Source organism: Pseudomonas sp. B3G-3, assembly GCF_028640915.1.
Classification (GTDB): Bacteria; Pseudomonadota; Gammaproteobacteria; order Pseudomonadales; family Pseudomonadaceae; genus Aquipseudomonas; species Aquipseudomonas chlororaphis_I.
Genome location: NZ_JAQZAB010000116.1, coordinates 1 through 114670 on the forward strand (window position 1 = coordinate 1; position 114670 = coordinate 114670).

A 114670-nucleotide genomic window follows, 5' to 3' on the forward strand; every position below is an offset into this window, starting at 1 on the left:
TACAGCTCATTGGCCCTGGCCGCTCCGGCCGAAGAGGAGGGCTACTACGGGGTCGCCCGGGTGATCAGCGCCGAGCGCAAGGCCCGCAATATGGATTCCAGCGCACGTCCCGGTATCGGTTCGTTTGTGTCCGGCGACGACAGCCAGAAGGACATGACGGGCTCGATCGGGGTCGGTTACCGATTCGGCAATGGCTGGCGCGTGGAGGGCGAGTTGTCCCTGCCGCAAAAGGACAAGTTCACCAGCGGCTCGACCACTTTCCCCACCAGCCTCAACGAGCACCACATCGAGTCCAGGCGCGTGATGCTCAACGCCTACCGGGATTTTCGCGTGACCGAAAAGCTGTCGGTCTACGGTTCCGCCGGGCTGGGCCTGGCCCAGCTCGAGTCGAAGGGCTGGCAGGGTAACGAGTCGCGCCAGTACGGCTCCGCGACCCAGACCAACCTGGCCTGGTCCCTCGGCGCCGGCGTTGCCTACGACGTGACCGATCGCCTGGCCCTGGACCTCGGCTATCGCTACATCGACATGGGCGATACCGAAAGTGGCTGGAACAACTTCGCCAATGCCCGCGGCCTGCAGGACGAGAAGATGAAGGCCAACCTGGTCTCCAGCGAGGTCGTGCTGGGTATGCGCTGGGCGTTCTAGGTCGACAGGGGGGACGTTTTATCCATCCCGGGCGGGGCCGCATCGGCCCTGCTCACAGGGGATTAGCAGTTGTGGATGACTTTCATTTAATATTTGATGGAAACGTTTCACTCCCCTAAATTTAAGGAAGTTTTAATATGTCCCGTTTGGTTGAATTTCGCAGGCTTGAACAACAACTGGCCGAGCAACTCGCAGTGCTTGAGTCAATGAAAAGCGACACTGGCCTGAAACGGGAGCTGGAGTTCGAGAGAAAACTGCGTGCGTTGCTTGGCGAATATGGCTTCAGTCTGAAGAACGTCATTCGCATTCTAGACCCAGAGGCAGGTCGTCGGATCTCTATGTCGATAGTCGCACCTGTAAGGGCAGTCCGTAAAGCTCGAGTAGTGAAGATTTATAAAAATCCAAATTCTGGTGAGCTAATCGAAACCAAGGGGGGGAACCATCGTCAGCTGAAAGAATGGAAAACTAAGTTTGGAGCCGATATCGTCGAGTCGTGGCGCACTCAGTAAAGGCGGGTAGATTTCAAGGTGGAGTTTCAGCAAAGTTTGCCTGTCTAATTTATCTTAAATATGGATATACGAAGTATCGCACCTACAGGTGTTTTTTAAAGCTTGAGACTGTTATGCAAATCGAGATGCCCAGAAGAAAGGCGCAGGGCAGTAGGATCTAGGTACCGACAAACAAAGAGCTGAAAGGTTGCAAATACGCACAGTGGGCTTGTGGACAAAGCATGACATCCATCCAAGTAATCCTCGGAAGACGCAAAGCATTCATTGGTTTGAAAGCCTGTCTCAGTATCATTCATAAATGGCAGCCACTCCGAGCCAGGTTCATTCAAGTAACAACGCAGCAGGGCGGTTGGTAATCCCGGCCGCGGGTGAGTTTGTTGAACCATCGCGCGGCAAGATCACGGCTGCCGAGAACCTCTGCCGCCTGGGTAAGGATCATGTCTCGCTGCTTCAGGTAAGCCTGGGTAGTGCCTGCTCAGGCATTCGGCGGAGGGGGACGCTCGTGCTGAATGGCCAGTGGCCAGGCTTGGGTTGTACGTTTGAGTGCATCGTTGCCACCTGCGAGTTGCGAAGCTCAACCCCCTCGCCACTATTGTGATCAGTGACTGCCACACCATCGATTCCTGCAGCCATGTACTTGAGTAGGTATTTCTGCAGCGTCAATTCATCGGGAGTCCCAATCGAGGATTGCCAAGCATTCGTATCCTTTGATGCCGGGGTGTTGGTGTGGAAATCGAACTTCCACCAGCGGGCGCCGACGAAGGGCCAAGCCTGATTCATATTCTTTCCTTGTTGGCCATCCTTTACCGGCTTGGAACCCAATGGCGCTGGCGTGCGTTTTTAGGTGGCACTATCCCAATAATCGTATCGTTCAATCGCCTATTACGACTAATGATGTGGCGCGATTCAGTAAGCTTTGGATATGGCCGATCTTTGTAACAAAGCATGTAGGTCCAATCCGATGCAATGGGTTTTGCAAAAGACTAGTAAGCCCACCCCATCCGCTAGATGTATCAACATAAATTCAACTGTCTGAATGCTTGGTGTGGTGCATTTTTGTAAACATCTCGGCGCGTTTCGAGTGTTTATTTCCGCTTTTCGAAACCTTGACTCTCTGAGGGTGCTATTTCCTCTCTTCTAATTGGGTTTGTTTACATATTTTGTCAGCATAAATGCAGTAAGAGAGGGACGCTTTTCGCTCCCCAGGATCGCGCAGGAAAAACGACGTGTCCGTCTATCAGCGTATCTACATCAAGACTGACTCACCCCGTGAGGTCGAACAACTAATTATTAACACGCTCGGCGGGGCCGGGAGGCTTACAAAAAGCGAAAACGGCGAATACCTCCGGCCGATAGCTGTCGCCCCGCGTGACCAACATTCTGTATTGCCCTCTCGCTGCTTTTATGGAACGCCAATTGACGCTGAGGCTGATACGGGGTGGTACTGGCTAGAGTCAATTTTTGATTGCTGGAGTATTGATGCATGCTGGGTGATCTGGGCATTGTTCAAGTCACCACTTGTGGCGATTGTCGCGGAAGACAACGAAGTGAGTGCTGATGATTCAAATTCTCCGGCGTGGATCATAACTGCTGGGCATGAGTTGGTTCTGGAAGGCCCGCCGATGGGGCCGCTCGAGTAGGAAGTTCCTGCGCAGTTGCACCGCAAGCCCTGGCCTAAAAAAACCGGGGCTGAGGACGTAGGAAGAGGCGCATTTTCGCGTCCATCAAACGAGGGAATTCTTGATTATGAAAAAAATCGCAACACTGCCGCTGGACTGTGATGCTGCCAAGCGGAAACTGGACGCACTCAATCTCGAGCCAATTGATTTACCGATAGTGGTCAACATGTTGGAGGCAATCGATTCAGCGAGTGACCGTCGTCACCTGGATTTGATAATGGCTGAGGCCAGCGGTCTGCTGAGAGGGCTAACGCATGGGCTCGTATTGACCCCGCAGCAATTAGTCGAAGTTGGGATGCTCTTCGACGCTGTAGCCATTCATGAACGTGCCCAGATGAACTGACCGGTTCCATAGGAAAACACCTATGAGCCTATGCACCATCAACCCGCCATTGTTCTCGCGCCCCCACCCAACCGTATAGGAATTCCTTTAATGCTGATGCAAACCCGTGAGTATCGTCCCATTGGCGCGCTGCCAAACTCTCACCCGGTTAAGTTCGAGGTGTCGCCGTTTTCCCTGCATGTAAACATTGGCCAGCCTTACACCAAAATGGCGGTCAAGCTGGATCAGCTACACTTCGAAGAAGCCACGATGACGTTCGACAAAATTCCGGTGGTCAATGTAGCTGGCGGTAGCGACAGCAACCTGTTCTGGAAGATCGCACTCAAGCCCGAAGACGCCGCAGACCTGAAAGCGTTGATTGCCGAAATCCTTGAAGCGGCCAAGAGCTTGTAACAGACCCCGCCCGGTACGCCGGGCATTCAAGGAAAATCCGCAGCAAAAAAGGCCACCCGAAGGTGGCCTTGAAGTCATGCAGCAATCAGTTGCCTGGCAAGTGCCATCTCCACTGAATCACCATCCTGGTTCAACGAGTCGAGACCTGAGTCTGGCACGTCTCCCGACGTGCTTTGAGCCACGGCGATCTTCTTGGCCATCAGTTGCAGACAGGTAATCTGCGAGCTGCCGGCATAGCCAAAGAAAACGACCCGCACAGGTTGCTTCTGCCCGATCCGCCAAGACCGTCGCGCCGCCTGCTGCAGGGTGTACACGTTGTAACCCGTCTGCAGGAACGCAATGGTCGGAAAGTCGAGCAGATCCAGCCCGGTCTTTACCAGCTCCGGGTTGGTGATCAGCACGTCGATACCGCGATCGACCTGGTCGAGGATCCAGTCCTCTCGCCTGGCCGTATCCACGGAGGCTCGAAGAACCGCAACCTTCAAACCTGCCTGCTCTAACACACGTTTGAGCCTGCTGGTTGTGTCCCGTGTACCGGTGTAGACGGAGTAAGCCAGAACCTTACGGTTGTTGGCTTTCTCCGTCAGGCATAGGTCCAGAAGTGCCTGCTCCTTGGGCATCAGTTCCTCATCTCCGAAAATCGCCGGCACGAATGCCAGCGTGTCTCTGGAGCGAGGGTGCTTCACTACCTCTGGTCGAAAGCAGCAGTCCGGCCAGGCCAGCAGTACGTTGAGCACCACCCCCAAAAGTGTGGTATCGCGGCGAGCTAGAGCCTGGCGCAACTCCGCAGTCAATGTTCCCGCAAGCTTCTGGTAGGCCGAGGCCTGGTCAGGTGCCATTGGTATGTCGATGAACTCTTCCTGGTAGTCGGGCAGAACGTTGCCACCGATGTCCTTGAGCTTGAGGAATACGGTGAACGGCAGCACGAAGCGGTGAATGCCTTTCGGGCCGAAGCCCGGGGCTTTCACTGTCCGTACCGAGAGCTTCTTGCCCTTAGCCGTTTTGTGCGAATCACCATCGCGTTCGGTGTAGATGTCTTTCAGGACCCCATGATCGCGCATGAAAGACATGGCCGCAGGGGCCATGCTGCCGCGCGCGTTGGGCCGGTAGCCGTCCTCGATCATGCGCTGGGTGAGGATGCGGAACAGGAGATAGAACAGGTCGTCGGCGTAGCCGCCCATCAGCGTTCCGGTCAGCAGCACGGTTTTCCGTGCCTTGGCCGCGAGAACGCCCATGGCCTGGCCCTGGGCCGAACCGCTGTTCTTGTATTCATGCCCCTCATCCACCACCAGCAGATCGAAGCATCCGTCTGGTAGGTAGCGTTTGATGAACTCGGTGGGTTGATAACCGCCTTCGCCAAGGCCGAATTCGAGGTTGGCCATCCCGCGTTCCATGCGTTTAGCCTGGCGGTCGTTGAAGATAAAGTTGCCCTTGGCGTCCATCAGATTGATGAACTCGGACACATTGTCCACCAGCATCGAGGCGAGAAAATCCTCTCCGAAGTCGTTCAACAGTCTTTCAGCGCGCACGGGGCCAATGGTCGGGATCCGACACATCGACTTGAGGATGGTCGTGCGGCGGCTGCCGCCTTCCGTCCTTCCAGGCCGCATTAGGGTCCATAAAGCTGCATCACAGTGAGAGCAGCGCCGGCGGCGTTCCTCCCGCTGAAACTCCTCGACGGTGATCAGGTTGCCTTCAAGGTCCTGCAGCACACGACCGCAGTCCGGGCAGCCAGCAAGTAAACGACCACCACCAGCACGTCGTTGCCAGCATGAGAGGCGCCAGTGGAAACCCATCCGCATCCGCACGCGGCCGAGGATGAAAAACTCCTGGCGTCCATCATAGGGTAACCCGATCTCGTCACGTAGCTTGAGCAGTTTGGCCAGCGAGTCTGGTCCGTTAAGTACCCAAACGCGAGCATCCGGGATCGTTTCGAGGATCTCGCGCCGCCACTTGTAAACCAAGTGCGGTGGCGAGATGACCATGGTTCGGCGGTAACCAGCAGAGTGCATCACTGCGGCGACGGCGATGGCCATCATGGTTTTGCCGGTGCCCATTTCTGCGTTGATGATGCCGGCCTGTTCATTGCGATCGAGCAGAAGCGCGGTGATCGCTTGAACCACGTCAGCCTGAGCCTGGAATGGCCTGCGATTGAGGTTGTCCATCACCAGTTGGCGAGCAGCATTGCTGTTGCCGGCGTAGACCGGGGGATTGGATTGGTTGAGAGAGTCCAGCAGCTCGTCACCAAACTCCTCAATGAAGTCGGTTAAGCCAATGGTCAGTGGGAAAGCAGATGCTGGGATAACAGCTTGCGAGAGGTCGTTCACGGTGTTTCTCCTGGACGGATGAAACAGGGCATGCACGACACCCGGTCGGGTATGGTGCATACCCTGCGGGTTGGTAGATGGTGCCGTTGTGGCAGTGGGTCAGTAGTCCTCAGGCAGCAGGACGGTGGTTACGCTGCGATCGGCTTCGGTGATGATCCAGAGCCTAGTTTCGTCGCCGGCTGAAATGTCGTAAGCGGAGAACAAACGATCGCCGCACTTTAGAGCCTGTTGGTTGGTCTGCTTGTCCTCGTCGCACAATTCCCCCCAGTCACCGGCCAAGTGGCGCCGAACGTATGGGGTAAGTTCTAGTGAACCGTTCTCCACCAGGTGATGGACGGCGTTGGTGCAAACAAGACGCCCCGGGGGAAACACGGGCACAGTTAGATGGGGGCCTGTTTCCACCGTTGGTGGTTCAGGTGGTGCCTCCTCCTCTGAGGTGGATGAACTTATGGTCAGAACGCGACCAAAGTTTGGTGAGCTGCTGGTCATCTCCCAGGCCCGAATAATGGGCACGAAGCGATCAGTCAGGATCCTCACTTCAGAAACGTTGCCGTCCTCGTCTTCAGTGAACTCGGTCTTGCGGACCTTATCTTTGTAAGTGTCGCCCTTTAGTACCAGCACACGTCCCGATCGTGAGGTCACGACTCCTGCTATCGCTCCAGCTGCCAGCGCGAGCGCTAGGTGCCAGCGAGATAGCTCCTTCACTGGAGGTCGAGGCTGAATGCCAGCCTGGCCAAAGTGCAGGGTGAAATCTGGCCATAGGCCTTTTAGACGTTGGATCTCCGCGCCGAACTGCTCCGGTTCAAGGGTGATTCTGTAGAAGTGCTCAAGCTCGTTCGTCGTCGGTACCACCGCGTAAGGCTCCCATGGCCATGTGGCTGGAAGTTCCTCTGCGACTTCTTGTCCGGCCCCGATCGCCTGCAGGCGATCACGCACTTGGGTGACCTCATGAGGTTTGGCCAGGTCCTGCCGGCGAACGCGAATCCCGAAAATGACGACCTGCTTGAAGGTCGGGTCAGCCGCCGCGTAGATGCGCAGATCGGTGAAGTGGTTGCATAACCACCCGCTCAGCTCATCGTCCAGGACGTAGTGTGGAACGATCAGAACCAGAACCCCGCCGTACTGCAGTAGGGGTAAGGATCGTTGGTAAAAAAGCTTTTCCAGGCGCCGCCGACCGTTGCCTTGATACTGCGAGGCGCCGGAATGATCTGCGACAAGATCGCCATACGGTGGGTTGAGCCAGAGAAGGCCGAAGGATTGGCGGCTGATCATGGTATCCATGAGGTCGCTGTGTAGTACCCGATCGAGCAGGGTACGTGCGTGCTCTGCGCGCTGTTGGTCATATTCGACTGCGAGTGCGTCGACCTGGTCTCGACCAAGTGCATGTGCTGCTTCCGCGATTGCAACGCCTTCGCCGGCACAGGGATCGAAGATCCGCATTCTGCCTGTCGTAGAGGGGATGAGAGCCTGTAGCGAACGCTCCAGGGTGATTTCATCTGTGGGGTAGTAACCGTTGCGGGCAAAGTTGCGCGCCAGGCGCGGGAACATAAGAGCCATGAAGCCTCCTGGGTATGTGTGCTGTGTTGACGCGAGGTTTGTTGAAGAGGCTCAGGGAGTGGCCTGAGTTGTGGTGTTGAGGCGTCCTTGGCGAATGAGGTCGCCTAGGGTGGGTTCCAGAACATCGAGCTGCAGATTGAGTCGCCAGGCGTTGATCGCGCCCAGCGCCCCGGGGAGGGGTTGCAGCATTTGGTGTTGTACGAGTACCTCCAGCACAGGCTCTCGCCAGTGCTGCAGGAGTGGTAAAGGACAGGTCTCTGTGATGAGTGGCCAAAGCGCGTGATGAGGGTCTGCATCCTGCTCGAGGAGGGCATAAGCGAAGTGATTGGCGCGATCCGGATGAGTGCAGCGTTTGTCGAAAAGCCACAGATGAAGCAGGCTGCCGAATAACGTTCCGCGGAACTGGCGGGTGGTGCGCTTCTCCAGCTGGTCAGCATTGGGGAATACCGGAATGCTGCGGCCGTCCTGGATAATGTGGAACTGATCAAGACCGTTCTCGGCAGAACCAAGGGTTAGCCTGGCCAGGAACTCCTGCAGGGCTGTGTCGCGCGCCCAAGCCGATAAGAAGACTAGATTGCGCGTCTCATCGCATACACAGGCGTCGACGTATAGGTCTGGGCACTCTTCGATCTGAAAGAGCTGGGTGGGGCTGAGCATATGTACCTCCTGAAAGGAGGGGAACCCGCCCCGAGAGGCGGTGAAGCCCCTCGGGGTGTGGTCTGCTACTGGTTGTTGAATCTAGGGACGACGTGAGCCTGATTTGGAGCTTTTAGCCCGTGGATCAAAGGCAACAGCGTTTTCCAGGAATAGAGGGCTCTTTCCGATCAAGAAGATCTGGCCCATGTACCGAGGGCGCAAAGCCACGGCCGCGTCAGCTTGTTCTGCTGTCAGGCCGAGTTCGTCTATGAAGAAATCCCTCATTTCCTCGTTGCCAGACACCTCATTGTTGCTGAGCTGATCGTCAACGTTGGCCAGGGTTTCTGGAGTCAGGTTTTGGAAGATGGGACGCATGTGAAGCTCCTACTGAGACGAGGAGCGCCCATGAGGGAGCCCCTCAAGGGTGGGTGAAATTGGAGCGGCTGGTTAGGCCTGGTGCGCTTCGCGCAGTTTGTTACGCCAGTCGTTGTTTACTCCATCTGGCGCCATTTCCAAGAACGAAAGAGGGCAGCCGTAATACAGAGGCCCAGTTTCTTCGCTCAATGGTTTGTGTCCCCAGTCACCCTCGTACTGATCGATGAGGTCAAGCTGGATAAAGGTGTAGGTGTCGCCAACTGCGTTGTCCTTGACGATGCCTTTGATCTTTAAAGTTAGTCGCACCACTGTCCAAAGCTCATTGCCGACGAGCGTATGTGCGATGACCTCGCGATCACGACTGAACGTGCTATCTGGGGCCAACAACTGATGCAGGAGATCTGCTTGAGTTGGGTGAGAGTAAGACCATCCCATATGTGGACTCCACTAGTTATCTAGGGCCTAACAAGAAGACCCTGTGAGGTTGTGTGCTTGGTCGGGTCAAGCTGGTTGCTTGAGCGAGGAGAGCCTCCAGACCTGAAGTTTGAAGTCGAGCTCGTAGCCGAGTTCGCCGAGTCGGACGCATTGCTGACGCAACCTTTGGCGTTCCACTGTCGTGTCCAGTCGTACCGAGGGGCCGATAGGCCAAATGGTCCCGAAGAGTTGTTTATCTGCGTCCTGAGAGGTAATCGGCGCCAGCGTCGGTAATGTCTCCATACCGAAAGGCGCGTCATCATCAGCTTGGGTGGAAGGTCTCGATTTATGCCGATTAGGTTTGTGAGCTGTGTCAGGTGTCGACGTGCTTGAAGGTTCTTCGTCGATAGGGTCAAGCTCGGTGTTCGACAACCTATCGGCCTCTTCGGCGCTGAGATTGGCCACGTCGTCCAGCGTCATGCTGTCCAATTTGGCCCGGATCTCAACAACGAGTCGTCCACCGGTGGTGTAGTACGACGGGCGTATCTCGGTGATGACAAAATCACCGCGGTACTTCCCCTCGTTGTACTGATCGAGAAGCGCGTCCTTGATGACGAATTCGCCGATCGAGGTCGATAGCCGCCCTACATTGAAGTCGCCATTGCGACCATTGATTGTGCGTATGGTCAGCTGGCCGGGGAGATTGATCATGGTGTGCTCCAGACAGCATCGAGCATTGACCAGGAGGGGCTTGCTCGCTGGATGAAAAAAAGCCCGACAATGTCGGGCTTGGAGGGCTGAGTTGCCAGTCTGAACTACCGGCAGTGGGTGGGGGATTCATCTCTGAGTGAGATGCACAGGTACGATGTACCAGGTGCTGACTCAATGCGATGAAGTCTTAGGTCCAGCCAAATTCGTTCTGTCCGTTCACCTGCAGGAGGCAAAAGGAACAGGCTGAAGTTGATCTGCAGTTCATTCGGGTGAAAGTGCAGTTCTCTATACGCCTCGAGGACGACATCGCCCAAACGGTTCCCGATCTCTGCTGCGTCTTGTGGGGCTTCGACATGTACGGCTGCTTGCCAAGCCCGAGGCGTTAAGACCACAGGCAATTTCCGCAGGGCGGCCGGAACATGGTCAATGGTGATAGTCATCTTTGTTCTCCAGGTGAGGAAAACCACCTGGCCCGTCTGGGAGGTAGTTTCCCAGGGACGGTGTGAAGTTCGGTTGTTAATTCAAACACTCAGCGGGGCGTTGCCTGAGTGGCTTTAGTCATGCTCAGGGCATGGTTCGTCTGAATAAGTACAGTGCGGACACCGCTCTATTTCTTCGTCGATTTGTTCGCCTTTCCAACCCTGCTGCCAACCATTTTTTAGCAATGGTTGAGATGCAAGGAGAGCTGGGGGGGGTGCGTATGGAACACGGTCTCGGTATGCAGTTCTGCCGCAGACGCCTGCGTCAAAAAACGACCATAACAGTCTGTCTTCATCCTCAAGCAATTTGGCTTTCTCGAACTCAGCCCGAACTCGTAGCTCTTCTAGCAAAACCTCATGCAGCCTTTGTGCGAGTGCTGATGCGTTTAAAGTTTTAGACCGCGAAGGTTGTAGCAACATGGTGAGTCTCCAGGTTAGGAAATCACCGGGCCCTTGAGGGTGGTGTTCCCTAGGGTAGTTTGTAGTTTTTGAGGATTAATGCAGACCCATAATGGGCTTCGCCCATTTAGGCCTCGATCATCGTAGGTTCAAGTTTCTTGACCAGGAGATCTACTGCAAGGACAGACAAAGACACAGCGCTCAGAGTGATCAGTACGACATCACTGAGTAACACCCCAGCAACAAGTCCTAGCATGACCAGCAAAAACAGAATCTTCATATCGAGTCCTGCCTTAGGTAATGGAAGGCACCCCGAAGGGCGCCTTGATTTCAGTTATGCAGACTGGCGCAGATCATCGTCAGTCTGTTGTGGGGCATCAGCATCGCGTTCCTGGTTTCCCTGGGGCTCTGCAGTGTCTTTAGGCTTGGCCTCGTAGACCATTTCACCGTCCACCTTGATCCAGCCGATGAAAAGAAGACGACCCTTGAGACTTGCTCCAGGCTGTCCTTTTTTATCGCCTTTCTCGTAGATGAAGGCATCGGACCAGATGTCGCCGATACGAAAGCTCACGAGGACCTTTTTCGCAGCTGAGACAGCATCCTGGCACCGGCGAATCAGCTTTTCAGCCTCGGCGCCGACGACATTGCAGTCGATGTAGGAGTATTCAACATCGGTAGAGGAGCCGTGCAGTGCAGCAATGGTTACAGCCCAGAAGGGTTTGCCTTTGCGAACTGAGACTTCCCGGATACGGTTGAGATAACCAATGCCGGTGGTGTGCAGGTCGAAGAATTTAGCTTCGTTGGCTTGAGTAGTGCTCATGGTGATTCTCCAATTTCGAAAAAGCAGAAAGCGGAGAAACACTTCGCCCTGGAGGGGAAAGTATTCCCCGCGAGGGTTGGTAGAGCAAAGGGCAGTGTTTAGTGCAGGAACTTCATGGCAGCGATCAGCACGCCAACGGCAGCTGACAACATGACGCCCATGCGAATGGTGAGTTTGACCTCAAGCTGAGAGATTTCAGTTTTCAATTCAGCAGTGAGGTCGGTACGAAGAGCAGTTACGTCAGCCTTGGTTGCGAGTAGCGAGTGCATGTCGGTCTCCAGGGCATCAATTACTGCATTAGCTTTCTGTTCCGGTACGTTAATCGAGATCAACGCCTGGTACAGAGCCAGTTCGGTTTTCATCAGACCTCCAAAATTAAGAGAGGCCTGCCCAGACGGGAAAGGCCCGTCGTGGGTGGGGAGTATGTGCTTCCATCGACAATGTCGACCGATCGCGCTACCGGAAGCTTGGCGATCTAGGGGGGACCAATGCGGAGTTCGCATCGCAGTCTTGAAGATCATGACTGCCTGGGCATGTTGCTGACGACGTCAGCGATACACGAGGTCTAGCATGAAAATGACAAAGAAAAATGTCAAGCCTCTCGTGGGAGAAAGCTTCCCCAGAGGGAAGCTTCCCAACTGGGGTGAGTGAGGTTGGCTCAGCAGATCGCGTTGGCATCGACCGGACAGATGAGGTCGTTGAGTGACCCAAGCCGTGGCGATGCAGCTACGAGTTCTACTGGTTTTTTGGCACGGCTGCGGCGCTTGCGTGCCGGTTGGACTATCGCTCGGGTGTTCTCGCCATACCAGTGATTGAGATCTACGCCTTTGGCACGGACCATTGCTGGTATATGGCTCATGTCATCCACCACTTTGGGCGAGAGACATGGACCAGGGAATGAAGCGTGAGCATTTGCCGAGGGTGCTTTTACTTCCTGGGTTGAAGGCTTTCTGATTGCACGCATAAATTCTCGTGCAGCAGTGCCGAGGGTATAACCGATTTGGAAGCTGAGATTGGACATGGTGTTTCTCCTGCAGGTTGAGGTGCGGAAAAAACACTGTCCCTGACGGGGAAGTGATTCCCCGCGAGGTGAGTAACTTGAAGTGCTTCCATCGACTATGTCGACTGATCGCTCCACCGGAAGCTTGGCGATCTTGGGAGTTGATCAATGCAGAGTTCGCATCGCAGCCTTTAAGATCATGGCTGCCTGGGCATGATGCTGACGACGTCAGCAAAACACGTCCATATCATCGAAGGGAGATCTAAAAGAGTCAAGTCATCTAGAGGGTCAGACGTCCTACCGCCGAAACAGCGGGCAGCTCTCGGTGAAACGCCGATTACACCGACAGCTGACCGAGGGCTGTCCCCTGAGGCTTCCATACATTGCCGCTGTACAGCGACAGGACGAACGCCTGAAGGCTCAGGGCCGCTGAATTGTCTGCACTATCGGATAGTTGCCCCTCATGAGGGGCTTTCAAGCAATAAGTTGCCAAGCCAACCTTTCCGAAATTATATGCTTTTTGAAGGCTTTTTATATGAGGAAAAGATCTTTGTTGTATTTGCTGGTTCAGCTATTTTTTAATCGTAAGTCTATCGCTATGGTGAGTATTATGAAGAACTTAATTTTTGCGATGGTTGCCGTGATAATTGTATTTCCCGCTTTTGCTTCAGAGAATAATGTGACGGATTATTCGATATTTAAACGACCAGATACTACTCTGCCATTCAATGCCATTAAATTAGGATCAAGTGATGCGTGTGGTGTTGGCACAGATAAAAAGACACAAATGAAGTGTCAGCCTTGCAGTAGCGGTTTTCACAACGTAAAGGCGATAGTAGAGTGCACCCAGGCACTTGACCCCAGTGGGAAACCCTGTGGGACGATACTTTGCGAACAATGTCTGTGCGCTCCAAACTAAGAGACCAGGCAGACACAAAGATTTCATTCACGGTTACATATGCCGGGCGCCGGCTTTTAGACGGCGCTGGCTTAATCGAAATCTTATCTATTGATTGAGATTTTTGATTATATTACTGTCAATCCGTGCTTCCCTTGCCTGTTGTATTCTTCCCTGCAAATACTAGAATCGTGAACAGTAACATCGAACACAATATGAAAGTGTCAGCTTCTTCATCAGCCATTCCTTAGAATAAATAATCGTTTGCCTGCCACCAGCATTGCCGGCGTATTTTCGGAAAAAATAATAGGGACAGCTTCATGGATTTGCGGCGCTGCCGGCATTTCAAAAAATGGTGCTGACAAGAGGAGTCGAAGAGGGGCAGGAGGAGCCACCGAGGGGAAGTAGGTGAGTAATTCCCCTCGGCTAAAGTTGAAATTGCATGTGAGAGTTATGCCACCTGTGCAAGATTTTGAAGCGTCATTGATCCCTGGGCAGTGATCTGGACGTCTCATTCCTTCCACCTGGCCGATTATCGTGGCTGAGGCCAGCAAACATAAGGCACGCATCCGCGCACAAAAGGAGCCCTGCGTTTCGCCGGCGGGCCACCGGCAGAGAAAAGCAGCTACCAATGGGTAGCCTGATAGTCCTTCACAAGACCATCAGGCTACCCATTGTGTGAGCTTTAAAAAGGATGGGCCACAACACCAGTGTGGCCCTTTGATTACTGTGCTTCGAACCTCAAGAGAACCCTTTGTGCCTATGAACTCGCGATTCACGAGTTGACGGCTGCGTGTCTTGCTTTGAACAGGGAGACACAGGGAGCATCCTCAACCAGGTCCGCACGCCCTTCCCGGAGCTATGCGTGCTTTGGGGGTGGTGATGGAGAAAACTGCATCACCGGGCGCTACTGATGACCGCCAGTAGCCAGCGAGGTGGAACCGTTTAATAGGTACATTGTGGCACAACGCGTATACCGCTGCTACACGGCGTCCTGCGGACCTGGAGGGTTAGCGGTAAGCGACGGCCGAGCCTTCCGGCACAGGAGAGGGGATAGATATGTTCGTGACACCTTGGTTTGGAGTCACCAACCTACCATTTTTGGCGAACCCAACGGCGACTGAAGCCCCTGAGAGTACTGATAGCTCGTTCACCAGCCCGGCAGCCGGTGAGGGGTAGTACGTGTAACTGATGCCGGCACTCACGTATCCACTAACTCCTTGCATTCGCACGTACCAGTTGGGAAGGGACAAAGCGCTGTCCGGTACGGGGCCGGTGATGTTGGAGTGAGTTTGGGCGTACTCCGAGAGGGCGTTGCGGTAAACCATCAAGTTGCTGGCAATGGCCGACAAGTCTGCCGCTCTTGAGGTGGTTTCCTCGTCGTGAGCCAGTTCGCTGAGAGTACCAACGGCGATACCCACAAGTACTAAAACCAACCAGTAGAGGGTCATTTTTAGTAAAGCCTTCTGCAGTTCACAATTTTCCAATCCTCCATCGGTGCGGTGATCCCGGTCATGACATACCCGTCCGGGCAGTTAATCGGCACCCAACCTTGGCCAGGTCTATTCGTTTGCGTCCACAACTCGCCCAATTGAACCGAGCTGCTCTTCCAGACACCGTCCTGGCAGGATAGCGTGAGGCCAGAAGGGTCCTTTGCGATAAGTCGGTTGTCGCTGCACCCGGTATCTTTAGTGGCGACTCCTCCGATGGAAATGAACTCATTGGTTGAGATCCGGCCGGTGGCAGTCATATTTCCGAACGCTACAACTTGGCCGCCGACCAGGGTGCCACCTGTGGCTAGGCCTTTGTCGTTGTAGATCCTCACCCAGTCCGGGTCAGCCTGGTAGATCCCTCCACCCCATTTTTCACTATACCAACCAGTATCTCCGCGGGTCCTGAACCATCCTCCGGTATAGGTTTCCCCCTTGATATCAGCGATCGCACCGTTAAGCGTCCCGGAAGCGGTGACATCGCGGGCTGTCACATCAGCACTGGTGGCAACGTTACCTGAGGCTGTGATTGCGCCGGCGTTATTGATGTTGTTCCCACCCATGTTAAGGGCGGTGTTCATTGTGTTTAGCTCAGGTTGGCCGGGGACTGCGTTTCGGTACAGGTAGTCATTCGCCAAGGCGCCGTCCATCAAGAACAGTGCGCTTGCGGTATGACCTGCACCAGGACTAATCGCAAAATTGCTCAAAGCTACCTGCCAACCTCCTCGCACACCTTGGATGACGCTGGGATTGGTCGAGGAGATAAAGCCACCAGGTCCCCCCAGGTTCTCTGCAATTGTTCGAATACCGAGCTCCGGAATTGCTTGACCGCCAGTGGTGACCACAATGGCCTCGAGTTGATTAGGATTAGGCTTGCGCGCCAGGCCAATGATCGCTTGTCCAAATCCATTGGTATCGGCGAAGCCGGACGGCAAGTAGTTGGTGTTTCTGAGCATCGCCACCGTGATCTGAACTGGTGCGGTGGCAGTCGCGCTTGCCAGAACAGTGCTGTAGTTATCCTTCAGGTACTTCCCCAGGGCCTCGGCGACTGTTCTCTGTTTGTCGGCGGCGATCCTGTAATCCTGGTTGTCCATCTGGCGGATCATCCAGACTGATGCCAGGGATATGAGTATTGTCAGAACCAGGAGCGTCATCGCTGCATCAATACTCAGCAGCCCGGCCTGTTTGTGTTTACTGGTCATTCCAGAGGCTCCTGGAGGATTGATTGGCGATGTCTTGCTCGAGCAGCTGGAGCTGTCCTATGCGGATCTTTTCCCTGATGCCAGGAGCATCGGATCCTGTAAGCGACAGGCATTGAAGTTTCAGGCGTTTAACACCCTTGGCGTCAGGCTGCAGTGTTTGGTGAATCACTGCGATCAGCCCCTGTGCAAGTAGGCGTATGGCGTTCGATACCTTGGGCTCCGCAAGTGATGCCAGCCGTTCGATTCCTTGCGTCACGCTTCCCGCATGGCCCGTACAAATGATGAAGTGTCCATTGATCGAAGCCTGGACTACCTGAACGGCTGTAGGGGTATCACGCACTTCCCCTACCATCAGAATCTCCGCACGAGTTCGAAGTGCCCGAATCAACGCCTCTTCGTATCCTCCCTGACGCCTAGACACAGGCACTTGAATGCAGCGGCCTGGTCCATGTTCTCCGTGCAGTAGAGGTTCTGGAGGGTCCTCTACGGTGAAAGCCATACCTCCCAGTTCCTTAAGCCGCGCAACCAACATAGAGGCGGCACTTGAGGTCTTCCCTGATCCCATTTCTCCACAAATGAAGATCAATCCACGGAGCGTTGGGCTGAACAGGCTCTGATGGAGATCATCGGGTAGGCCGAGGTCTTCCAGCGGGAGGATCTGAACGGCTGATTTGCTAAGCACGAACAATGATTGCGCGTGAAGGTCTTGCAACTGGGTGACTCGGTAGACCGCCCCATCAAGGATTAGCGAAAACTCGGGCTCTTGGGTCTTATTGAAGTGCTCTTGGCATCGCTCCCGTAGTTGCTGAATTTCAGCACTCCAGTTCTGGGGCGCAGGAACACGAGTGGGCTGCCCAGGCAGCCCCTTCACGTCTGCGAAACCGTCTCCGAGGTAGAGGTCGACGAAGTTGGCTTCGGAGATTGCGCTCACACTGAGCTCCTTCAGTATGTGGTCCAGGCGATTGTGTTCGAGTCACTCGAGCAACTGGTGGAGGCTGCTGTGGCCAAGATTTCACCGGTTGTCGCAGAGCCGCCGTTGATAGTGGTAGTGGTTTGCTTGTCCTTGGCTACTTTGGTTGCCAGGGTGATGCAGCCACTCTTAGGGACGTTAGCTTCGGTGATGGTGAAGGTCATACCGTTGCTGGCCACAGTCACCGCGCCGTTCCACTGGTTGACCAGGTTGGTACCGGAAATGCCCATGGAGCCAGTACCTTCGATATTGATGAGCGAGGGCACGAGGTTCTGACCGGAGGTTCCATAACCGGTGGATCCCTTGAGCTTTTTGGTGTTAGCGATCAGCGAGCTGATGTTGCTTTGCTCGATAGTGACGTCGGAGTTGCCGATCATCCTCCAGCTCATCCAGAGGATGAACCCGAGAGCTACAGCGATCAGCATCATCCAGAAGACACCGTCGATCGATAGGAAGCCGCGTTGCTTATGTGCTGCATGAATTGCCATGCCAATACCCCTTTGATTACTGATTTAAAGCTAGTGGAGCCCATCACGCTGCTGGATCTGGGCGCTTCCGATGACGGTCAAAACTTTCAGCGCGTCGATATGTACCAACTGCCGAGAATCCAAAGTGCCAATGTGATCAGCAGCAGCCAGACGACGACGTCAATCGCGGTGGAGCCTCGTTGCTTTTGTTTTGTATGAACGGCCATGCCTAGTGCCCTTTGGAAACTGTTTAAAAACTGGTGGAGTCCATAACGCTGCCGGCCATCTGGAAGATCCCGATGACCACGAGGATCATGAGAACGCCCATGCAGACAGAGGACATTGCAATCAGGAATTTGGAGGTCGCGTCGACGCGCAGGAGCGTCTGCTCTAGCCAGCGATTGGCAAAGCGTTCCATTGATTCAGCGAACCCCTTGCGGGTCGCCAGAACCTCCAAGTAGTGGATGGCCATCGCATCAGGGAACTGATGGCCGGCAAGTTTGAGCGCCTCGCCAAAGTTCTTGCCAGAACTCACCCCGTAATGGATTGCATCGAGCCGTTCACGCAGCCACGGGGGGGCACTTCTGTTGAGGATGGACAGAGCATCCAGCTGATTGATCCCTGTGCGTAGCATGACCGACATGTTCAATAGAAAGATCGAGCCGTGAAGCACCTTGTAAAGCGACCAAGGAGGGAACGATTCCAGTCGCAGACGCGCGAGTTGCAGGATCCTGCTGACTTGGACCTGCCATGCTGGGCTATCAGGTTTGATTTTGAGACCGCAGAAGATCGGTAGTGTGAAGACTGCTGTGAGGATCAGCGTCAGCAAGGCAATCACAATCGCGACCCCATAGCTGCTGACAATGCTTGAGATGTGGTAAAGCAGTGCCGGAATCCCTGTCCAGCTCTCTGGATCAGAGCGCCGTGACATTGATGGGACCATCCAAAACGCGATGACGTACAGAAGCGCCCACATGAGGCTCCAGGTGAGCGATGGCAGTGCGACTACCGAGCGGACCAGTCGCGCAATGCGCTGACGGATCTCAATGATGCGTACACAATCGCGGAAAGCCTGGACCAGGTTGCCTGTTTCTTCACCGGTCTCGATCAGAGATGCTTCGTCATAGGGAACGCGAGATCTGCAGGAGTGCGCCAGGGACTTGCCCCCACGTACTGTCATGGCGATTTCAGCGCAGATGATGGAGACTGGGTGTAATTCCTTGCCGTCATTGCTGAAGGCTTTCTCGACCGTTTCGAGGGCCACCTCGATTGGAATCCCGTCCTCTAGCACCCCCATGAGGCTTTCGTAAAACTGGATGCGTTCCTTCTTTCCGAATTGCTTCGCATAGAAGCTCTCTACCCAGCCGCGGGCTGCTTCTTTCAGCCCCGCACGGAAGTCATGGAAGGCGTCAAGCATGGGAAAGCTCAACCAGCTGGCGGTCGAAGTCGAGGGGGCCTACGATCGTTTCGGCATGTCGCGGATCAATGAGTCCGGATTCGATCTTGATGATTGCGTGGGCGATCTTTGTGATACCCCCCATCTCTTTGACCCAATACCTTCTCGCAGCGCTTGCTCCACCCTTCGTGAACTCATTCATGAACTGCAGATTGGTGAGCAGCACTTCGGCTACTGCACTCCGATCGATGACGCCCAGGTTCTTGCAGCAAGAGCACCCCTCGCCGCGAAGGTTGACCTGGTCAATAATTTTCAGGTGTTCGAGCCGTGAGCGAAGGCCTTGGCTCACTGAGTCGAGATTTTGATGCAGAGGGATGCAACAAGATGGGCACAGTACCGGTAGGAGTGACTGATTGATGATTCCAGTGGTGAGTGCCGGGTCCATGACCAGATATTCTGGAACGCCCATGTCGATCAATCGCTGGATAGATGCGACAGCATTATTGGTATGCAGGGTGGACCAGACTTGGTGGCCAGTCATACCGCCGCTGTACGCTGCCTGGGCAGACTCAAAGTCGCGCAGCTCGCCATACATGAGAATGTCCGGGTCCAAACGAACCGAGCTTTTGATGCCTGCGTTCCAAGTCTCTCCAGCACCTAGGGGGGACTGATTGGCTTTTAGTGGGTACTCGGGTGGATCCTCGAGGGTCAGAATATGCCGCGTGCCCTGAGTCTCGTCGTACAGCAGATTCAAGTTGACCTGCAGTGACTTGGATTTACCGGAGCCCGTCGGGCCAGTGATCAAGTTCACTCCATAGGGCAAGCTTCTTAGGCGCGCGAACTGCTCAATCTGCTCTGGCAATAAGCCCAGGTCACTGAACGTCATCTTCGACTCATCATCGTAGAGAAGACGCATGACCATAAGGGGGCCATCTACGAGAGGTCGAGTGGCCACCCGAGCCCCAAACAGGCCCAGCTGCTGTACGAATTCCCGCCCTACGCGGGCGTCCTGAGAAATGAGCGGTTGGTAGTGGTCCTTGGTTACGTCGCACATGCTGTTGTACAGCGCTGAGCAGAGTTCCAAACCAACCTGACTCTTTTCCTGACGCGCCTCCCAAAGCAGCCCGTGTATGCGATAGAAGATCTTGGTGATGTCGTGACCGACAACGACGTGGACGTCGCTCGCGCTTCGGCGATGAGCGTCTCCCAGGATGTGAAGTGCATGTGCCTGGCGATCAGTTTCGACTTGAGCTGAGCCAACCCCTGCCTGTTTCGAGGCCTGGTAGAGGGCTTTGATATCCGTCATCGAGCACGTTGAGACCTTGTAGTCGACCCCTGCGTGATCGAGTTGATCCATGAACGCCATGACGTAGGGATCGGTCTGATGTTGTGCAGAAACATGCAAAGTTCTGTCTTCGGTCAGAGCACAAAAGAGCCGTAGTTCGGGCTTGATCTCGAACTCTCCTCCTGGAGCGGTCAAGACACTGAGCGTCGGGGAAAATAGCGCCGAAGTTGCGGAGTCGGCTGGGAGGATGTCGGCTCCGTTTGGTGCGGCAGTCAGTATGGTCATAATTGGCTTTCTCAGGGGCGAGTGGGGATCAGGCCGGGCAAACCTGCAGAAGGCTGAGGCATGGCCGGTGACTGGTGGTTCGCCATTGGTGGCGCCTGATTGGAGAAGCCCAGCGGGAAACGCTTGTTTTTGCGTTCCAGGGTGACCCCGTCCAAAGTGATCTGCACTACTCGAAAACCATCTGGTAAATCACTGCCAGTGGCAGCGTCGATTTCAATACCGCTGCTGTAGAGCAGGGTGGCCTGCAGTTTTCGAGCAGAGCCGGTAACCTCCTTGATCACAGGTAGTACCAACTGGTTCGAAGTACTGGTTTGGGGGGGCATGTATTGCATGAGTTGGGCTTGAGGTAAGGTTCCGCCCAACCCACTACTGGTGGGCTGTACGGCTATCGTCTGGTTCCCCTGAGTAATTTGTTGTTCAGCCTTAGCGCGCTCGGCTTTGGCCTTTAAGAGGATCGTTTCGCTCTGCACTTTCCCCAGCTCACCAACGCTGATGCCGGCGAGCTCTGATGAGGACGCAAATGCATTCGAGGCGATCGCCGCGATACAAAAGAACCACACGAATCTATTTCGCATACAAATCACCTGTCACTTTCCACTTGAGCTGATTGGCCATAAATTCGGTTTTGATTTCACGTAGCCTCAGCCCCTGGACTGGAGCGTCCTTGAATGAGTCATACGGAAGCAGGTCAGTGGTGTACGTCAGTTCAAACAGCTTCCACTGCGGCGGTGGAGGGGGAGGTGGGGCCGGTTGACCTGGTAGCGCCGGTTCTTGTGGCACAACAAGAGGCACTTCAACGAGTGTCGGTGTCTGGGAAAAGTTGTGCAGCCACGAGAAGATGCTCGTCTGAGCCTCGGTTGCGGCTGGTAATGCTTCATCGCCGGCGACCGGGAGTGAAATTTCACAGCGCAACGTGGCCGAGTTACCTTGTTCATAAAAGGCTGGGCGATCAGTGCAGATACCGTCCGTAGCAGCCATGAGTTCAGCTGCGGTGCTGTTACCTATGCGTTTGTAGGACGCGAGAACCTGGGAACCGTCGCACTGGGAGTCAATGAAGGCCCAGCCGCGGATGTCCAGCGGCCACTGATACATGACCTTGCTGCAGCCAACAATGAAGGTTTCAACGGATGGCCTCTTGGCCCAGGGATGCTCCAGGGCTTGAAGCGGCTGAGCTCTACCACTTTCTGACTGCATCTTTGCAAGGTCTTCAAGCCGCTTCTGCTCTGCTGCCAAGCGCCTCTCGAGCTCCACCTGTTTCTGATGGGCGTTCCACTGTGACCAGCCTATGAAGGAGCCAGTAACGATGATCCCGGCAACCGCTAACTGTGCCAGCTCAGCTCGAGATAAGCCGAAAACGAGGTGGCGAAGTCGATACTCACGTTTGAGTCTCGAAGGCTGGAGCAGCTCGTAAACGTCGAGAGGTTTGCCACCCATTTCGAACTCGGGAGGCAGATACCACTCCTCGAACTCGATACCACGGCTGCGCTGTTGTGCAACACGACGCCGGATGTCTGCTTCTGTTCCGATCACGTCACAGCCGGGAATGATGCCACCCTCATGGACTGCAACTACTGCGTATCGATCCTCGTCTTGGGAGACACGCCATGCTGCAATCCAGGATTCACCTAGCTGACCTGCTAACGTTGAGGCCAGAGAGTACATCCCCTTAGTCACACCATCAGTCCGAGCAACAAAGCCCGCCTGGATTCTGCGTGGGGTGCGCCGAATCGTGACGATATCGAGTTTATTGGCCTTCCCGAATTGGCGAGCTTCCTTCATGTGGCCTGTTACGCTGCCCAGTGGGTGCCAGCGTAAGCCGGTAACGAATGCTCGGCCTCGGTGATGCAGTATTTGCACACGAGACGCGCGTGGGGACTGAGCTTCGATGCTCATTGCCTATCCCTCAGAAAGACCCGCAGGCGCGCAGTGGCGGCCTGCAGGTGTTGTAAATCTGGTTGGCGGCGATGCTCGTCGCGCCAAAGAGGTTTTGCGGGATTGGCTGCATGCTGCTTAAAGTGTCTGGGAGCACTATTGGCGTCACCAGCACCACTAGTGCGCTGTGAACGGTCGATCGAGTGCGTCCACCTCCAAGGCCGAAGAAGTTGGCACTTCCTACACCGCTCTTGTTGGCGTTGTCGCTGTTCTCATCGAAACCGGTAATGATCAGGGTTTCTCCGCTGCGCAGGCGCACTTTGGGAGCGGCGTTCTTTGTGTCGTAGTCGGTGACCTGCACCTTTGCATCGTTACTTTCGAAGTCCTTGAAGTTAGGGTTGCTGCTGATGCTGAGGGTGATCATTAACAGCATGTTTTCTTTATCCAGGAGCTTCGGCAGCAGCATCATGTTGAAGCCACTGGTAATGGTTGCGGGCGTCAGCGACGTGCTCGAACCTACAGATGCTGTAGTGGTTGTAGAGCTGGAGGCGATATAACTCTGTACTCTCCCGATCTGGATAGGTGCCGGCTGAAGGTTCAGAGTGGTGACCGAAGGTGAGCGTACTTCCGAGACACGCCCCTGTTCGGAGAGAGCTTGAAGTACAGCTTTCGAGCCCGCCCAGGGAGAGCTGGAGGTATCGAGAATGCTGCCAGTTGCTGAGATCGCGTCGGTGCTGATGCCAGCGACGGTGTTACTCAGGCCGAAACCCCAGTTACCTGAGATCGACTTGTAGACAGCGGTCCAGTTGACCGTCGTCTGATCTGTGTCGGTGAAGTTGACCTCGTAGACCTTGACGTTGAACAGCACCTGGCGCGTGATACTGCGATTGGTATCTTTCAGAAAGGTGCCGATCCGGTTAAGCACTTCAGGGCGGTCGCTGACAGTGAGAGTGCCAGTGGTGCGCGAGAGGAACAGACGACCTGGGGGCTGCATGCTGAGCATGGCCTTGACGTTGTTCTCGATGTCGCTCATGAGTGAGCTTTTGTATATGGACTTCGTGCTTTGATTGCTGCCCGACTCGCCGGTAGCACCTGAAGTGGTCGATGTCCCTGAGTTACCGCTACCTGTCGAAGTGAGAAGACCCGACTTGACGGTACTTTCGATATCCAGCTCATCGCCGAATGACCACACGTCAAACGTCCGAGTGTCGAAATAGGTAATGCGAACGCCCTGCAGTTCCTGGTCGAAGTGCCAGGAAAGTCCGAGTCGCGAGGTTACCTGGTTGAGCAAGCCCGAAACCTTGCCCGAGAACTTGATGCCACTGATCAGGCCACTGGTGCCCAAGCCGAAATCGTAAGCTCCTGCTTCGCTCGGGATTGCGCCGAGTACCCCGCTCGGCATGAGGCCAGCCAGGCTGTCTGGGTTGGGAGCAGCGGGCATTGGTTGAGCGGTATTGCTGGAGATCTTGCTCGAAGAGAGGATACCGGGGTTGATTGCATCAGGAGACACAATCACCGGCAGGCCCGTTTTCTTGGTAATGACCTGGGCCACTTCCGTAATGGATACAGAACCAGCAGGCCTATATGCAATGTCTTGATCCAGGGAAAAAGGCAGTTCTCGCTTGGTCACGAGCGGCTCAGTGGATACCCATGGCTTGCTGCTGAATAGCACGGTATCGCGAGCTTGCTGATGCTGCTGATTTTGCAGGTACTTTGTGTACTGCCCAGCAGTTTGCCCTTGGAACTCAGACCGATCGAAGGCCTCGTTTACACGCTGCACGGAGCAACTGGTCAGCACCACTAATGCAAGAGGCGATAGGGCGTAGCGGATCCAGGGAGATACGATCATTTCTTCTTCCTCTCAGCAACGTGCAATACACGCTGTGCCCCGCTTTCACTTCCATCGACGACGAAGGAGCGAGGAGCATTGTCGTATAGGGGGAACAACTCCCGAATGGCATCCTGGAAGGAACCCTCAAAGCGAAGTGGAGCCTGAATTGGGTAGTCCAGATCACGCTGGCTCCAGATCAGTTGCCAGTTGGCCTTCTTGGCCCAGGCTTCGACGGTCTCCTGCAACGTTGATCCAGTTTCGGCAGTCCATACCTGGGGCAGCGGCCGCGGCGGTGGTGCTGCCACCGGTTTCGCCGCTACAAGCGGAGCCGGTGCGGCCGGAACAGAAGCAACTGGCTTGGAAACACTCGATGAGGGGCCGATAACTGGTTTGGCTGTACCTGGGGGGGGAGAAGCCAAGCTTGAGGCTTCCGGAACTGGAATAGAGCCATCCTTGGCAGGTGGTGCCACTGGGGGAAGCACTGTTTTAGCTGCATCAGGTGAAGGTGCTGCAGCGGAGATTGAAATGGGGGTGGGTGTCGGCACAGAGGCGACTAAGACGTTGCTCGAGGTGCTATCGACAGAGGATGGTTTCCTTTTGATGGAGGATGCTAGCAGTGGGCCAGAATTCGTTAGCGCTGGTCGTGGCGAATCAGGCAACTGATATCCAGGTCGAAGGACGTAGCAGATCTGACGGTTTACCTCATCGACTTTCACTTGCCAGGCGGGGCCTGCCAGAACCTGAAGGGTGTTACGCAATGTCATCGGGCCGAGCTTGTACTGCGCCGCCGGCAAGGGCCTGGTGTACAAGATGTTCACATGACCGGTATCTGCAGAGCACAGCGAGTAGCCAGAGCGGTCCATGACGTACTGCATCGCGTCACGAACATTCGGCTTCATGGTGGCAGGAATGTTGACGTCGATTATCTGAGCCATCAGGTCGCGCTGACCGGAGTCTGGCAGAGTGCTCACCAGGGTGTAGCGCCCATAGCGAACGACTGGCTCCTTCTCCGGAACTGCACCACCTGGGTACAAATCTGGTGAAAGCATGTCGGGGTTGCGACTGCTATCGAACGCCGGTTTAGGAGCACTCGTCGTTTGGGTTGTGCAGCTTGCGAGGAACGCGAGCAGGGAGAATGTGGTGAAGTGCCTGATCATGTGCCAAGAGGCCCCCTTTAATGATGGGGCCACGTTGGCAGGCCAGTTGCCATGGTGCAGCAGGAAATACATTTCCCAGAGGGGGATTTATTTCATCGGATCAGCGCAAGTGGGGCTTTCAGGACAGTAGAGGGTTGAGTTCTTGCTTTTCGCACCCTTGATCATGCTAGTTCTTCGACTGCTCCGTGGTGCTTCTGTCGATGGCAGTTGGGGCACAGTGCAACGGAATTTTCCACTACGTCATCCCCATCGTGTGCGAGCTGGACTAAGTGGTGAACTTCCAGATAGGGCGATCCATCAGTGCGACGCATAAATGGCGCAGGCTCCTTACAGCTCTCGCATATACCCTGGGCTCGCTCGAGAACCTCAGCCACAACCCAGGGATTTCGGTTGAACTGTTTAACCATGCGCACAGTGACAGTGGGCTTCTTGGGCATCATCGCAAGTTGTTTTTTTCGCTCTCGGGGCCCGGCGTCGATGGCCTGTTGCACCTGTTTTTCGAAATCATCACTCGGGTGATCTACCTCTAGCGTGCTAGCGAGTCGCATCGAAAACTCTGCATACACCAGGCGAAGGCTTCTCTCCACTCGATTGCTGAGCGCCTCAAGATAACGGATATGTAAGTCCAGGGCGCGTAGGGCGGTGAAGAGGTCCGCTGGTTGAAACTGTTCCGAGATCCGCGTGAGCATCAAACGCATGCCATCAGCATTTACAGTGGCCTTGATGGCTGTGCCTGATCTCAGATGTGCATAGCAATTGAGATAGGCATTAGCTGTGTAGTGGGCGAATCCATGAGAGCTGGTCAGTTGTTCAAAGCCCACAGAACGAGTTATTTCCCCTCTCTCGATCCGCTGGGCAATCTCTAAAGCTGTTGTTACCAGTTCTCGAGTTATGACTCTGCGAGGCATGCTGTCCTTCCGTTTAAGTATCTGTCCTGAGTTGGTTCAGTATGGACTTTAATCGGCGTAGCAGATCGTCATAGGTCACAATGTCGGCGATGTGTTTGTAGTGCCGCCGAGTCACCTCGAAATCGCGTATCTGAGCTGGCGACAACCCTTTGTCGCGCCCCATGATGACGATGCCACAGGGATTTGTGATCTTAATCTGAAATCCAGACGGTAATTTATCGCCGAAATGCTTGCGCAACGCGAGCTCGCCCGATGGCCCCCACCGATTGAGGTGTCGGAGGTACTTCTCAATCTGCATTACGGTTCCAGAAAGATCGCGCAAAGGGACGTGGTTATCGCGGTAGACGCTAGAGGTGACGATGCACTTATCAAACGGCTGCTTGATCTCGATGACGTCGACGTTGCCTGAGGCGTCTACCAAGAGAATGTCCAGGCGGCGCCGAGTGTTATTGTCCGCATCCAATACTGGGACGTCCGTGAAGGCTGCGATGTACTTCGGATTTAGCAAGCGGACAATCTGCAGAATCTCCCGCTGCCAAACTGCCTCTGAGTATCCGTCCTCAGCATCAAGCATGTGCTCTAACCGTTGAAGCAAAAACTGGTATTTGGCAATGTCCGCTTGGCGGAAGGGCTCAATGAGATCCTTTCCTTTCATCTTGACGCGTTTGTTGACGTAGGCGTGAAGCATGGCTTCAGCATCAACGGTGGCATCCGTGTGCTGGCGCACGATCCCAGCCACCCGTGCTTGAACGTAGCGTTTAAGCTCGTGAGGGGTCGGGAATTGCTCGACTAGCCGCTCGTAGTCGGCTAATGGGATTGCGTCTGATTCTGCACCACCAATTACGATACGGTTGGGTTTCAAGTCGGCGACGATGGCCAGGATGGATACCTTGCGTTCGGCGCAGAACCACCTCCACGTCGGCTTGGCCAGCTTCGTGATTAAGACCGGTACGCCGATAGGCAACACGTTGGGGTCGAAACGGAAGTATTCGCCATCGGTGGTGGCAACCATGAAGACCATCGGCAGCTCGTTAAGATCTTCTAATCCCTCTGGATCTATTTCACTAGTCTTCTCGTCGCCGACCGGGCCTACATCATCTGCCACGAGGTTGTCACCCGTTAGATGGAAAGTGCCTTTTATGATCAGCTCCTCGCCTCGCTGAAACTTGTGATGGACCCAAGCAGTGTCATCGCGCGGACGATAGATCAGGTGCAACTGATCACCAACGGATTTGAACTCGACAGCAGATGTTGTCATGTGTGGTGAAGCCTCCTTGAATACCAACCAACCAAACCGACCCACTGGCTTTGGTGTATGAGGTTAGTCCAAAGGGGGAGCGAGATATAACTAGCCAGCAAAAAAGGAAGTCTTGTGTTTTACAGATTCATGGCCAGCTCAGCACGGTTTCCAGCAGCCACCTCTGGCTCAATCAAGTCCTGTGCGATTTGCCGCTTATCGAGCAGCATCTGCCAGAGCATCTGGTCGATGGTGTTCTCAACCAGTGGGGCGATTACAAACACTGCGCGTAACTGGCCGTTTCGGTAAGCGCGATCTTCTGCCTGGTCCTGTAGGCCAGGTGTCCATGGAAGCCCCAGAAACATGACGTAGTTTGCGGCAGTGAGGTTGTAGCCTGTTCCTGCAGCTGACGTCGTGCCGGCGAAGATCCTGGTTTCCGGATCAGTTTGGAATTGGTCGATCGCCTTCTGTCGCTTCCCAATTGAGTCACTACCGACCATCGTCACGCAGCCATAGCCGGCGGCATCACAGAGTGTGCGAAGCGTTGTGACAGTCTCCTTGAACTCCGTGAACAGTAATACCTTATCCTCGACGTCCAGCTCGGATAGAAGCTCCATCACAATACGGACTTTGACCTGCTCCAGGAACAAGCGCAGGGACCCCAGCCTGGCAAGGCTTGGCCTGTCCTCCAAACGAATGCGGTCATACTCCTGCTGTTCATCCTCAGTGAGTACGACTGGTAGCGTCTGGCGTTGTTTACCCCTCAGGTTGGGCAAGACGTCCTTACTTCGGCGAAGCATCCAGTCGCCGATCGCATCCCGAAGGTTCTTGCGAAACTCCGGATTTCCGGCGAACTGTTCGCAGAACTCCTTGAGAGAAAGCTGCCCCACAGGATGGCCGGATAGCCGTAGCAGAGTATGGAGCTCTGACTCGCGGTTGAGAATTGGTGTGCCTGTTAAGAGATAGCGGTTGGGGACTTTCGCGGCGATATCGAAACCATGTCGAGTCCACGCTGCAGTAGGCTCCTTCAGTCTGTGAGCTTCATCGATGACCATGACGACGAAGTGGCCGGCCTGCAGCACATAATCCCCGAGACGTTCGTAGTTAATGACCGTCCACTCGGCTGCTGAATTGAACACCTGCAATGCGATAGAGGCCTCGGGGTAGACCATTTGGATTTCACGCTGCCAATTGATCAGCAGCGATGAGAGCGTGATAACAAGAACGGGGCGTCCTGCTGCCCGAATTGCCGCGGCGATGATGGCTTGTCGAGTCTTTCCCAGCCCCATATCGTCGGCCAGCAAAGCGCTGGTTCGTTGTAGCAAATGCAAGATACCAGCGGGCTGGTGATCCATTAACGAATAGCCTTGCAGCGCTTGAGTCACCTGCTCGACGGTGAATTCGGTGCGCTCGATCGATGGGACCGCCGCCAGGTAAACATCAGACGATATTTCGTCCGATACGCTGGCGACTCTTTCCTGGGCAGGGCCACCGAGGCTGATGCGTGTGATCGTTTCTGCCGGTACCACCGATCCGTCGCTTAGTAGCTCCTGAACAGTATCGAGGATCTCGAATTGATCCTCAGACAAACCCATTTCAAGAATGAGGTTGCTGCGCACCAGCTCGGGAGTGGCGTCAATTCTCCAGGAGCGCGAATGTCCGAGGAAGATGCCATGCATACGTCTAGAGACTGCCACCACCCCAGGGTGGTAATCCCCTGACAGCAGAACACCGCCCTGGGCCAGTGGTGCGAGCCTGAAGATCATTCCCCAGGTGAAGGCTTGTCGATCTGGAGCGCTTTGAGCGGACTCTAGCTTCTGGCAGAAGCTTTGCCAGGTCTCGGTAAATCGTCCCTCGCCTAACTCCATCAAACGATGGAAGGTCAGGTCCAGTCCCTCGAGGAGTTGTTTCTTGGGCACGCGCCAATAGCGATGTAGTGGGTGCTCTGTTCGACGGATAAAGAAGCCATCATGCTCGAGCAGAAGGCGGTTAGCTCCCTCGACGAACTGCAGCTGCAGGCCAAAGTCGTAACCATCGAATACTGCCTTCCCAAGTAGGGCCGGCGCACGGTTTGTAAGTCGAGGTCTGCTCATGCGCAGGAGAGCCGAAAAGTCGAATGCTGGATTCTGAAGGTTACGGGCGGGATGTTCTCCACTGCTGTCACGCGGTATCTCCTCTATCTGCGCGTGACACTGTTGATCCACCCAGATGCTGTTTGCCACGGCAAATAAGCACTGGGGGGATCAGTCTTTTTCCAGGATTTATGGGGCTGACTTCTCATACATGCTGATGCAGGTGTTGTGGCCCACAACACTTATGGGTGGATCACAGACCCCGAGGTTTGGTGAAGTCTGGTGTGCCGTTTTTTAATGCTGGGTAGCTGACTGAGCAACCGTCCTTATAGCCTGAGCATCCCCAGAAGTCCCAGCCGCCTTTACCTGTTTTCGTGCGCCTGACGAGGCCCTGTCCGCATTTGCCGCACTTGAACTCGCTACTTTGAATGGTGGCCGCAGTTGGCTTGGTCATCTGCATTGGTGCGCTGGGCTGACCCCTTTGACTGGAAAGCTCATCCTCTAGGCGTTGGTGAAGCTTGGCGATCACTGAGCGATAGGTGTCCTGCCCTTGGGCGATTCTGTCCAGATCTCGTTCAAGCTCACGAGTGAAGGTGAGTTCCAGGAATGAGAAGACACCTTCCAGGCGTGCAATTGTCTCTTCTCCTAGAGGCGCAGGCATCAGCTTTCGACTTTTCTCGACGATCAGACCCTTGCTGGTGATATTCGTTAGGATCGATGCAAATGTGCCGGGTCGGCCAATACCGCGGCGTTCCATCTCCTTAATGAGTGAGGCTTTGGTGTAACGTCCAGGTGGTTGGGTTTTCTTCTTCAAAAACTCCCCGTTCTGGACAGGAAGAACTTGTCTTGGTGTGAGTACTGGAACAGGGTTGTCTGCCTCTGCTGACTCTGCTTCATCACCGTCAGTGTCATCCTTCTGGAGTAGCTTCAGCCAGCCTTGATAGTTGATGGTTCTGCCAGTTGCAGAGAACCGCAGAGGCTTTCCATTCGGTCCGACTGCCAACAGTTTTGCAGTACGCACGTCATAGATTGCAGCTTCCATCTGGCTGACAAGAGCTCGAATCCGAATGAGTTTGTACAGCGCTTGCTCCTCTGGATCCTCCCCAACAATCGGTGCAGCCCAGTCCGTGGGGGTAATAGCCGGGTGGCCTTCCTGGGCTCCTTCTGCTGAGTTGAAAGTTCTTCTCTCGGCGACAGGCTTTACTCCCAACGAGCGTGCTACCGCGCGAATATCCTCCATGGCTTCGTCTGGTACGTTAGGGTTGTCTGTACGGTGGTATGTGATAAGGCCTTGTTCGAAGAGGCGTTGAGCGACCTTCATCGTTTTATCAGGATCCCACTTCAGTGCGTTGCTTGCGGCCTGTTGCAATGTCGAAGAGATGAAAGGGGCGGGTGGGTTTTTTTCAACCTTACGATCCTCGCAGGACTCGACTACGACATTGCGTGTCGAGGCGACCAGCTCTGCGAGTTTGATGTCCTCGATGTAGGGGTGGTCCTTGGTGGCAAAGTCAGGAACTGGCTGCCAATCAGCACACCAGCTCGATTGGCCATCTTGTGTGAGGAAATGCAGTCTTGCACCGAAGTGAACAACGACCACGAAGTTACGAATCTGGCGTTCGAGCAATACCACCAGGTAGACCGCTGGTGATTGTACTCGGCCTGCGGTAGTGGGTTTACCCATCAGCCTGCGAAGTTCCTTCGTCACCATGTAACCGACCAGACGATCCATCGCTCGACGGCATTCCTGTGCAGCAACCCTGTTCATGTCGATTTGTCGAGGGTTCTCCAGTGCTTCCTTTACACGTGTTTGGGTGATTTCATTGAACGCGATGCGTTGGTACACCTTGATGCCGGCTGCCTCCCTGATATGCCAGCTGATGCTCTCGCCTTCTCGATCAGGGTCAGTAGCCAGGTAGACTTCATCTGCCTTCTCCACTGCGTCCTTTATTGCACGCAAGTTCCCCAGTCTTCTACCGAGGACCTTGTAGATGAGTTTGTAGTCCTTGCGAACGCCAGTGGTAATCTCGCTGTCGTTCATACCACTCTCGGGAAGGTCGCGGATGTGCCCGCCGCTTGCAAGCACCTGCCAGTCCTCATGCGGACGCAGTTTCTTCATCATCGGCCGCAGCTTCTTCAATTTGCCCGGTGACTCGATGATCATCAGTTTCATGCGGAACCCCTATCGATTAGCCAGGACTGGACTGTCGCGGTCGCGGGGGCGAGGCTTCAATAGGAAATGGTCTGTCGGAAGGAGGGGGTATTCGAGGTGCTAGAGATCGAGCGACAGCTGCTGTTCCTGGGCAAACCCTTTCAGCCATGACGCTTTCATCGCAGGATGACGGTACGGGCAGCTACACACCCGTAGCCCTTTCTGGGCGGCTGCCGCACCAGCAGCTTCTACAGCCGGATGAGGGTTGTTCTGATGACGCCTATCCAACGGCTTTTTGGCTTCAGTAGCATTTTCCACTGGCTGAGTCTCCCGAAGAGCAAGTCAGTCCAACTGTAGATCCACGTTTGGGCGATTTTTCTGCAAAAAAGCATAAGTTTGATATTTAAGTCGATGGTTTCTCGATCAAGTTGATTGAATTAACCAATAGTGCGACGAATGGCGCGATTTTTCAGTCGCATAATAGTAGATTCTGCTGATACCGGAGTTTCGAACCATGTGGCTGACTTAATCCACGCAACAAAATCCTCCCCAGATTGACCACTTCTCCCTTGAAGCACAGCAAGCTCGCCGGACAGCTCAATGTGAAGCCGTTCAGTGTCCCAGTCGAAGGATTCAAGATAGTCGCTGCCGAAGCGCTCGGAGTTAAAAAGCTCACGCACAAAGTGGCGAGCGGTCGAAGAACTCAGATCGCTGTAGTCTTCAGCGTAAACGTCGGACGTCTTCCATCCAGGCAAGATCCAAGATGCAAGTCTGGCATTATCGGTGATCCCATAGTAGTCCGGTGCATTGACGCTACTCTCATCAACGTATCGCCAGTACAAGCGTCCCAGGTCAGGATGATCCGCCGCTACCAGAAACCAGCCTTTAGAGTTCCTCACTTCATCATCGTCCAGCAACATTTTTAACACCCTCCGCAAGTGGAAAAAAGGGGAGGGGATGACGCTGGATCATCTCCCTTCCCCAGAAACCTCACGATTGGGGGCGGAAAATTAAAGCCCCCCAATCCAGTTAGAAGTGAGGGTCAGTATCCGGGTAGAAATCGGAATCATGACTGCCTTGTGAATCTGGTTGGTTCCGTTGCGGGTTGCCTTGCGAGGGCGATGGCGATGGCGACTGCGGCCGGCTGTTCTGCTGAGACGACTGGCCCTGTGAGGGAGCCAAGTTCACCATGCTGATGCGGTGCGGCAGGATGGCTACCCGGGTCGCCTGTACTTTGAGAGCTTCGAACTCGCCTTCGTCGGTTTTCCAACTGTCCATTACGGCGCGGCCGGTGACCTGAACGCGCATGCCTTTCTGGAACAGATTCGCATAGTGCGAGGCGTCTTTGTGCCACCACTCCACGTTCGCCCAGAACCCCCCACGATCTTCATAACCCCCACCTTCTTTCGGAATCGAGTTGTCGAAGTAAACGTTGATCCGCAACAGTCGCCGCGGCTCCTTGTTACCGTTCGGGAATTCCTTGAACTCCGGGGCGGAGCCGATGTTGCCTTCCCAGCCAGAAATGGGTGTGCCCATGATTTACTCTCCGAGGTTATTGGTGCTGCGATTGGTTGGTGTGCTGCTGCAGGCGCGCTAAGTAAGTGGCCTCTGCCTGGCCCATCTTTTCTGCACACTCGGAGGCCTGCTTGGCGATCGAGTGAATCAGGCTCATCTGCATGTTGAGGGTGATGCGTTGCTGTTCCAGAGCGAGCAGGTCCTGCAGCAGGGTTTCAGGTGTTTTGGGGGAGCGGACCATACCGGCCCAGACACCGACGCCCATTCGCCGATCCATTACCTTCTGCCAGCGCAAGAACATCGTGCCGGCCTGGGTGTTTTGTTCAGTCATACGAACGGGCAGTAGTGGGAAGGGATGCCGCTTGGTCTGATCCAGTACTTCCTGGGCAAGCGCTTTCAGACCCGCCTCAATGGCTCTGCATTGATCCGCTAACTGGTCCAGCTCCCCCTTACCTTTAAAAGGCTTTAAAAGGCCTTTTAGTGATGCACCGTGTTGCAACCCCTGGAAGGCATCCTGTTGCAGTGATCGGAAGGCAGTCTGTTGCAGCGCTCCCTGATTGCCAGTGGTCTGCCCCATGGCCATCAGTCCTCGACACCTTCATCGAAGTGATCTGGCTGTTCAGCCTGTGGCTGGCCACGAGTGATCGGTGGCGCGAAGTTGGAGCGACGGGTGCCTTCCAGGATGTCCTGGGGAATTTCCCCATAGCGCTCGTACATTTTGCGGGCTGCTTCAGCCTTGGCGTTGTTGGCTGCGAAGTCATCGCGCGCAGCTCCTGAATACTTGTAGAGCTGGGCCAGGCCAAACAGCTTACGCAGTACCGCGGCGCCTTCATCAATCCACATTTCCATGTCACGGCGCCCGATCAGACCAACATGCTGGGCCAGTAGGATGCGTCGGACGATCTCGTCATAGTTGGTCAGCAGGTAGACGGCCTGGAACCCTAGTGGGTTGGAGATGAAAAGGGGAAGGCTGACCGGCTGGATAGAGAGGTTATTGCTAATAGTGATTGCTGGAGGCAGCTCGGCCATCGCTGTATCCAGGCGGTCCTCAATAGTCTTGAGTGCATCCTTGGACTCATTGATCTTGTCTTCCAGATTGATCATCCACCAGTCGGAGTAGGGGTCATCCTGCTGGGCGCCACGGGACATACGATTGACGATGGAGCAGAACCCCGACAGGCCGATGATGCCAGCCTTGGCGTCAGTCTTAGGACGGCCCATCCAGATCCGGGCCGCGTGGTGAGTATGGAGGGTCAGGTTCACATCACTACGCAGGGAACCGATGTTGAGCCGGTAGTTGTCAGCCATGGTGCAGTTTTTCCTTGGGAAGAGGAGAGACGTGCTCATGCTGCAATCCGGGTGCTGCTACTACATCAATAAATGCATAGTCCGATGGAAGGGATTTTGTTGCAGATGAAATGGGAGTACAGCGCGAGAGCGGATGATCGATACCTATATAGGCATTGAGCTCGTTGCTCAGGTTAGGTGTTGCGGGCCGCAACACTTTGCCGGGATTCGATACCGGCGCTCAGCTCCTAACCGAGTGATGCGACCTGCATCACTTGCCGGTTGCCGATGATGAGTCTGTGTTCTGTCCAGGTGTTGCGGGCCGCAACACCTTGGCGATTCCGCCTCTTTCAGGCGAGCCGCCTAGAGGGGCCAGTTTGTTCGTAGCCTGGTTAGCTCTTGCTCTAATGCGCACAACTCTTTGTTGAACGCGGCCAACTCTGCAAGGCTGTATTCAAAGCATTGCTGCGCACCAGTGGGAAGTCCAATGACATTGACGATCTTGTGACGGTGCGCCTCGACGCCCCATCGACCGTGGACCATCTGATTACGCTGCGCCCGAGCAGCGTGCACACGCTCAATCCAGCGTTCATAGGCCGCACGGCGTTTGGAGCCGGCCGATAACTTCTCTGCGACTCGCGTCGATAGTGTTTTGAGCTTCTTATGGATGTTCTGCCCTTCGATTGATTTCGATGGGGTTTCTAATTTTGCACCGTTGCCCAAGGACGCCAAATAGAGCCCTAAATTCCCATCGATGGACGAGAACGCGAAGAGCATCTGTCCGAGTAACGATGCAGCCTCAGCTTGCATCGTTACTCGACGTGCCCACAGTTGTCCGGCTGTTTCGCCCGGGTCAGGCGTTGAATTAGGTTCCAAGGCTTTCTCGCATTCGTAGTCTGGGTGGTGCAGAGTTCAGCACATTATTCCGTAGGTCTACTCCTGGGCGTTCTCTGCCGGTCGCTACCACGTGTGCTAGTCAAGTCGGATGCAACTGACTGGTCAACGGCAATGTGATTCGGGCCGAGTCACCAGCAGGTTGCCGACGCAGGAATCCAGATCCTGCTGAGGTGTTGCGGGCCGCAACACCTTGTCGAAAGCCGGCGCTGATGTACTGATAGAGAGGTGTAGTCCACACGACGCCGGCTTTGGATGGGGACGAGCTGTACTACTTCACTGGTCCGGTAAGTTAATCGCTTTAAATGTTTCCGTTTCTACCGTTGAGTATTGGGTCTCCCAAACCGGAGCTGACTGATCATTGCGCTGATCTCATGCTTAGCTGCCGCTACCGTTTCAGGGGGCCGGTCTGCACCACGAGACGCATTGGGTGCTGGCGTCTTAGCCGCCGATAAAACGAATTGTGGATTGGCCAGAGTCTGATCCACCGCCGACGCGGGTGGTGCGGACGAGGCTGCTTCTGTCCCAGCTTGGTCCTCCGGACTCCAGTTACTGTTGAACTCCCCACGCACCGCTTTGTTGACAAGGGTCAGCAGGTATCCGACAGGGTTTCTTAGAGATCCGCCTTCGCAGCGATGCACCCATTGCCGGATCAGGGCCGGTTTCATCTCCGTGGGAACTTTCTGCATGGCCTCCACCGCACTCTGCTTCTGATCTGCCGGTAGGCGCTGCAGGGCTTGGAGCAACTCTGTCGCGACGACATTCGGGTCAGGCGGTACATGTACAGAGCTTTTACAAACATCTTTGTGTGTATCTGTATACGTACTATATGAGTTCGGAATCCGAACTGAGCGGGAACTCTGCGGTTTTAGGCTTGGTTCGGACTCCGAACTGAGCGGAAAAATGGGTTGAATGCCTGAGTTGTCACTGAGTTCGGAATCCGAACTTAGTGGAGACTGGGTGGAATCCTGCTGAGTTCGGATTCCGAACTCAGTAGTTTTTGTGGCTTCTTCGCCTTGAGTCTCCTTGACCCACGCCTGTTCGCTCAGTCGTTCAGCTATGACATCGAGTCGTCTGGGCAGGCGATTACCTACATCAGGATCTGCAGCAAACTCTCTCCAAGCGATCTCTGCCACCTCACGAATCGCTTTGTTCTGGTGTTCCATCGATTGGTTGAGTAACTGCACGTAGTCCTTGTCGAACTCGATCGCTTCTGCAGGAGAAACAGGTTCATCGTGGAGTAGGTAGACGTTCCCCTGAACCTGGCCGCTCAGATCATTGCGCACACGTCTTCCCAGGCTTAGCCATCTGGTCAGGCGAAGCGTGACCAATGCTTTGGAGATGGTTTCTCTGGAGGCAGCTTTGCCAGGCTGCATGCCGAGGTAGGGGCGTAGCTGATCGTAGGTAGGGAAGGCTGTAACCCCATCATCGTTGATGAGTAGGCGGAATACTTGCCACGCATTACGTTCAAGAGGAGTCAGTCTGTCATCGAGAAGAAGTCGTCGAGGTACGGTCTCGTGAGGGTTCCCGCTGAATATGATGCCGGAGTAAGGAGAGGAGCCAGTCACCTCCGTAGGTGCTGACTCCTTTTTCTGAAGCAAATGAGCCTCTAGGTGACCCGAGGCCGAGTCTAAAAGTGTCGACAAAGGAAACCGTGACAACTTCATAGTTCGGAGTCACCTTCCACTGATGAAGCCACGACAGACGGTCGTTGATTCGGAGTTGATACCAACTGGAGCTTCCGAGGGCTCCAGTTCTTTTCACGGGAAGGTGGGTAAAGCCCATCCTTAATCCAGGTTTGAATACGGTTCCAGATGATGGCCAAGCTGAGGTTCTCAGCCGTCTCATCGGTGTCCCCGTTTTGTGGTGAGTTCATTTCTTCAGCGACAAGCATGGCGATATCAAGCATCGCAATACTGTCCTCGAGCTCGACCTGGTGCTCCTTCATCAGATGGGACCAGCGGTACCAGAGGGCTGCATCAGTCTCTTCACTGAACTCCCGCCAGCGACCTCGGCGCGCAGTGACGCCCATCATCAACCGTTGAAGGGCGACGTCTTGTGGTGACAAGCCAAAGAACTGTTGCAACATGTTGGTGGTCCCGCCGAGGCGAAGAGCACGTTCGATCATGCGCACTTCTTCATCGGAGCGTTGAGCTCCGGTGAGAATTTTTTTCACCATCTCCCCATCGATCGTTACGCTGCACCAGGACACAGGCGTATTGAGCAGCAAGCTCAATGCCGCTGGCTGCTGGATCTGGGCCAGAATCTCAGGCTCCAAGCCCATCTCAATGCAGCGTCTAAGCTGGCCGTTGCGAACGTTATGCAGCACTTGAGAAAGAATGGCCTCGTTTATTGGGGTCTTGGACATTACGGATCCTCCCTGCGATTACTCCGCATCAGCTTTCAGCCTGCGTCGTTGTTTCATTGAGGGACCTGATTTCTAGATCGATCAAACGTCTTGCTAGCCGGATGATGCGGAATAGCTTTACGAGAGCTCCATCACTCAACCGTCCCTCGTCGTTTGGTGGCAGGTCTTTGGTCGTGGGCTGTCCCAGGAGTAGTTGACCGAGTCCCGCTGCAAACTCGAATTCGGCAAGTGCATCTGCTGGTAGGTCGGATTGCAGTTGAATCATGTTCAATGCAATGGCAATCGACCCACTCAATGACTGAAGCAGGGTCAAGGTGTGTTGAGCTGTTGCAGACACTTCAACGTCACCCTCTGGGTGGCGATAGCTAAATCCGACCCCACCTTCCACCTCGAAGATCTCGCCAGGCGCCTGCACGGATGTAGCCACCTCGCGTGCGAGCTGTGCAATGTGCAGCCGAAGCTGGCTCGGGGAGTCGATCTCTCGTTCTATGTACCAAAGGTCGGAAATAGGATGTAGACCACCTGCCTGTACTGGGATTGCCCTCAATGCGTTTGCTGCAAAGTCTGGCAGCTCTTCACCGTCCATTGCGGCAAGCCGCTGTTTCACCTGTTGGACACGAGCACTGGTTGTTACAGGACTTGCCACGTGCCCATTCAAGCGAGCTTGCTTCTCTTCATCGCTCAGTGCTGGGAGTGACGGAGGGTTGGGATGAGTGCGCTCAGGAGTGTTTCGCGACGTCTGCTGGCCACCAGTCGTCTCACCTGGGGCAGTCTTGCCACTCTCTGTAGCACCTTGGCCTTGTGGTGTTGGTTCGGTACTGGCGATCCCTGTTGTGCTTTGCGGCATCTCAAGAACAGGAGTCGATCGACGTAGCTGATCGTGGCCTTGAGTGATTTCTAAGAGAATGGCCTCATAGCCCAGTCCCAAAGGTTCCTTGAGTTGATGAATCAGCTCGTCCTGGAAGCGCTGGAGCAGGAAGTCTTCAGCATCGCCTTCAAACTGGGCCAGTACGTCCTGATAGATCAGATCGTAGTCATCCTTTCGCTCGACGTCCTTGAGGTTTACCTCCCAGCATTGCAAGGCAGTCTTTCGAAGAGACAGCAGTTTGACGATCCGATCGACACCGAGCCCGGAGTAAAGCACCCCAGGTATTGCCGGCAAAAGGAAGCGAATTGTGTCCTGCATCCGACTCAAGTGAGAGGCGGATACAGGGTACCCATCGGCGCTCAACCGCCGGGAGAGTTCACGTAGAGAGATTTTCTCGCCTGCCTCCTGCTCATAAAGAGTTCGAGCTTGGTCGACCCCAATGGCTCGCTCGATGAACAAAAGTTGACCCTGCAGGTCGTTTTCTGCCAGGTGCCCGGTCAGGGAGATGATCTCTCCCCGCAAGGCGTCCCATGGCCTGAACAACGAGTGAAACCTGAAATATTTGTCGTCCCCTGTTTCCCTGTACAACTCATTGAGAATCGCAAGGCGAGTGTTGCCACCATTCCTGATCCTATATTTTTCCTCACCAGGCCGGCGGGTGACGGGTGGGGGAGTATCCAGACCGCGTTGACGGATCGACTCCTTGATTTCGTCATACTTCGGGTTGCGGGTGGTACGAGGGTTTGAGTCCCAGGGAAGTGTTTGATCCAGGGTCAGTACCAATGGTGTATCCACAATGGGATCACTCATGCGTTGAGCAGCAGGAGCATTCTGCTGAAACGCTGGTTTCAGCAGTTGCTCCTTCATTGAAGCGATTGAAGGTTTCATGCTTCTGCTCCAGCGTGCATTACCGCAGTGCCGGTAGAGGAACCGGAAAGGAGCTTGTCGATGATTTTGTTTGCGCGCTCGAGTGCTGTTTCAAGTTCCGTGGTGTATTCCAGACGATGGACGATCTCGGAGTTCATCGACCGGTCGTTCGATCTCGCCTGACGTGCGATTTTATCTCTCATTCCGTCCGGGAGACGGACGACGAATTTCTCTTGGAACTGACGTTGTGGTTGGTTGCTCATGGCATTCTCCAATTCTTGATCTATGCAGGTTCTTTTCAGCGGCTCAGCGACGCTTCAACTGGTCAGTCAGTTGGGTGGGCAGGCCCTTGATGATCAGGGTGCCGGCCTCTTCGTCGTGCTCGATCCTCGAACCGAGCAGGTGTGCCTCGAAGCTGATGGACAGGCCTTCGGCCCGGCCGGTGAACCGGCGGAATTGGTTGAGGGTGCGCTTGTCCGCCGGGATCTCCGGCGACAGGCCATAGTCCTTGTTGCGGATGTGATCGTAGAAGGCCTTGGGGCGGTCCTCGTCGATCAGCTGCGAGAGTTCTTCCAGGCCCACGGGTTCGCCGAGCTTGGTCTGGCTGCTGGCGTAGTCCACCAGGGTCTTAGTCTTTTCCCGAGCGGACTCTTCTGGCAGGTCTTCGCTTTCGACGAAGTCGTTGAACGCCCTGAGCAGGGTGCGGGTCTCGCCCGGACCGTCGACGCCTTCCTGGCATCCGATGAAGTCGCGGAAGTACTCCGAGACCTTCTTGCCGTTCTTGCCCTTGATGAACGAGATGTACTGTCTCGACTGCTCGTTGTTCTGCCACTCCGAGATATTGATCCGCGCAGCCAGGTGCAGTTGGCCCAGGTCCAGGTGGCGGGACGGGGTCACGTCCAGCTCGTCGGTCACCGCTACGCCTTCGCAGTGGTGCAGCAGGGCGATGGCCAGGTAGTCGGTCATGCCCTGCTGGTAGTGGGCGAACAGCACGTGACCACCGACCGACAGGTTGGATTCTTCCATCAGCTTTTGCAGGTGCTCGACCGCGACGCGGCTGAAGGCGGTGAAGTCCTGGACGCCATTGAGGTATTCCTTCAGCCAGCCGCTGAAGGGGAACGCGCCTGACGTTGAGTGGAACAGCCCCCAGGCCTTGCCCTGTTTGGCGTTATAGCTTTCGTTGAGATCGGCGAGCATGTTCTCGATGGCTGCGGATTCAGCCAGTTCGGAATCGCGAGCGTGCAGAACTGCGGGGGTGCCGTCGGGTTTTTTGTCGATCAAATGAACGATGCAGTGACGAATAGGCATCAGCGTGCCTCCTGAGTAGATTGGTTGTGGAGGCGATCAGCCCGACGCAGTTGTGCTTTGGCATTGAGGCCAGAGCGGTGATCGCTTGCTGTGCTAGAGGTGAAGATCGATGCGAAGCCGGGCTTGGTGAACTTGATGTGCCCACCAGCGCTGCGAGATACGCTCCAGCCACTCGCGACTGCAAACTCCATCAATTTGCGTAGACCGTTCCGAGAAGTGCGGACTGGGCTATTCATCGGTCATCCCCTCCTGCTCCAGACGGTTTCCTACCTGGATAGCGATGATTTCGGGCTCATGACCAGGGAACTTCGTACCTAACTCAGTCAGGAAAGCTCCCGTGGTCTCCCTCGGCCCTGGGATGCGAAATACCACGGTGCAGTGCTGAACCTCTGCACGAGGCTCCAGGTGGGCCATTACCGAGACCTTGAGCGAGCAGTTGTTCAAGTGCCGAGGAACCCAAACTGCCCAGAAGTAGTTCGAGAGCAGGGCTCCGGCACAGATGAGATCTACTGAAAGGGTTCCAGACGAGGTGGGGTTGAGGGTGATGTAACCGAGATCCTCGAACTCCTGCAGATCTGCTTTCATGCTGGCCGCGACTACAGTGCTGTGGTCGCGGCCGAGTCTGCTGATTGCCTGTGCGAAGGCATCCAACTCGACGGAATTGATGCCTTGATTGAAGGCATACGCGACGGTCGAGGCATCAAATGGAGCGTTGGCCTGTATCGATGGAAAGAGGGCGGCGTTACTTTGCATGCGTCACCTCCTGCAGTTCCTCGATGCTGTAGCTTCCGCAAGATGGGCAACGCAGAATCTCCTCCTCCCCATCGGGGGAGGTCGGTACCGGTATGCAGTGACGGACTTGGCTTAGCTGAAAATGAGAGTTACAGCTCGAGCACCAGTGTGTGATTTGATTTGGCAAAATGGTCTTCATTCGGAGACTCCTTGCCAGGTACTGGCACTGAGGTTCGCAAAGCGTGTTTGGCTCGGGATAAAAGCCGTTCTAACCGTGCCAGTCGGTCCTTGGCGTTGCTTCCCGATAATCAGTTCAGCGATACCCTTGAACTCGGTTTGTGGGTGATAGACCTCGTCGCGGTAGACGAACATGATCACGTCCGCATCTTGTTCAATCGCGCCGCTATCACGTAGATCCGCATTTACCGGCCGCTTGTTTTGGCGAGTCTCAAGAGCTCGGTTGAGTTGAGATAGCGCGATAACAGGGCAATCCATCTCTTTAGCGAGTGCTTTCAATGCACGAGAAATAGCGCTGATTTCGTTGGCTCGGTTCTCCTGCCCTGGGCAGTTCATGAGCTGCAGATAATCGATCATGACCAGTGAAGGCTTGCCGTACTTTCGGGCGTAGCGCCGTGCCTTAGCCCGAAGTGCTGCAGGCGTAAGGCCCGCTTCGTCGTCGATGACCAAACGGTCGCCGTAGTTGTTCATACGGCTTACGGCAGCAGACAGTTTTGGCCAGTCCTCATCCCCTAGTGCACCTGTCAGCAGGTTGCGCAGATCGAGGTGACCCAGAATTGCGAGAAGCCGGTAGATCAGTGCATCGCCAGGCATTTCCAGGCTGTAGACCTGAACTGACTTCTTGGGCTCCTTCTGCAGCGCAGAATCAACAAAGTTGAGAGCCAAAGAGGTCTTTCCCATCGAAGGGCGTGCGGCCAGGATGATCAGATCGGCGGGCTGCCAGCCTGTCGTTTTCTCGTCCAGGTCATCCAAGCCGGAGGGAAGGCCGGTCAAGGTCACGTTCCCGTTAAAGCGATCATCGATCTGACCAACAATTTTCAGTAGACGCTGGTTGAGGTTGATGGATTCTGTGGGGGATTTGTCCTGGCCAAGGGCAAACAGCTGCTGCTCAATGGACTCCTGGACCTCGTCTGCACTCGCCTGCTGGTCTGCTGCCTCTCGTGAGCACTGAAAACCCAGCGACATGAGTCTTCTCAGGTGCGAGCGATTTCGAACAATTTCGGCGTAATGTTCGATGTTGGCCACGGAGGGGATGTTTTTGGCCAGCTCGCCCAGGTACGCCAAACCACCAGCGGCAGCAGGCTCTGGCAAGGCATCGTGGACTGTGACCACGTCAAAGGGGGTGGCTTTCCCGGCGAGAATGGCTATGGCACGAAAAAGTACGCGATGCTCATGCTTGAAGAAGTCCTCTTCCACCAGTTGGTCAGCAATCAAGTCCCAGGTGTTGTTATCGAGCAGCAGCCCACCTAGAACGCCTTGCTCGGCTTCGACGGAGTAGGGAGGGGAGAGATCGAGAAGGCTCATTTCTCGCCCTCCTGGCCAATCTGCAGGAACCCACTGCCGTTCGCTGCGCCCAGAGCTTTGACCATGTCCACCTCAACCTTGGCCGAATTGATCATCACTTGAGCAACTTCTGCCACAGCCTTCGCACGATCGAGCTCCATTGGTTTGTCCTCATCCAGCAAGCCCTCGATGGTGACGAACAAGTGGTTGCGCAGATCTTCAATCTTGTTTTTCATGCTCGACCTCCCGAATTACGCGCTTAAGCCTGCCCACGGCACGAATCGCCGATTTCAGTTCTTCCGGGTATCGATGGATGGTATTGCGACGCATACGCTCCGCACGGGTAATCAGTTCCAGGTTTTCCAGCACGATTCGGGATTTGTTACCGTCGATGAAGCACACGCATTGGCCGGCTGGGACTGGGCCGTTGTGCTCCTCCCAGAGGAGTACATGAATGGGAATCCAATCCGCAGGTGGGTAACCGGTGTCTGTTACCTTGCGCTGCAGATAACCGTCGGCAGTACGTGTGCTCCCGATAGGTTGCCAGTTGTTTGGCTTATGCCCTGGTTTGAACTGAGTTTCTTTAGCTCGACCGTTGACGGCGATACCTTTAAGCCCCGTGTTCCAAGGTTTTTGGCCGGGTTTGAAAGGTTTGCCAAGATGAAGAGAACTTACCTGGCGGCCGCAGTCAGCCAGAATCAGCCGGAGTAACTCCTCGCTTTTTTTCAGGCCCAGCCGGCTTGCTTTGCCATAAATCTGTTGAACCGATCGACCGAGGTCGGCAGCGATGGCTTCATTTCTCTCATTCGAGTAGCGAGCCTTGAGCACTTCTTCTTCCTCTGCAGTCCAGTACCGGCGCGAGCGGGGAGGCTGGACCGTTAAGAGCTTGGAGCGTGCGTGTGTCAAAGCAGCCAGTGCCAGCGGGGACAGCTTGAACTCTGCGCTCATTGGCCACCTCCAAAAATCAAAGCGGTGTGGCGCTCTTTGCCAACACCACGATGGAGGGTGGCTTTCTCCCCCTGGCTCCAGCCGGCGATCATCGAACCTGTGTCGTGACCTTTGGCCACCAATGGCTCAATCGTCTGTGTCGTCAGTTGGGGGTGATGAAGTTCCAAGTAGGCCTTGATCTCCCCTTGAGTCGCGTCATCGATGCAACCGGCGAATTGAGCGACTTTGAAGGAGACGGCATTCAGCCAACCTTCGGCAAACAACTGACCACGGTGGCGTTTGGTTTTCAGCTTGCAGCGCTTTTGCTGTGCGACATGTTCACGGCGGGCTGCGACCAACTGGTGATGCAGCATTGAGTAGGTGTAAGCCGCCAGCTCAGGCGATATTCCCTTGCCCAGGAATTTGAATGACCACCCACTCACCGGGTTGAAATAGGCAAGGTGGCTGCAGTCGAAGGCTTTTGCGCAAGTTGCTGCCAACGAGTGCAACCAGTTTTGAGGTGCTCGGCGTGTATTGGTAACAACACTCACCTCGTCGACGCTGTGTGCCTCAACCTCAGTGTGCTCGAGGTTGTATCGCTTCATCAGGTTTCGGGCATGACGCAGGGCAGTTTCAACCTCGTTGGCAGATGCGCCATTCGATTTGGCCAAGGCCATCAGCTTGGTTACTTTGCTGAGGACTTTCTGTTTGTCCATCATTTTGGCTGCTCCTCCTGAGTGAAGGACTTGCAGCTGCAATTGGGACAAACCATGTCGGAGCGGCTGTGATCTTTTGGGTGCGGTTTATTTATCAGGTCCGAGCGAACACCTTTCCACCGGCAGCGACGGCATTTCCAGAGGGGCTCCATGGGCGTAATGCCCCGGGCTTCTGTGATGGAGGGCTTGGCCATATCAACGGCCCTCCTTCACCAGCTGGGCTACCCGCTCCTCGGTCATGGCTTCGAAGCGCTCACGCCATTCGGGGAAGACCTCGATTGCCAAGTTGCGAATGACCGTCAGCGCAGACGGAGCAACCTGATCCGCAGGTTTTTTGTACTGCAGCCGATGCGCAGGTATGCCACGGGTCGAGGAATTACGAAAAATCACAGCCTCGGGGATGGTGGTGTCCAAGACCGTTATTTCAGGACTGTCCTGGAAGATTTCACGGACAGACTGCTCAATCATTCGGGAGTCATTGGTACGGTCGAGAGTGTTCACCACGATCTTGATTTTCGGGATCGTCAGGCCTAGGCGCCCATAACTTCTCAACCCATCCAGCATCTGCAAGGTGCCGCGGTTGAACTCGCGTGCAGCGAGCATCTCTGGCGGAAGCGGAGAGATTGCGAGATCTGAGGCCAAGATGACCATTTCCAGCAATGCCGATCGGGCGCCTTGGGTGTCGATCAACACTAGGTCGAAAAGATCTTCGAAGGCGGGCATCAGGTTTGCGAGCCGCAACCGTCCGTCAGGTGCCTGTAGCAGCAAATTTATGAGTTGGTTGTTTGCGTCGTTCGACAGAATCAGGCTGAGATTCGGGATTGAGGTGCTTGAAACGATCCGAGTCGGATCGGTCACATTGTGAGCAAGAAGGTCGTAAATACCGCCTTGGGCTTCCTCATCCAATTGGTAATACGACGAAAGGGAGGGTTGGACCGGGTCCAGGTCTATGAGGAGGGTACGAAGGCCGGAGTCAGCGCAAAAAGCACCAAGATTAGCCTCGATAGTGGTCTTGCCTACGCCGCCTTTGGTCGAAACGACCGATGTGATTTTCATTTTTGAAGCCTCTAATGTGGGGTCATTAGAGACTGCGAAGTCATGCTTGTACTGTCACAGGCCTTATTTTACAGGAGCTCCAGTGATCCTGGATCCAATTGTCTTTTAACCAATTGGTCGTAGGTTCGAATCCCACACGACCCACCATTTTCTAGCAGTATTTAAAATCCGAAAGGCCCACGAAAGTGAGGATTTTCGGGTTTTTTTTTGCCTGCAGAAAAGAGGGGGCGGGGCTGGAAGGTGTTCAAGGTACAACAGGGGCCTCTAAGGTCTACGTACTTGTGATGGTTCTACCGCGCTTCTGTCGGCCCATACCGCCCATGGCCCTTCAAGATCTTGTGGCTTCAGCATTCTCCCCCTCATGAAGGGAGCACAGGCCACTACCCATCCATGTCGTCTCACATGCACGAACGCGTTGCGACGATGCGTGCCTGCACCAGACCCGATGCCATTCGGCCACTCAAAGGCCGCGATCGGACAGCATCCGGTTCGATACGAAAAAGCAGAATACATGCCACATGCACCTACCAACTCTGGTAGTTGCCGGTGCTCAAGAATGCCCGAATGATGATCCGGCCGCTCACTCGTCCTTATCAATGACTCAAACAACGCTCGCCGGCACGCGGGTGACAAGGTCGAGCGTTCCGGCACGACGCTCACTTCATGTCACAGGACGTTACGGGAGACAGAGTTATGTTGGATATCGGAACCTCGGATACCTTGAAGTACGATTTCGGCGGAAGGTCATACACGATCCAGATTTACAAGGACAATCAGGACGCGAAAAAGTATTACATCGTTCCGCAGCCGCAATTCGCGATCGCCACGAGCGGTCTGCCGGAATTCTCGCTGCAGCAGTTCACGAATGGCGCGGGCGTTTCCGGACAGTGCAATTTCCAGACTGTACTGCAAACTCCGCCGGGGGCCATCGAGGCCGTGCAGCAGAAGTTCGGCAGCGACGTCCGGATCGGCGGCTGGGACTGGACTCTCGGTACCACTTGGTTCAACTACCAGTATCCCGACAAAGACGGGCAGATACACAGCTATTCGGCGGTGGCCTGGCCTTCTCTGGCGCCGACCACCGGTGATATCGGGCAGGCGAGCGCCCGTGCGTCGTTCTTGATCTCCCTGCCGGACCAGGCCGCGGTCGCGGCGTTCATCACCGCGTTCAGCAGCCCGGGTGGTGGTGGCACGTACGATGTCCAGTACCAGATGCACGTGCCGGGATCGTTACCGGGCGTGACGGTCACGATTGGATTCGACTCGAGCGTCGCCTATCAGTACGAGCAGACCATCCAGGTCGACAAAAACGTCTGGGGTTCGGAAACCAGCCGCACCGTCGAAATCAATCAGTACCTGAGCCAGTCGCAGTCCGGCACGATCGATTATATCTGGGGCAAGATCGACCCGATGTCGGCGCAGGGGCAGGCGATCACCAACTGGGCTCAGCAAACCCTGCAGAATGCCGTCACCCAGTCCGTCAACGCGACCATCGCGATGATGCAGACGAACAATCCATCAGGAAACGACTACTCCTTCAGCATGAGCCAGGTGAGTTCGTTCTCGTACACCTACTCGCAGAACACGGTGGTCGATTGGATTGCGCAGTCGTCGAGCCTGCTGCCTGCCTTCCCGGCGGATGTGTGGGATCGGGTCTACAAGGTGGTCGACTACACCCCGCTCTCGGTCGTGTTCCAGCTGACCAACGTCGACCTGATCAGCGCCGGGGTCGCCTCGGTGCAGGTTCTGGTGCAATCGCCGTCGGGCAACGACTCCGCGACCCTGACCAAGGACAACACCAGTTGGCCCTTCAAGCGCCCCGCGGTCAGCAATCCGGATGGCTCGCCCAACCTGCGCTATTCGTACAAATACATCGTTACCTACACGGACAAAACGTCGTATGAGTCGCCGACGATCCAGGGCGACGCCGCCGCCGTGGGAGGCGCGAGCGTGACATTCACTGCCGGTTCGCTCGCAGCGCTGGCCGTTACGTTCCAGACGTCGGGCATCCAGTTTGGGACCTCTGCGCAATCGGTGCGGCAAGTGCAAGTCGACTTCGTATTCGTCAATACCAACGTGGCACCCGGCCAGGCGGCAGAGGCCAAGACGCTGAACTATGTGTTCTATGCGAACGAGGAAAAGTGGCCCGTATCGTTCCTGACCGCGCTCCCTTATACGACGAACTACACCTACTCGGTGATCTACGTCATGGGCGACGGTTCGCGCGTGTCCCTCGCGCCCAGCCAGCCAACCAACCAGAACTCTGTGCAGATCGGATCCCCGCTGGCCCTGCAGCAGGTCACCCTGTATCCGGTATGGACGCCGGGCATGGAAAACGTCTATGTATCCGCGTACTACGTCGATCCGGACAACAGCATTTCGGTGCAGGGCAATGTCTGGCAGGTCGACCAGAAAGGCGATCCGATCGACCCGTGGAAATTCCTCGCGCCGAACAACAAGAACGCCTACTGCGACGTGACGGTGCAATACGTAGACGACGGCGAAATCATCGGTTACCCGACGCCGTGGTACGTGCCGCAGCGGCAACCGATCAACGTTACCGCAAAGCAGACTCCGACCATGGTGACCATCGATCCGTCGCTGATCCAGTGGAACCTGTATGACATGGTCAAGATCGACATCTACCTGCTGAATGCGACCGGGCAACCGATCAAGCAGCACCCGTTCCAGTTCCTCAAGGGAACGGGCAGTCAGTACTACTCGTTCATGCTCGACGGGCAGGAGCCCAGCCTGACCTGGTACTACTCGGGTGCCTACTATCCGAAGGACGCAGCGCCAGTCGTCATCCAGCAGACGAAGATGACATCGGCGTTGCTCGTGCTGCCAAGGACATGGAGCGAGAGGCAGGTGCTGGCCAACGAACGGCCCTACCTCGTTCCGCAAGAGCATGCGCACGCGATCGAGGCAGCTCACCTTCGTCTGATCACGGGCGTCAACGTGGCCAGAGAGGAAGCGCTCACGAGTGTGAAATAACGTGCGCCACCGCCCGGCTTGCGCCGGGCGGACTGCAATGTCGCGGGGGCTGTTGCCCCCGCATTCCTGCACGCACTCATAGGTTCGGAGCCACCATGGCGAACATCCTCTATCGCATCGTCGGTCACGGGCTGGACGGGGATACCCCACCGCTCAGCTTGATCGTGCTGAATCTCGTTTATCTCGACACGGAGCACAATTACTGCGCGAACCACTGGTGCGCGCTCACCGCCGCGCATCCGGAGGACACGTGGCAGTTCGACCCTGGCCCCGCCACCGCCGGCGGCGTCCTGTATGAGGGCCAGCAATTCGGCCCCACCGGCGAAGCCACGCCGATTCCGCTCACGGTGGCCGACGGTACGACGATCCAGGTCGGCGCCGGCATTCCCGCCACCACCGCTGTCACCGTCACACCGCTGCTGATCGACTGGACCCGGGTCGCGCGCATCGACGTGGAGCTCGCCGGTCATTCGCTGACCTTCACCACCGCCAGCGCCACCGCCCGCTGGCTGTCGCTGCCGCCCGCAGGTTACCCATGGACGGCGACCTACACGCTGAACGACGACTCGACCTGGGTGCAGTCGGGCGCCGGTTCGACGCCGCTGCTTGTGCTACCGGCGCTGCCGCCCGTCACACCGGTCACTTTCTCGCCGGTCGCGGACTACTTCGAAACGCTGCCGATCGAATCGATCGCGCTGACCGTCGCCAACCCGGGCGGGGCGCCTGGTCACAACGTCTTCAATCCGGGCCGCACACAGCCATGGTCGACCGGCATCTTCCAGACGGCGATTTCCCCGGTCGCGTGGTGGCTCGACTACCACTATCGCTACGTCGTCACGTTCAAGCCGGAGGCGGGACTCCAGCCGTTCGACTCGGGCGAGATCGACGGGCTGGGCGCGACATCGATCACGCTCGACGAGGTCGGCATTCGCGACTTCGTCCTCGACGGCCAGATGCCCGCCCTCATCCAGAGCGTCAGCGTCCGCTATGAGTTCGGCGGGAATAGCGAGAGGAGCGCGCTGCCGGTGCGCCTCGTCGCGCGCAGCGACTATACGCCGGGTTCGTTCTCCTACTGGCTCGAGTACACGATCGCCGGCAAGACGCCGGACCAGGCCGGTCAGGAGACCGGCACCGTCATCCAGCCCGGCGCGCAGCCCGCCCTCGCGTTCGTCAAGGCCGAGTCTCCGTTGCAGGAGAAGTCGGTCACGTTGACCGCGCACAGGCTCGGCGTGGGGGATCAGGTGCAGCTTGCGCTCAGCACGAGCGAATCGGGCAACCTGGGTATCCCGTCATGGACATGGGCGATCCAGGGCTTCGGTCCGGCGGGTGTCACGCTCGACCGCGTCCATCCGTCCATCACGTACCGGTACATGGTGGTCGATCCGGATTCAGCCGCGACCAGCTTCGCGGGCACGCTGCAGGTCAACGATGAGCTCACGCCGTTCGATATCCCGACAGCCGCCGTCAGCGTGGACATCACGCCTCATACGCTGCCCGCGTCGGTCACGCTCGATCCATCGCGGATCGACTGGAGCGTGAACGAGCAGGTGAAGGTGACGGTAACGTTCACCAACCCGCCAGGCGACGGGCAAGACTTCACGTTCACCCGCGAAAGCGGCTACGAGTATGCAAGTAGCACATCCGTCGACGGTGTGACGCCGATCTACGATTACCTTGCCCTTTATTACCTGGCAGACGGGACGACGCGTATCGAGTCCGCGAACAATCAGACGAGCATGCTGCTGGTTCTGCCCCCGCGCGGCACCGGGCAGGGATAGCGCGATGGCCTGGCACCCGGCACTCGAGCGCACGCTGCAGATCGCCCGGCACTTTCACGGCAACGACGCGGAGCAGGCGCGTGCGCAGCTCCTGCGCCTGCTCGACGATCGGGTCCGGGCGGCCGACGGCTTCACGGGCAGCCTGCTGACCATGAGCGGCTTCCCGGTCGAGATCGCGTTCTCCACCGCTGACGATGCGTTGCGCTATACGTTCGACCCGGCGCTGCCCGGCAGCGATCCGCGCGGCAGGGTCGATACCGCGCTCGGGCAGCTGGCGGCGCTTGGCGCCGCGCCGGTGCCTGCGTCCACCGTCGACGCGGTTCGCCGGCTCCAGGCCGGTCATCCGCTGCGCTTCGGCGCGTATGTCGGTGGGCGGCATCGCGCGGGGCAGTGTCGCACCAAGCTCTACTTCGAGGTGCCGAAGGATGCGGCGGCCGATGCCGACGCCTTCGCCGCCGAGGTGATCGGCAGGCCCAAGTCGCTTCCGGACAAGCAGCAGCACATCGAGCTGATCGGCGTGGACCCCGACTCGCAGCGCACGGAGTTCTACTCGCGAATCGAAGGCATGATCGCGCCGGACCTGGTCGCGCTGCTGGCGCGGGTGAATCTTGCGTCGCGCTACCGCGAACTCGTCGAGCTGTTGGGCGAATGCTGCGTCCTGCCGATCTGGCGCGAACTCCCGGGCGATCTGTACGGTTTCAGCTATTCGGTCTCGGCGCGTGGCGAGCCAACCGCGTTCACGCTCTACACCCACGCACGCGCGTTGTTCGGCGGCGATGGACGGACCCGTGCGCGGATCCTGGAGCTTGGCCGGCGCCACGGATGGGATCTGCGTTTCTACGCGCAATTGACGGAGCCGCTCGCCGCGCTCGACGACCCGACAACCCATCACACCATGTTTGGCATCACCCTGTACGGCGACGCCGGACTCGGCGTCACCTTTGGCGTTGCGCCGCCACTGGAGCCGACATGAGCGGCGTCCACCCGGGCGCCAGCGCAGCCGCGCTGGATGCGCTGCTCGCCGCGCAATCGCCCAGCGGTGCGTTCGGCTCCATCGTCGATCTGCCGACAGGCCCGGTCGCCGACGAGAACGGTTTCGTGACCGCGCTGGTCCTGCATGAGCTCTCGGCATGGCCCGCGACACCAGCGCTGGCCGCGGCACGCATGCGCGCGCTCGACTTCCTGGCGTGCTGCGAGCGGCCGGACCGGCGCGGCGCGTTCTCGTTCTATCCGCCCGATCGACAGCCGGAGTGGATGCCCATTGCGCTGTTGCCGGACGCCGACGACACCGCACTCTTCACCCTTGCGCTGGTCGACGGCGGCCGCTGGCCGGCGCAGCAGTTGACGCTCGCCGCGCGCCGGGTGCTCGAGGCGTTTCGCCTGAGGTGGGTCGCAGCCGATGCAAGGCCCTGGTATCGCGAAGGCGTCTATCTGACCTGGCTGGATGAATTGGTCTACCCGAACATCGTCGATCTATGCGTGAACATCAACGTTGCTGCATTGCTCAAGCGTGCGGGGCCTGAGCATGCCTGCGCACTGGCCGCGATCGTCGACATGGTGGATGCCGGACTCGCGTGGGCGGGCACATCGCCGCAGCGAGCGTTCCTGCTGACGCCTTACTATCCGCATCCGGCCGAACTCGGTCATGCGATCGATCGCGCGATCCGCCTGGGTGTGACCGAGTTGCTGCCGTGCCGGGACAAGCTGCGGGACCTTGGCTGGTCGTACGCGGCCGATCCTGCCGGCTGGCCGCTCAATACCCCGGTCTGCAGTTCGGACGATGGGCGAATCGTCTGGCGTGCGCCTGTGCTCCAGCAAGCGCGGCAACTCTGTCGTCGCCCGTCAGCCATGACGGCTGCGTCATTGCCCGCAGCCACGACGCCAAGCCCTTAGTGAAGAGGGCGAGCCGTATTCCAGATCAAAGCAAGCTCGGGCAGCACGGCACGTCGCATTCTCCTCGAGCTACGCGCTCTAGCGGCGTAGTGAGCATCTGCGACACGCATAAGCGCGACTGGGGGTTGCGCAACATCGATGTGTCCGAGGGCCGCCGAATGAAAACGCATTTTTGAGGCGGTGGGCATCAAGACCGCCATGGACCTGGCCAGGGCCGACCCAGTGGCACTGCGTCACCGGTCTGCTGGCGTGCCTTACAGCGGGGTCAGGACATTCATCACGGTGTCCAGGGCCACGCGGGTGTCGTCCAGTTGCACCAGCGAGGCGTGCCGGGCGCCGAGGGCGTCGCGATTCTTGATGGCGGTCAGGATCGCCTTGTGCCGGGGCAGGCTGAGACGCTGGATGTCGGGGCGGCGGTTGGTGATGCTGATGGACTCGCGCAGCGGCAGCGACAGCATGTTGCACATGTAGGCGAGCAAGTCGTTGCGGGTGGCGTCGGCGATCGCCCGGTGAAAATCCAGGTCGGCCTGCAAGAGCTCCTCGTGGGTCTTGGCCGTCTCCATGGACTGGTAGGCTTTCTCGATCACCGCGATGTCCGGGTCGGTCGCGGTGGTGGCGGCCATGGCGGCGATTTCCGGCTCGAGGATGCGGCGCACGCCGGCCAGGGTGTTGAAGAACTCGCTGTGGGGCGTCGACTGCATCAACCAGGACAGCACGTCCGGGTCCAGCAAGTGCCATTTCGCCCGTGGCCGCACCACCGCGCCGACCCGTGGCTTGGAGTACACCAGGCCCTTGGCACTGAGCACCCGGGTGGCTTCGCGCAGCACCGAGCGGCTGACCTGGTATTCCTCACACAGCGTTGCCTCCAAGGGCAATCTATCTTCCGGCTTGAAGCGTCCGGAGACGATGTGCATGCCCAGATCCTGAACGATCCGGGCATGCATGCTCTTACGGGGTTTGGAAGGCTGGTGATCCATAACAGGGAGGCTGCTCTGAAGAAATTGGCTGCATCATAACATCGCTCCCGTATCTATCAGGCGCTCCTGCATGCCTGAGCCGGTGGGCGACAGGTCCGCATCAGCCCCCTCAGTGGGAATGCCGCGGGACCTCGGCGCCCCGGCAACCCACCAGGAAATCGAAGTCGCAGCCCTGGTCCGCCTGCAGTACGTGGTCGATGTACAGCTGGCGATAGCCGCCGACGATCAGCGACTGCGGTGCCTGCAGGTCGGCCATGCGCGCCGCCAGTTCGTCCTCGGGGATATCCAGGTGCAGGCGCCCGCTGGCACAGTCCAGTTCGATCCAGTCACCTTCCTTCACCGCCGCCAACGGGCCGCCGGCCGCCGCTTCCGGTGCCACGTGCAGGACCACGGTGCCATACGCGGTGCCGCTCATGCGCGCGTCGGAAATCCGCACCATGTCGGTCACGCCCTGGGCCAGCAACTTGGCCGGCAAGCCCATGTTGCCGACCTCCGCCATGCCGGGGTAACCCTTGGGACCGCAGTTCTTCATCACCAGGATCGAGTCGGCGTCGACCTCCAGTTCCGGATCGTTGATTCGCGCCTTGTACATGTCGAAGTTCTCGAACACCACCGCGCGGCCGCGATGCTGCATCAGTTCGGCGCTGGCGGCGGACGGCTTGAGCACGGCGCCGAGGGGCGCCAGGTTACCGCGCAGCACACAGATGCCACCGTCCGCGCGGATCGGATTGTCCAGGGTGCGGATCACCTCGTCCTGGCCGTAGATCGGTGCCTCCCGGGTGTTTTCGCCGATGGATCTGCCGTTGACCGTCAGTGCATCCGGGTGGGGAATCAGCTTGGCTTCGCCGAGGCGGCGCAACACTGCCGGCAGGCCGCCGGCATAGTAGAACTCTTCCATCAAGAAGCGCCCGGACGGTTGCAGGTCGACAATGGTCGGCATGCCGCGACCGATGCGGGTCCAGTCGTCCAGATCGAGTTCGACGCCGATGCGCCCGGCGATGGCTTTCAGGTGAATCACCGCGTTGGTCGAGCCGCCGATGGCGGCGTTGACGCGGATGGCATTTTCGAACGCCTCCTTGGTGAGGATCTTCGACAGCCTCAAGTCTTCGCGAACCATCTCCACCGCGCGCATGCCGGACATGTGCGCCAGCACATAGCGGCGGGCATCGACCGCCGGGATCGCCGCGTTGTGGGGCAGGGAAGTGCCCAGGGCCTCGGCCATGCAGGCCATGGTCGAGGCGGTGCCCATGGTGTTGCAGGTGCCCGCCGAGCGCGACATGCCGCCTTCGGCCGCAAGGAAGTCGTCGAGGGTGATGGTGCCGGCCTTGACCTGTTCGCTGAGCTGCCACACCACGGTGCCAGAACCTATGTCCTGGCCCTTGTGCTTGCCATTGAGCATCGGCCCGCCGGTGACGACGATGGCCGGCACGTCGCAACTGGCCGCGCCCATCAGCAGTGCCGGGGTGGTCTTGTCGCAGCCGGTCAGCAGCACCACGCCATCGATCGGGTTGCCGCGGATGGCTTCCTCGACATCCATGCTGGCCAGGTTGCGGGTGAGCATGGCGGTCGGGCGCAGGTTCGACTCGCCGTTGGAGAACACCGGGAACTCCACGGGAAAGCCGCCGGCCTCGATCACCCCGCGTTTGACATGCTCGGCAATCTGGCGGAAGTGCGCGTTGCACGGGGTCAGCTCCGACCAGGTATTGCAGATCCCGATGATGGGCTTGCCATGGAACTGGTGGTCGGCGATGCCCTGATTCTTCATCCAGCTGCGGTACATGAAGCCGTTCTTGTCGGCGGTACCGAACCAGTGGGCGGAGCGCAGGTTAGGTTTCTTATCAGACATGGTCAGCTCTCTTATTGTAAGACTATATTGTTCTGGTCTGGCCATAACATAAGCGCAAAATCTTGAGTTTGGAAGTATTGTTGGCTAAATAGTAATACTATATAGTCGTTTTCAACTGAGGTATGGCCCTGGCGGTTTTCCGCGAGAGGCGTCCCCCGAGCTTCTATAAAAACAACAATCGGAGACCGATCTCATGAGCCAGGAGCTGCGGCTTGTCCGGCGCATCACGCTGAAACTGATTCCCTTCCTGATCCTGCTGTACCTGATCGCCTACGTGGATCGTTCCGCCGTCGGCTTCGCCAAGTTGCACATGGGCGCCGATATCGGCATTGGCGATGCGGCCTATGGGTTGGGCGCCGGCCTGTTCTTCATCGGCTACTTCCTCCTGGAAATCCCCAGCAACCTGATGCTCGACCGCTTCGGCGCACGGCGCTGGTTCGCCCGGATCATGATCACCTGGGGCGCCATCACCATTGGCATGGCGTTTGTCCAGGGCCCCTACAGCTTCTATCTGATGCGCTTTCTGCTCGGCGCGGCGGAAGCCGGGTTCTTCCCCGGCGTTCTCTACTACATCACCCAATGGTTCCCGGTGCGCCATCGCGGCAAGATCCTCGGGCTGTTCATCCTGTCCCAACCCATCGCGATGATGATCACCGGCCCGGTGTCCGGCGGCCTGCTGGGCATGGACGGCATCCTCGGCCTGCACGGCTGGCAGTGGCTGTTCATCGTCATCGGCACGCCGGCGATCCTGCTGACCTGGCCGGTGCTGCGTTACCTGCCCGACGGCCCGCAACAGGTCAGCTGGATGGACCCGGCCGAAAAGGCCTGGCTCACCGGCGAGCTGAACAAGGACCTGCAGGCATACGGCCAGACCCGCCACGGCAATCCGCTGCATGCCCTCAGGGACAAGCGGGTGTTGCTGCTGGCGCTGTTCTATCTGCCGGTGACCTTGAGCATTTATGGCCTGGGCCTGTGGCTGCCGACGTTGATCAAGCAGTTCGGCGGCAGCGACCTGGCCACCGGCTTCGTGTCTTCGGTGCCGTACCTCTTCGGGATCATCGGCTTGCTGGTGGTGCCGCGCAGTTCCGACCGCCTGAATGATCGCTACGGCCACCTGGCGGTGCTCTATGTGCTGGGGGCGATCGGCCTGTTCCTCAGCGCCTGGCTGTCGGCGCCGCTGCTGCAACTGGCGGCCCTGTGCCTGGTGGCCTTCGCGCTGTTTTCCTGCACCGCGGTGTTCTGGACCTTGCCCGGGCGCTTTTTTGCCGGCGCCAGCGCGGCGGCGGGGATCGCCCTGATCAACTCGGTGGGCAACCTGGGCGGCTACATCGGTCCGTTCGTGATCGGCGCGCTCAAGCAGTACACCGGCAGCCTGGCGTCGGGGCTGTACTTCCTGTCCTGCGTGATGCTGTTCGGCTTGCTGCTGACGGGCGTGGTCTATCGGTTGCTCGAGCGCAGGCACGTGCTGCCGGTCGAGCAGTTCGCCGCCAGTGCCCGCGGCGCCACGCGTACTTAATGGCCTAGAGGAGAAAGTTCATGCGTTTAGTGCAGTTCGAATTGAATAACGGCGAGCGTCGGGTCGGTGTGGTCGAGGACGCCCTGGTTCGTGAAGTGCAGTCGGTGGGCACGGTGCGCGAGCTCGCGCTGGCGGCCATCGAGGCGGGTGTCGGCCTGCGCCAGCAAGTGCAAAGCCTCGGCCTGGGCATCAGCCACGACTACGCCGAGCTGCTGGCAAGCCTGAGGATCCTGCCGCCGCTGGATCACCCGGACCCGGCGCACATGCTGGTCAGCGGCACCGGGCTGACCCACCTGGGCAGTGCTGCGGCGCGTGACAAGATGCACCAGCAGGGCGCTGACGACACGGCGCTGACCGACACCATGCGCATCTTCAAGTGGGGCGTGGAGGGCGGTAAGCCCGCTGCCGGTCAGGCCGGCGTGCAACCGGAATGGTTCTACAAGGGCGACGGCAGCATCGTCGTGCGCCCGGGCCAGGCCTTCCGCCTGCCGGCCTTTGCCGAAGACGCCGGCGAAGAGCCGGAAATCGGTGGCCTGTATGTCATCGGCCATGACGGCAAGCCTTATCGCCTGGGGTTCGCGGTGGGCAACGAGTTCTCCGATCACGTGATGGAGCGTAAGAACTATCTCTACCTGGCCCATTCCAAATTGCGCAGTTGCAGCTATGGTCCTGAACTCAGGGTCGGCGAGCTGCCCCAGCACCTGGCGGGCACCAGCCGCATTCTGCGCAATGGCCAGGTGCTGTGGCAGAACGAGTTCCTCAGCGGCGAAGCCAATATGTGCCACAGCCTGGAGAACCTCGAGTACCACCATTTCAAATACCGCCAGTTCCTGCGGCCGGGGGATGTGCACATTCACTTCTTCGGCACCGCGACCCTGTCGTTCGCGGACGGTATCCGCACGCAGCCGGGGGACGTATTCGAAATCAGCCAGGCGGAGTTCGGTGCGCCATTGATCAACGGTATTGCCGGCGCCGACGCGGTGCTGGCGCCCGGTTGCGTAGGTGCCCTTTAAGCAGGCGCTCTTCCAGAAGACAAGCAGGTTCGAGGAGACAGGCATGACCCAGGTTTTTGGCCACAACTACATCGGCGGCCAGCGCAGCGCCGCCGGCACCGTCATTCTTCACAGCATCGATGCCAGCACCGGCGAAGCCTTGCCCCAGGCGTTCTACCAAGCTACGGCGCAGGAAGTCGAGGCCGCCGCCAAGGCTGCCGCGGCGGCCTACCCGGCCTACCGCGCCCTGAGTGCGCAGCGGCGCGCGCAATTCCTGGAGGCGGTGGCGGACGAGCTGGACGCGCTGGACGATGAGTTCATCGCCCTGGTCTGCCGGGAAACCGCGTTGCCTACCGCGCGGATCCAGGGCGAGCGCAAGCGCACCAGTGGCCAGATGCGGCTGTTCGCCGAGGTGCTGCGGCGCGGCGATTTCTACGGCGCGCGTATCGACCGGGCACTGCCCGAGCGCCAGCCGCTGCCGCGTCCGGACCTGCGCCAGTACCGCATCGGCCTGGGGCCGGTGGCGGTGTTTGGCGCGAGCAACTTTCCCCTGGCGTTTTCCACGGCGGGCGGCGACACCGCGGCAGCGCTGGCAGCCGGTTGCCCCGTGGTGTTCAAGGCCCACAGCGGGCACATGGCGACCGCCGAGCGGGTCGCCGATGCGATCATCCGGGCGGCCGAGGCCAGCGGGATGCCCGCCGGCGTGTTCAATATGATCTTTGGCGCTGGCGTCGGCGAAGCGCTGGTCAAGCATCCGGCGATCCAGGCGGTCGGTTTCACCGGCTCGCTCAAGGGCGGGCGAGCGCTGTGCGACATGGCGGCGGCGCGCCCGCAACCGATCCCGGTGTTTGCCGAGATGTCGAGCATCAACCCGGTGATCGTGTTACCCCAGGCGCTGCAAGCGCGGGCGGAAACGGTCGCCCGTGACCTGACCGCGTCGGTGGTGCAGGGCTGCGGCCAGTTCTGTACCAACCCGGGCCTGGTGATCGGCATCCGCTCGCCGCAGTTCGCGGCTTTCACCGAGCAGGTTGCCCGACTGATCGGCGATCAACCGGCGCAGACCATGCTCAACGCCGGCACCTTGAGCAGCTACGGCAAGGGGCTGCAAAAACTCCTGGCGCATCCGGGCATCGAGCACCTGGCCGGCGATCCGCAAGCCGGCAACCAGGCGCGGCCACAGCTGTTCAAGGCGCAGGCCAGCCTGTTGGTCGATGGTGATGAAGTGCTGCAGGAAGAAGTCTTCGGCCCGACCACCGTGTTCGTCGAAGTGGCCGACCAGGCGCAGCTCGTCGCCGCCTTGAACGGTCTGCGCGGGCAACTGACGGCGACCCTCATTGGCGAGCCCGCGGACTTCGCGCAGTTCGGCGAGTTGACCGCATTGCTGGAGCAGAAGGTCGGCCGCATCCTGATCAACGGTTACCCGACCGGTGTCGAGGTCTGTGATGCGATGGTGCACGGCGGGCCTTTCCCGGCCACCTCCGATGCCCGTGGCACGTCGGTGGGGACCTTGGCCATCGAGCGTTTCCTGCGCCCGGTGTGCTTCCAGAATTACCCCGACAACCTGCTGCCGGATGCCTTGAAGAACGCCAACCCGCTGCGTATCCAGCGCCTGGTGGATGGACGGCCATCGCGCGACGGGCTGTAACGCGCGTCGGCCAATGTCTGCCTGAAAACAACAACAATGCAGGAGGTTTCATGTCGTGGACCGCGCTGACCGCACACCGTGCGCAGCTTGGCGAAGGCCCGTTCTGGGATGCGCCGGATCAGGCCCTGTATTGGGTCGACATTGCCGGCCGGCAGGCATTGCGCCTGTGTGGCGAACGGCTGCTGGCCTGGCAACTGCCGGAACCGGTGTCGGCCTTCATCCCCTGTGAGCGCGGCGATGCGCTGGTGACCTTGAGCAGTGGCGTGTACCGCCTCGACCTGGGCTCCGCGCCCGCGGCGCCGCGCCTGAGCCTGCTGTGCGTGGCCGATCCGCAACCGGGCAACCGCGCCAACGAGGCCCGTTGCGACGCCCAGGGCCGGCTCTGGCTGGGCACCATGCAGAACAACATCGGCGAGCAGGGCGAAGACCTTCCCGTGCGGCGGCGCTCCGGTGGCCTGTTCCGCATCGATACCCAGGCGCGTGTCACGCCGCTGCTCCAGGGCCTGGGGATTCCCAATACCTTGCTGTGGAGCGAGGACGCCAGCCGCCTGTATTTTGCCGACAGCCTGGAGGGCACGCTGTACCAGTACCCGATCGCCAGCGATGGCCGGCTCGAACCCGCGCGCAGCTGGTTCGGGCCACATCCGCGCGGTGTCCCGGACGGTTCGGCGATGGACGCCCAGGGCTATATCTGGAATGCCCGCTGGGACGGCGGCTGCCTGCTCAGGCTGGCGCCCGACGGCGAGGTCGACCGGGTGCTCGAACTGCCGGTCAGCCGCCCCACCAGTTGCGTGTTCGGCGGCGCGGACCTCAAGACCCTGTACATCACCAGCGCGGCCAGCCCGCTCGATCATCCTCTGGATGGCGCCGTGCTGGCTGTCCGGGTCGATACCCCAGGGAGCCTCTGTCATCGATTTGCCGGTTGAGGTTTCAGGCCGAACCTGTGTGCAACGAAGCGATGTGTAACGAAGCTGTGTGCAACGAACTCTGAAAACAACAACAAGGAGTCACCTTATGAATCGTCGTCGTGGGATCCGTTACCTGTGTTGTGCCGCCCTGGCCATGTCGGCCGCCAGCCTGAGCTGCCTGTTGCTCGCCGCCGAGCCGGTGAAGATCGGTTTCCTGGTCAAGCAGGCGGAGGAACCCTGGTTCCAGACCGAATGGGCCTTTGCCGAAAAGGCCGGCAAGGACAAGGGCTTCACCGTGATCAAGATCGCCGTGCCGGACGGCGAGAAAACCCTGTCGGCGATCGACAGCCTCGCCGCCAATGGTGCCAAGGGCTTCGTGATCTGCCCGCCGGACGTGTCCCTGGGGCCGGCGATCATGGCCAAGGCCAAGCTCAACGACTTGAAAGTGATTGCCGTCGACGACCGTTTTGTCGATGCCAAGGGCCAGTTCATGGAAGACGTGCCCTACCTGGGCATGGCCGCGTTCGAGGTGGGGCAGAAGCAGGGCGCCGCCATGGCCGGCGAAGCGAAGAAGCGCGGTTGGGACTGGAAGGACACCTACGCGGTGATCACCACTTACAACGAACTCGACACCGGTAAAAAACGCACCGACGGCTCGGTCAAGTCCTTGGAAGAAGCCGGCTTGCCCAAAGACCACATCCTCTTCGCCCCGCTCAAGACCCTCGACGTGCCGGGCAGCATGGACGCCACCAACTCGGCGCTGGTCAAGCTGCCCAGCGGGGCGAAGAACCTGATCATCGGCGGGATGAACGACAACAGCGTGCTGGGCGGCGTGCGCGCCACCGAAAGCGCCGGGTTCGCCGCGGCCAATGTGATCGGCATCGGCATCAACGGCACGGACGCCATCGGCGAGCTGAAGAAACCCGACAGCGGCTTCTTCGGCTCGATGCTGCCCAGCCCGCACATGGAGGGCTACAACACCGCGAGCATGATGTTCGAGTGGGTTACCACCGGTAAGGAGCCGCCTAAGTACACGGCGATGGACGACGTGACGCTGATCACCCGGGACAACTTCAAGCAAGAACTGGAAAAGATCGGCCTGTGGAACTGAGGCCGGTGGTTTTCCCCGGCGGCCCTTTCGACCGGGCCGCCTGACCTGATGAGGTGGTTATGCACGCGCAACTGAATAAACGACAACACAGCGCCGGCGCCAGTTTGTGTTTCAACGGTATCGGCAAGACCTTCCCCGGGGTCAAGGCGCTGGACGGCATCAGCTTCACCGCCCACCCAGGGCAGGTGCACGCCTTGATGGGCGAGAACGGCGCAGGCAAGTCGACCTTGCTGAAGATTCTCGGCGGCGCCTACACGCCCAGCAGCGGCAGCGTGCAGATCGACGAGCAGAGCATGGCGTTCAAGTGCGCGGCCGACAGCATTGCCTGCGGGGTGGCGGTGATCCACCAGGAGTTGCACCTGGTGCCCGCCATGAGCGTGGCCGAGAACCTGTTCCTCGGCCATCTGCCGGCCCGTTTCGGGGTGATCGACCGTCGTGCGCTGCGCCAGCATGCGCTGGAATGCCTCAAGGGGCTGGCCGATGAAATCGATCCCGACGAGAAGCTCGGCCGCCTGTCCCTGGGCCAGCGCCAGCTGGTGGAAATCGCCAAGGCGTTGTCCCGTGGCGCCCATGTGATTGCCTTCGACGAGCCCACCAGCAGCCTCTCGGCCCGGGAAATCGAGCGCTTGATGGCGATCATCGGGCGCCTGCGGGACGAGGGCAAAGTGGTGCTGTACGTGTCCCATCGCATGGAGGAAGTGTTCCGTATCTGCGATGCAGTGACGGTGTTCAAGGACGGTCGCTACGTGCGCACCTTCGAGGACATGAGCGCACTGACCCACGACCAGTTGGTCACCTGCATGGTCGGTCGCGACATCCAGGACATCTACGATTACCGCCCCCGGCCCCGCGGCGCGGTGGCGCTCAAGGTCGATGGCCTGCTGGGGCCGGGCCTGCGTGCTCCGCTGAGTTTTCAGGTGCACCAGGGCGAGGTGCTCGGCCTGTTCGGCCTGGTCGGCGCGGGGCGTACCGAACTGCTGCGCCTGCTCGGTGGCCTCGAACGGGCAAGCGCCGGAAGCCTGGCGCTGTGTGGCGAGGCGCTGCACCTGCGCTCGCCGCGCGATGCCATCGCCGCCGGGGTGTTGCTGTGTCCCGAGGACCGCAAGAAGGAGGGCATCATTCCGCTTTCCAGCGTCGCCGAGAACATCAACATCAGCGCGCGCGGTGCCCATTCGAGCTTTGGCTGGCTGTTGCGCGGCGGCTGGGAGAAGGGCAACGCCGACAAGCAGATCAAGGCGTTGAAGGTAAAGACGCCCAACGCGGCGCAGAAAATCGTCTACCTGTCCGGCGGCAACCAGCAGAAGGCCATCCTCGGCCGCTGGCTGTCGATGCCGATGAAAGTCCTGCTGCTCGACGAACCCACGCGCGGCATCGATATCGGCGCCAAGGCCGAGATCTACCAGATCATCCATGACCTGGCGGCCAGCGGCATCGCGGTGATCGTGGTGTCCAGCGACCTGATGGAAGTGATGGGCATCTCCGACCGCATCCTGGTGCTGTGCGAAGGCGCGCTGCGTGGCGAAAAGAGCCGCGAACAGGCCAATGAATCCAACCTGCTGCAACTGGCTTTGCCGCGCCAACGCGCCGACGGCCTGGAGAACTGAAGAGGTGAACATGACAATTCAAGACAATGCGTTGCCGACGGCGCGCAAACCCCTGGACCTGCGTGGCCTGCTCGATAACTGGGCGATGCTGTTGGCGGCGGTGGGGATCTTCGTGCTCTGCACCCTGCTCATCGACAACTTCCTGTCGCCGCTGAACATGCGCGGCCTGGGCCTGGCCATTTCCACCACCGGCATCGCCGCCTGCACCATGCTCTATTGCCTGGCGTCCGGGCATTTCGACCTGTCGGTCGGTTCGGTGATCGCCTGTGCCGGGGTCGTCGCGGCCGTGGTGATGCGCGACACCGACAGTGTGTTGCTCGGGGTCGGCGCCGCGCTGCTGATGGGGCTGCTGGTCGGGCTGATCAACGGCATCGTGATTGCCAAGCTGCGGGTCAATGCGCTGATCACCACGTTGGCGACCATGCAGATCGTCCGTGGCCTGGCCTATATCTTCGCCAACGGCAAGGCGGTCGGCGTATCCCAGGAGTCGTTCTTCGTCTTCGGCAACGGCCAGTTGTTCGGTGTGCCGGTGCCGATCCTGATCACCATCGGCTGCTTCCTGTTTTTCGGCTGGCTGCTCAACTACACCACCTACGGGCGCAACACCATGGCCATCGGCGGCAACCAGGAAGCGGCGCTGCTGGCCGGGGTCAACGTCGACCGGACCAAGATCGTCATCTTCGCCGTGCACGGGGTGATCGGCGCGCTGGCCGGGGTGATCCTGGCATCGCGCATGACCTCCGGCCAGCCGATGATCGGCCAGGGGTTCGAGCTGACGGTGATTTCCGCCTGTGTGCTGGGCGGGGTGTCGTTGAGCGGCGGGATCGGCATGATCCGCCATGTGATCGCCGGGGTGCTGATTCTGGCGATCATCGAAAACGCGATGAACCTGAAAAACATCGACACCTTCTACCAGTACGTGATCCGCGGTTCGATCCTGCTGCTGGCGGTGGTCATCGACCGCATGAAACAACGCTGATCCAGGGAGGCTTTATCAGGGGCATGCCGACGTCGCCGGACCACTGCCTTGTCGGGTCGGCTGGGCAGTGGTGGCTACCGCGCTTCAGTCGGCGGAGAACTTCAGGACGGTGTCCTGGCTGTAGACCTGGCCGGGGTTCAGCCGGGTGCTGGGGAAGTCCGGCTGGTTGGGCGAGTCGGGGAAGTGCTGGGTCTCCAGGGTGAACGCGCCCCAGTGGCTGTAGGTCTTGCCCGCCTTGCCCTTGAGCGTGCCGTCGAGGAAGTTGCTGGTGTAGAACTGCACCCCGGGTTCGCTGGTGTAGAGCTGCAAGCGCCGACCGGATTGCGGGTCGCGCACCTCGGCGGCGAGCTGGCCGACGTCGCCCTTGGCGTCGAGCACCCAGTTGAAGTCGAAGCCACCCTGTTTCGGCTCGGCGAACTTGAGCTGCGGATGATCGTCCTTGATGTGCTGGCCGATGGCGGTCGGTTGCCGGAAGTCCAGCGGCGTGCCGGCGACCGGGGCCCGTTCGCCGGTCGGAATCAGCTTGGCGTTGACCGGCGTGTAGTGGCTGGCGTGCAAGGTGGCGAGCTGGGCGAGCACATCGCCGTTACCGGCGCCGGCGAGGTTGAAGTAGCTGTGGTTGGTGAGGTTCAGCACCGTGGGTTTGTCGGTGGAGGCGCTGTACTCGATGCGCAGCTCGTTGTTGTCGTTGAGGCTGTAGGTGACCTCGACCTGCAGGTTGCCGGGAAAGCCCATTTCGCCGTCTTTGGACAGGTAGCTCAAGGTCACCCCGACAGCGTCCTTGCGCTTGATCGGCCGGGCCTTCCAGACGCGCTTGTCGAAGCCCTGGGCGCCGCCATGCAGCGAATTCGGGCCGTCGTTGAGGGGCACCTGGTAACGCTGGCCGTCCAGCTCGAACGCCCCGCCGGCCAGGCGATTGCCGTAGCGGCCGATGGTGGCGCCGAAGAACGCGGTGCCGCGCTGATAGCCCTGGACGTCGTCGAAGCCCAGGACCACGTCGTCGAAGGCGCCGTTCTTATCCGGCACCTTCAACGATTGCAGGACCGCGCCATAGGTGATGACCGTGGCTTGCAGGCCATGGCTGTTGCGCAACACATATTGCTCGACAGCGCTACCGTCGAGGGTCGTGCCAAAGGCTTTGTGTTCGCTGGACAGGCCCGCGGCCTGGGCGCCGAGGCTGGCAAGCAGCAGCGACAGGCCGAGGCCGGAAAGCCGGTAGGGGGAGTGCGGCATGGTTGAACTTCCTTTTGTTGTTCTGAATGGAATAGTTCTACTAATTTGCATTTTTTCATTGTTGCTCCCGCAAATTTATCGCTTTGATTGGCTTTTTTACAATATAAAATAAGACTAATTGGTCGGCGCAGCAGAGATGCCTGAATGCTTCGCTGGCCCGAACAGAAATGATCACTGCGCAGGAACCGTCATATGAACAATGAGAAAGGGGCTGGCATGCAGGCTGTGTACGCGGATCTCAACGGCAAGACCGTATTGATTTCCGGTGGCGCCTCGGGAATTGGCGAAGCCCTGGTTTGCGCCTTTGCCCAGCAAGGCGCCAGGGTCGCATTCGTGGACATGGCGCAAAGCCAGGGCGAGGCGTTGGCAGCCCGGTTATCGGCGCAGGGCCATTGCGTGGCGTTCGCGCCCTGCGACGTCACCGACGAGGCCGCTTACCAGGCCGCGATCGAGCGTTTTGCGCAGACGCTGGGGCCTGTCACGGTGCTGGTGAACAATGCCGCCAATGATGTGCGGCACAGCCTGGAGGAAGTCGACGCTTCGAAATTCGACAAGCTGATCTCGGTCAATCTCAAGCACGCCTTTTTCGCCAGCCAGGCGGTGGTGCCGATGATGAAGGCCGCCGGCGCCGGCAGCGTGATCAACCTGGGTTCCATCGGCTGGATGATGGCCTCCAGCGGGTACCCGGTCTACGCCGCCAGCAAGGCGGCCACCCACGGTCTGACCCGGGCCCTGGCGCGGGAATTGGGGCCTTGGCGGATCCGGGTCAACACCCTGGTGCCCGGCTGGGTGATGACCGAGAAACAGCTGGCGTTGTGGGTGGATGATGCCGCCCGCGAGCTGATCAGCCGCAGCCAATGCCTGCCGGGCAGCGTGGAGCCCGGGCATATCGCGCAGATGGCGCTGTTCCTGGCGTCCGATGCGTCCGCCATGTGCTCGGCGCAAAACTTCATCGTCGATGGCGGCTGGGTATAGCACCCGGCGAACGACGCCGTGGCCTTGCCAGAATGGTGGCGCGGCGTCGGCGAGCGGGTGCTCAAGTTCATCGGCCTTCGATACGCAGCGGCAGGCTGTCGATCACCTGCGACAGCGCTTGCTCCAGTTCCGCCTCTTCTTTTTTTACCAGTTCCGGGCTTCTTCGGCGTTGCCGGTATTCGCTGGGGCTGGCGCCCGCGAATTGCTTGAAGGCGCGGGCAAAGTAGGACGGGTCCTTGAAGCCGACTTCATAGCCGATGCTGGTGATGGGCATCTGGCTGTTGTCGAGCAGATTCTTGGCGCAATCCATGCGCTTGCTCAGGATGTAGTCCATGAACCCCAGGCCATGGACCTCCTTGAACAGCCGGCTGAAGCGAAACGTGGTCATGCCACAACGTTTGGCCAGCTCTTTCTGGTCGATGCTTTCACGAAAATTCTGCTCGATGTACAGCAGCACATCGCTGAGTGCCTGATGTTTCTGGTGCTCTACGGTCAGCCGGATGCTGTCCGGCAGGGACGGGCCGTGTTCGATCTGCAGCGTCTTGTTGCCGGGGCCGCCGTTGTGGCGCAGTTCGTAGAGCTGCTTCAGCGCATGCAGGAAGCGCCGGATCTCGGCACTCGAGAGCGGGAGCACCATGTATTCCCAGACCCGCGAACGCATGGCCCAGACCGCAAGTTCTTCGGAGTGCTGCACCGTGAACATGGCGATGGGAATGGAGGGAATCTTGTGTTTGATCTCCAGCAGCAGATTGAGCCCCGGCATGTCCGGGCGGTCATAGTGCATGCAGATCATGTCCGGTACGGGATGAGTGTCCTTTTCGGGCAGAGACGCGTCTTTTGACACCCGGCAATCGCAGGCTGGGCGAAACAGCGCGATCAGTTCTTCAGACGATCGGTCGCGCGTGAGGTCGAACCATAAAAGAGAGGGTTTTTGGACCGACTCAGGTTTCATTTCCTTATTCCTTCCTGGTGTCTCGCTGTCACTTCCTGGGGTGTCAGTATCGCCATTGTGCTTTGCGGGCAAAGGATCAAGTTCTGATAGCGCTTCATAAATTTTCTTGATTACCTTCTATGTCTGACAGCGAGATAAGAGTCACAGGCAGCTCCTTGCTGTTGCGATCGCCTTTTCTTGCAGCACTGGGCACAGCTGAATCAATTTAGTGTTATATGAGAACAGTTCCTTTTATGAAAAACTCCATCTGCCAGGTTTAGTTTCACTGGAGTTTCTTTGCTGTCTTGCCAAGTGGCGCAAAAAAGTCCTAGAAACCGGCAATAAACTCCTAACTCTTTGTGTTAGCCCCTGACTAGGATTCAGTCAGGCGGCACAAATACTGATCGCCTTAAAGCAACTTTTCTTATATGAGGTGAACAAGATGAAACTGCAAACAATCAAAACCTCGGTTCTGGCCTTCATCAAGGATGAAGATGGTTTGACCATCGTCGAGTATGCCGTGGCCGGTGGCCTGATTACGCTGGGCGCCGTTGCCGCGTTCGTGACCCTGGGCGGCAACGTGGCCACCGCCATTACCAGCCTGGGTTGCGCTGTTCAGGGCCAGGTGTGCTAACGACAGCCGTTGTGCCGAATCCTCGGTCCTGGGCTGGAGTTGCTTGTTGCTCGTACGCAGCCAGACTTCTCGGGTCTGGCTGCGATGAGCGGTTTCCCTCGGGCTGAGGCCGTACCTGTGGTCCATGTGTGTTTTCCCACCTTTTCTGTCTACTCTCGCCTGGACAGATGGAGCCTCCGCAATCGGTATGTGCAGTCAGCGCACAGTACATGATGGATGGCTCCAGTCTTGGTCTCGAGCGAGATCAAGTCGCGAGTGATCCTTTGGCCGAGCACGGCTCCATCGCTCTGCAGCGGCCTGCAAATTCTCTTTGCAGCTTCTGGAGTATCGTCGCTGTATTGCTCGCGTGAAGATCAAATCCTGATATGAAAACCCTGGGTTACTTCGTTTCGCACTATGGTTTTTTTGCAACAAACATGGCCGGGGCTTTTGTCTTTGTCGGCTGTGGCTTCGGCCGGTCTCGCGTCGAGGGCGAGATTGTTTCAAGGCGGCTCTTCAATTATTCCTTCCTTAGATAAGCCACCTGTTCCTTGGGGATGTGCTGTTCCTGGTGTTTTTTTGCATCTTTCAACAACAGCAATAAAGTCCTAACGATCAGCAAAAAACTCCTAACCCTTCCAATGTTCCCCTGACTAATGTTCAACCAGGCAGTACGAGAGTGCTGCTCTTACATAAAAACACTTGAGTGAGGTGGGAAAATGAATCTGCAATCGATCAAGACTTTGGTTATCAAGTTCGCCAAAGACGAAGACGGCCTGACCATTGTGGAATATGCCGTGGCCGGTGGCCTGATCACTTTGGGCGCTGTTGCCGCATTTATCACTTTGGGCGGCAACGTGGCCACTGCCATCACCAGCCTGGGATGCGCAGTCCAGGGTCAAGTCTGCTAACACCAATTTCCACCGAGGGCTGCAGTCATGGGCAAAGAGCAATTGTTCGTTGTTGCATTGATGCTGGGACTGCTGGGGATTGCGGTGGTGAGCGATCTTCGTCGCCACCGTATTCCCAACCTCTTGGTGCTGTTGGGGCTGGGACTGGGGATGGCCGGCCAGGTCTATTCCTCAGGCGTCATCGGGTTTGGTTATGGACTGCTGGGCATGTCGATCGGTTTTGTCGTTTTTCTTCCCCTGTACGCCTTTGGCGGGATGGCAGCCGGCGACGTCAAGCTCATGGCCATGGTTGGCACCTTTCTCACTCCGCAGCACGCCCTCTGGGCTGCGTTTTTCAGCCTGATTGCCGGCGGCGCGTGCGGGGTACTGATTGTGTTGGTACGTGGTCAGGTTCAACAGACCATGGGGCGCTACTGGCAGATGGTGAGAGCCAAGGCCTATTTTCCGCCGGCGGATGATGAAGTGGCCGGCAAACCCTTTCCCTATTCGGTTGCGATCCTGCTCGGCACATTGGCCAGCTTTCTCTGGTTGCCCCTTGGCCAGTAGCTCAGGAGAACATTATGTACGCCATCAGTAACAGCCGTCCGACCGGCAATGACCGGGAAGCAGTGCAGCGACTGGCTCCACAGCCACGCACGATCCTCGAGACCGGGCTGGCGGACAATTTCCTCGGAGACCTGGTCTGCAAGCATCTGCACGATGCGGGCGTACTGGACATGCCCCGACTGGTAGAGCGCCTGGCGCTGACGGGGGCGGTGGTTGAAGAGGTCCTGACCTTCCTGCGCCAGGATCATCGGGTCGAGATCCTTGGCCAGGCCGGTGGCCAGGGCTTGCGCTACGGGCTGACCGAGCGCGGCCGCAATGCTGCCCGCGATGCCTTGTCGCGCAGTGGCTATATCGGCGCGGCGCCCTTTCCGGTGAGCGCCTACCGCTCGCTGCTCAAGGTACAGACCATTCACCATGGCCGTATCAGTGCCCGGGACATGCAGGCGTCCTTCGGCTCCATGGTGCTGGCGCAGAACATGCTCGATCAGTTGGGCGTGGCCCTGAATTCCGGGCGCGCCATCATGATTTACGGGCCGGCGGGGACGGGCAAGACCTATGTCAGCAGCCGGTTGATCCGGCTGTTTTCCGAGTCCGTCTGGGTGCCCCATGCAATTGCGATCAACGACGCGGTGATCGAGATCTACGACCCCCAGGTACACCGACGCCTGGATGTCGGCGATCCGCAGAACAGCCTGATGCTCAACGAAGGGATCGACCGCCGGCTCCTGTGCTGCGAACGGCCGATCATCATCACTGGCGGCGAGCTGACCATGGAACAGCTGGATATCCGCTACGACCCCTTCACTCGCCAGTACCAGGCGCCGTTGCAGCTCAAGGCCAGCAATGGCCTGTTCGTCATCGACGACATGGGACGCCAGCGCATGGCACCCGCGGAGTTGCTCAACCGCTGGATCGTACCGATGGAGGAGAAGCGCGACTTCCTCAACCTCGGCGGCGGCCGACACTGCGAGTTGCCGTTCGACCTGATCCTGGTGTTTTCCACCAACCTGAACCCGTTGGAACTGGCCGACGAGGCGTTCCTGCGGCGCATTGGCTACAAGCTGCAGTTCGGCTACCTCAAGCCCGAGGAGTACGAACGTATCTGGATTCAAGAGACAGAGCGCCTGAACATCCAATACGACCCGCTGCTGTTGCGCTACGTCCTGGATGAGCTCTATGGCGCTGAAAACATGCCGCTGGTGCCTTGCCACCCACGGGATCTCTTGAGCATGGCGCTCGATCGCCAGCGTTATGTGGGCGCCAGCGGACCACTGTCAACCCTGGAACTGGAATGGGCCTGGCACAGCTACTTCGTCCAGCTCGATTTTCTTTGAGTAAGGAGATTTCGACATGAGTTCTCGTACTTTCACTCTGGTGGCCTTGTCCGTGGTCCTGGGCCTGGGCGCCGCATGGATGGCCAACACCTGGCTCAATGCAAGGCTCAATGCCACCCCCGACGACAACCAGCAGAACGTGGTGGTGGCGACCGTGGAAATCGCTTTCGGGCAAATGGTCGAGCCACAGCAGGTCGCGCTGGTCCGCATGCCCAAGGAGACCGTGCCCGAAGATGCTTTCGACGCGACCGAGAAGGTCGTGGGCAAGATCGCCACCTTCTCCATGCTGCGCGGCGACATCCTGCGTGGTGCGCGCCTGGCCGAACACCTGGGCGGCAGCACCCTGGCGTCGCTGATTGAGCCCACCAAGCGTGCGATCTCGGTCCGGGTGGACGACGTGGTCGGCGTGGGTGGGTTCCTGTTGCCGGGTAACCGGGTCGATGTGCTGGCTACCCGGCAGACCGGCAATACCGGCGACGCCGAATCCAAGACCATCCTGGAAGACCTGCGGGTGCTGGCGGTGGACCAGACGGCCAGTACCGACAAGACCCAACCGGTGGTCGTGCGCGCCGTGACCCTGGAAATGACCCCCCAGCAGGCCGAGGAATTGGTCAAGGGGATGGCGGCCGGCAAGCTGCAACTGGCTCTGCGCAACCCGCTGGACAACCAGAAGCAACCGGCGATGGTCGAGCCGGTCGCGATGATCCAGGAAGTGCCTGCCCCTCCCGTGGTGCGGCCGATTGTCCGGCGTCGTGCCAGCGGCGATAGCGGGATCACGGTGATCCGCGGGATCGAGGTCAACGTTGTGAAGTCCCAGCTGTAAATGATCGGGTACGACATAGACGAACAATGAGGGCTTGATGATGAGTGCGCGTATCCAACAGCCATTGAGTGCATTTCCTCGGCAGCAGCGCGGCGCAATGCTTGTACTGGTAGTGATTGCCCTGGCCGCGATGCTGCTAATGGGGGCCCTGGCGCTGGATGGCGGCCATATGCTGGTGAACAAGTCCCGCCTGCAGAATGCGGTGGATGCGGCGGCGCTGAGCGGTGCCAAGACGCTCAGCACGGTCATGGGCACGACAGGGGCCGCGAGCCTGACGCAGACCGCTGCGCTCAATACCCTGACCCTGAATGCCAGTGCCAGCGGCAACCAGGAACTGGCTGCCGCCATCGACAACAATGTCGGCGGTTTTGCCACGGTGGAATTGGCGTCCACTGTCTATGGACCTTTCTCTTTCCCCGGGCCGGCCAATGCGAGCTATGTGCGGGTGACGGTCACCAACTATTCCCTGGCCGGATTCTTCTGGGGCGTCTTTCAGACCCTGGGCAATGGCGTCGGTAACAAGTTCGTGAGCGCGGTCGCTACCGCCGGGCCAAGCCCCGCCAGCCCTTGCGACCTCACGCCACTGATGGTGTGCGGCGATCCAACGAAAAACAACCCGTCCACCGGGATGTTCTGGGGGTTCCAGTTCGGCGATCCGCAGGTGTTGAAAACCGCCGCAGGCAACAGCTCGCCGATTGGCCCCGGCAACTTCCAGCTGCTCGATTTCGGCTCGGGCGGCAGCACGGTCAGGCAGGGGCTGGCAGGCGGTATCAGCCAGTGCAACAGCGTCGGTTCGAATGTCCAGACCAAGCCGGGGAACACCGTCGGGCCTGCCTCGCAGGGCCTCAATACGCGCTTCAACCAATATTCCGGCGGTCTCAAGGCGGCGGACTATCCACCGGACATGGTGATCACGGTCAACCAGAAGTCGTTCACTTACGACGATGCGCTCAAGCAGATCCAGTACAACAATCAGGCGGTTACCTCGAGCAGCGGCAATTTGTCCGCGGCCGGCAGCGCCTTGTACGACTACCACGACTGGGTCCAGGACTCCGCCAGCTGCGTTGCCGGTAGCGGCGGTGGCTGCCAGAACGGCGGGGCGTTCGAACGGCGGATCATCAAGATCGTGATCGGTGACTGTTCGGGCAAGAACGACGGGGCGTCGTCGATACCGGTGCTGGGTTTCGGTTGCTACTTCGTCCTGCAGCCTGCATCGCAACAGGGCAATGAGTCGCAGATATTCGGTCAGTTCCAGAGTGTGTGCGAAGGCGACAACGTGCCTGGTCCCAACCCGGCCAATACCACCGGGCCGCAGATCATCCAGCTGTACAAGACCTATATCGACAACAGCCAGACGCCAAGTACCGACTCTTAGGAGGCTTTATGGGACGCACAGGATTCAGGTCGCCGCGCAACCAGGGCGGGTTGGCGATGGTGGAGCTGGTGTTGACGCTGCCGCTGCTGCTGTTGCTGATGCTGACCTTCGCCGAGTTCGGCCGCATGTTGTTCCAGTACAACAGCCTGATGCAGGCCAGTCGCGACGCCGGGCGTTATGTCGCTGACAAGGCGTGGAACGCCACCCTCGGCAAGCTCGACCTGAGCGGCACGCTGCAGGCCCAGGCCAAGAACGTCGCTGTCTATGGCGTGCCCGCCAACCCCAATGGCTACCCGGCGGTGGTGTCGGGGCTGACGCCGGCGAATGTCACGGTCACCGCGGTGGGGGCCGAGCATGTCCAGGTCAGCATTACCTACACCTATGTGCCGGTGATCGGCAGTGCCTTGCCCGTCTTGTATGGCAGCAACGTGCCGCTGGGCCTGGCCTTGACTTCCACTGTCGTCATGAGGGCCTTGTGATGAACGTCAAAGGTATGCGGGGGCTGTACACCGTCGAGTTCGCGATCACCAGCCTGGTGCTGTTCACCGTGTTGTTCGGTGTACTGGAAATGGGCCGGCTGTACTTCACGGTCAATGCCCTGAATGAAACCGTGCGTCGCGGCGCCCGCCTGGCGGCGGTGTGCGATATCGCCGATCCGGTGATTCTGCGTCGGGCGATGTTCAACGCTTCCACCGACAGCGGTCCGAGCAGCCTGCTCAATAACCTGACGTCCGCCAACCTGAACCTGGTTTATCTGGACGCCAATGGCGCGGTAGTCGCCAACCCCAACGATCTGAGCGGCAGCAACGGCTTTGTCGCCATTCGGTATGTCCAGCTACAGGTATCCAATTTCAGTTTCAATCTGCTGATTCCTGGGTTCAACGGGGTGTTTGTTCTACCGGTATTCAGGTCGACCGTGCCACGTGAAAGCCTCGGTCGGCAGCCCCAGGCAGCAGTCACACCGGAGATCACACCATGTTGAGCACCCGAGAAGCGCCCGTCGTCGCTGCTGCTACTGAAAAGCAAGGCAAACGCCTGCTGATCAGTGGGCGCGACGCGACGACCTTGAATCATCTGAAAGCGTTGAGCCAGGGGCTGCCGAATCTGCAGGTCAGCACTCGCCTGGTGAGCAACGGGCATACCGATCCGCTGTATGGGCTGGAGCAGATGCCCGACTTCCTGCTGTTGCGCGTCAGCCATCTGTGGCGTGAAGAGCTGGCGGCCTTGTTGCAGCATCCGCTCAAGGAACGGCCACCGCTCCTGGTCTGCGGCCCGCTGGATGAGCGCGAGGGCATGCGCCTGGCAATGCAGGCCGGCGCCCGGGACTTTCTCCCCGAGCCAGTCGCGGCAGAAGAGTTGCAGGCGGCCATCGGCCGTATGCTCATGGAGGCCAATGCGGAGCTGGGGATCGGTGGCAAGGTGATTGCGGTGATGAATGCCAAGGGCGGTTCGGGAGCCTCGATGCTCGCTTGCAACCTGGCGCATCAGCTTGCCACCCGCGGTGGCAGGACCCTGCTGCTGGACCTGGACCTGCAGTTCGGCAGCGTGGCGCATTGCCTGGATGTGGTGCCTACCCACAGCCATGTGGATGTGCTGAAGCAGGTCGAGTCCCTGGACAGCATCGCCTTGCGTGGCTATTGCAACCACTTCAGCCCGACCTTGCATGTACTGGGCGGGCGTACCGGGGAGCTGTGCCTGACGCAGGATGTGCACCTGGATCAGCTGGAAAAACTGTTGCGCCTGGCCCGTGGGACCTACGACTGGGTGGTGGTGGATCTGCCGCGGCAGATCGATCACCTCACCGGCGTCACGCTCGAACAGGCCGATCGCATCTACGTCGTGTTGCAGCAGAGCCTGAGCCACCTGAAGGACGGCACCCGCCTGACCCGCATCCTGCGCGACGACCTGAACGTGCAGAGCAACCGGATACAGGTGGTGGTCAACCGCTACAACAAGACCTCGCCGGTGAGCCTCAAGGATATTGCCGATGCCCTGCGTTGCCCGAACCCGCAAACCCTGCCCAATGACTATGCGGTGGTCAGCGAGAGTCAGAACACTGGTGTGCCGCTTGAGCTGCACGCTCCACGTTCGGTTGTGACCCTGGCCCTGCGCGAGCTGACCCAGAACCTGATCGGAATCGAGGTCGCCGAGAAGAGTTTGTTCAAACGTACCTTCAATCGTCTGTTCGGAGGCTAGGCCATGCTCAGCGACTTTCGTAATCGCCTGCGTCAGCAACCCGGCAAACAGGCACCGGCAGAGGCGCAGGACGCGTCCCTCGACAGTAAAGAGTGCGCCAGCGTGCTCATGGCCTGGGAGGCCAGTGTGCCGGACCTGCTCTATGAAACCAGGACCAAGCTCGGCTCGATGGAGGCCGAGTGGCGGGAAAAGATCTACCAGCAGTTGCTCAAGGTCATGGACCTGTCGCTCCTCGACTCCCTGGAGCCGGCCGAGGCCGGGCGGCAGATCCGCGACATCTGCCAGCGCTTGCTCGATGAGCATTCGGCGCCGGTCAATGCCAGCAGCCGCCAGTTGATCCTCAAGCAGATCGCCGACGAGGTGCTCGGCCTCGGGCCTCTGGAGCCGCTGCTGAATGACGCCAGTGTGTCCGACATCCTGGTCAACGGTCATGCCTCGGTGTATGTCGAGCGCTTCGGCAAGCTGCAACGAACGGATGTGCGTTTTCGCGACGACCAGCACCTGCTGAATATCATCGATCGCATCGTTTCCAGCCTGGGGCGGCGCATCGATGAGTCCTCGCCGCTGGTGGACGCTCGCCTGAAGGACGGCTCGCGGGTCAACGCCATCATTCCACCGCTGGCCATCGACGGACCGAGCATGTCGATCCGCCGCTTCGCCGTGGATTTGCTCAACACCGAGAGCCTGGTGCAGATGGGCACCCTGACCCCGAGCATCGCCCTGATGCTCAAGGCCATTGTCCGCGGCCGGTTGAATGTCCTGATCTCCGGAGGGACCGGCAGTGGCAAGACCACCATGCTCAACGTGTTGTCCAGTTTCATTCCGCACAACGAGCGGATCGTGACCATCGAGGACTCGGCCGAGCTGCAACTGCAGCAGCCCCATGTGGTGCGCCTGGAAACCCGGCCGTCGAACATCGAGGGCCGTGGCGAGGTGGGCCAGCGGGAGCTGGTGCGCAACAGCCTGCGTATGCGGCCGGACCGCATCGTGATCGGTGAGGTGCGTGGCGCCGAGGCGCTGGACATGTTGACGGCGATGAATACCGGCCACGACGGCTCGCTGACCACCATCCACGCCAACACCGCCCGCGATGCCCTGGGACGGATCGAGAACATGGTGTCGATGACGGGGGCGACCTTTCCGATCAAGGCCATGCGTCAGCAGATCGCTTCGGCCATCGGCGTGGTCATCCAGCTGGAGCGGCAGGAAGACGGTACGCGGCGGCTGGTCAGCGTGCAGGAAATCAACGGCATGGAAGGGGAAATCATCACCATGACCGAGATCTTCGCTTTCGTGCGCAGTGGCCTGGGCGAGAAAGGCGAGGTACTGGGCGAGTTCCGCCCCACCGGCATGGTTCCGGCATTTCGCGATGTGCTGGCCAAACGGGGCATCGAGCTGCCGCTCAGCCTGTTCCGGCCAGACTGGATGGAGGGCTAGTCATGAATCAAGTCCCCAGTGAATTTATCCTGGCGTTTCTCGGCATGGTGTTCACCGCCATATTCCTGCTCAGCCAGAGCGTGGCGGTGCCGGTGTTCGGCGAGGCCGGCAAGGTGCGCAAGCGTATTCGCAGCCGCCTCGACCTGCTGGAGCGGGCCAGTAACCTGGAGAACATGCAGTCGGTACTGCGCCAGAAATACCTGCGTCGCCTGTCCCCGCTGGAGGCGCGCCTGGAGCAGTTGCCGGCGATGGAGGCCCTGGCGCAGATGATCGAGCAGGCCGGACACGAATACCGCGCCTATCGGGTGCTGATGCTCAGCCTGGTCCTGATGCTGGCGGCGGGTATGCTGCTGTGGCTGTTCACGCAACTGTGGTGGGTGGCGCTCCCGGCGGCGGCTGTGGCCTTCTGGCTGCCGGTGTTGAAGATCTCCCGGGACCGCAACAAACGCTTTGCCCTGTTCGAGGAGCAGCTGCCGGATGCACTGGATGCCATGTGCCGGGCGCTGCGTGCTGGACATCCGTTCAATGAAACCCTGCAATTGGTGGCCGACGAGCACAAGGGGCCGGTTGCCCACGAGTTCGGCCTGACCTTTGCCGACATCAACTACGGCAACGATGTGCGTCGGGCCATGCTTGGCCTGCTGGAGCGCATGCCGAGCATGACCGTGATGATGCTGGTGACCACTGTGCTGATCCACCGCGAGACGGGTGGCAACCTGACGGAGGTGCTGGATCGTTTGAGCAGCTTGATTCGCGGCCGCTTCCGCTTTCAGCGCAAGGTCAAGACGCTCTCGGCCGAAGGGCGCATGTCAGGCTGGATCCTGGTGGCGATGCCTTTTGTACTGGCGGCGGGGATTGTGATTTCGAGCCCGACCTATCTGCCTCTGCTCATCAATGAGCCGCTGGGACAGAAGATGGTGCTTGGCGCGTTTGTGGCGATGCTGCTGGGAATCCTCTGGATACGCAAGATCATCCGGATTCAGGTGTGAACACAATCACTCGTAGGGGGTGAGGTCATGGAGTATCTACTGAGCCTGATCAATCGTCTGGTCGGTAATGAACAACTGGCGCGCATGGTCTTTGCCGCAGCCATCGGCCTGAGCGTGGTGCTGGCCGTGGCCACCCTGGTGTTGCTGGTGCAGGGGCTGCAGGACCCGGTGCACCGTCGTCTGCTGCTGATCAAGCGCGGCCATGGTGGCGATGGTCACCGGCAGGGGGCGCCGAGCAACCTGCAATTGATGCTGGAGCAGGTCGGCCAGCGTTTTGTCTCCGGTGAGCAGGAGCAGACCTCGGCGACCCGGACCTTGCTGACCCATGCGGGCTTTCGTTCCCCGGCCGCTGTCCAGATGTACTGGGCGGTGCGCCTGTTGACGCCATTGGTATTGGTGGCGCTGGCGGTCATGGCGCTGCCGCTGATACCGAAGGTATCGCTGCTGCTGGGGATGGGGCTGGTGATCCTGGCGCTGGGGGTGGGCTGGCTGGTACCGGCCATCTATGTCGACAGCCGCAGGAACGCGCGGATGACCCGTTTGCTCGTCGCCTTTCCGGATGCGCTGGACTTGATGGTGGTCTGCGTGGAATCAGGCCTTGCCTTGCCCCAGGCGATCGAGCGGGTGTCGGAAGAGATAGCGGTCAGCCAGCCTGAGCTGGCCATGGAGCTGGCACTGGTCAACTCCGAGATCCGCGCCGGGATTCCCAGTACCGAAGCGCTCAAGCATCTGGCCGAGCGTACCGGGCTGGAGGACATTCGCGGGTTGGTGAGCCTGTTGGCGCAGAGTATTCGCTTCGGGACCAGCGTGGGGACGACCCTGCGTATCTATGCCGAGGAGTTTCGTGACCGGCGCACTCAGCAGGCCGAAGAGAAAGCCGCGAAAATCGGCACCAAACTGGTGTTTCCGCTGATCTTCTGCCTGTGGCCAAGCTTCTTTCTGGTCGCCATAGGACCGGCGATCATCGGCGTCTTCAAAGTATTCGGGAAGTTATGAAAGAGGGGAGGGGCAAGGGCCATCGGCATGGATGGCATTGCCCCCTCTGAACTGAACGCCATCGCGATTCATTGTCACTTTGAACCACCCGAACTACCCGAACCTACGTACTCCTTGTAGTACTCGGGGATCGGGTGTTTGTAGTTGTCCAGCCAGCGCTGCAGGGTCAGTTCCCGTTCGCTGGGCGAGGCGTTCTGAGGAATGGGCGACTTGACCTGGTTTCGACTCTGCAGCAGCAGCCAGGTTTCGGTCGGCTGTTGTGACAGGGAGGCCGGGCCGGGTTCGATAGCCTGGGTCACCAGCGGAAGAAGCAAGAGTCCCAGGCAGCTGAGCGTTTGGTATTTCATCACTACCTCTGCGTTATTGGTTGATTGACACTTGATGGCGACGAATCCGTAGCACTGACTGCCTGACCGTTAGCTGACTTCTTCACCGCGTTCCTGAGTTTTTCGGCCCGCTCCTTGGCGTTGGTGACTTGTTCGGGCTTCAGGCCGGCACGATTGACCAGGTCCGAGGCCTGTTTCCAGTTGCCTTGATAAATCAGCAAGGTCACCAGGTTGAGGGTTGCCAACTGATCGTCCTGTTTCAGCTCCATGGCCGTGAGGAACTCAAAGCGGGCTTGCCTGGTATCCCCCTGGTTGAGGTAGACCACCCCCAGATCGTTGCGGATCTTCTCGTCGGTGGGGGACAGGCGCGCCGCGCGTTTCAGATGTTCCAGGGCCAGAGCGTTATCGTGGCGTGACGCTGCCAGTTGACCCAGGCCATGCTCGCCTTCGGCGGCCAGGCAGGTGCTGAGCAGGCTGCGGTACAGCGGTTCGGCATCGCTCTGGCCGAGCTGGCGATAGACCTTGGCCTTGCGCATGCGGACCTGCGGCAGGTCTTCCGGCAGGCGTTGCAGATTGGCCAGGCCGGCGTGCAGCTTGCCTTCGCCGATCATGTCGTCGGCCAGGCTCAGCGACAGTTCCTGATCCGAATCCAGTTTGCTGCATGCCTGCTTCGACCAGGCACTGCTGCCGTTCGTGGCGCAGCCGCTGAGCATGAGCAGCCCCAACGCAGCAATGACTACTTTCATTTTTCGCTCCTGGAACAATCCGATTGTCGAGGAATGGCCAACACCGGACTTGCCGAGTCCGGTGTCATCGAGCCTGAGCGTGGCCAGCGACGAGCCAGAACCCTGGTTCATTGCGAAAGCCCGCTGGCGGCCTGGTCATAATTGCCGTTTTCCAGGAAGTACAGACGGAACCAGTTCGGGTCGTAGTTGCGCAGTGGCTCGCCAGGCAGTACCGGCAGCTTGGCGTTGACCGCCAGCGGTTGCACCAGATGCGGGGTGACGATCATCAGCAGTTCCTTCTCTTCGCGCCTGATCGAAGAATCACGGAAAAATGCGCCCAGGATCGGAATCTCTCCCAGGCCGGGGAACTTGCTCACGGCCGTGGTATTGGTGGTGCTGATCAGGCCGCTGATCACGAAGCTCTCACCGTCGGCCAGGGAGATGCTGGTGTCGGTGCGACGCACAACCAGGGCTGGCACCGAGATGCCGTTGACGGTAATCCCGTTGTTGAAGTCCAGTTCGCTGACTTCCGGGGCAACCTTCAAGGCGATGCGGTCATTTCCGACGATTGTGGGGGTCAGGGTCAGGCGAATACCGAATTCCTTGTACTGGATGGTAATACTGTCGCTGCCGCTGCTGGGGACCGGGATCGGCACTTCACCACCGGCCAGGAAGCTCGCGCTCTGTCCGCTCAGCGCCACCAGGCTCGGACGCGCCAGGGTGTAGGCAAACCCACTGCCTTCCAGGGCGTTGATCAGCCCAAGGACGTTACCGCCACCAAAGCCAATATTAAACTGGCCGTTGTTGAGCGGTATTCTCGGTGCGAGGCCACCGATATTGCCGGGCGTCACCGTCACCAACGGGACCGTGCCCGGGGAGCTGAACAGGAAGTTACCGCTCTTGCCGAAGATCGAGGTGCCGGCCTCTTTCAGCTTGGTGCGGCTGACTTCGACAAAGCGGATATCGGTCTGCACCTGGCTGGCCAGAGACGGGTCTTCGGAGGGGGGCAGTAGCGAACTGACCATCGAATGAGGGCCCTTGCCCTGGACGAACACCATGCTCTGGCGAGGTTCCTTGTCGCAGGCTGTCCAGACCATCAGGCTGGTGGCGCCGGGCGCAATGCCCGTCAGCAGGTATGAATCCCGCCCATTGAGATACACATCGGCAATTTTCGGGTCGCCCACGGCCAACCGGGTAATGGCAACGGGGGAGTGCATTATCGTCTGCTGACCCTCTCCCACTTCCACCGTCGACGGCAGTGGCTGCAATCCAGCGCAGTTATTTGATGCCGCCATGGCCATCCCGGTGGGGAGGCCAGCGATCATCAATGTCCACGCCACTCTCCTGAGCACCTGTACATAATCACTGTTCATGCACTGCTTCCTTGTTTGGGCTGGGAAAACCGCAAGGGCCGGTCAGCAGGGATCATTTCTCCGTCATCTGAACCAGAGCCCGCCAAGTGTTGCTGCAACCAACCAGCAGTTAGCTGTTTCTGTAACTGACGTTAGCGCAGAAAGATAAAATTGCTATGAAGTGTAAAAAAACGCTTGGTCGATCGAGGGGATTCGCCGCCGGGTCGAGGCTCGCCTGCCTGTAATGCTCAAAAATGGTGCGAGTGCGCATTGCGCGTCACTGAGCCGTTTGCGCTGAGGCGCTTCTGCAGAGGCTGCAATTTGTGGGCTTTCGTGCTGGGTCGAGCCGTGTGGCACGGGCGTGACACAGGTCAGAATCATCTTTTACATCAAGGGGATATTCTGTAGCCTTGCGCAGTTTCAACGCTGCACCTACCTGATGAATACTCACTCTCCCGGCGGTACCCTCAACGGGTCCGGAGCCGGGTGTATACTCGACTTTCGCGCATAAGCGCCCGCAGGTCTTGCGATCATGACGCACATTTCCGAACGCCTTCTGGTTCAGGCCCACCTTGACGCCAAGCAGCCCAAGCCGCTGACTGCCGCAGAAGAAGCCCATTACCGTGCCGCGATTGCTGCCGAGCTCAAGGCTCAGGACGCCGTGCTGGTGGCTCACTTCTACTGTGACCCGGTGATTCAGGCCCTGGCCGAAGAGACTGGCGGCTGCGTGTCCGATTCCCTGGAAATGGCCCGTTTCGGCAACGCTCACCCGGCCAAGACCGTGGTGGTCGCCGGTGTCAGGTTCATGGGCGAGACGGCGAAGATCCTCAACCCCGAGAAACGCGTGCTGATGCCTACCCTGGAGGCCACCTGCTCCCTCGACCTGGGGTGCCCGGTGGAAGAGTTCTCGGCGTTCTGCGACCAGCATCCGGAGCGCACCGTTGTGGTCTACGCCAACACCTCGGCAGCGGTCAAAGCCCGTGCCGACTGGGTGGTGACCTCCAGTTGCGCCCTGGAAATCGTCGAAAGCCTGATGGATAACGGCGAAACCATCATCTGGGGGCCGGACAAGCATCTGGGCACCTACATCCAGCGCCAGACCGGTGCCGATATGCTGCTGTGGGACGGTGCCTGCATCGTTCATGAAGAGTTCAAGTCCAAGCAGCTGGAGGACATGAAGGCGCTCTATCCCGATGCGGCCATTCTGGTCCACCCGGAATCGCCGACCTCGGTGATCGAGCTGGCCGATGCGGTGGGTTCCACCAGCCAGCTGATTGCCGCCGCGCAGCGTTTGCCGAACAAGACGCTGATCGTGGCGACCGACCGCGGCATCTTCTACAAGATGCAGCAGCTGTGCCCGGACAAGGTGTTTATCGAGGCGCCAACGGCCGGTAACGGCGCGGCTTGCCGCAGCTGCGCCCATTGCCCGTGGATGGCCATGAACACCCTGGAGCGCACCTTGCAGTGCCTGCGTGAGGGTAGCAACGAGATATTCGTCGACCCGGCGCTGATTCCCCAGGCCATTCGCCCGCTCAAGCGCATGCTCGATTTCACCCAGGCCGCGCGGATGAAGCTGGCGGGCAATGCCTGATCGCCTTCGACAAGCGCACAGAAAAACGCCCCGACATTCGGGGCGTTTTTTTGTGTGGCGGATTATTTTTTCTGTTTGGGGATGCGCACGATCTGGCTGGACGAGTAGATGTCGTGCCAGCTGCGCTTCTGTTTGTCCACCAGGACCCAGATGAAACCCAGCCCGGCGCATAGCCAGGAAGCGATCGAGACCATGAAGCGCAGGAGGGCCTGCCACAGGCTGATGCTGCTGCCGTCGGCGTTCTGCACGCGAATGCCCCAGACCTGCATGCCCAGGGTCTGGCCGGAGTGGGTCCAGAACTTGGCGAAGAAGGCGAACAGCACGAACAGCAGGACGGTCGAGTAGAGGGGATCGCCGTCCAGGGCGCCGGATTCGGTCAGGGTGCGCATCCGGGTTTCACCGAGGATCTGCAACTGGATGAACTTGTAGATGCCGCCCGTGACGATCAGCAGTGCGGTGCACAGCAGGAAATCGTAGAACATCGCTGCCAGACGACGGCCCAGGCCAGCGGCGGGAAAATCGCCCTGGGGGGTTAGCAGGTGCTTTGGCATCACAGGCCTCTCGATCGAAGAAAGAAGCCATTTTACGGAATTGCGCGCACAAAAAAGCCCCTGATGTCAGCATCAGGGGCTTTTTCGTTACAGACGATCAGCCTTCGGCTTGAACTTCGTCAGCCTGCATGCCTTTTTGGCCCTGCACAGCGATGAAGGTCACTTTCTGGCCTTCTTTCAGGCTCTTGAAGCCGTTGCCCTGAATAGCGCGGAAATGCACGAACAGATCCGGACCGCTTTCTGGAGTGATAAAACCAAAACCTTTCTCGTCGTTAAACCACTTGACGGTACCGCTCTGACGTTGGGACATTTCTTATTTCCTTTGACGCTAAAAAATTAATGACAGTCTCTTTCTCATGAAGGAGTACTGGGCTGGGTTGCAGGAAAGTAAGAGACGTCGAACGGGTTGTAGCAAACTTGTTGGCTACTGCCCAGGTCACGATTCCAAGCGACCCATGCAAACACAGTGGGGAAACTCTACGCCAACTATGGGAGAAAAAACAAGCCCTGCGAAACCCCGGTTTTCCTCAGCTTGCAGCTGTTTGCCGGAACTAGGCGTCTGGGCTTATTCGATAGAGTTGTTCAATTGTTTTCAACTGTTATAAGGCAAGTTCAATATCGAAAATATGCACTATTTTATGGCGGTTGCGTTACAGATTAGTGCACTTTTAACGCAACCGCGTTACTTATAGAAACAGTTGATCAACCGCGATAGTAGCGTTGTGCAACGAATGGCATTTTGCTTACAAGCATTGGCACCTTTTTCCCACGAACAATTGCCCAAACTGGCGTATCGAGTGCGACATAAGCGCTATCGATGTAACCCATGGCCAACGGACCGCCCAGGGTCGGACCAAAACCGCCGCTGCAAACACTGCCGATCACCTCGCCCGCTTCGTTGACGATTTCCGCGCCTTCACGCACCGGTGTGCGTTCCTGGGGCAGCAGGCCCACGCGCTTGCGCTGCACGCCATTGAGCTGTTGGGCGAACACCTGTTCCGCGCCCGGGAAACCGCCGGCCCGCGCGCCATCGGCACGACGTGGCTTGGAGATGGCCCACAGCAGGCTGGCTTCGATCGGGGTGGTCTGGCTGTTCATGTCATGGCCATACAGGCACAGGCCGGCTTCCAGGCGCAGCGAGTCACGGGCACCGAGGCCGATCGCCGCCACTTCCGGTTCGGCCAGCAGGGCGCGGGCCAGGGTTTCGGCGTCGGCCGCCGGCACCGAGATTTCGAAACCGTCTTCGCCGGTGTAGCCCGAACGGCTGACAAAACAGTCCACGCCCAGCAGCTTCACGCGGGTGAATTGCATGAACGTCATCTTCGCCACTTCCGGCGCCAGGCGCGCCAGCACGGTGACGGCCGCCGGGCCTTGCAGGGCGAGCAGGGCGCGCTCCTCGAACAGCGGCTCGATGCTGCACGCCTGGCCAATGTGCTGGCGCAGATGGGCCAGGTCCTGCTCCTTGCAGGCGGCGTTGACCACCAGGAACAGCTCGTCGTTGCCCAGGTTGGCGACCATCAGGTCGTCGAGGATGCCGCCGTTTTCATTGGTGAACATGGCATAGCGCTGCATGCCCACGGGCAGGTCGATGATGTCCACCGGCACCAGGGTTTCCAGGGCCTGGGCGGCATTGGCGCCGCTCAGGCGGATCTGGCCCATGTGCGAGACGTCGAACAGGCCGGCCTGCTCGCGGGTGTGCTGGTGTTCTTTCATCACGCCCAGCGGGTATTGCACGGGCATGTCGTAACCGGCGAACGGCACCATGCGCGCGCCGAGTTCGAGGTGCAGCGAATGCAGCGGGGTCTTCAACAGTGTTTCGGTGGACATGTTCAGCTCCTGGATAAACGTGAGATGCGTGTGTGCCTGCATCAGCACTCGATGATGTTGACTGCCAAACCGCCGCGGGCGGTTTCCTTGTATTTGCTTTTCATGTCGGCGCCGGTCTGGCGCATGGTGCGGATCACCTTGTCGAGGGAGACGAAGTGTTGTCCGTCACCCCGCAGGGCCATGCGCACGGCGTTGATCGCCTTGACCGAACCCATGGCGTTGCGCTCGATGCAGGGCACCTGCACCAGGCCGCCGATCGGGTCGCAGGTCAGGCCGAGGTTGTGTTCCATGCCGATCTCGGCGGCGTTTTCCACTTGTTGCACCGTACCGCCGAGCACTTCGCACAGGGCGCCGGCCGCCATCGAGCAGGCCACGCCGACCTCGCCCTGGCAGCCGACTTCGGCGCCGGAGATGGAGGCGTTTTCCTTGTAGAGAATGCCGATGGCGGCGGCGGTCAGCAGGAAACGCACCACCCCGTCTTCGTTGGCGCCGGGGATGAAGCGCATGTAGTAGTGCAGCACCGCCGGGATGATGCCGGCGGCGCCATTGGTGGGCGCGGTGACGACGCGCCCGCCGTTGGCGTTTTCTTCGTTGACCGCCAGGGCATACAGGTTGACCCAGTCCAGCACCGACAAGGAATCGCGCAAGGCCGCCTCGGGGTGTTTGCACAGCTGGCGGTGGAGGGCGGCCGCGCGGCGCTTGACCTTCAGGCCTCCCGGCAGGATCCCTTCATTGCGGCAGCCGGCATCCACGCAATCCTGCATCACTTGCCAGATCTTCAGCAGGCCGGCGCGGGTTTCCGCTTCCGGTCGCCAGGCGCTTTCGTTGGTCAGCATCACCTGGCTGATGGACAGGCCATAGGTGGTGCAGTGACCGAGCAAGTCCTTGGCGCTCTTGAAGGGGAAGGTCAGTTTGGTGGTGTCTTCGACGATACGGTCGGCCCCCGCAGCGTCCTCGTCGACCACGAAGCCGCCGCCCACCGAGTAGTACTCGCGGCTGCGGATCTGCAACCCGGCGGCATCGAAGGCTCGGAAGATCATGCCGTTGGGGTGGTAGGCCAGGGGTTTGCGGATCATGGCCAGGTGTTCTTTCTCGTTGAACGCGATGACGTGTTCGCCGAGCAGGGTCAAGCGTGCGCTGCTGCGTATTTCCTGCAGGCGCGCGGCGATGTTTTCGGTATTCACGGTATCCGGGTGTTCACCTTCCAGGCCCAGGAGCACGGCCTTGTCGCTGCCGTGGCCCTTGCCGGTGGCGCCGAGCGAGCCGTACAGCTCGACCTTGACGCAGGTGGTGGCGCCCAGCAGCCCGTCACGCCGCAGGCCTTCGACGAAGCGCGCGGCCGCGCGCATCGGGCCAACGGTGTGGGAGCTGGAGGGGCCGATGCCAATCTTGAACAGGTCGAACACGCTCAAGGACATGTTGGTTCTCCGGTTTCTTGTTATAGAGGCAGCGACAAGCCAGAAGCGACAAGCTGCAAGTCAGAAGCCGATCGGCTCTTTCTTGCAGCTTGAGGCTACTAGCTTGTTGCTGCCTTAGGCGTAGCTTTCGATCGACGGGCAGGCGCACACCAGGTTGCGGTCGCCGAACACGTTGTCGACGCGGCCGACCGGAGGCCAGTACTTGCCTTCGATCAGCGAGGCCACCGGGTACACCGCCTGTTCACGGCTGTAGGGGTGCGACCACTCGCCAACGATTTCCGCCGCGGTGTGCGGGGCGTTTTTCAGCGGGTTGTCGTCCTTGTCCAGGCTGCCGTTTTCCACCGCGCGGATTTCTTCGCGGATGCGGATCATGGCGTCGCAGAAGCGGTCCAGTTCTTCCCTGGATTCGCTTTCGGTCGGCTCGATCATCAGGGTGCCGGCCACCGGGAACGACATGGTCGGGGCGTGGAAGCCGAAGTCGATCAGGCGCTTGGCGACGTCGTCGACGCTGATGCCGCTGCTGTCCTTGAGCGGGCGCAGGTCGAGGATGCACTCGTGGGCCACCAGGCCGTTGCTGCCGGTGTAGAGCACCGGGTAGTGCTCTTCCAGGCGACGGGAGATGTAGTTGGCATTGAGGATCGCCAGCTGCGAGGCACGCTTGAGGCCTTCGCCGCCCATCATGCGGATGTACATCCAGGTGATCGGCAGGATGCTCGCGCTGCCGAACGGCGCGGCGCAGACCGCGCCTTCCTTGCGTTCCATGGCCGCGTGGCCCGGCAGGAACGGCGCCAGGTGCGACTTGACGCCGATCGGGCCGACGCCCGGGCCGCCACCGCCGTGGGGAATGCAGAAGGTCTTGTGCAGGTTCAGGTGCGACACGTCGCCGCCGAACTTGCCCGGGGCACAGAGGCCGACCATGGCGTTCATGTTGGCGCCGTCGATGTACACCTGGCCGCCGTTGTCATGAATGATGCCGCAGATTTCGCGGATGCCTTCCTCGAACACGCCGTGGGTCGACGGGTAGGTGATCATCAGCGCGGCGAGGTGCTCGCGGTGCTCGATGGCCTTGGCCCGCAGGTCTTCGATATCGACGTTGCCGCGGGCGTCACAGGCGGTAACCACCACGCGCATGCCGGCCATGTTGGCGGTGGCCGGGTTGGTGCCGTGGGCGGACGAAGGGATCAGGCAGATGTCGCGACGGTCGTCGCCACGGCTCTGGTGATAGGCACGAATGGCCAAGAGGCCTGCGTACTCACCCTGGGAGCCGGCGTTCGGCTGCAGGGACACCGCGTCGTAGCCGGTGGCGGCGCAGAGCATGGCTTCCAGTTCGGACGTCAGTTGCTGGTAGCCGGCGCTTTGCTCGGCCGGGGCGAACGGGTGCAGGGCACCGAACTCGGCCCAGGTGATCGGGATCATTTCGCTGGCGGCGTTGAGCTTCATGGTGCACGAGCCCAGCGGGATCATGGTGCGGTCCAGGGCCAGGTCCTTGTCCGCCAGCTTGCGCAGGTAGCGCATCAGCTCGGTTTCCGAGTGATAGCGGTTGAACACCGGGTGGCTGAGGATCGCCGACTGACGCACCAGCGGCGCCGGGATACGGCTCTGTACCGTGGTGGCCAGCGCGGCGAAATCCGGCAGCGCCTGACCGTCGGCCAGCAGGCTCCACAGGGCCTCTACATCGGCCTGGCCGGTGGTTTCGTCGAGGGACAGACCCAGGCGCTCGGCGTCAATCACCCGCAGGTTGATGCGCTGGGCGCGGGCCTTGTCGTGCAGCGCCGAGGTGCGCGCGCCTGTGTGCAGGGTCAGGGTGTCGAAGAAGCTTTCCTGCTCGACCTTGATCCCCAACTTGCTCAGGCCCTGGGCCAGGATCGCGGTCAGCTGGTGGATGCGCCGGGCAATCCGGGTCAGGCCTTTGGGGCCGTGGTACACGGCGTACATGCTGGCGATGTTGGCCAGCAGCACCTGGGCGGTGCAGATGTTGCTGGTAGCTTTCTCGCGACGGATATGTTGCTCGCGGGTCTGCATGGCCAGGCGCAGCGCCGGCTTGCCGAAACGGTCCACGGACACCCCGACCAGACGGCCCGGCATGTCGCGCTTGAACGCGTCCTTGGTGGAGAAGTAGGCCGCATGCGGGCCACCGAAGCCCAGTGGCACGCCGAAGCGCTGGGCGCTGCCGATGGCCACGTCGGCGCCGAATTCGCCCGGCGGGGTCAGCACGGTCAATGCCAGCAGGTCGGCGGCGACCGCCACCAGGGCGTTGGCGGCGTGGAAGCGCTCGGTCAGCTCGCGGTAGTCGAACAGGTCACCGTTGCTCGCCGGGTATTGCAGCAGGGCACCGAAGAACGGGCTGACGTCGGTCAGTTTGCGCTCGTCGCCGACCACCACGTCGATGCCCAGCGGCTCGGCACGGGTGCGCAGCACGTCGAGGGTTTGCGGGTGGCAATGGCTGGAGGCGAAGAAGGCGTGGCTGCCCTTGTTCTTGCTCAGGCGCTTGCAGAAGGTCATGGCTTCGGCGGCGGCGGTGGCTTCGTCGAGCAGGGAGGCGTTGGCGATCGGCAGGCCGGTGAGGTCGCTGATCAGGGTCTGGAAGTTCAGCAGCGCTTCCAGGCGGCCCTGGGAGATTTCTGGCTGGTACGGGGTGTAGGCGGTGTACCAGGCCGGGTTTTCCAGGAGGTTGCGCAGGATCGGCGACGGCGTGTGGCAGTTGTAGTAGCCCTGGCCGATGTAGGTCTTGAACAGCTGGTTCTTGGCGGCGATGGCCTTGATCGAGGCCAGTGCGTCGGCTTCGCTCTGCCCGGCGGGCAGGTCGAGGACGCTGGTGCCCTTGATGCTGTCGGGGATCACGCTGGCGCTCAGGGCTTCCAGGGAGTCGAAGCCCAGGCTGTTGAGCATGGCTTGCTCGTCGTCCTGGCGCGGGCCGATGTGGCGCGCGATGAATTCGTTGGCGGTGCTCAGGTTGACTTGAGTCATGGCGGCTCCTCAGGCGTCGGCGTTGGCTTTGATCAGGCGGTCGTAGGCGTCCTGATCCAGCAGTTGGCCGACAGCGGCGGCGTCCGCGGGAATGAAGCGGAAGAACCAGCCTTCGCCCAGCGGGTCTTCGTTGACCAGCTCGGGGCTGGTGTCCAGGGCGGGGTTGGTTTCCACCACTTCCCCGTCCAGGGGCATGTACACGCCGCTGGCGGCTTTTACCGATTCCACGGTGGCGGCTTCGGCGCCCTTGTCGTAGGCCTGCAATTCCGGCAATTGCACGAACACCACATCGCCCAGGGCGTTTTGCGCGAAAGCCGTGATGCCGACGGTAACGCTGCCATCGGCTTCGGTACGCAGCCATTCGTGATCTTCAGTAAAACGCAACTCGCTCATGGAAACTCCTCAAGGGGCCAGATTCGTCTGGTGGACGCGATTGAATGCTCGTGCAAGGCCGAGCTGAATGGATAAGCCCATAGCAAAAATGCGGCCAATGTTTTTAAGTTGTTATAAATCAATAAGTTATGAGTTTCTCCTGGCAAGCAAAAGTTGACAGCTGTAGCGAAATCGCTACAGCTGGAGCGTCAGGGAAAAGCCTATGGGGATCAAAGCCTTGCGTAGCGCCGATTACAACCGGCTGTAGCGATATCGTTCCGCTGTAGCGCTTTCAGTACAGGTGGAGGTCGCTTTTCGCACTGTTTCTTTGTAGGAGCGAAGCTTGCTCGCGATGAGCCTGAGAGCGCTGCGCGGGCTCCAGGCACTGCGGCGCCGTTGAGATTTTTCGCGAGCAAGCTTCGCTCCTACAGAAGCAGAGCGGAAGCGACAGCCGTCAGGCTTTCAGGGCTTGTTGGGGATGCCGTACTTGCGCAGGCGATGGGCGATGGCGGTGTGGGAGGTCTGCAGGCGGCTGGCCAGCTGGCGGGTCGAGGGGTAGTTGACGTACAGGCTTTCCAGCAGTGCCTTCTCGAACTCTTCGACGGCCTGTTCCAGGCTTTCGACTTCGGTGTCGTTCTGGCGCGCCACCGAGGTGCCGGCGATATCCAGGTCGCCGATGTCCACCAGGCTGCTTTCGCAGATCGCCGCCGCGCGGAAGATCACGTTCTGCAACTGGCGCACGTTGCCCGGCCAGCGGTTGCCCAGCAGCGCCGGATAGGTGCCGGGCGCCAGGCGGCAGACCGGGCGCTGGATCTGCGCGCAGGCCTGCTGCATGAAATAGCGCGCCAGCAACAGGATGTCCTGGCCGCGCTCGCGCAGGGGCGGCACTTCCACATTCAGCACGTTGAGGCGATAGAACAGGTCTTCGCGAAAGCTGCCTTCGGCGACCATCTTTTCCAGGTCGCGGTGGGTGGCGCTGAGGATCCGCACATTGACCTTGACCTCACGGTCGCCGCCGACCCGGCGAAAGCTGCCGTCATTGAGAAAACGCAGCAGCTTGGCCTGCAAATAGGGCGACATTTCGCCGATCTCGTCGAGAAACACAGTGCCCTGGTTGGCCAGCTCCATCAGTCCCGGCTTGCCGCCGCGCTGGGCGCCGGTGAAGGCGCCGGGCGCATAGCCGAACAGCTCGCTTTCGGCGAGGTTTTCCGGCAGGGCGGCGCAGTTCAGCGCGAGAAACGGCGCGCCGTGCCGCGCACTGATGGCGTGGCAGGCCCGCGCCACCAGCTCCTTGCCGGTACCGGTTTCGCCCTGGATCAGCAGCGGTGCATCCAGCGCGGCGACGCGCTGGGCGCGGGCCTTGAGGGTACGGATGGCCGGCGAATCGCCGAGCAGGGCATCGAAGCCTTCGGCATGGTCGTGGTGCAGGGCCGACAGGCGCTCGCCGATGCGATTGGGCTGATACAGGGTCAGCAGCGCGCCGGCGTCGGTGATCGGCGTGGCGTCCAGCAGCAGGGTCTGGCCGTTGAGGGTGATTTCCCGCAGGGGCAGGCGAAAGCCCTGTTCCAGCAGGGTTTCCAGCAGCGCCGGGTCGTCGAACAGCTCGGCCACGCTTTCCCCGGCCGGCTCGCGGCCATACAGGGCGATCAGCGCCGGGTTGGCCAGCAGCACCTTGCCGGCGCTGTCCAGGGCCAGCACCGGGTCGGTCATCGCCGCCAGCAGGGCGTCGAGCTGCAGGTGGCGACGCTGGCCGGGCAGGATGTCGACCACCGTCACCGCCTGCACGCCGCGCACGCTGAACAGCGCGTCGCGCAGCTCTTCCAGCACTTGTGGGCTGAGCGTCGGGGCGTCGATGTAGACGTTGGGCGGCACCATCTCCACCGCATCCAGGTTGAGGTTGCGCCCACCGAGCAGGGCCAGGACTTCCTGGGTGATACCGACGCGGTCGATAAAGCTGACGTGGATGCGCATGGGGCGGACAAGGGTTCTGGAAAACGGAGGGTGGCAAGTATGCCTTGGCGGACGCCATTGGTGAAATTCGCCGTGGCCACAGGCTTCTGTAGGAGCGAAGCTTGCTCGCGATGAACTAGAAGACACCGCGGCGGATCAGGCTACTCGCGTCATCCTTGACGACCATCGCGGGCAAGCCTCGCTCCTACAAGTCAGCGGGTAGGGGAAGCCCGCGACCCGCGGGCTGGGGTTACTCGAGATGTTCGGGTTTTACCGGGTCCCCGGATTTCACGTTCAACTGCACCCGCACATCCTCGAACATCGCATCGTAGTGCTTGTGCACCGAACCGATGCTGCTCATTGCCTTGGGAATCCCGTACTTCTCGGCGATTTTCGTCACGTTGCTGGCGAAGTTGTACGCCTGATCCTTGGGCAGGAAGAAGGGTTCATCGACCGCTTTGCCCTGGATCGTTCCATGCATCTTGAACTGCATCCCCTTGCCTTCCTTGGGATCCTGCGCAACCTCGTAGTCGATGCAGATGTTGTAGCTGACATCGTCCTTGTTCAGCGCGTGTCGTTCGATGTGCAAATGACCGGGTTCGAACTGGGCCATGGTTCTCTCCTTTCAAGGCATGGGAGAGGGGCAGGCCTGGAACCTGCACCCTGAGTCTCTCTTATCGGTAGGTGATGCCCGGCTGGGCCGTGCTGATGCGCGTGCCGGCCTGGCCCTGGACGATCGCTTCGATGTCCGAGAGTGAACCGATCACTGCGACTTTTCCAGTATGGCGGGCGAACTCGCAGGCCGCCTGGACCTTTGGTCCCATGGAGCCGGCGGCGAAGCCGAGCTTTTCCATTTCGTCCGGGTGCGCCTGGGCGATGGCTTTCTGCGACGGCTTGCCCCAGTCGATAAAGGCCGCGTTGACGTCGGTGGCGATCACCAGCAGATCGGCCTCCAGCTGTTCGGCCAGCAGCGCCGAGCACAGGTCCTTGTCGATCACCGCCTCGATGCCCTTGAGCTTGCCATCCTCGCCGTACATAGTCGGAATGCCGCCACCGCCGGCGCAGATCACGATACTGCTCTTTTCCAGCAGCCATTTGATCGGGCGGATTTCAAAGATGCGCTTGGGTTTCGGGCTGGCCACCACGCGGCGGTACTTGTCGCCATCGGGGGCGATGGCCCAGCCTTTTTCCTTGGCCAGTTTTTCCGCCTCTTCCTTGCTGTAGACCGGGCCGATGGGCTTGCTCGGGTTCTGGAACGCCGGGTCCTTGGCGTCGACCTCGACCTGGGTCAGCAGGGTGGCGAAGGGCACTTCGAAGTCCAGCAGGTTGCCCAGTTCCTGTTCGATGATGTAGCCGATCATGCCTTCGGTTTCGGCGCCGAGCACGTCCAGCGGGTAAGGTGACACCGAGGTGTAGGCCGCCGCCTGCAGCGACAGCAGGCCGACCTGCGGGCCGTTGCCGTGGGCGATCACCAGCTGGTTGCCGGGATGGATCTTGGCGATCTGTTCGGTGGCGATCCGGATATTGGCGCGTTGATTGTCCGCGGTCATGGGTTCACCACGGCGGAGCAGGGCGTTGCCGCCCAGTGCGACGACGATACGCATAATGCATTCCTTCCAGAATTCGGTGATCCCGTGGGCGCAAGTCGCGCGCCCACGGGTCGAGGGGCCGGCCGCCAGGCGGTCGGCCCGGTCATCGTGGTTACAGGTCGGCCAGGGTCGAGACCAGGATCGCCTTGATGGTGTGCATGCGGTTTTCCGCTTGCTCGAAGGCGATGCAGGCCGGCGACTCGAACACGTCGTCGGTCACTTCGATGCCGTTGGCCAGGTGCGGATACTGCTCGGCGATCTGCTTGCCGACCTTGGTATCGCTGTTGTGGAACGCCGGCAGGCAGTGCATGAACTTGGTCCGTGGGTTGCCGGTGGCCTTCATCAGCTCGGCGTTGACCTGGTACGGCAGCAGTTGCTGGATACGTTCGGCCCAGGCTTCCACCGGCTCGCCCATCGATACCCAGACGTCGGTGTGGATGAAGTCGACGCCCTTGACCGCGGCTTTCGGGTCTTCGGTCAGGGTGATGCGGGCGCCGCTTTCTTCCGCGTACTTCTTGCAGCGGCTGACCAGGTCGTCATGGGGCCACAGGGCTTTGGGCGCGCAGATGCGCACGTCCATGCCGAGCTTGGCGCCCACCAGCAGCAGCGAGTTGCCCATGTTGTTGCGGGCGTCGCCCAGATAGGCGTAGCTGATGTCGTGGATCGGCTTGTCGGCGTGCTCACGCATGGTCAGCACGTCGGCGATCATCTGGGTCGGGTGGTATTCGTCGGTCAGGCCGTTGAACACCGGCACCCCGGCGAACTTCGCCAGCTCTTCGACGATTTCCTGCTTGAAGCCGCGGTACTCGATGGCGTCGTACATGCGCCCGAGCACGCGGGCGGTGTCCTTCATGCTTTCCTTGTGGCCGATCTGCGACGAGTTCGGGTCGATGTAGGTGACGTTGGCGCCCTGGTCATAGGCGGCGACCTCGAAGGCGCAGCGGGTACGGGTCGAGGTTTTCTCGAAGATCAGGGCGATGTTGTTGCCCTTGAGGTGCTGCTGCTCGGTGCCGGTGTACTTGGCGCGCTTGAGGTCGCGGGACAGGTCGAGCAGGTAGCGCAGCTCGCGCGCGGTGTGGTGCTCGAGGCTCAGCAGGTTACGGTTGTGGATGTTGAAAGCCATGATGGATCTCCTTTGATTTCGGTCGTCCACTTGCCGAGGCCCTTCGTGGGGGCAACGGCAAGCTGCTATGTCGGAATAAGAGGCGCTTAGTAATCGATCGGGTCGCGGATGATCGGGCAGGTCATGCAGTGGCCGCCGCCACGGCCGCGACCGAGTTCGCTGGCGCTGATGGTGATCACTTCCACCCCGGCCTTGCGCAGCAGGGTGTTGGTGTAGGTGTTGCGGTCATAGCCGATGACCACGCCCGGTTCCAGGGCCACCACGTTGTTGCCGTCGTCCCACTGTTCGCGTTCGGCGGCGAAGCTGTTGCCGCCGGTCTCCACCACGCGCAGTTGCTTGAGGTTGAGGGATTCGGCCACCACCTCGATGAACGATTTGTTCTCCCGTCGCACGTCCATGCCATAGGGCTTGCTGGTGTCGGGGCGGATGACGAACGGCACGATTTCCTTGACCACTTCCGGGAAGACCGTGACCAGGTCGCGGTCGCAGAAGCTGAACACGGTGTCCAGGTGCATCGCCGCGCGGGATTTCGGCAGGCCGGCGACCACGACTTTTTCCACCGCGCCCTTGGCGAACAGGGATTGCGCAAGCTGGCCGATGGCCTGGCGCGAAGTCCGCTCGCCCATGCCGATCAGCACCACGCCATTGCCGATCGGCATGACGTCGCCGCCCTCGAGGGTGGCCTGGCCGTGATCCTTGTCCGGGTCGCCGTACCAGATCTCGAAGTCGGCGTGGGTGAACTCGGGATGGAACTTGTAGATGGCGCTGGCCAGCAGGGTTTCCTGGCGACGGGCCGGCCAGTACATCGGGTTGAGTGTTACGCCGCCGTAGATCCAGCAGGTGGTGTCGCGGGTGAACTGGGTGTTGGGCAGCGGCGGCAGCAGGAAGCTGGAGTGGCCCAGGTAGTCGCGGTACATCTTGATCACGCTGGCGCCTTCGCTTTCCGGCAGGTCCTCGCCGGCCACGCCGCCGATCAGGAACTCGGCCAGCTTGCGCGGCTCCAGGCTTTCGAGCCAGCTGCGCACTTCGTTGGTCAGGCCGACGCCGACGGTGTCGGGGGTGATCTTGCGATCCAGGATCCACTTCAGGGCTTCGGGGTTCTGCACCGTATCGGTCAGCAGGTTGTGCATTTCCAGGACTTCGATCCCACGCTCGCGCATTTTGGTGACGAAGTCGAAATGGTCGCGCTTGGCCTGGTTGACCCAGATCACATCATCGAACAGCAGTTCATCGCAGTTGTTCGGGGTCAGCCGCTGATGGGCCAGGCCTGGGGAGCAAACCATGACTTTGCGCAGTTTGCCGGCTTCGGAATGGACGCCGTACTTAACTTTTTCCGTGGTCATTACAGTGATCCTCCAGAGGTAGAAACAATCGTGCGGTTACAGGGTCAGGAAGCCGTCGTAGAGCCCGTAGGCGGCCACCAGGGCGCCTATGACCACTGCGGCGAAAATCAGCTTCTCGACGTTGGTGAAAATCGGTTTGCCCAACTCCAGCTTGGCCTTGGCGAACAGGATCGCGCCGGGGGCGTAGAGCAGGGCGGAGAGCAGCAGGTACTTGACCCCGCCGGCGTACAGCAGCCAGATCGCGTAGATCAGGGCGATGGAGCCGATCAACAGGTCTTTCTTGCGTTCGGCCAGGGCCGCCTCATAGGTCTCGCTGCGCACCGCCAGCAGCACGGCATAGGCCGCCGACCACAGGTAGGGCACCAGGATCATCGAGGTGGCGAGGTAGATCAGCGACAGGTAGGTGCTGGCCGAGAACAGGGTGATGACCAGGAAAATCTGCACCATGGCGTTGGTCAGCCACAGGGCGTTGACCGGCACATGGTTGGCGTTCTCCTTGCGCAGGAATTCCGGCATGGTGTGGTCCTTGGCCGCGGCGAACATGATCTCCGCGCACAGCAGCACCCACGACAGCAGCGCCCCCAGCAGCGAGATGATCAGGCCGACGCTGATCAGCACCGCGCCCCAGTGGCCGACCACATGCTCCAGCACCGCCGCCATCGACGGGTTCTGCAGCTTCGCCAGTTCCGGCTGGGTCATGATGCCCAGCGACAGCACGTTCACCAGCACCAGGAACAGCAGCACGGTGATGAAGCCGATCACGGTGGCCTTGCCCACGTCCGAGCGTTTTTCCGCGCGGGAGGAGAAGATGCTCGCGCCTTCGATGCCGATGAACACCCAGACGGTGACCAGCATCATGTTGCGCACCTGGTTCATCACGCTGCCCAGGTCGGGGTTCTTCATGCCCCAGATGTCCGCGGTGAAGATGTCCAGCTTGAAGGCGAACAGGGCGATCAGCACGAACAGCAGCAGCGGCACCACTTTGGCGACCGTGGTCACCAGGTTGATGAAGGCCGCCTCCTTGATCCCTCGCAGCACCAGAAAGTGCACGGCCCACAGCAGGACCGAGGCGCCGATTACCGCGGCCGGGGTGTTGCCCTCACCGAAGATCGGAAAGAAGTAGCCCAGGGTGCTGAACAGCAGCACGAAGTAGCCGACGTTGCCCAGCCAGGCGCTGATCCAGTAACCCCAGGCCGAAGAAAAACCCATGTAGTCGCCGAAGCCGGCCTTGGCATAGGCGTAGACACCGCCGTCCAGATCAGGCTTGCGGTTGGCCAGGGTTTGAAACACGAAAGCCAGCGTCAACATACCGACAGCGGTAATAGCCCAGCCAATAAGAACAGCGCCTACATCGGCACTTGCCGCCATGTTTTGTGGCAAGGAAAAGATCCCGCCGCCAATCATCGAGCCGACTACCAAGGCGACTAACGCACCAAGTCGTAGTTTTCCGGGAGTGTCAGACATTGCGTGACTCCATTGCAGGAGAAGAGAGACGTCAGAGTAGATCTGCGCGTAATACAAACAGCTGACTTAGATCAGGTCATCGCTACATTCCATTGTGAATGAATGACTTAAGCAGTCTTTGCTTTCGCCGGCAGGATGCCTGGAAGTGCCATTACTGAAGGCCTGGAAGGCTGGATGACAGGGCTTCTCATTGATGCCAGATTGAAACTAGTCCGCTTTCAAGAATGCGCAACTAGTAAAAAAGTTATAAAGGGGGTGGCCGGTTGATGGCATTCAGTCTTTACAAAAAATAAAACTCGCCAAGATTCAGTAAGTTCTGATCGGAGTCATGTCATTGGATCCATAAAAGATCAATAATTGACTCTTTTAGTTCGTTGCCAGCGTGTGGAAGTAATTTATTTGCATATAGTTTGGTTGTCGGACAATTGGACTGCACGCAGAGGTAGGCATGCCACAAACCACGCAAAAACTGCGACTCGGCGCCCTGATCGCGCTGGTGGTGGGTTCGATGATTGGCGGCGGGATCTTTTCCTTGCCGCAGAACATGGCGGCCCGGGCCGACGCGGGGGCGATCCTCATCGGTTGGGCGATCACCGCCGTGGGCATGCTGACCCTGGCCTTCGTCTTCCAGACCCTGGCCAACCGCAAGCCTGAACTCGATTCGGGGGTGTACGCCTACGCCAAGGCCGGCTTCGGCGACTACATGGGGTTTTCGTCCGCCTGGGGCTACTGGATCAGCGCCTGGCTGGGCAACGTCGGCTACTTCGTGCTGCTGTTCAGCACCCTGGGCTATTTCTTCCCGGTGTTTGGCCAGGGCAACACCCCGGTGGCCATCGCCTGCGCCTCGGTCTTGCTGTGGGCGGTGCATTTCCTGGTGCTGCGCGGGATCAAGGAAGCGGCCTTCATCAACCTGCTGACCACCGTGGCCAAGATCGTGCCGCTAGTGATGTTCATCGTGATTGCCGCGGTGGCGTTCAAGGCGGACATTTTCACCCGCGACATCTGGGGCCGCGGCAACCCGAACTTCGGCGGGGTGATGGACCAGGTGCGCAACATGATGCTGGTCACGGTCTTCGTGTTCATCGGCATCGAAGGCGCCAGCGTCTATTCGGCCCGGGCCGAGAAGCGCGCGGATGTCGGCCGGGCCACGGTGATCGGTTTTATCGGGGTGCTGGCCCTGCTGGTGCTGGTCAATGTGCTGTCCCTGGGCATCATGAGCCAGCCGGAACTGGCGACCTTGCAGAACCCGTCCCTGGCGGCGGTGCTGGAGCACATCGTCGGCCCCTGGGGGGCGTTGCTGATCAGCGTCGGCCTGGCGGTTTCCCTGCTCGGTGCCTTGCTGTCGTGGGCGCTGCTGTGTGCCGAAATTCTGTTCGCCACCGCCCGCGACCGGACCATGCCGGCCTTCCTGAAAAAGGAAAACGCCAACCACGTACCGGTCAACGCCCTGTGGCTGACCAACAGCATGATCCAGGTGTTTTTGCTGATCACCCTGTTCTCCGCCGGGACCTACACCAGCCTGATCTACCTCGCCTCGTCGATGATCCTGGTGCCTTACCTGTGGTCGGCGGCCTACGCGGTGCTGCTCAGTGGCCGTGGCGAAACCTACGAACATGCCTCGGCCGAGCGCATGAAAGACCTGTGCATCGGTGGCGTGGCCCTGTGTTATGCGGTGTGGCTGTTGTACGCCGGCGGGGTCAAGTACCTGCTGCTGTCGGCCCTGCTGTATGCCCCGGGGGTGATCCTGTTCGCCAAGGCCAAGCGCGAGCAGGGCGAGCCCTTGTTCACCGGTATCGAGAAAGGCATTTTCGCCTGTGTGGTCGCCGGGGCCAGCCTGGCCGCCTATGGCCTGTACAGCGGTGTGCTGTCGCTGTGAGGCTCGCTTACCAGCCGCCCTATGACTGGCCGGCGATGCTGGCGTTTCTCCGGGCGCGGGCCATCGCCGGGCAGGAGACCGTCAGCGGCGACCGCTATTCGCGCAGCATCAGCCTCGATGGCATGCACGGCTGGTTCAGTGTGGGCCCGGGCGACAGCGATACGCTGGCCCTGACCCTGGACTTTCCCGATCCGCAAGCCCATGCGCGGATCGTGGCGCGCATCCGCCGCCTGCTGGACCTGGACACCGACCTGGCGCCGATTCACCGGCAACTGTCCGCCGACCCGCTGATGGCCCGTTTGATCGCCTCGCGGCCGGGGCTGCGCGTGCCCGGCGCCTGGGACGGCTTCGAGCTGGCGGTGCGCGCGGTGCTGGGGCAGCAGATCACGGTGGTGGCGGCCATCCGTCTGGCGGGCAAGCTGGTGGCGCAATATGGCCAGCCATTGAGCTGCGTGGGGGCGCCGGCGGGGTTGAGCCATGTGTTTCCTGAGCCGGGGCGAATGGCGGGCGCCGACCTGGCGAGCCTGGGCATGCCGCGTAGCCGGGGACGGACCCTGTCCGGCGTGGCGCAGGCGCTGCTCGACGATCCGCAGCTGTTTGCTCCCAAGGCCAGCCTCGAACAGAGCCTGTCCGCCTTGCGGGCGCTATGGGGTGTTGGCGACTGGACTGCGCATTACGTGGCCTTGCGCCAGTTCCGCGAAGCGGATGCTTTTCCCGCGGCGGACGTGGGCCTGCTCAATGCCCTGGCGGCACTCGAAGGCGGGCCGGTCAGCGCCAGCCAGCTGCTGGCCCGCGCCGAGGCCTGGCGGCCATGGCGCGGTTACGCGGCGCAGCACCTGTGGACGGCCTTGTAATCCCCCCGCACCTGTAGCCGCTGCCGAGCACCGCGAGGCTGCGATCGGCTGCGAAGCGGCCGTAAAACAGACCATGCATTACTTCCTCTATGCCGCGTGCATAGGCTTGGCGAGGACTACGTCCTCGATCGCAGCCTCGCAGGCTCGGCAGCGGCTACAGGGCTACAGGGCTACGAGCATTACCATTTCGGGCGATGGGCGCCCAGGTCGCTGGCGGGGTAGGCCCATTGCAGGGGCGTGCCGCTGATCTGCAGGGGCACTTGCAGGCGATGGGCCGGGCCCCAGGAGGTCTGCTCCACCAGCAATCCCTGGTCGTCCTGGTCTTCGGCGCGCAAGGCGGGCTCGGCGCTGCCAGGGGCGTGCTCGATCAACAGCTTGGCGGTCCGCGCCAGCGACAGCCGTGCGCTGCCGACGGCCCCGGTTTTCAGTCGTTCGTTCAGGGTGCGGATCGCGGCGGCGGCCATCAGGTAGCCGGTGGCGTGGTCCAGGGCCTGCACCGGCAGCGGTACCGGTTTTTCGGCCTGCTGCCAGCGCTGGCCGGCCTCGGCAATGCCGCTGCTCATCTGCACCAGGCTGTCGAAGCCACGGCGGTTCTGCCAGGGGCCGCTCCAGCCATAGGCGTTCAGGCACACATCGATCAGCTCCGGGGCGAGGCGCTGGCGCTCGGCCGCGCCGTAGCCGAGGCGTTCCAGGGCATCGGCGCGGTAGCCGTGCAGCAGCAGGTCGGCTTCCCCCAGCAGGCTTTCGAAGACCTGGCGATCGGCGGCGTCGTGCAGGTTCAGGCGGGCGCAGCGTTTGCCCAGGGTGACTTCCGGGACCACGCCGGGCTCGTTCCACTCCGGCGGGTCGATGCGCAGCACGTCGGCGCCCAGCCCGGCCAGAAAGCGGCTGGCGATGGGGCCGGCCAGCACCCGGGTCAGGTCCAGCACCTTGATCCCGGCCAGGGGGCGTGACAGCGACCCGCGCCAGGGCTGCGCGGCGTCTGCACCTTGTTTCACGTAGTGCACCAGGGGCTCGGCATTCACGGCCTGCCCCTGGGGATGGGCTTGCCACTGGGCCCAGCTGCGCATTTCGGCGGCGCAGCCACCTGCCTCGACCACCGCCTGCTCCAGGTCGCTCTTGTTCCACTGCGCAACCTTGGCGGCCATGGCCGGCCGGTCCGCGACCCGGCCGAGTACCTGTTCGGCCGCCTGGCGATGATGGGGCGCATTGGTGTGCAGGCGAATCCAGCCGTCCTGGGTGGCGTAGTCGCCGGCGACCGGGTCCCACAGCGGCGGCACGCTCCAGCCCAGCGGACGCAGGGAGGTGGCGAACCAGAAGGAGGCCAGGCGTCGGTCGACGCTCAGGGCAGGCATGCGCCCGGTCTGGCTGAACAGCAGCCCGGCCGCCGCCTGGCCGGCCGCGGCGATGCTGGCGCTGGCCAGTTCGGTCACGGCGAAGGCCGAGGGCAGGGCGCCGCTCGAGGTCAAGGCAATCGGGGTAAGAGGCAAGCCAAGCGCGGCTTGAACAGACGACAGCACATCGGTCATTGCAGGCCCTCCGCAAGAGAGGGGGCAGCATAAATCAAAAAAGTGAAGCGCCGCAGCCCCGTGACGGAGCAAGAACTATCTGTAGGAGCGAGCTTGCTCGCGATGGTCGTCAACGATGGCGCGCACTCACTGGCTCAATGCGGCGCGCTCCGGTTCATCGCGAGCAAGCTTCGCTCCTACAGAGGCGAGGATCAGACCCGGAACTGGTCCATCAGCTTCATCTGCTGGGTGGTCAGGGCGTTGAGCTGGCTGCTGACCTGGGCCGATTCGGTGGCCTGCTCGGTGAGGGATTCGGTCACGCTGCGGATCGCCGAGACGTTGCGGTTGACCTCTTCGGCCACCGCGCTCTGCTGTTCGGCGGCGCTGGCGATCTGCAGGTTCATGTCGCTGATCACCGTGACCGCGTCGCTGATCTTGCCCAGGGCCTGCACCGCTTGCTGGATCTGCCCGGCGTTGCTCTGGGCCTGGGCCTGGCTCGAATGCATGGTCGCCACCACGCCCCGGGTGCCGCTCTGGATGCGCTCGATCACCACGCGGATTTCTTCCACCGAATCCTGGGTGCGCTTGGCCAGGTTGCGCACTTCGTCGGCGACCACCGCGAAGCCGCGGCCGCTTTCCCCGGCGCGCGCCGCCTCGATGGCGGCGTTGAGGGCCAGCAGGTTGGTCTGTTCGGCGATGCTGCGGATCACTTCCAGCACCGAGCCGATCTGTTCGCTGTTGACCGCCAGGGCCTCGACCTCGACCACTGCCTTGCTGACCTCCTCGGCCAGGGTGCTGATGTCGCGGGTGCTGCGCTCGATGATGGTCATGCCGTCCTTGGCCGACTGGTCGGCGCCACGGGCGGCGTTGGCGGCGTTCGAGGCACTGTTGGCGACGTCGTGGGCGGTGGCGCTCATTTCATTGGACGCGGTGGCCACCTGGTCGATTTCGCGGAACTGCACCTGCATGCCTTCGCTGGTCTGGCGGGCGATCTCCGAGGACTGGTCGGCGGTGCCGCGGGCGTCGGTGATGCTCTGCTTGATCTGCGCGATGGTCGGTTGCAGCTTGTCGAGGAAGCGGTTGAACCAGCTCACCAGCTCGCCCAGTTCGTCTTGCTTGCTGTACTTCAGGCGCTGGGTCAGGTCGCCGTCGCCGCTGGCGATTTCCTTGAGCATCTGCGCGACGCTGTTGATCGGCCGGGTCACGCCGGAGGCGGTCAGCCAGATCAGCAGCAGGCCGATCACGCCGGCGACCGCCGCCACCAGCAGGGACACCAGGGTGCCCTGGGCCTGGGCGTCGTCGAGCACGCTCTGGAGTTTCACGGTGTCGGCCAGCAGCACCTGCTCCGGCAGGTCGATCACCACGCCCCAGGGGCGGGCGTCGGCGATCGGGCTGACCGGATACACGGCGCGGATCAGGTCGCCCTGCTTGAGGATTTTCGGGGTATTGCCAGCCAGCAGTTGCAGCACATCCTTGCCTTCGGCGCCGAGGGTGTCGGCGATGCCCTTGCCGACCTTGGCCGCATCGTTGCTGTAGGCGGCGAGGATACCGCTGCCGGCGACGATCAGCATGTGCCCGGCACCGTCGAACAGCCCGCTCTGGGACTCGGCGGCCGCGGCCTGCAGGGCATCCAGGGCGATGTCCACGCCGACCACGCCTATGACTTTGCCGTCGACGATCAGCGGCAGAGAGATGGTGGTCATCAGCATCAGCTTGCCGCCCACGGTGTCGGCGTACGGGTCCAGCAGGCAGGTGCGCTTGCTGTCGCGCGGGCAGGTGTACCAGCTGTTGTAGGGGGTGCCGCTGACGCTCAGGGTGGTCTTGTTCATGTCCTCTTCGACCATCACCGTGTTCAGCCCGGTGCCGCCGGCACGGCTCCAGTAGCTGGCGAAGCGCCCGGCTTCGTTGGAGGCATGGCCGGCGTCGTTGGCGAACTCGCTGTCCTTGCCGTCGAGGGCGTTGGGCTCATAGGCGAGCCAGATGCCCAGCACCTTGGTGTTGCGTTCGAAGGCGGTTTTCAGGCTGTGGTTGAGTTCTTCGCGCAGCGTCGCGGCGTCCAGCGAACGCTTGCCGGCCATGGTCCGCAGGTCGTTGATCTGGTCGGCCAGGGCGGTGATCACCAGCAGGCTCTCGCCAAAGGTTTTCTGCACCCGCACCGCCTGCTCGGCGGCCCGGGCCTGCAGCAGGTTCTGCACGCTGTCGGTGAGCATTCGCGAGCTGGAACTGCTGACCAGTTGATCGTTCTGGTTGGTCTGGTAGATGTTCATCCCGACGATCAGGCCCACCACGCCGAGCAGGCAGAGTCCGGACAACAGCACGATTTTCAGGCGAATGGACAGAGAGTCGAACATGGGGCGATCTCGCGAATGGATAGGAGGTGAGCGGTGAGTCGGATGACTCCGGTCGCCAAGTCCATTCAGCGCCATGCCCGGAACATCGGCTTGAGCGGCATTTGCCTGAGAAAAAGCCGACGAGCGGTCATGTGTTTGACATAAACAGGGAGGAGGGAGGTTTCGCCGCAGGGCCTGTCGCGAGCAACCGAGCGTCGGCCGGCTGCTCTGGCCGAGGAATCAGGAGGCCTGGGCCAGGGCTTCCGGGCGCGACCAGATCCACAGGTTGCCCAGGCCCATGCCGGCCAGCGCCAGGTACAGGGTCCAGTGATGAGTGAGCAGGCTCAGCATCAGGCCGGCGCACAGCAGCATGCTGACGGTGGCGCTGATCTTGGCCCGGCGGCTGATGATCCGACCGTTGCGCCAGTTGCTCAGGATAGGGCCGAACAGGCGGTGGTTTTCCATCCAGGCGCTCAGGCGTGGCGAGCTTTTGGTCGCGGCCCAGGCGGCGAGGAGCACGAACTCGGTGGTCGGCAGGCCGGGCACGACGATGGCGATCAGGCCGATGGCCAGGCTGACGTAAGCCAGGCAACCGAAGAACAGGCGGGAGGCCTTGGACGGGGATCGGGTTGTGCCGGTCATGGGTTCGATGATGAGGTAACGAGCATGGGGCTCAATCCACAAAAGATGGGAAAAACGGCTGGCGCCAGCACGTACGTTCCTGCAACGGGCGTGAGTCTACGCCTTCAATACAGGAACGAGCGCGCCGGCAAAAAAATCAGGCCAGTTCAGGCGCCGTGTCGTAGGCCTTTTCCAGCAGCACGGTAAAGCGGTTGAAGGCATCCAGCGCGCCTTTTTCCGCCGCGGCTTCTTCTTCGGCGCTGAATGCCAGGCCGTCGAGGGTGCGGGTGAAGGACTTCCAGCCTTCGGCGCGACCGCCGGCCGGCTCGCCCAGGTGCCGGGCACCGAAGGTTTCGCCGAGGCCCAGGCCCACCGCGCGCTTGATCAGGAACGCCGCGCCCAGCTTGGAGCCTTCGGAGACGAACAGCCAGCCCAGGGCTTCGGCCTTGCTCGGGTTCTGCACCGCGCCCGCCACCGGGGCCGGGACTTCGGTTTCCAGGTCCGCCAGGTCGGCCTTGGCCGCTTCGGCACGGCAACGCTCTGCCAGGTCCGGGATGATGGCGATCAGCGCCGGGTCGTTGTAGAGGGCGACCAGTTCGGATTGGAACAGGTACTGGGCGACGACGAAGCGGGCAAAGCTGCTGGCGCTTTCGAACGGCGCGTGGGCCTTGACCAGGGCGTCGAGCCTGGCATGGGGTTCGTGGGTGATCTGGTTCAGGCGCTGGGAGCGCAGGCTCGGGCGCTGTGGGGAATCCTGGGTGGTCATGACAATGTCCTTGGGAAGTGAAAATGAGAGCTACTGAAAACGAGAGCTGCTGAAAATGAGAAGCACTTGCTAACTAGACGAACAAGAAGACGCGGCACAGTAAAAAATCCTCACTGCGCTCCATCGAAAAGCGCAGTGAGGTAGACCGGATCAGATGTCCCAGATCAGGTTGACCGCGAAGTTGCGACCCGGCTGGGTCAGGCGGTCGAGGTTGGCCGGGCTGAGCACCGCGGCTTCGCCGACGCTGTCGTAGCCGCGCACGTCGTCCCACAGCCAGTACTTCTTGTCGGCCAGGTTGTAGATGCCGGCGCTGACGGTGACATCGTCGCTGACCTTGTAGAAACCGGTCAGGTCGAGCACGCCGTAGCCCGGGGTCTTGAACTGGCTGCTGGTGCCATCCGGGGTCTTGAAGCTGCTGCTGTCGACGCGGTCTTTCTTCTTGACCAGGGTCCAGCTGAGCAGGGCGCCGTAGTGGTCCTGGTCGTAGCCCAGGCCGAACACGCCGGTCAGCGGGTTGACCGCGTTCAAGGGTTCGCCGGTGTCGTTGTTGCGACCGTAGGCGTAGGCCACCGAACCCTGGGTGTACAGGCCCTGCGGCGCGCCCAGGGTGTCGAGGTTGAGCCGGCCTTTGACTTCCACGCCCTTGATGGTGGCGTGCTTGATGTTGTTGCTCTGGAACGTCAGCTCGTCGTAGCCCGGGGTCACCGCGTCTTCGTTGATGAAGTCGCGGTACTTGTTATAGAACACCGCCACGTCGAAGTTGCCGGACTCGAAGTTGCCGCGCAGGCCGGTTTCATAGCTCTGGCTTTTCTCCGGCTTGAGGTTCGAGTTCGGCGCCACGCGGTAGCCCGTGGTGGTGTTCTCGAAGCGGCCGTACAGCGCCTTGGCGGTCGGGGTGCGGAAACCTTCGGCGTACTGGCCGTACCAGGTGTACTGGTCGGTCAGGGCGTAGGTCAGGCCGAACTTGGGCGATACCCGGTGCCAGGTCTTGTTCTCGTCGCTCACTTCACCCTGGCCATCGGCGGCCACGGTGTTGAGGAACTCCTGGGTGATGTGCGGCTTGAGCTGGGTGTAGTCGTAGCGCAGGCCCGGCAGGAAGGTCCACTTGTTCCAGCTGATCTGGTCCTGGGCGAACAGGCTGTAGGTGTTGATGGTCGGGTCCGGGAAGTCGCTGGACTTCTTCAGCACGTCGGACGGGCTGATGGCGCCGACCGCCGTGCAACCGCGACCGACCGCCAGGCAGGTACCGCTGCCGCTGCGCGAGCCAGTGACCTTTTCCTGCTTGATAGTGGTGCCGTAGGTCAGCAGGTGCTCGGTTTCGCCGATGGCGAAGGCCTTGTCGGCCTGGGCGTCGAAGACCCACTGCTTCTCTTCGTAGAGGGTTTCGCGGCTGCGCATGACGTTGCGGGTGAACGGGAAGTAGTTTTCCAGGGTGCTCTGGTCGGTCTTGGCGATCTGGTAGTTGAGGCTCCACTTCACGTGGTCGGCCAGCAGGCTATCGAGGGCGAAACGGTTGTCCAGGCCGAAACGTTCGCGGGTGATGGTGTCGTTACCGGTGCGCGAGCGGTACATGCCCAACGGCTGGCCGGCGTTGAACGGGCCGCCCACGGCGCTCTTCTGGTTGGTGTCGCGGTCGTCCTTGTACTTCTCGTAGGTCAGGCCCAGGCGCGCGTCGTCGGCATAGTTCCAGCCGGCCTTGGCCAGCACATTGGTGGTGCGCACGTCTTCCGGGTTGGCGGCGGTGCGCGCCAGGCCGGTGCTGTTGTTGCTGCCGTAGGAGTCGGTTTCGTGGCCGTCGCGCTGGCTGAAGTGCAGCAGGCCGTCGAACTGGCCGCTGCGTCCGGCCACGGTGGCGGATTTCAGCCAGCTGTCGTCGGCCGAGCTGTAGCCGGTCTTCAGGCGGGCGCCGACGTCTTTGCCGGGCTTGATGATGTCGTCCGGGTCGAGGGTGAAGTAGCTGACCGCGCCGCCGATGGCGTTGCTGCCGTACAGCACCGACGCCGGGCCGCGGAGGATCTCCACACGCTTGATGATTTCCGGGTCGACGTAGTTGCGCTGGGTCTTGGCATAGGGGCCGTTGAAGAAGCCGTTGGGAATCTCCACGCCGTCGACCTGGGTCAGGATGCGGTCGCCGTCGATGCCGCGGATGTTGTAGCCGCTGATACCGCCACGCTGGCCGGCGCCGCCGACCGAAACGCCCGGCTCGTAGCGCACCAGTTGCTTGATGGTGTTGACGTTGTTGCGGTCCAGGTCCTGGCGGTCATGCACGGTCACGGTGCTGGGCACGCTGTTGACGTCCTGCTCCTGGCGCGTGGCGCTGATGGTCACCTGTTGCAGGGTCAGGGCGCTGCCGCTGGCGCGCTTTTCCAGGACGATGTTGTTGGCGCCCAGCTTGCGGTAGCTCAGGTTGGTGCCCATCAGCAGGCGGTCCAGGGCTTTTTCCGGCGGCAGCGAGCCGCGCACGCCCGGGGACGCGATGCCTTCGCCCAGTTCCGCCGGCAGGCCGACCTGCCAACCGGTGACGGCGCTAAAGGCGTTTAGCGCCGACACCAGCGGCTGCTGGTCGATGGCGAAGCTGTAGTCGCCCATGTTGCGCGCCGGTTGGCTGGTGGCGGTGGCGGCCATGACCGGCGCGGCCCCGGCCAGCAGGATGGCGGCAGTCAGCAGGGACAGCGTGCAGTTCTGCAGGCGGGCCTGGCGGGAAGATGAAGAGGACCGGCTGTTGAGGCGAGAGGACATCGATAGCGCTCCGTGTCGCACGAATCTTTATAGGTGCTGATTCGGCATGTTTAATGCGAATCAATTGCATTGGCTATAACGAGACGAACGACCGACAGCGATCGCGTAAAAATAAATCCGTGCTAGTTGAGAATCACCAGCGCAGGGAACTCCTGCAGGCGCGCCGAGGTGATGTGAGCCAGGGAGCGCACCACGTCCAGCGGCTGGTCGAGACGGTAGTTACCGGTAACCGCGACATCGGCCAGGCGCTCGTTGTTGTTGACGATCCAGCCCGGGTAATACCGGCGCAACTCGGCCAGCACCTGGTTCAGCGGGCAGTTCTCGAACACCAGCCGGCCCTGGACCCAGGCCAGGTCCTTGTCGAGGTCGAGCTTGGCCGGGCGGTCGAAACCGTTGGGGCCGATGCGGATGCTTTCGCCGGCCGACAGGCGCACCCGGGCATCGTCGTGGGTGGCGCGCAGGTCGACATCGCCACGCTGTACCCGCACCTGGGCCACGCCGTCCAGGTAACGCACGGCGAAGGCGGTGTCGCGCACGCTGGCGCGTACCGGGCCGGCATCGAGTTCCAGCGGCTGGCCGCGGCTGGCGGGGATCTCGAAGAAGGCTTCGCCCTGGTACAGGCGAGCCACGCGCTGGCGCTCGTCGATGGTGCTGGAGAAGGCCGAATTGGTGTTGAGCAGGACTTTCGAGCCGTCCTCCAACTGCAGGCGCTGGCGCTCGCCGACCACGGTCAGGTGGTCGGCCTGCAGGCGCAGTGGCAGGTTACTGAAACTGAACAGGCCGAGGATCAGCACCGCCGCCACCGCCAGGGGCCGCCAGTGCGGACGCAGGCGCGACAGCACACTGACCTTGGTTTTTTGGGTGTCCAGATTTTGCGCGCAGCGCACCACTTGCGGACCGTTCCAGATCGCCTGGGCCTTGTCGAAGGCTGCGCTGTGCAGGGGCGAGGCGTTCAGCCAGTCGTGGAATTGCCGGGCCTGCTCGGGGCTCGGGCTCTCCAGCAGGATCAGCCAGTCCAGGGCCTGGTCCATGGCTTGATCCGCGGCGCAGGGGGTGGATGTTTCCCCGTCCTGGGCGGTCGGCTGGGTGCGGTGGGTGTCCGTCACGGGTGTTCCTCGGCTGTGTCTGTGCACGGCTGTTTTTTAGATGGAGAGCGCAGGGCGGTCAAGGGTAGCAAAGGGCTGCGGCCGACGCCCGCCCGGCTGGGCCTCAATGCCCGTTCAAGCGCTCGGCGACGCCGATGCAGATGGCCATGATCAGCTTCAGTTCCTTTTGCACGGTGCTCTGGGAGACCTCGAGCTTCTCGGCGATCTCCAGGTAGCTGTGGCCGTGCAGGCGGCTGAGGATAAAGATCTGCTGTTGGCGCGGGCTGAGTTGGGCAAGGCTCATGTTCAGGCGTTCCAGCAACTGTTCGGCATGGGCGGCATCCTCGGCGCTGCTCAGGGGCGCGGCCACGCTTTCGACCACGTCCAGCGGCACGTCTTCGAGCAGGGTGCGGGCCTGGATGCGGCGCGCGCGCAGGTGGTCGAGCGCCAGGTTGCGGGCGGTCTGGAAGACGAAGGGTTCGAGGTGGTCGATGGCCCGTTCGCTCAGGGCCCGGGTCACGCGCAGGTAGGTTTCCTGCAACAGGTCCTCGGCGGTGCTGGGGTTGTTGACCATCCGCTCCAGCGTGCGCAGCAGCGAAACGCGCTGGGTGAGAAAGACGTGATTGAAGCGGGATTGGCTCACAACAGGACCTGGCTGATTTTTCAGCGGATGATAATGCTTATCATCTACGTCGACGGTCAAGCCCTGAGTGAATCATCGACGCCCTGAGAGGTAGGCCGGGTAGTCCGGAATCCGGTAGCTGTGCGCCTGCTCCATCAGCGGGCTGCTGAGCAGGTAGTCGGCGCTGCATTCGTTGCAGGCCACGGGAATGTTCCAGACCGCCGCGACCCGTAGCAGGGCCTTGATGTCCGGATCGTGGGGCTGGGGTTCGAAGGGGTCCCAGAAGAACACCAGCATGTCCACCCGCTGCTCGGCGATTCGCGCGCCGAGCTGCTGGTCGCCGCCCAGGGGGCCGCTGATCATGCTTTCCACCGGCAGGCCCAGGCGCTGGTGCAGCAGCTGGCCGGTGGTGCCAGTGGCCAGCAGAGCGTGCTCGGCGAGCTTGTCTTTCTGCCGCTCGGCCCAGTCCAGGAGGAAACTCTTGCAGTGGTCGTGGGCCACCAGGGCGATGCGCTTGCGCGCCGCCATGCTGGCCTGGGTGAAGCTGATACCGATCATCGGTGGCGGCTCCTGGAGGGAGGAAATCTGCAGGAGCTGCCGAGGCTGCGATCTTTGCGCGCTTGAACCTCGAATGTGAAGATCAAAAGATCGCAGCCTGCGGCAGCTCCCGCGTCGCAGGCCGTGGGCTTACTCGGCGCTGCACAGGGCCAGGCAGTTATCCAGCATGCGGTTGGAGAAGCCCCACTCGTTGTCGTACCAGGCCAGTACCTTGAGCAGCTTGCCGCCGCTGACCTTGGTGTGATTGGCGTCGAAGATCGACGACAGCGGGTTGTGGTTGAAGTCGCTGGAGACCAGCGGCAGGCTGTTGTAGCCCAGGATCTTCGAGTGCTGGCTGGCGCTCTTGAGCAGGGCGTTGACCTCCTCGGCAGTGGTGTTGCGCTTGAGCTGCACGGTCAGGTCCACCAGCGATACGTTGATCACCGGCACCCGCACCGCCATGCCGGTCAGCTTGCCCGCCAGTTCCGGCAGCACCAGGCCCACGGCTTCGGCCGCGCCGGTCTTGCTCGGGATCATGTTCTGGGTGGCCGAACGGGCGCGGTACGGATCGCTGTGGTAGACGTCGGTCAGGTTCTGGTCGTTGGTGTAGGCGTGGATGGTGGTCATCAGCCCGCTTTCGATGCCCAGCTCGCGGTTCAGCACCTGGGCCACTGGCGCCAGGCAGTTGGTGGTGCACGAAGCGTTGGAAATGATCTGGTGCGACTGGCGCAGAATGTCGTGGTTCACGCCATACACCACGGTGGCGTCGGCGCCTTTGGCCGGGGCGGAAATGATCACTTTGCGGGCGCCGGCGCTGAGATGGGCGGCGGCCTTGGCACGGTCGGTGAACAGACCGGTGCATTCGAATGCGACGTCGATCTTCTCGGCGGCCCAGGGCAGTTCGGCCGGATTGCGGATGGCGCTGACGGCGATCCGGTCGCCGTTGACGGTCAGGCTTTCCTGATCGTGCTGCACGTCGGCATCGAAAGTGCCGTGGACGGTGTCGTATTTGAGCAGGTGGGCATTGATCGAACTATCACCCAGATCGTTGATGGCGACGATCTGCAGATCCTGGCGATAGCCTTGGGTATAAAGTGCGCGCAGGACGTTACGGCCGATACGGCCAAAACCATTGATTGCGATTCGTAGAGTCATTAGAAAAGCGCCTGCCGTAGTTTTGTTGTTGGAATTACAAGATTATTCGCAAAAAAATAGAAAACAAGCCTTTTTGGTGGCAATATTTTGTTTTATCTACAACGAGTGACCTGAATCAACTGGTCCAAATGGTCAAGAAACCCTCTGCCATCCCCTGTGCCGCGGGCGTTTTGATCAGCATAGACAAACAGGTCGCCACATCCGTTAGCCTGGAGTTCTACACATGCATCCCCGCGTTCTTGAGGTCACCGAACGGCTTGTCGCCCGCAGTCGCGCCACTCGCGAGGCTTACCTCGCCCTGATCCGCGGCGCCGCCAGCGATGGCCCGCAACGGGGCAAGCTGCAGTGTGCGAACTTCGCCCACGGCGTTGCCGGCTGCGGCTCGGAAGACAAGCACAGCCTGCGCATGATGAATGCCGCCAACGTGGCGATTGTTTCGTCATATAACGACATGCTCTCGGCGCACCAGCCGTACGAGCACTTTCCCGAACAGATCAAGAAGGCCCTGCGCGAGATGGGTTCGGTCGGCCAGTTCGCCGGCGGCACCCCCGCCATGTGCGATGGCGTGACCCAGGGCGAGGCCGGCATGGAGCTGAGCCTGCCGAGCCGCGAGGTGATCGCGCTGTCCACCGCGGTGGCCTTGTCCCACAACATGTTCGACGCCGCGCTGATGCTCGGCATCTGCGACAAGATCGTCCCGGGCCTGATGATGGGCGCGTTGCGCTTCGGCCACCTGCCGACCATCTTCGTCCCGGGCGGGCCGATGCCGTCGGGCATTTCCAACAAGGAAAAGGCCGACGTGCGCCAGCGTTACGCCGAAGGCAAGGCGACCCGCGAAGAGCTGTTGGAATCGGAGATGAAGTCCTACCACAGCCCGGGTACCTGCACCTTCTACGGCACCGCCAACACCAACCAGCTGCTGATGGAAGTCATGGGCCTGCACTTGCCGGGCGCGTCCTTCGTCAACCCCTATACGCCACTGCGCGACGCCCTGACCCATGAGGCGGCGCAGCAGGTCACTCGCCTGACCAAGCAGAGCGGCAACTTCACGCCGATCGGCGAGATCGTCGACGAGCGTTCGCTGGTCAACTCCATCGTTGCCCTGCACGCCACCGGCGGTTCGACCAACCACACCCTGCACATGCCGGCGATTGCCCAGGCCGCGGGCATCCAGCTGACCTGGCAGGATATGGCCGACCTCTCCGAGGTGGTGCCGACCCTGTCCCACGTCTATCCGAACGGCAAGGCCGACATCAACCACTTCCAGGCGGCGGGCGGCATGGCGTTCCTGATTCGCGAACTGCTGGAAGCCGGCCTGCTCCACGAAGACGTCAACACCGTGGCCGGCCGTGGCCTGAGCCGCTACACCCAGGAACCGTTCCTGGACAACGGCAAGCTGGTGTGGCGCGACGGCCCGATCGAAAGCCTCGACGAAAACATCCTGCGTCCGGTGGCTCGCGCATTCTCGCCGGAAGGTGGCCTGCGGGTGATGGAAGGCAACCTCGGTCGGGGGGTGATGAAAGTCTCCGCCGTGGCGCTGCAGCACCAGATCGTCGAAGCGCCGGCGGTGGTGTTCCAGGACCAGCAGGACCTGGCCGATGCGTTCAAGGCTGGCGAGCTGGAGAAAGACTTCGTGGCGGTGATGCGCTTCCAGGGCCCGCGCTCCAACGGCATGCCGGAACTGCACAAGATGACGCCGTTCCTCGGCGTGCTGCAGGACCGTGGCTTCAAGGTCGCGCTGGTCACCGACGGGCGCATGTCCGGGGCCTCGGGCAAGATCCCGGCGGCGATCCACGTCAGCCCGGAAGCCCAGGTCGGCGGTGCGCTGGCGCGGGTGCGCGACGGCGACATCATTCGCGTGGATGGCGTAAAGGGCACGCTGGAGCTTAAGGTAGACGCCGATGAATTCGCCGCCCGCGAGCCGGCCAAGGGCCTGCTGGGTAACAACGTCGGCAGCGGCCGCGAATTGTTCGGTTTCATGCGCATGGCCTTCAGCTCGGCGGAGCAGGGCGCCAGCGCCTTTACCTCTGCCCTGGAGAACCTTAAGTGAAGTTAGCGCTGGTCGGTGACATTGGTGGAACCAATGCGCGTTTTGCGTTGTGGAAAGACCAGCGCCTGGAGTCGATCCAGGTGCTGGCGACGGCGGACCACGCCAGCCCGGAAGAAGCCATCGGCGTATACCTGGGCGGCCTCGGCCTGGCGCCGGGTTCGATCGGCGCGGTGTGCCTGTCGGTGGCCGGCCCGGTCGGCGGCGACGAATTTCGTTTTACCAACAACCACTGGCGCCTGAGCCGCAAGGCCTTCTGCCAGACCCTGCAGGTCGATGAGCTGCTGCTGGTCAATGACTTCTCGGCCATGGCCCTGGGCATGACCCGCCTGCAACCGGGCGAGTTCCGGGTGGTCTGCGAAGGCACTCCCGAGCCGCTGCGCCCGGCGGTAGTGATCGGGCCGGGTACCGGCCTGGGCGTCGGCACGCTGCTGGACCTGGGCGAAGGCCGCTGGGCCGCCTTGCCGGGCGAGGGCGGGCATGTCGACCTGCCGTTGAGCAGCCCGCGGGAAACCCAGTTGTGGCAGCACATTTACAGTGAGATCGGCCATGTCAGCGCCGAGACCGCGCTCAGCGGCGGCGGTTTGCCCCGGTTGTACCGGGCGATCTGCGCGGTGGACGGGCATGAGCCGGTGCTCGATACCCCGGAAGCCATCACCGCCGCGGGCCTGGCTGGCGACCCCATCGCCCTGGAAGTGCTCGAGCAGTTCTGCTGCTGGCTGGGCCGGGTGGCGGGCAACAACGTGCTGACCACCGGCGGGCGCGGTGGCGTGTACATCGTCGGCGGGGTAATCCCGCGGTTCGCCGACTTTTTCGTCGAAAGCGGTTTCGCCCGTTGTTTTGCCGACAAGGGCTGCATGAGCGATTACTTCAAGGGCATTCCGGTATGGCTGGTGACGGCGCCGTACTCGGGCCTGACCGGCGCCGGGGTGGCGCTCGAGCAGGCGTTTGCCTGATCGAACGTATGGGGCTTGTCGCAAGCAGGCTTCGCTCGGGTTTCGTGTTGGTACGCTGCTTCTGTAGCCGCTGCCGAGCGAGCGAGGCNGCGACCGGCCGCGAAGCGGACGTAAACCGGGCCCCCCGTTTCTTTCTGGCAAACCCTGTGTTCAGGTTTTGCGAGGACTTCGTCCTCGATCGCAGCCTCGCAGGCTCGGCAGCGGCTACGGAACCGATCCATGAGGCATAATCCCGCTCCATTCATAACAACAAAGGACGGCCCGCGTGAGTTCAGTCAGTAAGTCGATCTTGTTGGTTGATGACGATCAGGAAATCCGCGAGCTGCTGGAGACCTACCTCAGTCGCGCCGGCTTCCAGGTCCGCAGCACGCCCAACGGCGCCGGTTTTCGCCAGGCGCTGAACGAGGCGCCGAGCGACCTGGTGATTCTGGATGTGATGCTGCCGGACGAAGACGGTTTCAGCCTGTGCCGCTGGATCCGCCAGCACCCGCGGGTCGGCCAGGTGCCGATCATCATGCTCACCGCCAGCTCCGACGAAGCCGACCGGGTCATCGGCCTGGAACTGGGTGCCGACGACTACCTGGGCAAACCCTTCAGCCCCCGCGAATTGCAGGCGCGGATCAAGGCCCTGTTGCGCCGCGCGCAGTTCGGCCAGGAACGGGCCGGCGGCGAGGTGCTGTGCTTCGACGAGTGGCGCCTGGACATGGTCAGCCACCGGCTGTTCCACAACGATGGCGAGGAAGTGATCCTCTCCGGCGCCGACTTCGCCCTGCTCAAGCTGTTCCTCGATCACCCCCAGGAAATCCTCG

106 protein-coding genes and 2 pseudogenes (1 of these 108 cut by a window edge) are annotated in these 114670 nt (G+C 60.0%); 36 read left to right on the forward strand and 72 right to left on the reverse strand.

Going from position 1 to position 114670, the window contains the following annotated elements; translation table 11 throughout:
- Positions 1-645, forward strand: a 645-nt coding sequence (locus tag PVZ80_RS21080; RefSeq protein WP_337960731.1) for an outer membrane protein, incomplete at its 5' end; no start/stop codon positions are given.
- 137 nt (positions 646-782) lie between these two features.
- On the forward strand, positions 783-1154 hold the full coding sequence (locus tag PVZ80_RS21085) for a histone-like nucleoid-structuring protein, MvaT/MvaU family (protein ID WP_273864496.1): 372 nt from the start codon (positions 783-785) through the stop codon (positions 1152-1154).
- A 573-nt stretch (positions 1155-1727) separates the two neighbouring features.
- Here the strand turns inward: PVZ80_RS21085 and PVZ80_RS33870 are convergent.
- Positions 1728-1934: pseudogene (locus PVZ80_RS33870) on the reverse strand (hypothetical protein); the annotation flags it as partial.
- Between the two features lie 446 nt (positions 1935-2380).
- On the opposite strand from PVZ80_RS33870, the gene PVZ80_RS21095 reads away from it, so the two are divergent.
- The 3 genes from PVZ80_RS21095 (at position 2381) to PVZ80_RS21105 (ending at position 3569) form a co-directional block, all read left to right on the forward strand.
- A complete protein-coding gene (locus tag PVZ80_RS21095; RefSeq protein ID WP_273864498.1) occupies positions 2381-2794 on the forward strand; it encodes a hypothetical protein in 414 nt (137 codons plus the stop codon).
- A gap of 106 nt (positions 2795-2900) precedes the next feature.
- The gene (locus PVZ80_RS21100; RefSeq protein WP_273864499.1) at positions 2901-3176 is read left to right on the forward strand and encodes a hypothetical protein; all 276 of its coding nucleotides are present in this window, start codon (positions 2901-2903) and stop codon (positions 3174-3176) included.
- Positions 3177-3266: 90 nt separating this feature from the next.
- Positions 3267-3569 carry a hypothetical protein gene (locus PVZ80_RS21105; RefSeq protein WP_273864500.1) on the forward strand — a complete coding sequence of 101 codons (303 nt, stop codon included), beginning with the start codon at positions 3267-3269 and terminating at the stop codon, positions 3567-3569.
- A gap of 74 nt (positions 3570-3643) precedes the next feature.
- On the opposite strand, the gene PVZ80_RS21110 is transcribed toward PVZ80_RS21105, so the two are convergent.
- From PVZ80_RS21110 to PVZ80_RS21320, 43 genes are all read right to left on the reverse strand, one after another.
- Complete coding sequence (locus PVZ80_RS21110) at positions 3644-5896, reverse strand: DEAD/DEAH box helicase (RefSeq protein WP_273864501.1); 2253 nt, start codon at positions 5894-5896, stop codon at positions 3644-3646.
- 99 nt (positions 5897-5995) lie between these two features.
- The gene (locus tag PVZ80_RS21115; protein ID WP_273864502.1) at positions 5996-7453 is read right to left on the reverse strand and encodes a DUF6094 domain-containing protein; all 1458 of its coding nucleotides are present in this window, start codon (positions 7451-7453) and stop codon (positions 5996-5998) included.
- 51 nt (positions 7454-7504) lie between these two features.
- A complete protein-coding gene (locus PVZ80_RS21120; protein WP_202338760.1) occupies positions 7505-8110 on the reverse strand; it encodes a hypothetical protein in 606 nt (201 codons plus the stop codon).
- Positions 8111-8191: 81 nt separating this feature from the next.
- On the reverse strand, positions 8192-8464 hold the full coding sequence (locus PVZ80_RS21125) for a hypothetical protein (protein WP_124374065.1): 273 nt from the start codon (positions 8462-8464) through the stop codon (positions 8192-8194).
- Positions 8465-8536: 72 nt separating this feature from the next.
- Positions 8537-8899 carry a hypothetical protein gene (locus PVZ80_RS21130; protein WP_202338759.1) on the reverse strand — a complete coding sequence of 121 codons (363 nt, stop codon included), beginning with the start codon at positions 8897-8899 and terminating at the stop codon, positions 8537-8539.
- Between the two features lie 66 nt (positions 8900-8965).
- Positions 8966-9589: a DUF3275 family protein gene (locus PVZ80_RS21135; RefSeq protein WP_202338758.1), complete on the reverse strand. Its 624-nt coding sequence runs from the start codon at positions 9587-9589 to the stop codon at positions 8966-8968.
- Between the two features lie 104 nt (positions 9590-9693).
- Positions 9694-10029 (reverse strand): hypothetical protein, encoded by a 336-nt coding sequence (locus PVZ80_RS21140; RefSeq protein ID WP_273864503.1) that lies wholly within the window; start codon positions 10027-10029, stop codon positions 9694-9696.
- Positions 10030-10594: 565 nt separating this feature from the next.
- Entirely contained in the window at positions 10595-10747 is a 153-nt protein-coding gene (locus PVZ80_RS21145) for a hypothetical protein (RefSeq protein ID WP_164486046.1), read from the reverse strand.
- A 54-nt stretch (positions 10748-10801) separates the two neighbouring features.
- A complete protein-coding gene (locus PVZ80_RS21150) occupies positions 10802-11287 on the reverse strand; it encodes an STY4534 family ICE replication protein (protein ID WP_124325311.1) in 486 nt (161 codons plus the stop codon).
- Between the two features lie 98 nt (positions 11288-11385).
- The gene (locus PVZ80_RS21155; RefSeq protein ID WP_038634552.1) at positions 11386-11649 is read right to left on the reverse strand and encodes a hypothetical protein; all 264 of its coding nucleotides are present in this window, start codon (positions 11647-11649) and stop codon (positions 11386-11388) included.
- 296 nt (positions 11650-11945) lie between these two features.
- A complete protein-coding gene (locus PVZ80_RS21160; RefSeq protein ID WP_202338754.1) occupies positions 11946-12308 on the reverse strand; it encodes a hypothetical protein in 363 nt (120 codons plus the stop codon).
- Positions 12309-14195: 1887 nt separating this feature from the next.
- Positions 14196-14636 (reverse strand): type IV pilus biogenesis protein PilM, encoded by a 441-nt coding sequence (gene pilM / locus PVZ80_RS21165; protein ID WP_273864504.1) that lies wholly within the window; start codon positions 14634-14636, stop codon positions 14196-14198.
- A 2-nt stretch (positions 14637-14638) separates the two neighbouring features.
- A complete protein-coding gene (gene pilV, locus PVZ80_RS21170; RefSeq protein WP_435307275.1) occupies positions 14639-15877 on the reverse strand; it encodes a shufflon system plasmid conjugative transfer pilus tip adhesin PilV in 1239 nt (412 codons plus the stop codon).
- Positions 15867-16808 (reverse strand): ATPase, T2SS/T4P/T4SS family, encoded by a 942-nt coding sequence (locus tag PVZ80_RS21175; protein WP_124325306.1) that lies wholly within the window; start codon positions 16806-16808, stop codon positions 15867-15869. The genes pilV and PVZ80_RS21175 overlap by 11 nt, the downstream gene beginning before the upstream one ends.
- An 11-nt stretch (positions 16809-16819) precedes the next feature.
- Positions 16820-17335, reverse strand: a complete 516-nt coding sequence (locus tag PVZ80_RS21180) for a type 4 pilus major pilin (protein WP_124374057.1) — start codon at positions 17333-17335, stop codon at positions 16820-16822.
- A gap of 229 nt (positions 17336-17564) precedes the next feature.
- Entirely contained in the window at positions 17565-18731 is a 1167-nt protein-coding gene (locus PVZ80_RS21185; protein WP_273864505.1) for a type II secretion system F family protein, read from the reverse strand.
- Positions 18724-20280, reverse strand: a complete 1557-nt coding sequence (locus PVZ80_RS21190) for a GspE/PulE family protein (protein WP_273864506.1) — start codon at positions 20278-20280, stop codon at positions 18724-18726. Before PVZ80_RS21190 ends, PVZ80_RS21185 begins: the two co-directional genes overlap by 8 nt.
- 11 nt (positions 20281-20291) lie before the next feature.
- Positions 20292-20855, reverse strand: coding sequence for a type IV pilus biogenesis protein PilP (gene pilP, locus PVZ80_RS21195; protein ID WP_124374054.1), 564 nt, complete (start codon positions 20853-20855; stop codon positions 20292-20294).
- Positions 20845-22173: a type 4b pilus protein PilO2 gene (gene pilO2, locus PVZ80_RS21200; RefSeq protein ID WP_273864507.1), complete on the reverse strand. Its 1329-nt coding sequence runs from the start codon at positions 22171-22173 to the stop codon at positions 20845-20847. The genes pilP and pilO2 overlap by 11 nt, the downstream gene beginning before the upstream one ends.
- A gap of 10 nt (positions 22174-22183) precedes the next feature.
- The gene (gene pilN / locus PVZ80_RS21205) at positions 22184-24001 is read right to left on the reverse strand and encodes a PilN family type IVB pilus formation outer membrane protein (protein WP_273864508.1); all 1818 of its coding nucleotides are present in this window, start codon (positions 23999-24001) and stop codon (positions 22184-22186) included.
- Entirely contained in the window at positions 23998-25140 is a 1143-nt protein-coding gene (gene pilL2, locus PVZ80_RS21210; RefSeq protein WP_273864509.1) for a PFGI-1 class ICE element type IV pilus protein PilL2, read from the reverse strand. Before pilL2 ends, pilN begins: the two co-directional genes overlap by 4 nt.
- A 161-nt stretch (positions 25141-25301) precedes the next feature.
- The gene (locus tag PVZ80_RS21215; RefSeq protein WP_273864510.1) at positions 25302-26048 is read right to left on the reverse strand and encodes an HNH endonuclease; all 747 of its coding nucleotides are present in this window, start codon (positions 26046-26048) and stop codon (positions 25302-25304) included.
- 13 nt (positions 26049-26061) lie between these two features.
- Positions 26062-27306, reverse strand: a complete 1245-nt coding sequence (locus PVZ80_RS21220) for a Shedu immune nuclease family protein (protein WP_273864511.1) — start codon at positions 27304-27306, stop codon at positions 26062-26064.
- 119 nt (positions 27307-27425) lie between these two features.
- Positions 27426-29378 carry a DEAD/DEAH box helicase gene (locus PVZ80_RS21225; RefSeq protein WP_273864541.1) on the reverse strand — a complete coding sequence of 651 codons (1953 nt, stop codon included), beginning with the start codon at positions 29376-29378 and terminating at the stop codon, positions 27426-27428.
- A gap of 232 nt (positions 29379-29610) precedes the next feature.
- On the reverse strand, positions 29611-31527 hold the full coding sequence (locus PVZ80_RS21230) for a DNA topoisomerase (protein ID WP_273864512.1): 1917 nt from the start codon (positions 31525-31527) through the stop codon (positions 29611-29613).
- Positions 31528-31626: 99 nt separating this feature from the next.
- Positions 31627-31824 carry a CrpP family ICE-associated protein gene (locus PVZ80_RS21235; protein WP_420030063.1) on the reverse strand — a complete coding sequence of 66 codons (198 nt, stop codon included), beginning with the start codon at positions 31822-31824 and terminating at the stop codon, positions 31627-31629.
- A gap of 119 nt (positions 31825-31943) precedes the next feature.
- Complete coding sequence (locus PVZ80_RS21240) at positions 31944-32426, reverse strand: hypothetical protein (protein ID WP_124374049.1); 483 nt, start codon at positions 32424-32426, stop codon at positions 31944-31946.
- A gap of 109 nt (positions 32427-32535) precedes the next feature.
- Positions 32536-33042, reverse strand: a complete 507-nt coding sequence (locus PVZ80_RS21245) for a single-stranded DNA-binding protein (protein ID WP_124374048.1) — start codon at positions 33040-33042, stop codon at positions 32536-32538.
- Positions 33043-33058: 16 nt separating this feature from the next.
- Positions 33059-33598 carry a DUF3158 family protein gene (locus PVZ80_RS21250; protein ID WP_273864513.1) on the reverse strand — a complete coding sequence of 180 codons (540 nt, stop codon included), beginning with the start codon at positions 33596-33598 and terminating at the stop codon, positions 33059-33061.
- A 5-nt stretch (positions 33599-33603) separates the two neighbouring features.
- The gene (locus PVZ80_RS21255; protein ID WP_124374046.1) at positions 33604-34329 is read right to left on the reverse strand and encodes a PFL_4669 family integrating conjugative element protein; all 726 of its coding nucleotides are present in this window, start codon (positions 34327-34329) and stop codon (positions 33604-33606) included.
- A 342-nt stretch (positions 34330-34671) separates the two neighbouring features.
- Complete coding sequence (locus PVZ80_RS21260; RefSeq protein ID WP_124374045.1) at positions 34672-35118, reverse strand: hypothetical protein; 447 nt, start codon at positions 35116-35118, stop codon at positions 34672-34674.
- A gap of 401 nt (positions 35119-35519) precedes the next feature.
- Positions 35520-36869 carry an STY4528 family pathogenicity island replication protein gene (locus tag PVZ80_RS21265; protein WP_124374044.1) on the reverse strand — a complete coding sequence of 450 codons (1350 nt, stop codon included), beginning with the start codon at positions 36867-36869 and terminating at the stop codon, positions 35520-35522.
- Positions 36866-37570, reverse strand: coding sequence for a DUF2857 domain-containing protein (locus PVZ80_RS21270; protein ID WP_124325284.1), 705 nt, complete (start codon positions 37568-37570; stop codon positions 36866-36868). The genes PVZ80_RS21265 and PVZ80_RS21270 overlap by 4 nt, the downstream gene beginning before the upstream one ends.
- Positions 37571-37598: 28 nt before the next feature.
- Positions 37599-39326 carry a ParB family protein gene (locus tag PVZ80_RS21275; protein ID WP_124374043.1) on the reverse strand — a complete coding sequence of 576 codons (1728 nt, stop codon included), beginning with the start codon at positions 39324-39326 and terminating at the stop codon, positions 37599-37601.
- Complete coding sequence (locus tag PVZ80_RS21280) at positions 39323-39568, reverse strand: Arc family DNA-binding protein (protein WP_124374042.1); 246 nt, start codon at positions 39566-39568, stop codon at positions 39323-39325. Before PVZ80_RS21280 ends, PVZ80_RS21275 begins: the two co-directional genes overlap by 4 nt.
- Positions 39569-39611: 43 nt before the next feature.
- Complete coding sequence (gene yejK, locus PVZ80_RS21285) at positions 39612-40613, reverse strand: nucleoid-associated protein YejK (protein WP_124374041.1); 1002 nt, start codon at positions 40611-40613, stop codon at positions 39612-39614.
- Positions 40613-40849: a type II toxin-antitoxin system HicA family toxin gene (locus PVZ80_RS21290; protein ID WP_124303374.1), complete on the reverse strand. Its 237-nt coding sequence runs from the start codon at positions 40847-40849 to the stop codon at positions 40613-40615. The genes yejK and PVZ80_RS21290 overlap by 1 nt, the downstream gene beginning before the upstream one ends.
- The gene (locus PVZ80_RS21295; protein ID WP_124374040.1) at positions 40842-41366 is read right to left on the reverse strand and encodes a hypothetical protein; all 525 of its coding nucleotides are present in this window, start codon (positions 41364-41366) and stop codon (positions 40842-40844) included. The genes PVZ80_RS21290 and PVZ80_RS21295 overlap by 8 nt, the downstream gene beginning before the upstream one ends.
- A gap of 174 nt (positions 41367-41540) precedes the next feature.
- Positions 41541-42887, reverse strand: a complete 1347-nt coding sequence (gene dnaB / locus PVZ80_RS21300; RefSeq protein ID WP_124374039.1) for a replicative DNA helicase — start codon at positions 42885-42887, stop codon at positions 41541-41543.
- On the reverse strand, positions 42884-43102 hold the full coding sequence (locus tag PVZ80_RS21305) for a hypothetical protein (protein WP_038634497.1): 219 nt from the start codon (positions 43100-43102) through the stop codon (positions 42884-42886). The genes dnaB and PVZ80_RS21305 overlap by 4 nt, the downstream gene beginning before the upstream one ends.
- Entirely contained in the window at positions 43086-43814 is a 729-nt protein-coding gene (locus PVZ80_RS21310; protein WP_273864514.1) for an HNH endonuclease signature motif containing protein, read from the reverse strand. The genes PVZ80_RS21305 and PVZ80_RS21310 overlap by 17 nt, the downstream gene beginning before the upstream one ends.
- Positions 43811-44509: a DUF2786 domain-containing protein gene (locus tag PVZ80_RS21315; protein WP_273864542.1), complete on the reverse strand. Its 699-nt coding sequence runs from the start codon at positions 44507-44509 to the stop codon at positions 43811-43813. The genes PVZ80_RS21310 and PVZ80_RS21315 overlap by 4 nt, the downstream gene beginning before the upstream one ends.
- Before the next feature lie 195 nt (positions 44510-44704).
- On the reverse strand, positions 44705-45565 hold the full coding sequence (locus PVZ80_RS21320) for a ParA family protein (RefSeq protein ID WP_124374035.1): 861 nt from the start codon (positions 45563-45565) through the stop codon (positions 44705-44707).
- A gap of 693 nt (positions 45566-46258) precedes the next feature.
- Between PVZ80_RS21320 and PVZ80_RS21325 the strand changes: the two genes are divergently transcribed.
- The 5 genes and pseudogenes from PVZ80_RS21325 to PVZ80_RS34065 all read left to right on the forward strand — a co-directional run.
- Positions 46259-48559, forward strand: a complete 2301-nt coding sequence (locus tag PVZ80_RS21325) for a hypothetical protein (RefSeq protein WP_009050463.1) — start codon at positions 46259-46261, stop codon at positions 48557-48559.
- Positions 48560-48654: 95 nt separating this feature from the next.
- Positions 48655-50337: a hypothetical protein gene (locus PVZ80_RS21330; RefSeq protein ID WP_016703391.1), complete on the forward strand. Its 1683-nt coding sequence runs from the start codon at positions 48655-48657 to the stop codon at positions 50335-50337.
- A gap of 4 nt (positions 50338-50341) precedes the next feature.
- The gene (locus PVZ80_RS21335) at positions 50342-51310 is read left to right on the forward strand and encodes a hypothetical protein (protein WP_028683230.1); all 969 of its coding nucleotides are present in this window, start codon (positions 50342-50344) and stop codon (positions 51308-51310) included.
- Positions 51307-52230: a hypothetical protein gene (locus PVZ80_RS21340; RefSeq protein WP_028683229.1), complete on the forward strand. Its 924-nt coding sequence runs from the start codon at positions 51307-51309 to the stop codon at positions 52228-52230. The genes PVZ80_RS21335 and PVZ80_RS21340 overlap by 4 nt, the downstream gene beginning before the upstream one ends.
- Before the next feature lie 80 nt (positions 52231-52310).
- Positions 52311-52470, forward strand: a pseudogene (locus PVZ80_RS34065) (DNA polymerase V subunit UmuC); the annotation flags it as partial.
- Between the two features lie 14 nt (positions 52471-52484).
- On the opposite strand, the gene PVZ80_RS21350 reads toward PVZ80_RS34065, so the two are convergent.
- Positions 52485-53207 carry a FadR/GntR family transcriptional regulator gene (locus tag PVZ80_RS21350; RefSeq protein WP_009050459.1) on the reverse strand — a complete coding sequence of 241 codons (723 nt, stop codon included), beginning with the start codon at positions 53205-53207 and terminating at the stop codon, positions 52485-52487.
- 109 nt (positions 53208-53316) lie between these two features.
- Positions 53317-55053: an IlvD/Edd family dehydratase gene (locus tag PVZ80_RS21355; protein WP_016703395.1), complete on the reverse strand. Its 1737-nt coding sequence runs from the start codon at positions 55051-55053 to the stop codon at positions 53317-53319.
- Between the two features lie 193 nt (positions 55054-55246).
- Here PVZ80_RS21355 and PVZ80_RS21360 point away from each other — a divergent pair, with 193 nt between their 5' ends.
- From PVZ80_RS21360 to araH, 7 genes are all read left to right on the forward strand, one after another.
- The gene (locus PVZ80_RS21360; RefSeq protein WP_198919282.1) at positions 55247-56569 is read left to right on the forward strand and encodes an MFS transporter; all 1323 of its coding nucleotides are present in this window, start codon (positions 55247-55249) and stop codon (positions 56567-56569) included.
- Between the two features lie 20 nt (positions 56570-56589).
- Positions 56590-57582, forward strand: coding sequence for an AraD1 family protein (gene araD1 / locus PVZ80_RS21365; RefSeq protein WP_273828572.1), 993 nt, complete (start codon positions 56590-56592; stop codon positions 57580-57582).
- A 43-nt stretch (positions 57583-57625) separates the two neighbouring features.
- Positions 57626-59206: an aldehyde dehydrogenase (NADP(+)) gene (locus tag PVZ80_RS21370; protein ID WP_016703398.1), complete on the forward strand. Its 1581-nt coding sequence runs from the start codon at positions 57626-57628 to the stop codon at positions 59204-59206.
- A gap of 50 nt (positions 59207-59256) precedes the next feature.
- Positions 59257-60132: an SMP-30/gluconolactonase/LRE family protein gene (locus PVZ80_RS21375; RefSeq protein ID WP_273864515.1), complete on the forward strand. Its 876-nt coding sequence runs from the start codon at positions 59257-59259 to the stop codon at positions 60130-60132.
- A gap of 88 nt (positions 60133-60220) precedes the next feature.
- On the forward strand, positions 60221-61225 hold the full coding sequence (locus tag PVZ80_RS21380; RefSeq protein WP_009050453.1) for a substrate-binding domain-containing protein: 1005 nt from the start codon (positions 60221-60223) through the stop codon (positions 61223-61225).
- A gap of 59 nt (positions 61226-61284) precedes the next feature.
- Complete coding sequence (araG, locus tag PVZ80_RS21385) at positions 61285-62829, forward strand: L-arabinose ABC transporter ATP-binding protein AraG (RefSeq protein ID WP_124304073.1); 1545 nt, start codon at positions 61285-61287, stop codon at positions 62827-62829.
- A gap of 10 nt (positions 62830-62839) precedes the next feature.
- Positions 62840-63808, forward strand: coding sequence for an L-arabinose ABC transporter permease AraH (gene araH / locus PVZ80_RS21390; RefSeq protein WP_009050451.1), 969 nt, complete (start codon positions 62840-62842; stop codon positions 63806-63808).
- A gap of 84 nt (positions 63809-63892) precedes the next feature.
- Here araH and PVZ80_RS21395 read toward each other — a convergent pair whose 3' ends face one another.
- On the reverse strand, positions 63893-65041 hold the full coding sequence (locus tag PVZ80_RS21395) for an aldose epimerase family protein (protein WP_016703401.1): 1149 nt from the start codon (positions 65039-65041) through the stop codon (positions 63893-63895).
- 192 nt (positions 65042-65233) lie between these two features.
- Between PVZ80_RS21395 and PVZ80_RS21400 the strand changes: the two genes are divergently transcribed.
- Entirely contained in the window at positions 65234-66016 is a 783-nt protein-coding gene (locus PVZ80_RS21400; protein WP_273864516.1) for an SDR family NAD(P)-dependent oxidoreductase, read from the forward strand.
- Positions 66017-66083: 67 nt separating this feature from the next.
- Here the strand turns inward: PVZ80_RS21400 and PVZ80_RS21405 are convergent, their stop codons facing one another.
- On the reverse strand, positions 66084-66968 hold the full coding sequence (locus PVZ80_RS21405; RefSeq protein ID WP_009050448.1) for a helix-turn-helix domain-containing protein: 885 nt from the start codon (positions 66966-66968) through the stop codon (positions 66084-66086).
- Between the two features lie 421 nt (positions 66969-67389).
- Between PVZ80_RS21405 and PVZ80_RS21410 the strand changes: the two genes are divergently transcribed.
- The 12 genes from PVZ80_RS21410 to PVZ80_RS21465 all read left to right on the forward strand — a co-directional run bounded on the left by PVZ80_RS21410 (position 67390) and on the right by PVZ80_RS21465 (position 78167).
- Positions 67390-67581 (forward strand): Flp family type IVb pilin, encoded by a 192-nt coding sequence (locus PVZ80_RS21410; RefSeq protein ID WP_009050447.1) that lies wholly within the window; start codon positions 67390-67392, stop codon positions 67579-67581.
- Between the two features lie 698 nt (positions 67582-68279).
- Positions 68280-68471, forward strand: coding sequence for a Flp family type IVb pilin (locus tag PVZ80_RS21415; protein ID WP_009050445.1), 192 nt, complete (start codon positions 68280-68282; stop codon positions 68469-68471).
- 27 nt (positions 68472-68498) lie between these two features.
- Positions 68499-69017, forward strand: a complete 519-nt coding sequence (locus tag PVZ80_RS21420; protein WP_009050444.1) for an A24 family peptidase — start codon at positions 68499-68501, stop codon at positions 69015-69017.
- A gap of 14 nt (positions 69018-69031) precedes the next feature.
- Complete coding sequence (locus tag PVZ80_RS21425) at positions 69032-70351, forward strand: ATPase AAA (RefSeq protein ID WP_009050443.1); 1320 nt, start codon at positions 69032-69034, stop codon at positions 70349-70351.
- 16 nt (positions 70352-70367) lie between these two features.
- Complete coding sequence (gene cpaB, locus PVZ80_RS21430; RefSeq protein ID WP_009050442.1) at positions 70368-71174, forward strand: Flp pilus assembly protein CpaB; 807 nt, start codon at positions 70368-70370, stop codon at positions 71172-71174.
- Positions 71175-71211: 37 nt separating this feature from the next.
- Positions 71212-72549, forward strand: coding sequence for a TadE/TadG family type IV pilus assembly protein (locus tag PVZ80_RS21435; protein ID WP_053269769.1), 1338 nt, complete (start codon positions 71212-71214; stop codon positions 72547-72549).
- Between the two features lie 8 nt (positions 72550-72557).
- Complete coding sequence (locus PVZ80_RS21440) at positions 72558-73028, forward strand: TadE/TadG family type IV pilus assembly protein (RefSeq protein WP_009050440.1); 471 nt, start codon at positions 72558-72560, stop codon at positions 73026-73028.
- Positions 73028-73531 carry a TadE/TadG family type IV pilus assembly protein gene (locus tag PVZ80_RS21445; protein WP_009050439.1) on the forward strand — a complete coding sequence of 168 codons (504 nt, stop codon included), beginning with the start codon at positions 73028-73030 and terminating at the stop codon, positions 73529-73531. The genes PVZ80_RS21440 and PVZ80_RS21445 overlap by 1 nt, the downstream gene beginning before the upstream one ends.
- Entirely contained in the window at positions 73525-74745 is a 1221-nt protein-coding gene (locus PVZ80_RS21450) for an AAA family ATPase (protein WP_009050438.1), read from the forward strand. Before PVZ80_RS21445 ends, PVZ80_RS21450 begins: the two co-directional genes overlap by 7 nt.
- A 3-nt stretch (positions 74746-74748) precedes the next feature.
- A complete protein-coding gene (locus PVZ80_RS21455; RefSeq protein ID WP_273864517.1) occupies positions 74749-76182 on the forward strand; it encodes a CpaF family protein in 1434 nt (477 codons plus the stop codon).
- Positions 76183-76184: 2 nt separating this feature from the next.
- The gene (locus PVZ80_RS21460) at positions 76185-77171 is read left to right on the forward strand and encodes a type II secretion system F family protein (RefSeq protein ID WP_009050436.1); all 987 of its coding nucleotides are present in this window, start codon (positions 76185-76187) and stop codon (positions 77169-77171) included.
- A 27-nt stretch (positions 77172-77198) separates the two neighbouring features.
- Positions 77199-78167, forward strand: a complete 969-nt coding sequence (locus tag PVZ80_RS21465; RefSeq protein WP_009050435.1) for a type II secretion system F family protein — start codon at positions 77199-77201, stop codon at positions 78165-78167.
- A 74-nt stretch (positions 78168-78241) separates the two neighbouring features.
- On the opposite strand, the gene PVZ80_RS21470 is transcribed toward PVZ80_RS21465, so the two are convergent.
- From PVZ80_RS21470 to PVZ80_RS21480, 3 genes are all read right to left on the reverse strand, one after another.
- Positions 78242-78514, reverse strand: coding sequence for a DUF3613 domain-containing protein (locus PVZ80_RS21470; RefSeq protein ID WP_009050434.1), 273 nt, complete (start codon positions 78512-78514; stop codon positions 78242-78244).
- Between the two features lie 2 nt (positions 78515-78516).
- The gene (locus tag PVZ80_RS21475) at positions 78517-79239 is read right to left on the reverse strand and encodes a tetratricopeptide repeat protein (RefSeq protein ID WP_009050433.1); all 723 of its coding nucleotides are present in this window, start codon (positions 79237-79239) and stop codon (positions 78517-78519) included.
- A 107-nt stretch (positions 79240-79346) separates the two neighbouring features.
- Positions 79347-80591: a type II and III secretion system protein family protein gene (locus PVZ80_RS21480; protein WP_009050432.1), complete on the reverse strand. Its 1245-nt coding sequence runs from the start codon at positions 80589-80591 to the stop codon at positions 79347-79349.
- A gap of 511 nt (positions 80592-81102) precedes the next feature.
- Between PVZ80_RS21480 and nadA the strand changes: the two genes are divergently transcribed.
- Positions 81103-82161 carry a quinolinate synthase NadA gene (gene nadA, locus PVZ80_RS21485; RefSeq protein WP_009050431.1) on the forward strand — a complete coding sequence of 353 codons (1059 nt, stop codon included), beginning with the start codon at positions 81103-81105 and terminating at the stop codon, positions 82159-82161.
- A gap of 62 nt (positions 82162-82223) precedes the next feature.
- Here the strand turns inward: nadA and PVZ80_RS21490 are convergent, their stop codons facing one another.
- From PVZ80_RS21490 to arcD (PVZ80_RS21545), 12 genes are all read right to left on the reverse strand, one after another.
- Entirely contained in the window at positions 82224-82712 is a 489-nt protein-coding gene (locus tag PVZ80_RS21490) for an RDD family protein (RefSeq protein WP_009050430.1), read from the reverse strand.
- A gap of 97 nt (positions 82713-82809) precedes the next feature.
- On the reverse strand, positions 82810-83022 hold the full coding sequence (locus PVZ80_RS21495; protein ID WP_007931076.1) for a cold-shock protein: 213 nt from the start codon (positions 83020-83022) through the stop codon (positions 82810-82812).
- A 392-nt stretch (positions 83023-83414) separates the two neighbouring features.
- A complete protein-coding gene (gene gcvT, locus PVZ80_RS21500; protein WP_009050429.1) occupies positions 83415-84539 on the reverse strand; it encodes a glycine cleavage system aminomethyltransferase GcvT in 1125 nt (374 codons plus the stop codon).
- Positions 84540-84580: 41 nt separating this feature from the next.
- The gene (locus PVZ80_RS21505) at positions 84581-85957 is read right to left on the reverse strand and encodes an L-serine ammonia-lyase (protein ID WP_028683221.1); all 1377 of its coding nucleotides are present in this window, start codon (positions 85955-85957) and stop codon (positions 84581-84583) included.
- A 114-nt stretch (positions 85958-86071) separates the two neighbouring features.
- Entirely contained in the window at positions 86072-88924 is a 2853-nt protein-coding gene (gcvP, locus tag PVZ80_RS21510) for an aminomethyl-transferring glycine dehydrogenase (RefSeq protein ID WP_016703409.1), read from the reverse strand.
- Between the two features lie 9 nt (positions 88925-88933).
- On the reverse strand, positions 88934-89317 hold the full coding sequence (gcvH, locus tag PVZ80_RS21515) for a glycine cleavage system protein GcvH (RefSeq protein ID WP_009050426.1): 384 nt from the start codon (positions 89315-89317) through the stop codon (positions 88934-88936).
- A 441-nt stretch (positions 89318-89758) separates the two neighbouring features.
- The gene (locus PVZ80_RS21520) at positions 89759-91267 is read right to left on the reverse strand and encodes a sigma-54-dependent transcriptional regulator (RefSeq protein ID WP_009050425.1); all 1509 of its coding nucleotides are present in this window, start codon (positions 91265-91267) and stop codon (positions 89759-89761) included.
- 229 nt (positions 91268-91496) lie between these two features.
- On the reverse strand, positions 91497-91859 hold the full coding sequence (locus tag PVZ80_RS21525; RefSeq protein ID WP_009050424.1) for a DUF5064 family protein: 363 nt from the start codon (positions 91857-91859) through the stop codon (positions 91497-91499).
- Positions 91860-91920: 61 nt separating this feature from the next.
- A complete protein-coding gene (gene arcC, locus PVZ80_RS21530) occupies positions 91921-92850 on the reverse strand; it encodes a carbamate kinase (protein ID WP_016703410.1) in 930 nt (309 codons plus the stop codon).
- Between the two features lie 97 nt (positions 92851-92947).
- Positions 92948-93958: an ornithine carbamoyltransferase gene (locus PVZ80_RS21535; protein ID WP_009050422.1), complete on the reverse strand. Its 1011-nt coding sequence runs from the start codon at positions 93956-93958 to the stop codon at positions 92948-92950.
- An 86-nt stretch (positions 93959-94044) separates the two neighbouring features.
- Positions 94045-95301 (reverse strand): arginine deiminase, encoded by a 1257-nt coding sequence (arcA, locus tag PVZ80_RS21540; RefSeq protein WP_009050421.1) that lies wholly within the window; start codon positions 95299-95301, stop codon positions 94045-94047.
- Positions 95302-95337: 36 nt separating this feature from the next.
- The gene (gene arcD / locus PVZ80_RS21545; RefSeq protein WP_009050420.1) at positions 95338-96765 is read right to left on the reverse strand and encodes an arginine-ornithine antiporter; all 1428 of its coding nucleotides are present in this window, start codon (positions 96763-96765) and stop codon (positions 95338-95340) included.
- 448 nt (positions 96766-97213) lie between these two features.
- Here arcD (PVZ80_RS21545) and arcD (PVZ80_RS21550) point away from each other — a divergent pair, with 448 nt between their 5' ends.
- The gene (gene arcD / locus PVZ80_RS21550) at positions 97214-98641 is read left to right on the forward strand and encodes an arginine-ornithine antiporter (RefSeq protein WP_009050419.1); all 1428 of its coding nucleotides are present in this window, start codon (positions 97214-97216) and stop codon (positions 98639-98641) included.
- Positions 98638-99495, forward strand: a complete 858-nt coding sequence (locus tag PVZ80_RS21555) for a DNA-3-methyladenine glycosylase family protein (protein WP_053269762.1) — start codon at positions 98638-98640, stop codon at positions 99493-99495. Before arcD (PVZ80_RS21550) ends, PVZ80_RS21555 begins: the two co-directional genes overlap by 4 nt.
- A gap of 179 nt (positions 99496-99674) precedes the next feature.
- Here the strand turns inward: PVZ80_RS21555 and PVZ80_RS21560 are convergent, their stop codons facing one another.
- The 9 genes from PVZ80_RS21560 to gap form a co-directional block, all read right to left on the reverse strand.
- Positions 99675-101024: a CoA transferase gene (locus tag PVZ80_RS21560; protein WP_273864518.1), complete on the reverse strand. Its 1350-nt coding sequence runs from the start codon at positions 101022-101024 to the stop codon at positions 99675-99677.
- Between the two features lie 191 nt (positions 101025-101215).
- Entirely contained in the window at positions 101216-103354 is a 2139-nt protein-coding gene (locus PVZ80_RS21565; protein ID WP_103331517.1) for a methyl-accepting chemotaxis protein, read from the reverse strand.
- Positions 103355-103573: 219 nt separating this feature from the next.
- Positions 103574-103975 carry a YbaN family protein gene (locus PVZ80_RS21570; protein ID WP_009050415.1) on the reverse strand — a complete coding sequence of 134 codons (402 nt, stop codon included), beginning with the start codon at positions 103973-103975 and terminating at the stop codon, positions 103574-103576.
- Positions 103976-104111: 136 nt separating this feature from the next.
- Positions 104112-104720, reverse strand: coding sequence for a biliverdin-producing heme oxygenase (locus PVZ80_RS21575; RefSeq protein WP_053269760.1), 609 nt, complete (start codon positions 104718-104720; stop codon positions 104112-104114).
- A 150-nt stretch (positions 104721-104870) separates the two neighbouring features.
- Complete coding sequence (locus tag PVZ80_RS21580; protein WP_273864519.1) at positions 104871-107459, reverse strand: TonB-dependent receptor; 2589 nt, start codon at positions 107457-107459, stop codon at positions 104871-104873.
- 122 nt (positions 107460-107581) lie between these two features.
- A complete protein-coding gene (locus PVZ80_RS21585) occupies positions 107582-108565 on the reverse strand; it encodes a FecR family protein (protein ID WP_053269758.1) in 984 nt (327 codons plus the stop codon).
- Positions 108566-108668: 103 nt separating this feature from the next.
- The gene (locus PVZ80_RS21590; RefSeq protein WP_009050411.1) at positions 108669-109187 is read right to left on the reverse strand and encodes an RNA polymerase sigma factor; all 519 of its coding nucleotides are present in this window, start codon (positions 109185-109187) and stop codon (positions 108669-108671) included.
- A 72-nt stretch (positions 109188-109259) separates the two neighbouring features.
- Positions 109260-109724 carry a methylglyoxal synthase gene (locus PVZ80_RS21595; protein ID WP_009050410.1) on the reverse strand — a complete coding sequence of 155 codons (465 nt, stop codon included), beginning with the start codon at positions 109722-109724 and terminating at the stop codon, positions 109260-109262.
- Between the two features lie 129 nt (positions 109725-109853).
- On the reverse strand, positions 109854-110858 hold the full coding sequence (gene gap / locus PVZ80_RS21600; RefSeq protein ID WP_273864520.1) for a type I glyceraldehyde-3-phosphate dehydrogenase: 1005 nt from the start codon (positions 110856-110858) through the stop codon (positions 109854-109856).
- A 223-nt stretch (positions 110859-111081) separates the two neighbouring features.
- Here gap and edd point away from each other — a divergent pair, with 223 nt between their 5' ends.
- From edd to PVZ80_RS21615, 3 genes are all read left to right on the forward strand, one after another.
- Positions 111082-112908 carry a phosphogluconate dehydratase gene (gene edd / locus PVZ80_RS21605; RefSeq protein WP_009045235.1) on the forward strand — a complete coding sequence of 609 codons (1827 nt, stop codon included), beginning with the start codon at positions 111082-111084 and terminating at the stop codon, positions 112906-112908.
- Positions 112905-113861, forward strand: a complete 957-nt coding sequence (locus tag PVZ80_RS21610) for a glucokinase (RefSeq protein WP_028683212.1) — start codon at positions 112905-112907, stop codon at positions 113859-113861. The genes edd and PVZ80_RS21610 overlap by 4 nt, the downstream gene beginning before the upstream one ends.
- A gap of 265 nt (positions 113862-114126) precedes the next feature.
- Positions 114127-114670: the 5' portion of a response regulator gene (locus tag PVZ80_RS21615; protein ID WP_007926317.1), read on the forward strand. The gene runs 188 nt beyond the window's last position; 544 of the gene's 732 nt are visible here — the first part of the coding sequence; the start codon lies at positions 114127-114129; its stop codon lies beyond the right edge, outside the window.

Coding starts and splice junctions, on each gene's coding strand:
- PVZ80_RS21085 (WP_273864496.1), top strand. CDS start 783: ATGTCCCGTTTGGTTGAATTTCGCAGGCTTGAACAACAACTGGCCGAG.
- PVZ80_RS21100 (WP_273864499.1), top strand. CDS start 2,901: ATGAAAAAAATCGCAACACTGCCGCTGGACTGTGATGCTGCCAAGCGG.
- PVZ80_RS21105 (WP_273864500.1), top strand. CDS start 3,267: ATGCTGATGCAAACCCGTGAGTATCGTCCCATTGGCGCGCTGCCAAAC.
- PVZ80_RS21115 (WP_273864502.1), bottom strand. CDS start 7,453: ATGGCTCTTATGTTCCCGCGCCTGGCGCGCAACTTTGCCCGCAACGGT.
- PVZ80_RS21120 (WP_202338760.1), bottom strand. CDS start 8,110: ATGCTCAGCCCCACCCAGCTCTTTCAGATCGAAGAGTGCCCAGACCTA.
- PVZ80_RS21125 (WP_124374065.1), bottom strand. CDS start 8,464: ATGCGTCCCATCTTCCAAAACCTGACTCCAGAAACCCTGGCCAACGTT.
- PVZ80_RS21130 (WP_202338759.1), bottom strand. CDS start 8,899: ATGGGATGGTCTTACTCTCACCCAACTCAAGCAGATCTCCTGCATCAG.
- PVZ80_RS21135 (WP_202338758.1), bottom strand. CDS start 9,589: ATGATCAATCTCCCCGGCCAGCTGACCATACGCACAATCAATGGTCGC.
- PVZ80_RS21140 (WP_273864503.1), bottom strand. CDS start 10,029: ATGACTATCACCATTGACCATGTTCCGGCCGCCCTGCGGAAATTGCCT.
- PVZ80_RS21145 (WP_164486046.1), bottom strand. CDS start 10,747: ATGAAGATTCTGTTTTTGCTGGTCATGCTAGGACTTGTTGCTGGGGTG.
- PVZ80_RS21150 (WP_124325311.1), bottom strand. CDS start 11,287: ATGAGCACTACTCAAGCCAACGAAGCTAAATTCTTCGACCTGCACACC.
- PVZ80_RS21155 (WP_038634552.1), bottom strand. CDS start 11,649: ATGAAAACCGAACTGGCTCTGTACCAGGCGTTGATCTCGATTAACGTA.
- PVZ80_RS21160 (WP_202338754.1), bottom strand. CDS start 12,308: ATGTCCAATCTCAGCTTCCAAATCGGTTATACCCTCGGCACTGCTGCA.
- pilM (WP_273864504.1), bottom strand. CDS start 14,636: ATGACCCTCTACTGGTTGGTTTTAGTACTTGTGGGTATCGCCGTTGGT.
- pilV (WP_435307275.1), bottom strand. CDS start 15,877: ATGACCAGTAAACACAAACAGGCCGGGCTGCTGAGTATTGATGCAGCG.
- PVZ80_RS21180 (WP_124374057.1), bottom strand. CDS start 17,335: ATGGCAATTCATGCAGCACATAAGCAACGCGGCTTCCTATCGATCGAC.
- PVZ80_RS21185 (WP_273864505.1), bottom strand. CDS start 18,731: ATGCTTGACGCCTTCCATGACTTCCGTGCGGGGCTGAAAGAAGCAGCC.
- PVZ80_RS21190 (WP_273864506.1), bottom strand. CDS start 20,280: ATGACCATACTGACTGCCGCACCAAACGGAGCCGACATCCTCCCAGCC.
- pilP (WP_124374054.1), bottom strand. CDS start 20,855: ATGCGAAATAGATTCGTGTGGTTCTTTTGTATCGCGGCGATCGCCTCG.
- pilO2 (WP_273864507.1), bottom strand. CDS start 22,173: ATGAGCATCGAAGCTCAGTCCCCACGCGCGTCTCGTGTGCAAATACTG.
- pilN (WP_273864508.1), bottom strand. CDS start 24,001: ATGATCGTATCTCCCTGGATCCGCTACGCCCTATCGCCTCTTGCATTA.
- pilL2 (WP_273864509.1), bottom strand. CDS start 25,140: ATGATCAGGCACTTCACCACATTCTCCCTGCTCGCGTTCCTCGCAAGC.
- PVZ80_RS21215 (WP_273864510.1), bottom strand. CDS start 26,048: ATGCCTCGCAGAGTCATAACTCGAGAACTGGTAACAACAGCTTTAGAG.
- PVZ80_RS21220 (WP_273864511.1), bottom strand. CDS start 27,306: ATGACAACATCTGCTGTCGAGTTCAAATCCGTTGGTGATCAGTTGCAC.
- PVZ80_RS21225 (WP_273864541.1), bottom strand. CDS start 29,378: ATGAGCAGACCTCGACTTACAAACCGTGCGCCGGCCCTACTTGGGAAG.
- PVZ80_RS21230 (WP_273864512.1), bottom strand. CDS start 31,527: ATGAAACTGATGATCATCGAGTCACCGGGCAAATTGAAGAAGCTGCGG.
- PVZ80_RS21240 (WP_124374049.1), bottom strand. CDS start 32,426: ATGTTGCTGGACGATGATGAAGTGAGGAACTCTAAAGGCTGGTTTCTG.
- PVZ80_RS21245 (WP_124374048.1), bottom strand. CDS start 33,042: ATGGGCACACCCATTTCTGGCTGGGAAGGCAACATCGGCTCCGCCCCG.
- PVZ80_RS21250 (WP_273864513.1), bottom strand. CDS start 33,598: ATGGGGCAGACCACTGGCAATCAGGGAGCGCTGCAACAGACTGCCTTC.
- PVZ80_RS21255 (WP_124374046.1), bottom strand. CDS start 34,329: ATGGCTGACAACTACCGGCTCAACATCGGTTCCCTGCGTAGTGATGTG.
- PVZ80_RS21260 (WP_124374045.1), bottom strand. CDS start 35,118: ATGCAAGCTGAGGCTGCATCGTTACTCGGACAGATGCTCTTCGCGTTC.
- PVZ80_RS21265 (WP_124374044.1), bottom strand. CDS start 36,869: ATGAAGTTGTCACGGTTTCCTTTGTCGACACTTTTAGACTCGGCCTCG.
- PVZ80_RS21270 (WP_124325284.1), bottom strand. CDS start 37,570: ATGTCCAAGACCCCAATAAACGAGGCCATTCTTTCTCAAGTGCTGCAT.
- PVZ80_RS21275 (WP_124374043.1), bottom strand. CDS start 39,326: ATGAAACCTTCAATCGCTTCAATGAAGGAGCAACTGCTGAAACCAGCG.
- PVZ80_RS21280 (WP_124374042.1), bottom strand. CDS start 39,568: ATGAGCAACCAACCACAACGTCAGTTCCAAGAGAAATTCGTCGTCCGT.
- yejK (WP_124374041.1), bottom strand. CDS start 40,613: ATGCCTATTCGTCACTGCATCGTTCATTTGATCGACAAAAAACCCGAC.
- PVZ80_RS21290 (WP_124303374.1), bottom strand. CDS start 40,849: ATGAATAGCCCAGTCCGCACTTCTCGGAACGGTCTACGCAAATTGATG.
- PVZ80_RS21295 (WP_124374040.1), bottom strand. CDS start 41,366: ATGCAAAGTAACGCCGCCCTCTTTCCATCGATACAGGCCAACGCTCCA.
- dnaB (WP_124374039.1), bottom strand. CDS start 42,887: ATGAGCCTTCTCGATCTCTCCCCTCCCTACTCCGTCGAAGCCGAGCAA.
- PVZ80_RS21305 (WP_038634497.1), bottom strand. CDS start 43,102: ATGAAAAACAAGATTGAAGATCTGCGCAACCACTTGTTCGTCACCATC.
- PVZ80_RS21310 (WP_273864514.1), bottom strand. CDS start 43,814: ATGAGCGCAGAGTTCAAGCTGTCCCCGCTGGCACTGGCTGCTTTGACA.
- PVZ80_RS21315 (WP_273864542.1), bottom strand. CDS start 44,509: ATGGACAAACAGAAAGTCCTCAGCAAAGTAACCAAGCTGATGGCCTTG.
- PVZ80_RS21320 (WP_124374035.1), bottom strand. CDS start 45,565: ATGAAAATCACATCGGTCGTTTCGACCAAAGGCGGCGTAGGCAAGACC.
- PVZ80_RS21325 (WP_009050463.1), top strand. CDS start 46,259: ATGTTGGATATCGGAACCTCGGATACCTTGAAGTACGATTTCGGCGGA.
- PVZ80_RS21330 (WP_016703391.1), top strand. CDS start 48,655: ATGGCGAACATCCTCTATCGCATCGTCGGTCACGGGCTGGACGGGGAT.
- PVZ80_RS21335 (WP_028683230.1), top strand. CDS start 50,342: ATGGCCTGGCACCCGGCACTCGAGCGCACGCTGCAGATCGCCCGGCAC.
- PVZ80_RS21340 (WP_028683229.1), top strand. CDS start 51,307: ATGAGCGGCGTCCACCCGGGCGCCAGCGCAGCCGCGCTGGATGCGCTG.
- PVZ80_RS21350 (WP_009050459.1), bottom strand. CDS start 53,207: ATGGATCACCAGCCTTCCAAACCCCGTAAGAGCATGCATGCCCGGATC.
- PVZ80_RS21355 (WP_016703395.1), bottom strand. CDS start 55,053: ATGTCTGATAAGAAACCTAACCTGCGCTCCGCCCACTGGTTCGGTACC.
- PVZ80_RS21360 (WP_198919282.1), top strand. CDS start 55,247: ATGAGCCAGGAGCTGCGGCTTGTCCGGCGCATCACGCTGAAACTGATT.
- araD1 (WP_273828572.1), top strand. CDS start 56,590: ATGCGTTTAGTGCAGTTCGAATTGAATAACGGCGAGCGTCGGGTCGGT.
- PVZ80_RS21370 (WP_016703398.1), top strand. CDS start 57,626: ATGACCCAGGTTTTTGGCCACAACTACATCGGCGGCCAGCGCAGCGCC.
- PVZ80_RS21375 (WP_273864515.1), top strand. CDS start 59,257: ATGTCGTGGACCGCGCTGACCGCACACCGTGCGCAGCTTGGCGAAGGC.
- PVZ80_RS21380 (WP_009050453.1), top strand. CDS start 60,221: ATGAATCGTCGTCGTGGGATCCGTTACCTGTGTTGTGCCGCCCTGGCC.
- araG (WP_124304073.1), top strand. CDS start 61,285: ATGCACGCGCAACTGAATAAACGACAACACAGCGCCGGCGCCAGTTTG.
- araH (WP_009050451.1), top strand. CDS start 62,840: ATGACAATTCAAGACAATGCGTTGCCGACGGCGCGCAAACCCCTGGAC.
- PVZ80_RS21395 (WP_016703401.1), bottom strand. CDS start 65,041: ATGCCGCACTCCCCCTACCGGCTTTCCGGCCTCGGCCTGTCGCTGCTG.
- PVZ80_RS21400 (WP_273864516.1), top strand. CDS start 65,234: ATGAACAATGAGAAAGGGGCTGGCATGCAGGCTGTGTACGCGGATCTC.
- PVZ80_RS21405 (WP_009050448.1), bottom strand. CDS start 66,968: ATGAAACCTGAGTCGGTCCAAAAACCCTCTCTTTTATGGTTCGACCTC.
- PVZ80_RS21410 (WP_009050447.1), top strand. CDS start 67,390: ATGAAACTGCAAACAATCAAAACCTCGGTTCTGGCCTTCATCAAGGAT.
- PVZ80_RS21415 (WP_009050445.1), top strand. CDS start 68,280: ATGAATCTGCAATCGATCAAGACTTTGGTTATCAAGTTCGCCAAAGAC.
- PVZ80_RS21420 (WP_009050444.1), top strand. CDS start 68,499: ATGGGCAAAGAGCAATTGTTCGTTGTTGCATTGATGCTGGGACTGCTG.
- PVZ80_RS21425 (WP_009050443.1), top strand. CDS start 69,032: ATGTACGCCATCAGTAACAGCCGTCCGACCGGCAATGACCGGGAAGCA.
- cpaB (WP_009050442.1), top strand. CDS start 70,368: ATGAGTTCTCGTACTTTCACTCTGGTGGCCTTGTCCGTGGTCCTGGGC.
- PVZ80_RS21435 (WP_053269769.1), top strand. CDS start 71,212: ATGATGAGTGCGCGTATCCAACAGCCATTGAGTGCATTTCCTCGGCAG.
- PVZ80_RS21440 (WP_009050440.1), top strand. CDS start 72,558: ATGGGACGCACAGGATTCAGGTCGCCGCGCAACCAGGGCGGGTTGGCG.
- PVZ80_RS21445 (WP_009050439.1), top strand. CDS start 73,028: ATGAACGTCAAAGGTATGCGGGGGCTGTACACCGTCGAGTTCGCGATC.
- PVZ80_RS21450 (WP_009050438.1), top strand. CDS start 73,525: ATGTTGAGCACCCGAGAAGCGCCCGTCGTCGCTGCTGCTACTGAAAAG.
- PVZ80_RS21455 (WP_273864517.1), top strand. CDS start 74,749: ATGCTCAGCGACTTTCGTAATCGCCTGCGTCAGCAACCCGGCAAACAG.
- PVZ80_RS21460 (WP_009050436.1), top strand. CDS start 76,185: ATGAATCAAGTCCCCAGTGAATTTATCCTGGCGTTTCTCGGCATGGTG.
- PVZ80_RS21465 (WP_009050435.1), top strand. CDS start 77,199: ATGGAGTATCTACTGAGCCTGATCAATCGTCTGGTCGGTAATGAACAA.
- PVZ80_RS21470 (WP_009050434.1), bottom strand. CDS start 78,514: ATGAAATACCAAACGCTCAGCTGCCTGGGACTCTTGCTTCTTCCGCTG.
- PVZ80_RS21475 (WP_009050433.1), bottom strand. CDS start 79,239: ATGAAAGTAGTCATTGCTGCGTTGGGGCTGCTCATGCTCAGCGGCTGC.
- PVZ80_RS21480 (WP_009050432.1), bottom strand. CDS start 80,591: ATGAACAGTGATTATGTACAGGTGCTCAGGAGAGTGGCGTGGACATTG.
- nadA (WP_009050431.1), top strand. CDS start 81,103: ATGACGCACATTTCCGAACGCCTTCTGGTTCAGGCCCACCTTGACGCC.
- PVZ80_RS21490 (WP_009050430.1), bottom strand. CDS start 82,712: ATGCCAAAGCACCTGCTAACCCCCCAGGGCGATTTTCCCGCCGCTGGC.
- PVZ80_RS21495 (WP_007931076.1), bottom strand. CDS start 83,022: ATGTCCCAACGTCAGAGCGGTACCGTCAAGTGGTTTAACGACGAGAAA.
- gcvT (WP_009050429.1), bottom strand. CDS start 84,539: ATGTCCACCGAAACACTGTTGAAGACCCCGCTGCATTCGCTGCACCTC.
- PVZ80_RS21505 (WP_028683221.1), bottom strand. CDS start 85,957: ATGTCCTTGAGCGTGTTCGACCTGTTCAAGATTGGCATCGGCCCCTCC.
- gcvP (WP_016703409.1), bottom strand. CDS start 88,924: ATGACTCAAGTCAACCTGAGCACCGCCAACGAATTCATCGCGCGCCAC.
- gcvH (WP_009050426.1), bottom strand. CDS start 89,317: ATGAGCGAGTTGCGTTTTACTGAAGATCACGAATGGCTGCGTACCGAA.
- PVZ80_RS21520 (WP_009050425.1), bottom strand. CDS start 91,267: ATGCGCATCCACGTCAGCTTTATCGACCGCGTCGGTATCACCCAGGAA.
- PVZ80_RS21525 (WP_009050424.1), bottom strand. CDS start 91,859: ATGGCCCAGTTCGAACCCGGTCATTTGCACATCGAACGACACGCGCTG.
- arcC (WP_016703410.1), bottom strand. CDS start 92,850: ATGCGTATCGTCGTCGCACTGGGCGGCAACGCCCTGCTCCGCCGTGGT.
- PVZ80_RS21535 (WP_009050422.1), bottom strand. CDS start 93,958: ATGGCTTTCAACATCCACAACCGTAACCTGCTGAGCCTCGAGCACCAC.
- arcA (WP_009050421.1), bottom strand. CDS start 95,301: ATGACCACGGAAAAAGTTAAGTACGGCGTCCATTCCGAAGCCGGCAAA.
- arcD (WP_009050420.1), bottom strand. CDS start 96,765: ATGTCTGACACTCCCGGAAAACTACGACTTGGTGCGTTAGTCGCCTTG.
- arcD (WP_009050419.1), top strand. CDS start 97,214: ATGCCACAAACCACGCAAAAACTGCGACTCGGCGCCCTGATCGCGCTG.
- PVZ80_RS21560 (WP_273864518.1), bottom strand. CDS start 101,024: ATGACCGATGTGCTGTCGTCTGTTCAAGCCGCGCTTGGCTTGCCTCTT.
- PVZ80_RS21565 (WP_103331517.1), bottom strand. CDS start 103,354: ATGTTCGACTCTCTGTCCATTCGCCTGAAAATCGTGCTGTTGTCCGGA.
- PVZ80_RS21570 (WP_009050415.1), bottom strand. CDS start 103,975: ATGACCGGCACAACCCGATCCCCGTCCAAGGCCTCCCGCCTGTTCTTC.
- PVZ80_RS21575 (WP_053269760.1), bottom strand. CDS start 104,720: ATGACCACCCAGGATTCCCCACAGCGCCCGAGCCTGCGCTCCCAGCGC.
- PVZ80_RS21580 (WP_273864519.1), bottom strand. CDS start 107,459: ATGTCCTCTCGCCTCAACAGCCGGTCCTCTTCATCTTCCCGCCAGGCC.
- PVZ80_RS21595 (WP_009050410.1), bottom strand. CDS start 109,724: ATGATCGGTATCAGCTTCACCCAGGCCAGCATGGCGGCGCGCAAGCGC.
- gap (WP_273864520.1), bottom strand. CDS start 110,858: ATGACTCTACGAATCGCAATCAATGGTTTTGGCCGTATCGGCCGTAAC.
- edd (WP_009045235.1), top strand. CDS start 111,082: ATGCATCCCCGCGTTCTTGAGGTCACCGAACGGCTTGTCGCCCGCAGT.